An 81,452-nucleotide genomic window follows, 5' to 3' on the forward strand; every position below is an offset into this window, starting at 1 on the left:
CTGGCGGTGGCGGGGCCGGGGCCGGGGCCGGGGTCGCTGGCGGGCGCCGGTGCCGGCCGGTTCGCGGCCGCGGTGAGCGGGCCGGTGCTGCTGGGCCAGGTCTCCGGCAGCGTGCTGGAGGTGGGCCGGGCGTGCCGGCGGGCCTCGCCCGGGCAACTGGTGCCGGTGCAGAACGTGCTCGATCCGCGGGCCGAGGCCTGGGTCGAGGCGCTCCGGGGGTACGCCCGGGCGGACCTCGTGGAGACCGTGCGGTGTTACCTGCGCCACCGCGGCCAGTGGGAGACCACAGCCCGGGACCTGCAGCTGCACCGCAACTCGCTCCGGCACCGGATCGAGATCGCCTCCCGCCTGATCGGCGAGGACCTCGACGATCCCGATGTTGCGGCCAACCTGTGGCTGGCGATGCGGGGCGTCACCGCGCACCCGTCCCCGTCCCCGTCGTGAACCAATTCGACGGAGATGCTGCTGTAAAAACAGGGTTTCGTCGTGTTTGGGGCCGATGCGGGCAAAATCTCCGTCGAATTCGTTCGGGGCCGGTGTGGCTGGGACGCGGTCTGGGGATCGTGGAGACGGCCTAGCGCTGGGCGCCGGCGAAACCCTTGCTGCCGGTGAGCCAGTCGCGGATCGTGTCGCTGTGCTCGCCGAGGGCGGGCGGCGCGCTCGTGCGCGGCGCCAGCGGGGGCGTCCAGCTGACGGGGTGGCGGATCTGGCGGCCCACGGTGGCGCCGGAGGCATCCTGCACCTCGATCGTGGGTTCCAGCCCCAGCGACTCGGCGAGCTCGATGCCCTCGGCGATGGTGGCCACCTGCCCGGCCGGTACGCCGGCGTCGGTGAGCAGGTCCTGCCAGGACAGCGCCGGGGCCTCGGCGAGGCGCGCTTCGAGGAGGCGGACGAGTTCCTCGCGGTTGTGCACGCGGGCCGAGTTGGTCGAGAATCGCGGGTCGGTGGCGAGCCCCTCGTCGCCCAGCACCCGGGCGAGCTTGGCGAACTGGCCGTCGTTGCCGCAGGCCACGGCCAGCGGCCCGTCCGCGCAGGCGAGAAGCTGGTAGGGCACGATCGACGGATGCCGGTTGCCCATCCGGCCGGGCACCACCCCCGCGCCGAGGTACGCCTGCGCCTGATTCGCGAGCGCCCCTTGCAGGCTCGACAGCAGATTCACTTCCAGCCGCGCGCCCAGGCCGGAGGCCGCGCGGGCGTTCAGGGCCGCGAGGACGCCGATGGTCGTGTCCTTCGCGGTGAGCACGTCGACGAGGGCGACGCCCACCTTCATCGGACCAGTCTCATCCCCGGTGACGCTCATCAGCCCGCCCAGAGCCTGCACCATGAAGTCGTAGCCGAGCAGGTCGGCCCCTCCGGCGCTGCCGAACCCGGTGATCGAGGCGTAGACGAGGCCGGGGTTCTCCGCCTTGAGGCTCTCGTAGCCGAGGCCGAGTCGGTCCATCCCCCCGGGCTTGAAGTTCTCGACCAGCACGTCGGCCTTCAGCGCGAGCGCCCGGGCGACGGCGAGGTCAGCCTCGTCGGTGAGGTCGAGGCAGAGGGATTCCTTGTTGCGGTTGACGCTCTCGAAGTAGGTGGCCCCCGTCGCGGAGAAGGGCGGACCCCAGCTGCGCGTGTCGTCGCCCCTGCCGGGCCGCTCGACCTTGATCACCCGGGCACCGAGGTCGGCCAGCGTCACCGTGGCGAGCGGACCCGCCAGCACCCGGGAGAAGTCCGCGACCAGGATCCCGTCGAGCGGCCTCGAGAGTGCACGCTGGCTGTCATCGACCTGACTGGGCACGGATGCTCCGTTCGCTTGCGGGGTGGTTCCGGTTCTGGTGCCGGTGGTTGTTCGGGCGGCGCGGTGCCGGTGGTTTCCCTGAATCTAGTGGCGCGTCAGAGCCGTTTCATTGGACGGATCATCCACAGCTTAGATAGGTATGCCCGGTCGCGGGGACATCCGGTGCACGGATGCCGCGCGGCAGGCTCCGGGGACGCGGGCATCGGGGACGCGCGCATCCGCGGCCCTCGCCACCCCGCCGCTCGCGCCGCGATCGCCACATCCGGTCGAGATCGTCCCGCACGCGTGGCGAACTCGACCGGAACAGGCGAACTCGGCGACCGCCCGCGGCCGAGCCGCCTCTCAGCTGCGGGGCTACTCGACTGCGGTCACCGTGTACACCGCGGCCTGCTCGGGCGCGAGCAGCGGCGCGGGCAGCCCGACCTGCGCCAGCACTCCCCCGGTCAGGGTCACAGCACCACCACCACCACCACCAGCACCTGCACCTGCACCAGCACCAGCACCAGCACCAGCGGCAGCACCAGCACCAGCACCAGCGGCACCGAACGAGCCCCCACCCGCCAGCCAGGCCGGCGGCGCATCCTGGATCACGCGCGGGGGCGCACCGATCGTGAGCGGCTCGACCCGGTAGGTGAGCTCGGGCGCGAGTCCCGGAAACCGTAACCGCTCGGGCAGGGCGGAGCGCGGGGCAGCCAGCGCCACATACGCAAAGACGGCCGCAGCCCGGTCGGGCGAGACGACCCCGTGCAGCTCCAGGGCCGGGTCGCTCGGGTCGGCCCGCACGATCGTTCCGGTGTGCAGCAGCCCGCGGAGTTGCTTGTACCGGGTGATCCAGTCGGCGATCTGCGCACGCTCGGACTCGATCGCGCGGGTCAGGTCCCACTCGATGCCGGCGCTGCCGAAGAGCGCCGTGGCCAGTCGGAAGCTGAGCTCCGAGGTGCGCCCGGTGGTGTGCGCGGTAGCGGCGCCCAGGTGACCGCCGAGGTATTCGGGCGGCACGAGCACACTCGTGTAGCGCTGGATCTGCTGCCGCTCCAACGGGTCGTTGGTGTCGCTGGTCCAGACCCGGTCCACGCGCTCGAGGATACCGAGGTCGATGCGGGCTCCCCCCGACGCGCAGGACTCGATCTCGACACCCGGATGCGCCGCCCTCACCCGGTCCAGCAGCCGGTACAGCGCGGCGGTCTGCCGGTGCGCCGACCCGGCCAGCAGGTCGCGGTTGTGGTCCCATTTCAGATATGCGATCGGGTACTCGGCGAGCAGGGCCGCGAGCCGGTCGAATACCCAGGCTGCGGCATCCGGGTTGCTGAGGTCGAGCACCCGCTGGAAGCGCCAGGTCAGCGCCGATGACGGCAGCGACGACCGAGGCCCGGCCGACCCCCGAGACCCAGCCGGCCCGAGCACCCAGTCCGGGTGCGCCCGGGCGACGTCGGAGTCGAGGCTGATCATCTCGGGTTCGATCCACAGCCCGAAATCCATGCCGGCCGCACGCACGTGATCGACCAGCGGATGCAACCCGTCTGGCCAGGCGACCGGGTCGACGAACCAGTCGCCGAGGGCACGCCGGTCGTCGGTGCGGCCGGTGAACCAGCCGTCATCGAGCACGAACCGTTCCACGCCGACCGCGGCCGCGGCGTCAGCCAGCCGGGTCAGGGTGGGCAGGTCATGGTCGAAGTACACGGCCTCCCAGGTGTTCAGCACGACCGGGCGCGGCCCGGACGCGGCCCCGGAGAGGGTCGACCAGGACCGGATCCACGGATGCAGCCGAGCCGACAGCCCGTCGAGTCCGGCCGCCGAGTACACGGCCACGGTCCACGGGGTCGTGTGGCTCGCACCGGGCGCGACCCGCACGTCGCCGGGCGCGAGAAGTTCGCCGCTGCCGAGCACCGAGTAACCCAGCGGGCTGTTCTCGGCCCAGACGCGTTTGTCCCCGCTCCAAGCCAGGTGGGTGGCCCACGTCTCGCCGGTGCGGAAGCCAAACCCGGGGGTGCCGGCCACGCTCAGGTAGGGGTCGTCGTGGCCGGGCCGCCCGTGCCGGGACTCGCGGCTCCAGACGCCCTGGCCGAGCAGGGCGCGCTGCGGCCGGCGTTCGTGCGTCCACAACCCGGTGAAATCGAGGATCTCCCTCGCCCGGCCCGGAACGGGCAGGATGACGTCGAGGGACCCCAGTTCGAACGGAGCGGTGGCCGCCGTGTTGGTGAGCGTGTGGCGCAGTCGCAGCACGCCCTCGACCGAGAGTTCGAGGTCGGTACGTACGGCCAGCTCGGCCGCGGCATCCGTCAGCGAGATCGCAAGCGCCTGGGTGCCGGGCGAGACGGCGTCACCCGACCGCACCGAAACGGGCCCCACGCCGGCCAGGCGCAGGTCGAGGTCAGCGGCGGCCGCGCCGCCCCCGCCGCGCAAGCCACCCCCGCCACCCTCGCTGAACCGGAATCCGCTGATCCCGGGGCGCCCGCTCCAGCCGTCCGAGACGGTCGGCAGCAGGGTCAGCCGCAGGGGCAGGTCGATCGAGCTCGGCGGAATCGCCGGAACGGATGCGTCGGCGAGCACCGCGAGCATCTCACCGGAGAGGTCGCCCAGATCGGCGCCCCAGTGCACGATCACGGGCACACCCGTGCCGCGGGCGTCCAGCACAAGGCTGGTGCCCGCGGCACGGAGGTAGGGAATCGACGACACTGAGGCCTAACGCTACTTGTTGACCGGGATCGACTGCGCTTCGAGGGCGCTGATCGTGCTCTTCTGGGCGCTCGTGAGAGCATCCGTCAGAGTCCCGCTGCCGGTGACGGCACCCTTGAAACCGTCGGAGGTGTCGTTATAGACCTGCGTCATGGTCGGGCCCCAAATGAAGTCGGGTGAGACCTGGTCGGATGCCTCGGAGAACACGTCGTAGATGGGCTGGTTGCCGTAGAACTCGACGCCTGCCTTGAGGGCGGGCAGCTCGAGGCCGGACTTGGCGGCCGGGTACAGGTTGGCCGACTTGTTCAGCATCGTGAGCGCCTCGTCGGAGGTGTTCAGCCACAGCGCGAACTGGGCCGCCTCATAGGGGTGCTTCGAGCCCTTGAAGACCGCGGTGGACGAGCCACCCCAGTTGCCGGCGGCCTTGTCACCGGCAGCCCACTGCGGGGACAGGGCGACGGACCACTTGCCGGCGGTGTCCGGAGCGCCGCTGGCGATGGAGTTCGCACCCCAGGCCGCGGAGTTCCAGGTCCAGTCCGAACCGGAGTTGTAGGCGTTGTTCCACTCGTCGGTCCACGGCGGGTTGGTGGAGACGAGGTCGCGGTCGATCAGGTCCTGCCAGTAGGCGGCGACCTTGACGGATTCGGGGCTGGTCAGGTCGACCGTCCAGTTCTCACCGTCGTTCTTGAACCAGCTTCCGCCGGCCTGCCAGACGAAACCGGCGAACTGGTTGATGTCGCTCTGCGAGAAGTTGGTGATGTACCCGCCGGTGGCGCGCACCTTCTCGGCTGCGACCGCGAACTCGTCCCAGGTGGTGGGGATCGCAATGTTGTTCGCCTCGAACAGGTCGGCGCGGTAGAACATGGCCATGGGGCCCGCGTCCTGCGGGATCGCGTAGACGGACTTGTCCTCGCCGAAGTTGACCTGGCCCCAGGTCCAGTCGACGAAGTCGCTCTTCGCCTCGAGCACACCCTTGCAGGCGGCGAGGTCGGTCAGGCCGTCCTGCACCCGGAAGTTCGGCAGTGCGTCGTATTCGATCTGGCCGAGGTCGGGCGCGTTGCCGGCCTTGAGCTGGTTGAAGAAGTTCTGGTACGTGCCGCCGTTGCCGTTCGGGCCGGTCTGCACTTTCACCTGAACGTCGGGGTTCTTTTCATTCCGTACCTTGGCCACGTCTTCCATGCCGGGGATCCAGGTGGTGAAGGTGAGGTCGACCTTGCCCGTGGCGGGGGCGCAGTCGGCGCCGGCCGAGGTCGTGGACCCCGCCGCGCAGCCGGTCAGGGCGACCGTTGCGGCGGTGAGCAAGGCGACAGCGGCTGCTCTCTTCTTGATTCGCATTGTTCTTCTTTTCTCTTGGGAGGGGTGGGGAGGGGAGGTAAAGAGAGGGACCGGCTACTTCACCGAACCGGCACTGAGCCCGTTCTGCCAGAAGCGCTGGAGCAGCAGGAAGATGATGATCAGCGGGATGATCGAGAGCAGGGCCCCGATCAGCACGTAGTCGCGCAGCACCGGAATCTGGTTCACCTGGGAGTTCCAGGCGTAGAGGCCGAGCGTGACCGAGAACAGGGTTTCGTCGCGCAGCATGATCAGCGGCAGGAAGAAGTTGTTCCAGATGGCGACGAACTGGAAGAGGAAGACGGTGATCAGGGCGGGCACCATCATGCGCACCGAGACGGTGAAGAAGGTGCGCACCTCGCCGGCCCCGTCGAGGCGCGCCGCCTCGATCAGTTCGTCCGGCACGCTGGCCGACGCGTAGATGCGGGCCAGGTAGACCCCGAACGGGCTGACCAGGCTGGGCAGGAACACCGACCAGAACGTGTTGGTGAGGCTGATCTGGCTGAAGATCAGGAACAGGGGCAGCGCGAGCGCGGTGGCGGGCACCAGCACCCCGCCGAGCACGACGTTGAAAATGAGTTCGCGACCCGGGAAGTTGTACTTGGCGAGGGCGTAGCCGCACATGCCGGCGATGATGGTGCCGATGGCGGCGCCGAGGCCGGCGTACAGGGCGCTGTTGAGCATCCATTTGAGGTAGACGCCGTCGCGGTAGGCGATCAGGTTGCCGATGTTCGTGAACAGGGAGAAGTCGGCGAACCAGAGCGGGTTCGTGGTGTTGAACTGGGACCGGTCCTTGGTGGCCGCCACCAGCAGCCACCAGATCGGCACCAGGAAGTAGAGCGTGAAGACGCCCATCACGATCATGGCGCTGACCCGGGCGAACGGGCTCTCGCGCTGGGCTTTGGGGGCCACGCCCTGGGGCGTGCGGCTGCCGCGTTTTCGTCGCGCGGGGGTGGTGACGGTGCTGATCGAGGTGCTCACTGGACTTCCTTCCGCTGCGTGAACTTCAGGAACGTGAACGAGAGGATGAACGTGGCCAGGGCCAGCACCACAGAGAAGGCGGCGGCGAGGTTGAAGTTCGGGATCGACGAGGTGGAGTAGACCGTGAGGTTCGGGGTGAACGTGCTGGTCACGGCGGAGCTGAAGCTGCGGAAGACCTGCGGTTCGGCGAGCAGCTGCAGGGTGCCGATGATCGAGAAGATCGCGGTCAGGATGATGGCCGGCATGATCAGCGGGATCTTCACCGACCAAGCGATGCGCACCTGGCCGGCCCCGTCGAGCCGGGCGGCCTCGTAGAGCTCGGTCGGGATCGCCAGCAGGGCCGAGTAGATGATCAGCATGTTGTAACCCACGAAGACCCAGGTGACGACGTTAGCGATGGCCCAGAGAACGAGGTCGGCCGAGAGGAAGTTGATGTTCTCGGTGACGGCGCTGAACGGCGACAGGTTGGGCGAGTAGAGGTAGCCCCACATGATCGCCGCGATGACGCCCGGCACCGCGTAGGGCACGAAGAAGGCCAGCCGGAAGAATTTCTTGCCGCGCACGAGCGGTGAGTCCAGCAGCAGGGCGAACAGCAGCGCAAGGCCCAGCATGATCGGCACCTGCACGACGCCGAAGGTGAGCACCCGGCCGATGGATGTCCAGAACGGCCCGTTCTGGAACACCAGGATGTACTGGGTGAGCCCGCCGAAGACCTCGGTGGCCTTGCCGAAGGTGCCCTCGCGCTCGATCACGAGCAGCGACTGGTAGATCGCGTAGCCGATCGGGACCAGGTAGAACAGGGCGAACAGGGTGCCGAACGGGAGCACGAAGGCGAGAATCGCGCCGAGGTGCGGCACGGGCTGCCTGGGTTGTTTGGAGGCCGGGGCTTTGGCGGCCCGTGACCTCTTCTGGCGGGCGACGCTGCCCGGGGCATCCGTGAGTGGAACGACGGGTGCGCTCATGATGCGGGGTCCTCTCTGATCACGCGAACGGCACCGGCCGGAACTCGAACAATACGGTTGACGGGTTCGCCGGTGACGAGTTCACGGCCGGAGGCCGGCAGGTCGATGTCGTCCTCGCCGTGGTTGATGATGAAAAGATAGGTCGCGGCGGCGCCGGCGCGGCGCACGACCTCGATGGTTCCGGGGCTTTCGGGGCCGACCGCGGTGACGCGGGCCTGCTGGCAGATCGTGCGCAGCAGGTCGGTCAGGGCGCCGGCCTCCAGCGCGGTGGCGACGTACCAGGCGTCGCCGGCGCCGTGCCGGTTGCGGGTGATGGCCGGGGTGCCCGGAAGCGGCCCGCCCCGGTAGCGGGCGATCACCTCGGCGCCGGTGCTGCGCAGTCGCTCAGTCCAGAGGCTCGCGGATGCGCCGGAGTCGAGGCCGACCACGTGGCCGGGCAGCAGCGGGGAGAATTCCTCGACCGTGACGCCGAGCAGACCGCGGAAGGCGCCGGGGTAGCCGCCCGGGCGCACCCGGTCGTCTTCGTCGACGATGCCGCTGAAGAAGGTGACCAGGGCGTGGCCGCCGGCCGCGACGTAGGCGGTGAGGTTATCCGCCTCGGCGTCCGAGACCAGGTACAGGGCCGGGGCGACGACGAGGCGGTACCCGGAGAGGTCGGTGCCGGGGGCCACGATGTCGACCGTGACGCCGAGCCGGTGCAGGGCGGCGTAGGCGGCGTGCACCTGCTCGAGGTAGCGCACCGACTGGGACGGGCGGGATTCGCCGTCGCCGGCCCACCAGGCTTCCCAACTGAAGAGGAGTGCGGCATCCGCCACGACCGTGCTCCCGGTGATCTCGCCCAGCCGGTCGAGGGTTTCCCCCAGGGCGACGACCTCGCGCCAGAGCGCGGTATCGGTGCCCGCGTGGGGCACCAGCGCGGAGTGGAATTTCTCCGAACCCTGCAGCGAGGCCCGCCATTGGAAGAAGCAGATGCCGTCGGCCCCGCGGGCGACGTGGGCCAGGGAGTTGCGGGTCATCTCGCCGGGGGCCTTGGCCAGGTTGTGCGGCTGCCAGTTGACGGCGCCGGCCGCCTGCTCCATCAGGAGCCACGGCTGCCCGCCGGCGAGTCCGCGGGTGAGGTCGGCGGCGAACGCCAGCTCTGTGGCCGGGTCGGCGAGGCGGTGGTCGAGGTAGTGGTCGTTGGCGACGATGTCGACCTCGGGGGCCCAGGTCCAGTAATCGAGGTTGCGGATGTGGGAGGTGACCATGAAGTTGGTGGTCACGGCGACGTCGGAGTGGCGGCGCAGCACGGCGGTCTCGCGGCGGTAGTAGTCGAGCAGTTCGGCGGAACTGAACCGGTGGAAATCCAGCACCTGGCCGGGGTTGCGGCTGGAGAGGGTGAGCCGCGGGGTGAGGATCTCGGCCCACCGGCCGTAGCGCTGGCTCCAGAACGAGGTGCCCCAGGCGGAGTTCAAGGCCTCGATCGTGCCGTAGCGCGCCTGCAGCCAGAGCCGGAACGCGGCGGCGGTGTCGTCGCAGTAGCAGAGCGCGTTGTGGCAGCCCAGCTCGTTGGACACGTGCCAGAGGGCGACCGCCGGGTGGCGGCCGTAGCGCTCGGCGACCTTCTCTACCAGTGCCAGCGCGTGCTCGCGGAAGATCGGGGAGCTCGGGCACCAGGCCTGGCGCCCGCCGGGGTAGCGGGTGGTGCCGTCCTCCACGACCGGGAGGATCTCGGGATGCAGGGTGCTCAGCCACGGCGGCGGCGACGAGGTGCCGGTGCCGAGGTTGACCCGGATGCCGTTGGCGTGCAGCAGTTCGATGATCGTGTCGATCCGGTCGAAATCGTACTCCCCCGGCCGCGGCTCGACCTGCGACCAGCCGAAGATGTTGATCGCGACCAGGTCGACGCCGGCCTCGCGCATCAGCACGACGTCTTCGGCCCAGACCTCGGGCCCCCACTGCTCCGGGTTGTAGTCGCAGCCGTAGGCGACGCCCTCGTGAACGAACGGGGTGGCCGAGGCCGATCCGGTCGACGTGGCTGCTCGCGAGTTCATGGTGCTCCCTGCTGTGCTGTGCCAGCTCTGCTGGCTGTGTTGATTGACTGGCTGTGTTGATTGACTCTGTGAACGTGCACAGAGTCGGGAGCAAAAACGCGCCGTTGGGTTTTCTGTGAACGTACACAGAGTACGAACTCCCTGGCCGCCGTGTCAAGCGTCGGGTTCCTCGGCGCGCGTTACAGTTATCGAATGGTGACAATTCCGTCTCGGCGCCGACGCGCGACAATCCACGATGTCGCCGTGGAAGCCGGCGTGTCCCGCGGCACGGTGAGCCGGGTGATCAACGACGAGCCGTACGTCTCGGCCGAGGCCCGCACCGCGATCGAGGCGGCGATCGAGAAGGTCGGCTATGTGCCGAACAACGCCGCCCGCAGCCTGGTCATGCAGCGCTCCCAGGCCGTGGGATTCATCGTGCACGAACCGCACTCGCTCTTCCTGGACGACCCCAACATCGGCGGCATCCTGCTCGGCGCCAATACCGTGCTCTCCCGCGCCGACTATCAGATGGTCAGCCTCGTGATCGATTCCCAGCGCGACACCGACCGCGTCGCCCGCTACCTGAGCGGCGGATTCGTCGACGGCGTGATCATCGTCTCCGCCCGCCACGAAGACCCGATGATCCGGGTGGTGCAACGCCTCGCGCTGCCGGCCGCGTTCGTCGGGCATCCGCCGGACCTCCGCCAGCTCCCCTTCGTGGGTATCGACAACCGCGCTTCGGCGCGCGCCATCACCGAGCGGCTGATGGCCACCGGCCGCAAACGCATCGGCATGATCGCGGCGGCCCTCGATCGAGACTCGGGAGCCGACCGGCTGGCGGGCTTCACGGATGCCCTGGGCCCGCGCTTCGACCCGGCGCTCGTCGCGCGGGTTCCGCTCTACACCTACTCCGACGGAGCCGACGGCATGCGCGCGCTGCTGGAGCGCGACCCCGGCATCGACGGCGTTTTTGCGGCCTCCGACGCCGTCGCGGCCGGGGCGCTCGAGGCGCTCCGCGACGCGGGGCGCAGCGTGCCCGGCGACGTCGGCATCGTCGGCTTCGACGACAGCTCCTGGGCGCTCCGCACCCAACCGCACTTATCCACCGTGCACCAGCCGGCCTTCGGCCTCGGCGCGGCGGCGGCCGAGTGCGTGCTCGGCCAGCTGCGGGGCGAGGCCCAGCCGGTCGGCGGCATCCTGCTGGATACCCCCATCGTCTGGCGCAACTCGGCCTGATCGCCGGTCGGGGGCACACTGGAAGCATGGTTCGCAAACAGGCTCTCGTGCGCGGGATGGTGCAGGCCGTCGGATTCCGGTATTACACCCAGTCGGAGGCGCGCCGGCTGGGCCTGTCCGGGTTCGTGCGCAACCGGATGGACGGCTCGGTGGAGGTCGACGCGGAGGGCGACGCGGCATCCGTTTCGGAGTTACTCGCCTGGCTGGCGCACGGGCCGCCCTCCGCGGTGGTCGAGTCGATGCAGGTGACCGACCTGGCGCCGCGCGGCGAGAACGGATTCCACATCGCCTATTGACCGGCGCCTATTGACCGGCCGCGCTGACCGGCCCGCGCTGCGGATTCAGCGGCCGCTCCCGATGCTGGCGTAGCGTGGAAGCATGTGCGCGCGAGCATCCGACCCCGCTCGGACGGAACGGGCGGCGCGCCAACCCCCCACGGCGCCGAGAACGTCGGCCCAACGCGCCCTGCCGGCGGCCCCCAGCCGTGCCGCGCTGCCTCGCACGGTCGCCCTGCTGCCGTTGCGCCGGGCGTTCGGCATCGGCCGCCTGCTGCTCGCGGCGACCGGCGTCGTCGCGCTGCTGGGGTATTTCGATTACGTGCTCGGCTTCGCGACCTTCGCGGTGTACAACTATTTCAGCTACTTCACCGTGCAGAGCGCCATGGCCGCGGTCGTCGCGTTCGTGGCCGGAGCCCTGGTCGCATTCCGCCATGCGACCGACCCGGCCTGGCTCGACTGGTTCCGGCTGCTGGTGACCACCTACATCATGGTGTCCGGCATCGTATTCCTGACCATCGTCATCCAGTCATCCTCGCGCGACTACACAATCGAGGTGCCCTGGTCGAGCCAGCTGCTGCACTTCTGGATTCCGACGATCGCCCTCGTCGACTGGTTGACGGATGCCGGCAAGGCCCGCCTGCCGTGGAAACTCCTGGCCTGGGTGCTCGTTCTGCCCAGCATCTGGGGCGTGTTCACCCTCGTGCGCGGGTCGATGGTGGGCTGGTACCCCTACTTTTTCCTCGACCCGGTGCAGGTCAGTGGTCCGTTGGAAACCGTGGTCTACTGCCTGATCGCCGTGCTGCTGTTCACCGGGATCGCGGCGATCCTGATCGCCACCTCCCGGCTGCCCTCCCAGCCCTGGCACCGCCCCCGGCCGGAGTCGGGGTCACAGCAGCGCTGAGATGCGAGCGGCGAGCGGTTACAGCGGGATGAAGGTGTATTCGCTGGTCATATGCTCGATGCGGCATGCGCCACAGTAGAGCACTCCGGATGCCTGCATGGCGAGTACCCGGGGCGAGCACTGCACCACCTTGGGCCCGCAGCAGGGCGAAATCACCATGTACGCGCCGGGAGCGGTGGGCGAATGGCCGCTCAGGCCTCGGATGTGGTGGGTGCCTTCGCAAGGCAGGTCGGAGTCAAAGTCGAGAAGAATGACGGATTCGAGATCCAGCAGGGTATCCATGGGAACACAGCAATCATGCGGTAGAACAGATGTGGTGCAGTCGCGGGCGAGCGGGGCATCTCAGTGGCGACCGCACTGGATGGTCGACGGTACGAAACGGGCCGGTTGACGAACCGGGGTTACTCCCCCGAACGGAATCCGTCGGCAACGCCAGTCGGGGTAACGACTGGACCTCTGAGCCGGCACCGGGGCGGAGGTCACCACCACGGACCGTACCTGCATGAAACCGGCCCTCGAAAGGGCCATTCTTCACCGACTGGACGTTGGCAGGAGTGTACACCACGAAACCCGGAATCGCGCGGGGTTGACTGCGGCGATTCTAAAGTTTTTTTGACACGCGTTTCGCGGTTTCACGGTGCGGCCCGGGGTTTCGCGTCCGGCGAATCCGACTGTTTTATTTCGGCGCTGGGGTGGGTGTCGCGGTGTCCATCGGGGAGACGAAGGGCACCAGGCTGGCCAGCGCCGCGGCCAGGAATTCGTCGTCTCCGACCTCCGCCAGGCGCAACGCGGTTTCCGCGGCGACCAGCCCGACCAGGACCGGTTCGCCGGTGAAGGGCACCATGTTGATCCAGACCCGGAAGTCATCGTCGCCGCCGACCGTGGTCCAGAGCGGGGCGTCCGTGTCCCAGAACGGCTCGGCGAACTGCAGCCAGATCTTGTCGAGGGTGCCCATGCCGAGCGCGGCGATGGCGCCGCGGTGCGCGAACGGCAGCGGCGGGTCGAACTCCATCACCTTGGTCTTCAGCACGCCCAGCGGCACCGTGACGATGACGCGGTCGGCGCCCAGCGATTCGCCGTTGCCGAGGCGCAGACTGGCGCCGCTCTCGCCGTAGGCGATCCTGGTGACCACGCTCGAGCCGAGCAGGTCGATACCCTCCAGGAGAGCGTCGAAGAGACCGTTGAAGCCGCCGAGAACGAGGCGGTCCTCGTCGAGGCCGGGCGCTGCCGGGGTGTACCAGCCGGACTGGTCGTCGACGGCGGCCCCGGAGTTCAGGGCGAGCACGGTGGTGATCTCGTAGTCCAGCCAGTCGGCGTCGGAAACGCCGGTGTCGGCATCCGTCGTCGACAGCTTGGACGCGCCCGAATCGGCGAGGGCCCGGGCCACGGACACGTCTGCGGGCTGGTCGGCGGCCCAGGCGAGGGCCGCGTTCACGGCTTGGGCGCCGGTGTCGGGCACGGGCACGACGAGGCCGTCGGAGGTGCGCGTCTCGGAGGTGCGGGAGAAGGGGGCCGTGATGACGCCGAGGCCGATGAGTTCTTCGTCGAGGGTGGTGGTGCCGCTGGCGCGCACGACGGATGCGCCGAGTTCGATCGGGAACGGCCACTTCTTGTCGGTGACGGTGTCGATGCGGCCGCCGATCCGGTCGCGCGCTTCGACCACGACGACGTCGAAGCCGGCGTCCTTGAGTGCTCGCGCCGCGGTCAGCCCGGCGATTCCGGCGCCGATCACGGCGATCCGCTCCCCGGCCGTGGCGACTGCCTGCACGTCTCGGGCGGCCCGCATGCCAGAGGCCCGGGCGCCCTGCACGGTGCCGGGCGCGTCGATCGAGGTGGCCTCGCCGGCGAGGAACAGGCGGCCGTCGACCGGGGTCGCGAGCGCCTCACGCTGCTCGGGGGTGGCGCCGACGGCGGGAAAGCTGAAGGAGCCGCGCGCGAACGGGTCGGCCGACCAGGAGGTGCGGCGCACGTTCTCCGGTTTAGGCACCAGCGAGGGGGTCGGCGTGGGCGACGGGCTCACGGATGCCGTGGGCCGGGGGCTCGGCGGAACGCACGCGGTGAGGGCGACCAGGCTCAGTCCCGAGACCGAGCCGATCAGAAAGGTACGACGTTTCATGGCGTGTCCGCGTCAGGGGAATGGCACGCCGCTGTCGGCGCTGACGCTCTCCTTTCCGAGCTGGTCGGGCAGTACGTCCAAACTACCTCAGGCGCGGGGGCCGGGGCGGTAGGGCGCGGAGGTGGGCGGGCGGCGGGCGGGGTCGGATGGGTGCGGATGGCGGGCGGATGGCGGGCGGATGCGGATGGGTGCGGATGGCGGGCGCATGGCGGGCGGATGCGGATGGGTGCGGATGGCGGGCGGATGGCGGGCGGGGTCGGGTGGCGGGCGGCGGGTGGGTGCGGTTCGGGGGCCGGCCAGCCCGGATCCCGGCGGCCCGCTCGCGCTACCCGGGCGGCACCGGCAGTTGCAGGAAACCGTCCGTCAGCAGCTCACGCACCCTCGGCAGGAGGTCCGCGCTGAGCTCGCGCTGGTCGACCTCGAGCAGCTGGGCGAGCGCCGCGACGATGGAGCCGACGTCGAGGTCGCCATCGCAGGCGCCGACCAGCGCGGCGAGTGCGGTGTCCAGCGGGATCGACCGGCCGAAGCCGCTGCCCTGGTGCAGTGTCATCAGGGTCGGGTCTTCCTGGCCGGGCCAGTAGTGCCGCTCTTCCGTGACGTCGGGCGCGACGACGAGGCGGGCCCGGGCGAGGTGGGCGTCATCCGTGGCCGCCTGCCAGTCGTGGGCGGCCAGGCAGTCGGCGAGGTAGCTGCCGATTCCGGCCGGGTTGTGGCCGAGGGCGCCGGGGAGGCGCTCGAGGCGGCGCAGGCCGGGCCCGGGCGTGGCAGGCGTGGCAGGCGCACCGGGCACCCGAGCGGCGGCCGGCCGCCGAAGCAGAAGGTAGCCGAAGCCGACCTGTGTCACGCCGCGGGCCTCGAAATCGTCCAGCCAGGCGCCGTAGAGGCGGTCGAAGTCGGCGGTGTCGGCGCGGGTGCCGCCGTCGCGGATCCAGGTCTCGGCGTAGAGCGTGGGCGGCTGCACCTCCCGCTCGATGATCCACGCCTCGAGGGCCGCGGCATCCGTCGCCCGCACGGCCTCGTGCGAATTCGACGGAGATTTTGCTCCCGGAGGTGTCGCAGGTGGCGAATTCGAGCTGTTTGGGGCAAAATCTCCGTCGAATTCGTCAGGGCGCGCCGAAACCGCCGGGGTCGCCGTGATCGCCGAAGACGCAGGGTTCGACCGGCGCGACGAGGACGCCGGGGCGTCGAGCCAGCCCGCCAGGCGGTCGAAGGCGTCCTGGCGGGCGTGGTATTCCCAGTTTCCGAGCAACTGGGCCACGCCGTTCGGGGTGAGGTGGTCGGCCGCGCCGCGCACGACCGCCTCGACGAGGGCGTCGCCGACCATGCCGCCATCGCGATATTCGTAGCTCGGCACGCCCGCGACCCGCGGGGTGATCACGAACGGCGGGTTGGAAATGATGTGGTCGAACCGTTCCCCCGCCACCGGTTCGTACAGACTGCCCAGGCGGAACTCTATGTTGCCGATGCCGTTGAGCTCCACGTTCAAGGCCGCGAGCTCGAGTGCGCGTGCGGAGATATCGGTCGCGACGACCCGTTCGGCGTGCCGGGACGCGTGCATCGCCTGGATCCCGCACCCGGTCCCGAGGTCGAGCGCGCTGACCACTTCGGTGGGGATCAGCAGCCCGCTCAGGGTGAGGGATGCCCCGCCCACCCCGAGCACATGGCTCTCGCCGAGCGCGTGGCCGAGTGCGAGCTCGCCCAGGTCGGACGCGATCCACCAGCTTCCGGCGCCGTGCGCGTCCACAAAGGTGTACGGCCGCAGTTCGAGCAGGGGGCGGAGAGCGGCGTGGGACTCGTAGCCGGTGTCACCGGTGTCAGCGGTGTCACCGGTGTCAGCGGCATCGCCGGCATCGCCGGATCCGCCGGTACCGGCGTCGCCGACCGTGACGGATGCCGCGAGGCCGAGCTCCTCCGCCCCGGCGGCGCCCAGCGCAGGGAGGGCGGCGTCGAGGTCCGCACGGTCGACGGGCAGGCCGAGCACGAACAGCCGGGCCAGCGTGGCGCAGGGTTCGGTGTGCCCGAGCTTCTCCCGGAGGCCGGCGAGCGCCCGCAGCGCCGGAACCCGCTGATTGCGGCGCAGCGCGGCATCCGCTTCGATGCCCCACAGTCCGGTCAGGGCCGAGACCGAGTAGTTGGCGGTGGCGAGGTCGGAGCGGAGGCGGTCGATCAGTGCGGAAGTCACCAGTCCATTCAACTGCACCCGGACCGCACCCGAGCCGCTCGCTCGCCGCCCCATGGCCGCCCACTCGCCTGCCAGTCGGTCGCCGAACCGGCTTCCCTACCGGCGTTCCTCGGCCACGCTGTTGCCGCCGTCGACCACGATCGTCTGCCCGGTCACGTACGACGCGCCCGGCGAGGCCAGCCATGCGATGACGGATGCGACCTCCGCCGCTGTGCCGCTGCGCCCGACCGGCACAAGCGCCCCCTCGATCGCCTCGCTGTCCAGCTGTGACCCGGTCTGGATCCAGCCCGGCGCGACCGCGTTCGCGGTGATGCCGAGCAAGGCTTCGTCCACGGCGAGCGCCCGGGTGAGCCCGGCGAGTCCGGCCTTCGCCGCGGCATAGGTGAGGTCTCCGCGTGACGCCATCACCGGCCCGCTCACACTGGACACCGTGACGATGCGCCCCCAGGCGGCCGCGTGCATGAAGCCGATCACCGTGCGTGTCGCGTGGAAGGCGGTCGACAGGTTGATCGCGAGGCCGTGGTCCCACTCCCCCGCCTCGGTCGTGCTGATGTCGCCGTGCAGCATCTCGGCGTCCCCGACCGCGACCATGCCCGCATTGTTGACCAGGACCGTGGGAGCCAGCCCCGCGGTGGCGAGCGCGTCGACGAGCACGAGCGCGCCGGCCTCGGTGTCGAGGGTGCAGACGACGCCGGATGCCGGCACACCCATTGCGGACAGCTCGGCCACGCGCTCGTGCACCCGTTCGGTCGTGGCGGTGAGCACGACCTGTGCGCCCAACTCGCCGAGCATCCGTGCGGCGGCGAAGCCGATGCCCGAGGCGCTGCCGGCCCCGGTGACCAGGGCCGTGCGGCCGGTGAGATCCCAGGCGCCGGGAAGGGCGAAGACAGCGGGCAGACCGACAACTTCGGGGAGAGTCATGGCGTCATGCTAGCCGTTGCCGGTCCAGCCATCGGGATGGCGGCGAATTCTCCGGGAGTGCGTGGGTCGGGCCGCCCAGCGGTTCGACGGTCCGGGCGCGCCGATGCGGTGTGGCTAACTCAGGAGATTCGGGCTGCGGCGGCTGCGGACCCCCGTGTTTCCGGGGGCGGGCAGCCTCATGCGCAGGTTTTTCCTGAGTTGACCCCCGGCTCGCCACGCGACCGGCGCGACCTCGCCGGCGGGGATCATCCGTCGCCTCGGTGCATAACTCCTGCAGATTGGGATCCGAGTCGGGGGGCCGCCCGCGGATTCCCGGGAGATCTGGTCTCCACGTGGCCAAACTGCAGGAGTTATGCACGCATGGGACTGGGCTTCCGGGGCCGGGCACCGGAAGCCGCTCGTGCGCCGTGGCCAACTCAGGAGAAGAGTGGCATCGCGGCCGCGTCCCCCGCGGATTTCCGGGTGCCGACCGCGCCAGCCGCTGGTTTCTCCTGACTTGGCCCCACGGCACCGAACCGATCAGGCGAACGAGCCGGCGGGCTACAGCCAGCGGGCTACAGCCAGCGGGCTACAGCCAGCGGGCTACAGCCAGCGCATGGTGAAGGCGCGGGCGAGGACGGCGCTCGCCGGCGGGACGGCCAGCGCGCGCACGAAGCCGTTCCGCGCGCGGAGGCGCAGCCCCTGCGCTGGGCTTCCCATCGCCATATTGAAGCCGGCCTGGCGCGCGGCCATCCGGGCGCTGCGCCGGCGCCGGCGGTCGTAGTCGGCGAGCACGCCCGGACCGGACACCGGGTCCCGAAGCGCACGTTCCAACGCCGGGGCCAGCTGCAGCGCGTCCAGCCAGCCGAGGTTCATGCCCTGGCCTCCGATCGGACTGATCTGGTGGGCCGCGTCGCCCACGAGCACGACCCGGCCGGCCACCATCCGTCGGGCCAGTCGCTGCTGCACCGAGAAGGAGCTGGCCGCGGCCGAGGTTGCGGGCAGGTGCACACGGGTGCGGGATGCGACCATCGCGGCCAGGTCCGCGCTCGTCGCATCCGTGAGCAGGGTGGGAGTCATGGCCACCCAGCGGCGCCGGCCGCCCGGAAGCGGGAAGGACTCGACCACGCCGCCCTGCTCAAAGAACAGGATGGCCTCACCCGGGTGCTCGCCGGCATCGGGGAAATCGCTCATCAGGTAGGTCTCGCCTCCGGTGCGAGCCGTGCAGCGGATGCCGACCAGGTCGCGCAGCAGACTGCGGGCGCCGTCGGCCGCCACCACATACCGGGCCTCGAGCGTTTCGCCGGGTTCACGAGGCCCACCTGCTCCAGCTGCCTCAGTGGGCTCGCCGGCGCCACCGGCACCGGACCCCGACCCGGCCCCCGCAGTCTCGCCGGACCCACCGGGCGCGGCCGGGGCATCCGTGTAAACCTCGACGCGGTCGCCGCGGTCGCGCACCCCGGCCACGGTCACGCCGCCGCGGAACCGGCCGGGCGCCAGCTCCTCGAAGCGGGCGCGCAGCACCGCCTCGGTCTCGTACTGCGGCAGCGAGATCACGCGGTCGTGCCGGTCGGCCGTATCGGCGAAGACGAGGCGTCCGAGGGTGCGCCCGCCCGAACGCACGAGGCCGCCGCGGATCCGCACCGCCCGGTCGATCACCGCGTCCGCCACCCCCAGTTGTTGCAGGGCACGCAGCGACGGCGGGTGGATGCCGATGGCCCGCGACCGCAGCGACGGCTCCGCCCGCTTCTCCAGCACCTCCACGTCGAGGCCCCGCACGGCCAGCAGCCCGGCGAGCAGGATCCCCACCGGGCCGCCGCCAACCACGATCACGTCCCGCACCGGTCGCCCGCTCCCCGGCCCGCCCTCTTCCGACAGTGCCCGTTCCGGTCGAGAGTGCCCGTCGCGCCGGTCACTCTCGACCGGAATGGGCACTGTGGCGGCCGGAGCCGGCCACCGCAGCACGAGGCGCGACGGATGCTCCCGCGTCACCCGCCAGCCCGGCGGAACCACCGCGCGCAACTCGGCCGCCGTGAAACTGCGCCGAATCGACGTGAGCCCGTCGTCGCGGATGAACGACCGGCGGAACAACGGCCAGGTGCCCAGACCGAATCCGAGGTACGCGAACCGGCTGCGCTCGATGTCGGCGTGCAACACCCGCCCGACACCAGCACCGGCACCGGCACCGACACCGACACGAGCACCAGCACCGGCACCAGCACCGGCACCGGCACCAGCACCGACACGAGCACGAGCACCGCCGCCGCCGCCGCCGACCAGACGCTTCGAATCGGCCAGCAGCCCGCCCAGCTGCTCCCCGGTGAGGTGGTGCAGCACGTGGTTGGAGACCACGAAGTCGAACACCAGGCCCTCGGCGACCAGCGCCGAGCTCAGCGCCCGCCGGAACGTGAGCCCCGGCAACGGCGGCAGGCCGGTCGCGTAGGCGTGCGCGCGGACATCCGGATCGATCGCCGTCACCCGCAGGCGCAGGCCGTCGCGCGCGGCCCACCGCGCCAGCGCCCGCGCCATGTCGCCGCCGCCCGACCCGATGTCGAGCAGCGTACGCTCCTGGGTGGAAGACAGGGTCGGCCGGATCTCGCGCCGGTACATCCCGCGCCAGCCCGACACGACCGCGTTCACGTACTTGAAGTTCGCGTACGTGTTCGTCAGCCGGTCCGGGTCGCAGTCCGGGTCGTCCATGATCTCGACGGCGTCGCTCGCACGCAGCCCCAGAGTTCGCAGCCCCAGAGAACGGATGCCCACGCCGCTATCCGGCGGTGACGGTCATCAAGCCGGATTCAACCGTCAGCCCTGGCCCGAACGCCATGGCGCAGACCCGTTCTCCGTCGGTCGCGTCCGGGGAATCCATGATCGCCTTGAGCACGAACAGGATGGTGGCGCTGCTCATGTTCCCGTAGTTGCGAAGGGTCTCGCGTGAGGGCACGAGCTGCGCCTCGCTGAGGCCCAGCTTGGCCTCGGTCTTGTCCAGGATGCTGCGCCCGCCCGGGTGGATCGCCCAGTGCGCGATCGCCGTGGCGGGGGTGTCGGCGAGCGCGGGCGGCGCCACCAGAGTCGCGACCGACCCGGCCGCGGCGTCCCCGCCCACCGCCGGCGCGAGCACCGCCGGCGCGAGCACCGCCGGCGCGAGCACCGCCGCGAGCTGGGCGTCCCGGGCGAACAGCGGTGCCAGGGCGCCCTCGATGTGCTGGTCGATGATGTGCGGCACGTAGGTGCTGAGGATCATCTCGAACCCCTCGTCGCCGATCTTCCAGGCCATGTCCTCCTCGCCGATGGGGGTGATGACCGTCTCGAACAGGTCGAGGTTGAACGCCTTCTCACCCGGCTCGGGGGGCCGGGCGCTGACGATCCCCGCGGCCGCCCCATCCGAGAACAGCGACGAGGCCACGATGGTGTCGGGGTCGTCGGAGGTGCGCAGGTGAAGCGAGCAGAGTTCGGCGCTGACGACGAGAACCACGGCGGTGGGATCGGCCTCGACGAACTGCTTCGCCGTGCGCAGCGCCGGCATCGAGGCGTAGCAGCCCATGAATCCGAGGTGGTAGCGCTGGGTGGCCGGGCTCAGCCCCAGCTCGCGTACGAGCATGTAATCGGGGCCCGGCGCGAAGAAGCCGGTGCAGGACACCGTGACAACGTGCGTCACATCGGATGCCTCGATGCCGGGACAGGCCGCGAGCGCGCGGCGCCCGGCTTCCACGAAGAGTTTGGTCGCCTCGACGATGTAGAGCTCGTTCCGCACCCGGGTGCTGGGTCGGAGCAGCCGCTGCGTCGCCGGGTCGAAGAACTGCGGGTCGGTCACCTCCGATTCCCGGGCGGGTGTGTCCAGGGTGAGTTCGTCGATGACGCTGTGCCGGGTGTCGATGCCCGACAGATTGAAGGAGACCGTCACCAGCCGTTTTCCGAGTCGGCTGAGATCCGGCTGCGACGCGAACACGTCGCGCACCTGCTCCTGGATCAATACTGTCGGCGGAACCACGGTCTGCAGCGCTCTGAGGGTGACGGACATGCCCTCAGTGTTACACGCAGGCCAGCCGCCCACACCCCCGGGACACGCGATGACGCGGACGGCACACGAGATGCTCAGCCGCCACGAAACCGATCGGCGCCGGCCTACGGCAGGCGCGAGAACAGCCGGGTGCCCGCGAACGCGACGCCCAGGCCCGCGGCGACGATCGCCGTGACACCGCCGATGTAGGCGATCAACGGGCCGGGGGTCTCGCCGAAGGCCCGGAAGTACGTGACCAGGAAGGCGGCCGCCGCCACGACGGCGAAGGGAACCAGAATCCGGAGCTGGACGCGGCCGCCCACGCCGGCCGATCCGCCGCGCGCGGCGGTCGACGCCCACGGCCCGCGGGTCAGCACGAGGCCGGCGACGCAGCCCCACACGGCCACCACCAGCAGCGCCGCGATCACGTCGCTGGGCCGGTGCCAGCCGTTGGCCAGTGTGGCCACCCCGGCGGCGATGGCGAACCCCGAACCGCCGAGTGCGGCCAGCCAGCGCGTGCGGGGGCTCGCTACCAGAAAGATGGCGAGAGCGGATGCCGCGGCCACGGTCGTGTGCCCCGACGGGAACGAGTTCCCGTCGTACCCTTCCACACCCAGGTCGGGCCGAGAGAGCAGCCCGCCCTTGAGCAGCTGGGTGGTCAGCACGGCCGCCAGCGCCGCGCCGAAGGCGACGATCAGAGTCTTGCCGTTGCGGCGCACGGCCGTGACGATGCCGGCGAGCACCAGACCCGCGACCACGGAGACCAGGGGCAGAGCATCAAGCAGCTGCTGCGCGAGCGGGGTCACGCTGCGGCGTCCGAACTCGGCGCCGTCGAAGGCGAGCTGGTCCATGGTCTGGCCGGCGAGGGTGCGCACGAAGAACAGGTAGATCCCGGTGAACACCAGGATGGCGGTGATCATTCCGGCCAGATAGCGAACGGGGCTGATCGTTGACGAGGTGCGCACATTCCACCTTCGCACGGCCCGCCTGGGGAAGCACCATCGAGCGCTCTTGACTCGGCAGGGGTCGGCGTACCGTTGAAATTTGAGAAAAGGTCATGGACTGGGCTGGTTCCAGCGAAAAGAGAAGACGAAGCGCGAGCCGGAACCGGGTGGTTTCACCGGTCTCGAAGGCGACTTCGAGGCGGAGCGGCGCCGCGCGGCCGCCGCCGCCCATGAGCCCACGCAGGCCTACGAGAACGACAGCCTGGACAAGCCCGTCTTCCCCGACTCGACCTCCGGATTGACGTACCCGTAGCCATCCATCGCGCAGGAAGCCCTTCGCTGAGCGCGAACAGAACGGGACCCTGGGCCGATTGCGGCACCGCTCAAGCGCGGTTACATTGGCAATAGTTGAGCGCCCAAGACTCAACTCTGGAAGCAAACCGCCCAAGAACCAGCCGGACCTCCGGTTCGATCCGACGATCTGACCAGACCCGGCCGATGAAAGGAATCGCTATGGCAACGTCCTATGACCCGTTCCGCGAGCTGGACCGAATGGCCTCCGCTCTGATCGACAACCGGGGCCCGCGCGTGATGCCGATGGACCTCTTCCGGGAAGGTGACCACTACGTGCTCAGCGCCGACATGCCCGGGATCGATCCGGGTTCGGTTGACATCGACGTCGACGGCCAGCTGCTCACGATCCGTGGGGAGCGCACCATGGCGAACCACGAAAACGTGAAGTGGATCACCCGGGAGCGCCTGGCCGGTTCGTTCCTGCGTCAGTTGAACCTGGGCCAGGGCATCGATGTCGAGAACATCAGCGCCACGTACAACAACGGCGTGCTGACCGTCACGATCCCCGTTCACGAGGCGGCCAAGCCCCGCAAGATCGAGGTGCAGAGTTCGGGCGAGCCGACGATGCAGGTGACGGAGTCCGCGAAAGCGGGCACGAAGAAGGCGAAGGCCTGACGAACGAAACGGGTGGGCCCGGAGCATTGCGCTCCGGGCCCTTCGTTGTGTTTTCGCGGTGTACACCGCATGTTCACCCGATGCTGATGCACTATTCGGAGTAGAGTCAGCGGACTCACCGAAGAGTTAACAGCACCAACGAATGGATATTCAGTGAACATTCGAACGGCCGAATACCCCAGGCCGGATCATTTCCTGCTTCACCTCAGCGACACCCACCTGCTCGCCGACGGCGGGCGCCTCTACGGCCGGGTCGACAGCACCGCCCACCTGGCCCGGCTGTTCGCCGACGTCGAAGCATCCTCGGGCCGCCCGGATGCCATCATCATCACCGGTGATCTGGCCGACAAGGGCGAACCGGATGCGTACGCAACCCTGCGCGGCATCGTCGAGCCGGCCGCCGCCCGGCTCGGAGCGCGGGTGTTCTGGGTGATGGGCAATCACGACGACCGGGCGGCCTTCCGCACCACGCTGCTGGACGAGGCGCCGAACACGGACCCGATCGACCACGTCGACTACATCGGCGGCCTGCGCATCATCACGCTCGACACCTCCGTACCCGGCCACCACTACGGCGCCGTGACCGACGCCCAGCTCGACTGGCTGGCCCGGGAGCTTCGCACCCCCGCCCCGGACGGCACAATCCTGGCCATGCATCACCCGCCCGTGCCGAGCGTGCTCGACCTGGCCGTCTCGGTCGAACTCCAGGACCAGTCCGCGCTGGCGCGGGTGCTGCGCGGAACGGATGTGCGCAGCATCCTGGCCGGCCACCTGCACTACTCCTCAACGGCCATGTTCGCGGGCATTCCGGTCTCCGTGGCCTCGGCCACCTGTTACACCCAGGACCTGAACGTTCCGGTCGGCGGCACCCGCGGCCGCGACGGCGCCCGCACCTTCAACCTCGTGCACGTCTACGCAGACACGGTGCTGCACTCGGTGGTGCCGCTCGGCGACTACCCGGCGCTCGACTACATCGAAGCGGCGGAGAGCGCCCGGCGCCTGGCGGGCGACGGCATCCGGATCATGCCCGCGGGTACTCTGCCAGCGTTCCGTGAACCCCCAATGACCACACCGATCCGGGTTCTGCGCTAACTGACAGCGGGCTAACTGACAGCGGGCTAACCGACAGCGCGCCGACCGACAGCGCGCCGACCGACAACTCGCCGCCCGCCGGCACGGTCGGCGCCTGCCCGGCGTCGGCCTGGAACTCGCGTTCCCAGGGGGCGACGATCGGGAAGTACCGTTCGAGGAATTCGGTCACGGCCGCACGGCGCACATCGTCGGAGATCTCGGGGAAGCTGCCGTCGTTGAGGCAGAACATGTCCTGGTCGCGGCGTTTGCGCAGCTTGTTCATCTGGCGCAGGGCCAGTTTGAGGGTGGTCTCCACGTAGAGCGAGCGCACCTGGGTCTGCTCGACCGCGCGCCCCGTCATCAGTGCATAGAAGTGGTAAAGCGAGTTCGTGACCGAGATATCCGTCGCGGAGCGGAACCGGCTGGCCGCGGTGCGGGCGAAGTCCTCGGGGAACTCGGCCTCGAGCTCGGCCATCACGCTCTTCCGCAGCGGTGCCGGCGTGTGCTCGAGGTGCCGGGTGGTGACCTTGCCGAACCGTTCGCGCAGCAGCGCCCGGTTGACCCGGGCCGCGTTCTCGAACCCGCTTCGGCTGGGGTCGTTCTCGCCCAGGCCGATCCGGGTGGAGGCCTCCACGAATTTGGTGATGCCGCCCGGGGAGAAGAACAGCTCCGGTCCGACCGGGCGGCCGAAGAACATGTCGTCGTTGGAATAGATGAAGTGCTCCGCCAGCCCGGGGATGTGGTGCAGCTGGCTCTCCACGGCGTGCGAATTGTGGGTCGGCAGTGCGCTGGTGTCGGGGAAGAAGTCCTCGCTGCGCATGATCGTGACGCGCGGGTGCTCGGCGAGCCACTCGGGGGCCGGCGAATCCGTCGCGATGAAGATGCGCCGCACCCAGGGCGCGAACATGTACACGCTGCGGAGCGCGTACTTCAGCTCGTCGATTTGGCGGAAGCGGGCCTCAGACTCGTCGCCCGAGCCCACGACGTAGGCCTGCATGCGCTTGGCCCGTTCCCGCTGGAAGTCGCTGGATGAGCCGTCGACCCAGGAGAAGACCATGTCGATGTCGAAGCTGACGTCGCTGGCCAGGTCGTCGAACATGTGCTGCAGGGTGCGCCAGGTGCGCCCGAAGAGTTCGATCGTGGTCTCGCGTACCTCGGCGCGCGGCATCCGGGTGCGCATCAGCGAGTTCTCGACCGGGGCGACGATCTCGTCCTCACCGAAGTACCAGAGTTCGAGCTGAAAGGCCGTCTCGGCGCCGTACCGCAGGCGGCCGATCGGTTCGATCCGCGGGCGGTAGACCCGGAACACGGATGATGCGCGCAGCGTGGACAGGGCGCCGTCGGCCAGCAGCAACGGCTGGGTCAGGCTGCCGTCCAGCGGCAGGGCGTAGAAGGGCTCCTTCGCGAACGCTGCGATCAGGATGCGGGTGAGCTGCTTGCGGCGCTTGCGGTCGACCGCGATCACGGGCCGGTCATGGTCGCCGCGCACGAGCAGGAAGTCGATGCCGGCGGCGTCGAGCACGTCGGCGACGGCGAGCAGGTCCTTGACCCGGGACTCGCGCGGCGTGAAGTGTCCGTTGATCAGATTGATCTCACCCTTGCGCACGACGACGTCTTCCCGGTCGAAGCGGCGGGTGCGGGGGTCAGGGGTCAGCAGAACGAGCTCAGGCGCGTGGCTGATCGACAGTTCGGGGCTGGCCGACGTGGTGGCCGGGTCGAGCGGGGCATGCCGGTCGTCTTCTGGGCGATCGAAACTAGACATGGTCCTCCTCGAGAATTGGGAACACTGATTCTCAAGGCAACCGCGTGCAATGCCAGGGAGAGTGCGTCCGTTGGTACCGGACAGCCACGAACCCCTTCGAGTCAGGGAGCGAAGCAGCCGGTGGAACGCGGTGGCGCCTCCCCTAGTGTACGTCGCCGCCCTGACGCCGGGTGCGTGGTCGCTCTGGTGTCGCTACGGGGCGCCGATCCCGAACAACCCGATAATCAGAGCCATCAGCAGCAGGGTGACCAGTTCGTGCGCGATGTTGAGCACGGTGAGGCCCGCCGGGCGGCGATCGAATGCGTCGTGCGTGATCATGCGGGCCGCCGTGAAGCCGGCCCAGAGGATGAGCGCCGTCAGCAGTGCGTTGGCGAGGAAAGAGCCGCCGTAGAACGCCTGCACGATCGCCGCGGCGCCGGCCAGCACCCAGGCCGTGAGGAAGCTGACGACCACGGTGACGACGAGCGGGGCCGCCGAACCCGGGCGCACGCTCTCCTCGTCGTGGCCGACGGCCTTCATCCAGTAGGTGCCGAACACCCGGCGCGAATACCAGATCGCCCCGACTGCCATGCTCGACGCGGTGGCGAGGAGGACGGCCCAGATGTTTGTTTCGGGAACCATGTCGGAATCCTTTGGGAGTGGGCTTCGCCGGTTCAGGCGGAGCGGTTGGGTAATTGGGGATCGCGCGGTTCGGGGTTGTCGGCCAGATAGGCCGCGAGCACCCGGGCGTGGTTGACGACCGGGTCGCGGGCGCCGTAGACGAGGGTCGTCTCGGTGTGCGCGGCCGTGTTCCGGGCGAGGAGTGCCCTGAGCTCGGCCACGGCTTGCCGGGTCTGCGGCGCTGCCCCCAGTTCGGCGGTGTAGCGCTCCGCGAACTCGGCCAGCCGAGCGGGGTCGTGGTTCCACCAGGTGCGCAGATCGGGACTGGGGGCGACGTCCTTGAGCCAGAGATCGAGCCGGGCGTGCTCCTTCGAGACCCCGCGCGGCCACAGCCGGTCCACGAGCACGCGCACGCCGTCGGACTCCGCCGGCTCGTCGTAGACCCGCTTGATCAGGATGCCCATGCGGCCAGTCTCGTCTCGGTCGGGTACTTTCTCTAGTCCGCGTCTGCGGTCTGCGTTGCGGTCTGCGTTGCGGTCTGCGTTGCGACGGTCGGCAGGTCGGCCGGGTCGGTAACCGGCAGGCTGCAGACGAAATCGCGGCAGAGGTACGCCGTGGGCCGCTGGTCGCGCACGGTGCGGTCCCGGAACAGCTCGAAACCCGCGGCCGCGAATGCCTCGGCCTGGCCGTGGGTGACGGATGCGACGAGTCCGGCGACGCGACGGCGCACCGCGTCGAGCAGCTCACCGGACGTGCCCGGCCGGGCGTCCTCGTCCGGCACCACGACCACCAGTTGCTCGGCCGGACCGGCCAGCTCGGCCAGGAGACGGAGGGCCGCGCCGAACGCGAGCGGCCGCTCCCGGACGCGGTCGGCCAGCAGCGCCATCGCCGCCACGGCGGCCGTGCGATACCGGTCCTCGGCGGTCAGCAGGAACAGCAGGTGCGCCGCCTCGGCGGTCGCCGTGATCCCCGACGGGTAGGCGCCCTCCGACGGGTCGACCTCCAGGGCGAGGCCCTGGCCGGCCAGGATCGGGTCCGGGCCGTCCGGCGCTCGAAACGGCGTCCGGGCCGGGGCATTCCCGGCCGTGTGTGCGGTGTCGGCGGTGTTGGCGGTGTTGGCGGTGTTGGCGGTGTTGGCGGTGTCGTCGGTGGTGTCAGTGGTGTCAGTGGTGTCAGTGGTGTCAGTGGTGTCAGTAGTGTCGGCGGTTTCGGGTGTTTCGGCTGTGTCGGTGGTGGTCGATAGCGTGGCGTCGATCAGTCGGCGCGCTGCCGTGGCGTATCGCACCTCACCCGTCGCGAGAGCCAGCTCGAGGAGGCCCGATGCCAGCATCCCGAAGTCCTCCAGTGTGGGCTGGGCGGTCGACGTGCGCCCGGCGATCGACGCCCGCACGAGACTCCCGTCCCGGCGGAGGTGGTGCTCGAGCAGGTAGTCCGCCGCCCGGGCCGCGGCCGCCGTGAAGGTGGGCTGGTCGAAGGCGAAGCCGGCCCGGGCCAGCGCGGCGATGCCGAGGCCGTTCCAGCCGGTGAGCACCTTCTCGTCGAGTGCGGGCGGGGTTTCCTGCCGGCGGTCGTCTTCGTCGAGAGCGTAGTAACCGCCCTCGACGCGGCGCCCTCCGACGGTGCTTTCGGAGTCCTGCGCGCTGGCGAATCCGCCTCCGGGCAGGCCGAGCACGGTGATCAGGAAGCGTGCAACGCCCCCGGCGACGGAGCGCGCCCACTGCTCGCCGGTGAGCTGCCAGGCCCGGGTGTAGAGGTCCAGCAGTTGCGCGTTGTCGTAGAGCATGCGCTCATAGTGCGGATCACTCCAGTCGCGGTTGACGGCATACCGAAAGAAGCCGCCCTCGACTGAATCACGCAGCGGCGACGCCCCCATCCGCTTGAGGGTGCGCAGCGCGAGCGCCCGCCCGGACTCCTGCCCGGGTTCTTGCCGGGGTTCTTGCCGGGGCTCCGTGGCGCGACCGAGCAGGAAACCGAGAACCGGCGCGACCGGGAACTTCGGCGCGCCGCCGAAACCGCCGAAACGCGGGTCTTCCTGCGCCGCGACCTCGCCCGCCACCCGGTCGAGGTCGTCGTCGCCCGGCAGCTGCCCCGTGGGGATCTGCTGCGCGGCGGCGGCGAGCGCGTCGGCCACCAGCGACGCGCTCTCGGTGACCTCCGCGCGGCGGGTGGTCCAGGCATCCGTCACCGCCTCGAGCATCTGCCGGAACGACGGATGCCCCGGCAGCGGCAACGGGGGAAAATACGTGCCGGCGTAGAACGCCTGCCCCTCCGGGGTGACGAAGACGTTGAGCGGCCAGCCCAGCCCGCCCACGAACGCGCTGGCCGCGGCGAGGTAACTGGCGTCGACCTCCGGGTGTTCCTCCCGGTCGACCTTGATGCTCACGAAGTGCGCGTTGAGGTAGTCGGCGAGGTCCGGGTCGCTGAAACTCTCCCGGGCCATCACGTGGCACCAGTGGCAGGTCGAATAGCCGATCGAGACGAGCACGGGCACGTCGCGCAGGCGCGCCTCCACGAATGCCTCCGCCCCCCAGCCGTGCCAGTCGACGGGATTGTCGGCGTGCGAACGCAGGTAGGGGCTGATCGCGGCGGCGAGGAGGTTGGGCATGCCTCCATTGTGCCCGCCGCCCCCCGTGTGCGCCCGTAGCCGCCGGCCCGGCGGCGCAGCGCGCAGCGGGTACGCCCGGCTTGGTGCGCGTTCGCGCGGCCTAGTGCGGGTTCGCTCGGGTTCGCGCGGCCTAGCCTTGCCCGGTGAGTTCGCGGGCGACGAACTCCTGGCGGCGGCGCTGCACGCGCATCCAGATGAAGAAACCGGTGATGGTGAACGCCCCGTAGAAGAGGTAGAGCACGGCGGAGGCGTAGTACCCCGCGCTGAGCAGAAGCGGCACCCCGACGATGTCAACGGCCACCCAGATCAGCCAAAACTCGGTCCAGCCCTTCGCCATGCCGTAGGTCGCGAGCAGGGATCCGGTGAAGATCCAGGCGTCGGCCCAGACCGGTTCGAACGAGCCGAGCGCGCGGAAGATCGGCGTCAGGATCAGGGTGCCGGCGACCAGGCCCAGGCCGAGCAGGATGCGCGTGCGGTTGCCGGCCCAGTGCGGCGCGACCGCGACGTGCGTCGCGGAGTGGCGGCTGCGCGACCACTGCACCCAGCCGAAGATGGACACGACGATGAACATGATCTGCCGTCCGGCCTGGCCGAGCAGGTTGACCGGGTTCGGCGTGCCGAAGACGGCGCCGAGGAAGACCGTGAACAGGAGGGCATTGCCGAGGATGCCGACCGGCCACGCCCACACCTTGCGGCGCATGCCCCCGACCGCGCTCAGGATTCCGAACGCGTTGCCGATGACCTCACGCCAGAGAATGGTCTGGGTTCCGATCTGCAGCTGGGCGTCGAAGAGCCACTCAATCGGATTCATCCGTCATCTTCTTTCCGTTAACCACCCAAACCTATGCCCCCACCGCCCGCAGCCGAGCCCGCTCGTCCACTCCCGAGCCCCGACTGCTGCTGCCGAGCCCGCTCCCACCCCGCAGGTCTCGAACCAATTCGACGGAGATATTGCTCTAAAACCGCGGATCCGGGCCGTTTCGGGCCGTTTCGGGCAAAATCTCCGTCGAATTCGTTAGGGGCGCGTGGGCGCGTGGGCACGGCGGGGGGGGGGGGGGGGGGGGGGGGGGGGGGGNTGACGTCGTTGGGGTGCGCGCTCACGCGGCCGGCGCGCTCGAGGGACGAGATCGTGGCCAGCTCCGTGCGGCTGAGCTCGAAGTCGAAGACGTCAAAGTTTTCGGCCATGCGCCCGCGGTTGCTGGACTTGGGGAAGACGATGTTGCCGGTCTGCAGGTGCCAGCGGATGACGACCTGAGCAGGCGTCTTGCCGTGCGCTTCGGCCGCGACGGCCACCACGGGCTCCTCGAAGAGCGGGTATTTGCCCTGGCCGAGCGGCCCCCAGGCCTCGATCCGGATGCCGTGCGCCCGGGCGAACGCGGTCACCTCCCGCTGCTGGTGGGCCGGGTGCAGCTCGATCTGGTTGACCGCGGGTACGACCCCCGTTTCCGAGATGACACGATCGAGCTGGGGCTCGAGGAAGTTCGACACCCCGATCGAGCGGGCCCGGCCGGACTCGCGGATCTGCTCGAGCGCCTTCCAGCTCTCGACGTAGCGGTCGTTGGCGGGCGCCGGCCAGTGGATCAGATAGAGGTCGACGTAGTCGAGCCCGAGCTTCTCGAGGCTCTCGTCGAACGCCTCGAACGCCGACTCGGTGCCCTGGCGGTCGTTCCACAGCTTGGTGGTCACGAACAGTTCGGAGCGGTCGATGGCGGATGTCGCGAGCGCGGCTCCGACCCCCACCTCATTGCCGTAGATGGCGGCGGTGTCGATGTGCCGGTAGCCCACCTGCAGAGCGTCACCGACGATGCGGGCGGTCTCATCGGGGTCGACCTTGAACACGCCGAAGCCGAGCTGCGGGATGGTCTGGCCGTCGTTGAGGGTCAGTGTGGGCACGGAAATGGTCATCGGCCCACCCTAGGTCGCGGCCACGGCGGCAAGCTGAACGGCAGGCAACGGCCGGGTTACGAGACCGGGTCAAGCGCGCGCGTCGGCCCAGTCCCGGCCCAGCCGCAGGTGGCACAACTCGGGACCCACGAACGGGCGCAGCTCGATCTGGTCCGGGTCGCGGCCCAGATCGCGGGCAACGCCGCGCACCAGGCCCAGGTGAACGGAACAGATGACCTCGGTGTTCCGCCGCGCGTCGTCCCGGAACGGGCAGGCGTGCAGCGCGATGACCGGGGCGGCGGGAGCAGTGGCGGCGGGAGTGGGAGCGGCAGCGTCGGGAGCGGCAGCGTCGGGAGCGGCAGCGTCGGGACCCGACGCCGCGGCATCCGTCGCCTCGTCGGGGTCGAAGCCGAGCCGGTCGAGGATGCGCAGCAGCGGCCGGACGCCCTCGTCGGCGGTCCCCCGCAGCTCGTCGGCGTAGGCCGAGGACCAGCGTTCACCGGCGCGGGTCGCCCGGGCGCGCCCGCGGTCGTCATCCTCGGCGAGTGCACCGGCGAGCACCCGGCTCATGTCGTGCTGGGCGCCGTCTTCGCGCGTGGCCGGTCCGGCCGTGAAGAGGATGCGAGGCCGCCCCCTGGTGCCCGCGCGGTCGACGGCACGGCGGATCAGGCCGGCGTTCTCGAGCTGGTCGAGGTGGAACCGGGCCGTCGTCACGTGCAGCCCGACGCGCCCCGCGACCGCGGCCGCGTCGAGGGGAGAGGCTGAGTCCATCAGGAGGTCGAGCACCTGACGGCGGGCGTCGGACGCGAGGGCGGCGTGTCGGTCCCCGTTCCCTTCCTCAGTGTTCATTCTTTGATGCTAACATCGTGCGGTTTAAGCGCCACCCCGAGTCAAGACAGAGGCAAGACAGAGACGCGACGGAGGCGAGACGAAGGCGCGACAGACCTCAGGCGGAGGTCATACGATGGAAGGCTCATGATCCCCGTCACTATCACCTTCCCGCCCGAGCTTCCGGTCAGCCAACGACGGGACGACATCGCGCGCGCCATCCGCGACAACCAGGTGGTCATCGTCGCCGGCGCGACGGGCTCCGGCAAGACCACCCAGCTGCCGAAGATCTGCCTGGAGCTGGGCCGGGAGAACATCGGGCACACCCAGCCGCGCCGCCTCGCCGCGCGCACGATCGCCGAGCGCATCGCCGAGGAGCTCGGTCAGGAGGTCGGCCAGACAATCGGTTACCAGGTGCGATTCACCGACCAGGTCGGCCCCGACACCCGGATCAAGCTGATGACCGACGGCATCCTGTTGAACGAGATGCACCGCGACCGGATGCTGCGCAAGTACGACACGATCATCATCGACGAGGCGCACGAGCGCAGCCTCAACATCGACTTCCTGCTCGGCTACCTGCGGCAGCTGCTGCCGCAGCGCCCCGACCTCAAGCTGATCATCACCTCGGCCACGATCGACCCGCAGAGCTTCGCGGAGCATTTCGCGGCGCCCGACGGCACGCCGGCCCCGATCATCGAGGTCTCCGGTCGCACCTTCCCGGTCGAACTCCGGTACCGCCCGCTCGTCGCCGAGGTCATGGACACGGACGACGACGAGACGACGGATGCCGCGCCCGGCGTCGACCGCGACTACATCGAGGGCATCTCGGCCGCGCTCGACGAGCTCGAGCGGGAGTCCAACGGGGACGTGCTCGTCTTCCTCAGCGGTGAGACCGAGATCCGTGACGCGGCGGACGCCCTGCAGGGCAAGTACGCCTCCTCGGGGCGCACCAGCCCCACCGAAATCCTGCCGCTCTACGGCCGGCTCTCCTCCGCCGACCAGCACCGGGTCTTCCAGCCGTCGACCGTGGCCGGAGTGCGGCGCCGGATCGTTCTCGCCACCAACGTGGCCGAGACCAGCCTGACCGTGCCCGGCATCCGTTACGTCATCGACGCCGGCACCGCCCGGATCAGCCGGTACAGCGTGCGCTCCAAGGTGCAGCGGCTGCCGATCGAGGCGATCTCGCAGGCGTCCGCGAACCAGCGGTCCGGCCGAAGCGGGCGCACCAGCGACGGCATCGCCATCCGGCTCTACTCCGAAGAGGACTTCGGCCGCCGGCCCGAATACACCGAGCCGGAGATCCTGCGCACGAACCTGGCCGCGGTCATCCTGCAGATGATCTCCCTCGGCCTCGGCGACATCGCCGCCTTCCCCTTCCTCACCCCGCCCGATTCCCGCGGCATCAAGGACGGCCTCGACCTGCTCGCCGAGCTCGGCGCCGTCGCGCCCGGCGCCGCGGGTCACGGCGCCGGCGGCAAGACCGAGAGCAAGCCCGGCATCTCCAAACTGACCCGGATCGGCCAGCAGCTCGCGAAACTCCCCATCGACCCGCGGTTCGGCCGGATGGTGATCGAGTCCAAGACTCAGGCCGTAAGCCGTGAGGTGATGGCGATCGTTTCCGGGCTCACCATTCAGGACCCGCGCGAGCGCCCGCTCGAGCGCCGCGCGCAGGCAGACCAGCAGCATGCCCGGTTCGCGGACCCCACCAGCGATTTCCTGAGCCTGCTGAACCTCTGGAACTACCTCGAGGCACAGCAGAAGGAGCTCGGCTCCAGCGCGTTCCGCCGCTTGTGCAAAAACGAGTTCCTCAACTATCTGCGCGTGCGCGAGTGGCAGGACGTCTACAAGCAGCTCCGCCAGATGGCCAAGCCCCTCGGCCTCCACATCGGCGACCCGACCGTGAACCCGGACGGCATCCACCGCGCCCTGCTGGCCGGCCTGCTCTCCCACATCGGGCTCAAGGACACCGCGAAGAAGGACTACATCGGCGCACGCCAGCAACGGTTCGTGATCTTCCCCGGCTCGGCGCTGGCGAAGAAGCAGCCGAACGCCGTGATGAGCGCCGAACTGGTCGAGACCAGCCGTCTGTTCGCCCGGATGAACGCCGTCGTCGACCCCGCCTGGGCCGAACCCCTGGCCGGGGAACTGTGCAAGCGCAGCTACTCCGAACCGCACTGGGAGAAGAAGCAGGGCGCCGTCGTCGCCTACGAGCGGGTCACCCTCTACGGGGTGCCGATCGTGCCCCGCCGCCGGATCCAGTTCTCCCGCGTCGACCCGGCCTACGCGCGGGACCTGTTCATCCGGCACGCCCTCGTCGAGGGCGAGTGGGACCTCGACCGGATCGACCAGAGGGTCACGGCCTTCGACCGCGCCAACACGAGCCTGCGCAAGGAGCTCGCCGAGCTCGAGGAACGCACCCGTCGCCGCGACATCCTCTTCGATGACGAGGCCGTCTTCGAGTTCTACCAGAAACGTATTCCGGCCGACGTATGCTCCACGCGCACCTTCGAGACCTGGTGGCGGCAGGCACGGATGCAGACGCCCGACCTGCTCACGATGACCGCAGACGCCCTCGTCCCCGAGGACGCCCCCGAGATCGATGAGGCCGTGTTCCCGCCGATCTGGCGGCAGGGCGACCAGAAGTTCAAGCTGAGTTACCGGTTCGAACCGGGCGAGGAAGACGACGGCGTGGCCGTGCAGATCCCCCTGTCCCTGCTCGCGCGGCTCTCCCCCGCCGGGTTCGACTGGCAGGTGCCCGGCCTCCGCGCCGACCTGGTCACGGCCCTGATCAAGTCACTGCCGAAGAGCATCCGGCGCAACGTGGTACCCGCCGCCGACTGGGCCAGGCGGCTGCTGAACGAGCTGCCCCCCGCGCCGGGCGAGGTCGGCACCGGCGCGGTCGGCGGCTCGATGTTCGACCCGGTCGACACCCCCTTCGCCGAGACCCTGGCCGCGCTGATCCAGAAGCTCACCTACGTGCCGGTGAGCGTGCACGACTTCGAACTGACCCGGGTGCCGGCCCACCTCCGCATGACGTTCCGGGTGGTCGACGAACGCGGGCGCGCGATCGCCTCCGGCAAGGACCTGGCCGACCTGCAGCGCCGGCTCGGCAATCAGGCCCGCGAGAGCGTCGCCGCGGCATCTGCTGCCACCCCCACCAACGCGATCGAGCGCTCCGGGCTCACCACCTGGGAATTCCCCGAGCTGCCCCGATTCCTCGACACCCGGCAGGGCGACAACACCATCCGCGGCTACCCGACCCTGGTCGACGAGGGCACGTCGGTGGCCATCCGGATGATGAGCACCGAAGCCGAGCAGGCCCGCACTCTGCCGGGCGGGGTGCGCCGCCTGCTCCTGCTGGCCACGCCCTCCCCCGTCGCATACGTGCAGCAGCACCTGACCGGGGCCGAGAAACTCTCCCTCGCCACCAGCCCGTACCGCACCACCCAGGCCCTGTTCGACGACTGCCTCGCGGCGAGCGTCGACGACGTGCTGTTCCGGGTGAAACCGGACGGCCAGGTGTTCATGCGCGCCGAGTTCGACACCATCCGCGACCGCGTATCCGGCGTGGTGATGGACTCCATGTTCGATACCGTCGGCCTCGTCGCCCGCATCCTCGCCGCCGCCCGCGCCGCCGACAAGGCCCTGAAGGCGTCCACCAGCATGGCCCTGCTACCGGCCCTGACGGATGCCCGCGCGCAGCTCGCCGGGCTCGTCTACCCCGGTTTCGTCAGTGCCACCGGGCTCGTGCAGCTGCGGCACCTGCCGCGCTATCTGGCCGGCATCACCGCCCGGATCGTGAAGCTGGGCGACAACCCCAGCCGCGACCGGGTCTGGATGAACGAGAGCCAGGCCGCCACGGCCCGGTTCGAAGACGCCGGCGGAAAGATCCCCCTGCAGGCGAGTGCCGCCGCCAACCTGGTGCGCGCGCGCTGGCTGATCGAGGAGCTGCGGATCAGCCTCTTCGCCCAGGAGCTCAAGGCCGCCGAACCCGTCTCGCTGCAGCGCATCCACAAGGCCCTGACCGGTTAGAACCGCGCGCAGCCACCTAGGCTGAAAGCATGGAATTCCGCTACCTCGGCTCTTCGGGCCTGAAAATCTCCGAAATCACCTACGGCAACTGGCTCACCCACGGTTCCCAGGTCGAAAACGACGTCGCCACGCAGTGCGTGCACACCGCGCTCGACGAGGGCATCACCAGCTTCGACACGGCCGACGCCTACGCCAACACCCAGGCGGAGTCCGTGCTCGGCGACGCCCTCAAGGGCCAGCGCCGCGAGAGCATCGAGATCTTCACCAAGGTCTACTGGCCCACCGGGCCGCGCGGCCACAACGACGTCGGGCTCTCCCGCAAGCACATCATGGAGTCCGTCAACGGGTCGCTCCGCCGCCTGCAGACCGACTACGTCGACCTGTACCAGGCTCACCGCTACGACACCGAGACCCCGCTGGAAGAGACGATGCAGGCCTTCGCCGACATCGTGAGGCAGGGCAAGGCGCTCTACATCGGTGTGAGCGAGTGGACGGCCGCGCAGCTGCGCGCCGGCCACACCCTCTCCAAGGAGCTTGGCTTCAGCCTCATCTCCAGCCAGCCGCAGTACTCCATGCTCTGGCGCGTGATCGAGGACGAGGTTGTGCCGACCTCCCGCAAACTCGGGATCGGCCAGATCGTCTGGTCCCCCGTCGCCCAGGGCGTGCTCACCGGCAAGTACAAGCCCGGTCAGGCCCCGCCAGCCGGCTCGCGCGCGACCGACCTCAAGGGCGGCGCGGACATGATCAGCCGATTCATGAACGACGACGTGCTCACCCGGGTGCAGAAGCTCAAGCCGATCGCGGACGACCTGAATCTGTCGATGGCGCAGCTGGCCGTCGCCTGGGTGCTGCAGAACGACAATGTCTCGGCCGCCCTGGTCGGCGCCTCGCGGCCCGAGCAGGTGCGTGAGAACGTCAAGGCAGCGGGCGTGACGATCCCGGCCGAGAGCATGCGTCAGATCGACAAGGTGCTCGGCAAAGTCGTGGAGCACGACGCCGCGATGACCTCGGCCACCGCGCCGCAGAGCCGCCCGGCGTAATCCCCGGGCCGCTCAGCCCCACGGCGCGGCCCGCCGGCCCCACGAAAATCGCCGTTCGCGCCGAGAGTTCCCGCACCAGCGGGCATTCTCGGCGCGAACGGCGATCGTGAGTCGCGAGGGGCTAAAGCACCTTCGACAGGAACGCCTGCGTGCGGCGGTGCTGCGGGTTCGTCAGGATCTCGTCCGGGTCGCCCGCTTCGACGACGACGCCGCCGTCCATGAAGACGAGCGAGTCGGCGACCTCCTTGGCGAAGCCCATCTCGTGGGTGACCACGATCATGGTCATCCCCGACTTGGCCAGACCCTTCATTACGTCGAGCACCTCGCCGACGAGTTCGGGGTCGAGTGCGCTGGTCGGCTCGTCGAAGAGCATCAACTTGGGCTCCATCGCGAGCGCACGGGCGATCGCCACGCGCTGCTGCTGGCCGCCGGACAGGTGCGCAGGGTAGTACTCGGCCCGTTCCGCCAGGCCGACCCGCGCCAGGAGGGCACGCGCCGTCTGCTCGACCTGCGCCTTCGGCAGGCCCTTCACCCGGATCGGGGCTTCCATCACGTTCTGCAACGCCGTCATGTGCGGGAACAGGTTGAACCGCTGGAACACCATTCCGATGTCCCTGCGCTGCCTCGCCGCTTCCTTGGGCGCCATCTCATACAGCTTGCCGTTCGCCTCCCGGTAGCCGATCAGCTCGCCGTCGACGCTGAGCCGGCCGGCGGAGAGCACCTCCAGATGGTTGATGCAGCGCAGGAACGTGGACTTGCCGGAACCGCTGGGCCCGACCAGGCACATCACCTCGCCGCGCTTGACCTCGAGGGAGATGCTCTTGAGCACCTCATTCGAGCCGAAGCTCTTCGAGACCTGCTCGGCGAGCACCATGGGTGGCGCCGTGGCAACGGATGCCGCGGCCGGCGTGTTCCGGGCGCTCGGGTTCATGTCGCTCACGACTGACCTCCGGGGTTGGTGGGCGGCGTGGTCTTCGGTTTGATCGTCGGCGGCACGATCACGGTCGGCTGGCCGGAGCCGACGACCGGGACGACGCCGGTGACGACGCCCGTTCCGGTTCCGAGGTCCTTCTTGTCGTCCTGGCGGTCGCCGACCCCGCGGGCGAACCGCTTCTCGAGGAAGTACTGGCCGACCATCAGGATGGAGGTGAAGAACAGGTACCAGATCGACGCCACGATCAACAGCGGGATCGGGTTGAACGTCTCCGCGGAGATGTCCCGCGACCGGGTGAACAGTTCGAAGCTGAACGGCACGGCCGTCACGAGCGACGTCGTCTTGAGCATCGAGATCACCTCGTTGCCGGTGGGCGGGATGATCACCCGCATCGACTGCGGCAGGATCACCCGGGTCATGGTCTGCGACCAGCTCATTCCGAGCGCGGTCGCAGCCTCTTCCTGGCCCGGGTCGACCGCGAGCAGGCCTGCCCGCACGATCTCAGCCATGTAGGCCGCCTCGTTCAGGGCCAGGCCGATGATCGCAATCGTGAATGTGCTCAGCGCCGCGTTGGTCGAGAACGAGACCCAGGGGTCCATGAACGGGATGCCGATGTCGATGGTGGAGTAGATCAGGGAGATCAGGCCCCAGATGGTCAGCTGCACGTAGACCGGGGTGCCGCGGAAGACCCAGAGGTAGAACCAGGCCAGGCTCTTGACCACCGGGTTGGGCGAGAGGCGCATCACGGCCAGGATCACACCGAGGATGATCGCGATCACCATCGAGTAGACCGTGAGTTGCAGGGTAACGACGGCCGCCTGCGAAATGCGCCGGTCGAACAGGTACGTTCCGACCGCCGGCCAGTCGTAGGCGGGGCGGAACGCGGCGTCGACGAGCACGGAGACGAAGACCAGCACCAGCAGGATGGCGAAGACCATCCGCCACGGGTGGCGCAGCTTGATCGCCTTGATCGGAACCGAATGAGCCGGCTCGGTCGGCGGGAGGGTTGCCCCGCCGGTCGGCTTCGGGTTTGTGGTGCTCATGAATTATCCGTTCGCTGCCGCATTGATCGTGATGGTGTCGATCGCCCCGTCGGCCACGCCCCACTTGTCCAGAATCCCACTGTACGTGCCGTCATCCACCATGGACTGCAGCGCGGCCTGCACGGCCTGAGCCAACTTGGAGTCTTTGGCGACCACGATGCCGTAGGGCGCCACGTCGAAGGTCTCTCCGGCCTTCTGCAGCTTGCCCTTGGTCTGCTCGATGGCATACAGAGTGACGGGCGAGTCGGCGCTGAGGGCGTCGGCCTGGCCGAGAATGACCGCGTTGGTGGCGGCATCCTGGGTGTCGTACTTGAGCTTCTCGATCGGCGCCTTGCCGGCGGCGACGCAGGCGTCGCTCTTGGCGGGCACCTCGTCGGTGTCCTCGTATGTGGTGGCCTGCACGGCCACCTTCAGCCCGCAGGCGTTGTCGGGGTCGACATCCTTGCCCGTGGCCGAGGCCCACTGGATGCCGGCGGTGTAGTAGTTGACGAAGTCGACCTTCTTCTCGCGCTCGACGTTGTCGGTGAAGGAGGACACGCCGATGTCGGCCTTGCCGCCGGTGACGCTCGGGATGATGTTGTCGAACTTCGCGACCTGGAACTCCGTCTCCAGGCCGAGCTTCGCGGCGACGGCACTGGCGATCTCGATGCCCCAGCCGATCGGCTCGCCGGCCTCGTTCTTGAACTCGTTCGGCGCGTAGGTGGGGTCGGCGCCCACGACGAGCTTGCCCGTATCGGCGACGTTTGCCGGGACCAGCGCCGCCGCAGCGTCGTCGACCTTGACCTTGCCGGCTGTGGACCCGCCCGAGGATCCACCCGTGCTGGGTGTCGAATTATCGACGCAGCCGGTGAGCATGAGGGCCGTTACGGCGGCGAGGGCCGGGAGCAGGTATTTTGCGCGCATTGCGAAACCTTCTTCGTGGTTTGTCGGATGTTGCTGGTTCGTCTTTGAGCTCCGTGAACAGGATGCGACAGATGTGAGCATATAACAGGTCGCTCACGCGGATTCCGTGCGTAGATAACGTTTTGAGCCAGCCTTACCGAGCGTGGAAGACTCCCTGCGTCCCAGTATGGCAATCCGCGTGTTTCCGGCGGAATTCACGCCGCGGCGTGCGGATCCCCGGTCTCCACCGGGCGCCCGGGCAGGTTCGACCACTGCGACCAGGAGCCCGGGTACAGCGCGGGCACGAATCCGGCGATGGTCAGGGCGGCCGCCTCGTGGGCGGCCGTCACCCCCGAACCGCAGTAGACGCCCACGGTGCTTGCCAGCACAGTGCCGGCACGCACAGTGCCGGCATCACTCACGCCGAGGGCCTCGAACCGGGCGCGCAGTTCGGCCGCCGGCCGGAAAAATCCGTCGGCCGTGAGGTTGGCGGCCGTGGGCGCGCTGACCGCCCCGGGGATGTGACCGGCCCGAGGGTCGATCGGCTCCGTGTCACCGCGGTAGCGCTCCGCGGCGCGGGCGTCGAGGAGCACACCCGTGCGGGCCAGTCGGGCGGCGGCATCCGCGTCGAGCACGGGGAGTGAGCCGTACGACAGGGTGACCGTGCCGGCCGGTGCCGGCTCGTCGCCGGTGGCGAGCGGGAGGCCGGCGCGCCGCCAGGCGGCGAGCGCCCCGTCGAGCAGCAGCACCTCGCGCACGCCCGCGTGCCGCAGCAGCCACCAGGCGCGGGCGGCCGACATCCCGCCCAGGTCGTCGTAGACCACGACCGTGTCGGCGTCGGTCAGTCCCCAACGGCGGGCGGCGGCCTGCAGCGCGGCGATGCCCGGCAACGGATGTCGCCCGTCGGGCGGTTCGCCGTGGCCGGCCAGCTCGGTGTCGAGGTCGACGTAGACGGCGCCCGGGATGTGGCCGGCCCGGTACTCCCCGAGCCCGGGCGGGTCGCCCAGCTTCCAGCGCACATCCAGCACGCGGATGTCGCTTCGCTCCGACAGCTCCGTGGCCAGTTCCATGGCCGTGATCAGTGTTCGCACGCGTCCACGCTAACTCACCGGCCGCGGCCTAGACTTGAGTAAGTGAGCAGCTACTGGACCCTTCTGAAGACACCGGGCGTTGCTCGCGTCATCGCCGCCCAACTGACGGCCCGTTTCCCGTTCGGGATGCTGTCGCTGGCGTTCCTGATCCACATCGAGCAGGTCTACGACTCCTACGGCTCGGCCGGCCTCGTGCTCGGCGCCATGAGCATCGGCCAGGCCATCGCCGGACCGCTGACCAGCCGCCTGATGGGCCGCTGGGGCATGCGCCCGGTCATCCTGGCCACCCTGATCGTGTGCGCGAGCTCCATCGTGACGATGGCCCTGGTGACCCTGCCCATCTACGCATTGATGGCCATCGGCCTGGTCGCAGGGCTGTCCACGCCGCCGATCCAGCCGGCGGTGCGCACCATCTACCCGAAGATCGTCAACTCACGCCAGCTGACGCCGCTGTTCTCGCTCGACGCGTCGGCCCAGGAGATCATCTGGGTGCTGGGCCCGGTGATCGCCACCTTCGTGGCGATCCAGGTCAGCTCGGTGGCCGGCATCCTGCTCGCCGCCGTGTTCCTGGTCGGCGGCGGCGTCTGGTTCCTGGCGCTGCCCGAGGTGGGCCGCGTGCGCATCCCCCGCAGCCGCCGCAAGCTCGGCGTCGTGCTCAAGCGCCCGCCGGTGCTGCTGAGCACCATCGTCGGCTTCATGCTGGTCGCCGCCTGCGCCGCGGTCGAAGCCGGCGTCGTCGCCGCGTTCGGGCACGGCAGTTCGGACTCCGGCTGGGTGCTCGGCATCTTCGCGGCCGGATCGCTGATCGGCGGCCTCGCCCTCGGCCACGCCCCGATCGGGCCGTGGGCCCTCGCCGTACGGATGCTGATCGTCACCGTCGGCCTGAGCCTCGCCACCCTGGGACTGAGCTTCTGGTGGCTCGCCGCCACGCTGCTGCTCGCGGGCATCGGCATCGCCCCGGCGTTCGCCGTCTTGTTCGGGATCGTCTCCGCCAGCGTGAAGTTCAGCGACACCGCGGAAGCCTACGGCTGGGTCGGCACGGGCCAGCTGATGGGCGCCGCGATGGGCTCCGCGATCGCCGGGTTCATGATCGACCACAGCGGCGCCGGCGCGGCGATCCTGGTCGCGGCCGGTTTCGCGGCGCTCGGCACGCTCATCCCCGCGCTCGGCCGCCGCTGGCATCCCGACCTCCGCGGCCGCGACGCGAGCCCGATCCCCGACACCGCCCCCATCCAGGTGCAGGTCTCCTAGCCGCTCCCGGTCCCCGCCTCTTCGCCGAGCGGTGAGTTCGGCTCCTGTTTTTCGTGTTTTGAGGAGACTTCCTCACGGCTCGGCGGCGGGAGTGACCGGGTTTTGCGGGGCCTGTGGAGAGATCGAGCGGGCGGATGCCGCGTGGGACATCCTCGAGGCATGTCGCCGCACAGCCCGCTGCCGCCCGAATTCGGGGATGAACCGTTCCTGGTCGGCCGGGCGCTCGACCTGGGCGTGGGAAAGAACCGCCTCGGGGGCCGCGATCTCGCCAGGCCGTTCCGCGGCGTGCGCGTGGCCGGTGCCCCTCCGGCGTCGATCAGCGAGTTGTGCCGCGCCTACACGGCCCGGATGCCGCCCACCCACGTGTTCAGCCACGTCACCGCGGCAACGCTGCACGGCCTGCCTCTGCCGCATTGGGCGCTCGCCGATTGCCGCCTGCACGTCACCGTGCCGGCCGCGCACCGGTCGCCGCAGATGGCCGGGGTCGTCGGGCACGAGCTGTGCGAGCGCCTGATGGATGTCGAGCTGATCGACGGGCTTCCGCTCACGACCCCGCGGCAGACCTGGATCGACCTCGGCCCGGTGCTGGATCGCGGGTCTCTGATCGCCGTCGCCGATTTTCTGTGCGCGGGGCAGCATCCGCGATACACGCCCGGGGAACTGCGCGCCGCCGTCGCGGGCCTGGCCGGGCGCCGGGGCATCCGTGGTCTGCGCGAAGCGGCCCTGTGCAGCCGCGCGCGGGTCGATTCGGCCAAGGAAACCGAGACCCGCCTCCTGCTCCTGGACTCCGGGGTGCCCGAACCGGTCGTGAATTTCGAGGTGACGGATACCGCCGGATGCTTCGTGGCCCGGGTCGACCTCGCCTGGCCGGCCTGGCGGGTCTGCGTGGAGTACGAAGGCGAGCAGCACCGCACCGACCGCAGCCGGTTTCGCTCCGACATCACCCGCCGGGAGCGGCTGGAGGATCTGGGCTGGCGGGTCATCCGCATCACCGACGACGACCTGATGCACGGCGGCCGGGAGTTCCTCCGCCGGGTACGCGTCGCCCTCGCCGCGCGCGGCTGCCTCTTCTGAGCACCGATTTCTTCGCCGAGCCGTGAGCATCGCCCCCGTTTTCGCTGAAAAGTGGGGCGATGCTCACGGCTCGGCGGAATATGCAGGCCCGTCGGGTGGCGCATCTGACGCGCGGCCGGAGGGGCAGGATAGGGGGATGACGTTCTCACCTCTGCTGCGACTCAACGACGGACACCTCATCCCCCAGCTGGGCCTGGGCGTGTACAAGATCGCGGATGCCGCGGCCGCCGACGCCGTGCAGGTCGCCCTCGAGGCGGGCTACCGCCACATCGACACGGCAGCGCTCTACGAGAACGAGACCGGGGTCGGCCAGGGCATCGCGCGCTCCGGCCTGCCTCGGGAGGACGTCTTCGTCACGACCAAGGTCTGGAACGACCGTCACGGCACGGAGGAGACCCTGCGTGCCTTCGACGAGAGCCTGGCCAGGCTCGGCCTGGACTACGTCGACCTGTACCTGATCCACTGGCCCGCGCCCAGCCAGAACCGGTACGTCGAGGCCTACCGCGCGCTCGAGACGCTGCGCGCCGACGGCCGGGCCCGCTCGATCGGGGTGTCCAACTTCCACACCCACCACCTGGACCGCCTGCTGGCCGAGACGGATGTCGTTCCGGCCATCAATCAGGTGGAGCTGCACCCGTGGCTTCAGCAGTCCGCCGTGCGCGCGTACGACACGGCCCGCGGCATCCTGACCGAGGCGTGGTCGCCGCTGGCCCGCGGCCGCGCGATCGGGGACGAGACCCTCGACGGCATCGGCGCCAAATACGGCAAGTCGGCCGCGCAGGTCGTCATCCGCTGGCACCTCGAGCTGGGCACGGTCGTGATCCCGAAGTCGGTGACGCCGTCACGCATCCGGGAGAACCTGGACGTGTTCGACTTCGCCCTCGACCCGCAGGATCTGGCCGCCATCGCCGCCCTCGACTGCGGCGAGCGCACCGGCAAAGACCCCGACGACCTCGACTGAACCGTCAGCACCGGGCCGTCAGCACCGGGCCAACGACCTCGACTGACCGCGGAGACTGAGCTGGGGTCTCAGCCCGCGAGCCGCACCGCCCGGAGGGCCGCGTAGAGTTCCGCCGCCTCGATCGGCCGCGCCGTCGAACGGCCGGTCAGCTCCTCGACCCGGCCGAGCCGGTAGAGCACGGTATTGCGGTGGCAGTGCAGCCCACGGCCGGTCTCGGCCGTTGAGCCGTCGGCCGCGAACCACGCCTCGAGCGTGGCCAGCAGCAGGTCGGCATCGTGGGCGGCGAGCAGATCGCCGAACACGCACTGCTGCAGCTCGGCCGCGTAGTCCGGCTGCGTGACCAGCAGCAGGTCGAGCGGGGCGGCACCGTAGGCGTGCGCGCCGACGCCCGCCGGCGGCAGGCAGCCGACCGCCAGCCGGGCCTGGCGCAGGGCGTCCGGCGCCCCGCCGATCCCGGTGAACGGGCGACTGACGCCCACCCGGGTGGTCGCCGCGGCATCAAGGATGGCCAGCCCCGTCGCCGCGCCCGCCTCCGGCGAAGCACTGAGGATGCCCACCTGGTCACCCTGCAGCGCCGTCCACGCCGATGCCAGTCCGGCCGCCCGGAGGGTCTGCACGATGCCCGGCAGGGACGCCTCGCCCGTGCCGCTCAGCTCGGCGGCCACCAGAACGAATGTGCCGTGCTCCGGCAGCCCGAGCGTGCGCAGGGCCCGGCCCGCGTCGGCGGGCGGCGCGCTGCCATCGAGCAGGCTCAGCAACATCAGGCTCCTGGCCTGGCGGTTGCGGCGCTCCTGCGCGTCGACCACCTGCCGATAGGCCTCGGCGGCCGCACTCGAGAAGGTGTCGATCATGCCCCACACCTCCGACGAGACCAGCAGCAGGGCCTCAAAGCGCTGCGAGGCCACGGACCGTCTGACCAGCTCCTCCCAGATCTGCAGGCCGGCCAGCCGGTAGGCGTGCAGCAGGCTCGCCATCGGGATGCCATGCTCCGCCTTCACCTGTCCAGCCCGCCGCGGCGCGTCCAGGATCGACAAACCGGTTGTCACGCCGGTCTCGAGATCGATTGCCCCGTCGGTTGCCGCGCCGGTTGCCAGGCCGGGTGCCAGGCCGGGTGCTTCGCCCGCCTGCAGGGCCCGGATCAGAGCCGTGATGTTCTCGCTGACCACGGACCGGAGCAACTCGAACGGCAGCAGGCTGCTGTCCGAGTAGGCCTGTTCGGCGCCGACGATCTGGGCGCACACGGCATCCGTGAGCGTGTCGGCCGCGTCGAGCAGACCGGTGAAGAGTTCTGCCGTATCGGTGCCGGGGAGGGTTGCCTGCTGGTCAGTCATCCCTGAATCCTAGAGCGGGCAACCGGCACTTTTGTGCCGCCGCACAAGGATGCGCCCCGAACTGGCGGCGACCGCCTATGGCGCGCAGCATCGCCGCCCTACAGAGTTGACCCCAGCCAACCAGCGACGACCGTGTCCTGCGTGCTCGGGCAGACCCTGCCGGAGAACCGGACGCCCCGCCGACGGATTGTGCCGGAGACCAGTCCACCGTTCGTCACAGACCAGGGGAACCGATGACCACGACCGAGCCCATGCCCGTACCAGCACCCGCACCCGCACCCGCACCCGCTACAACCGCACCCGCACACGCCACCACCACGGCCGCCGCCGCCGAGATGTTCGCCCGGGCCGACCGGATGATCGCCGAGCTGGCCGCCGGGGAGCAGCGCTGGGCGCAGACGACCCTGCCCCAGCGGGTGGCGCTGCTCGCCGAGGTGCACGCCGCGGTCGCCGCGCAGGCCGAAGCCTGGGCCACCACCGCCAGTCGCATCAAGGGCCTCGACGCCGACTCCCCGCTCGGGGGCGAGGAATGGATCTCCGGCCCGTACCCGCTGCTCACGGCCGCCGCGACCCTGCAGCAGAGCCTGACCCGCATCAGCCGGGGCACGAGTCCGCTCGCCGGAGCCCGGTTCGGCCGCGCTCCCGGCGGCCGGGTCACCGTGCGGGTCCTCCCGCACACGGCGCACGAGGCGCTGCTGCTGCACGGGTTCACGGCCGAGGTTTGGATGCCGCCGGGCGTCACCGCCGACACCGTGCGTTCCCGGGCCGGTCTGGCCGAACTGCATCCCGAACGCACCGGTGGCATCGGGCTCGTGCTCGGGGCCGGCAACATCACCTCGATCCCGCCGTTGGACGTGCTCTACGAGCTGGTCGCCCACAACCGGGTGGTACTGCTGAAACTGAACCCCGTGCTCGAGGCCATGCTCCCCGTCTACCAGGCGGCCCTCGCGCCCCTGATCGAGCACGGCGTGCTGCGGATCCTGACCGGCGACGGCATCCTGGGCGGCTACCTGGCCCACCACCCGGGGATCGTGCACGTGCACATCACGGGCAGCGCCGCCACCCACGACGTCGTCGTCTACGGCGCCGGGCCGGCCGGCGCCGAGCGGCGGGCCGGGGGGTCTCCGCTCCTCGCCAAGCCCATCACCAGCGAACTCGGCGGAGTCGCCCCCATCATCGTTCTGCCCGGCAACTGGAGCCGCAGGGACCTGCGCTACCAGGCGGAGCATGTCGCCACCCAGCGGCTGCACAACGGGGGCTACAACTGCATCGCCGGGCAGGTCGTCGTCCTCAGCCGAGACTGGGCGCAGAAGGACGCGTTCCTGGTCGAGCTGCGGGCCGCGATCGGCCGCACCCCGGCCCGCCCGGCCTGGTACCCCGGCAGCGACGGCCGCGTCGCCAAGGCCGCCGCCGCCTACCCGGGCGCCGAGCGCCTCGGCGACGGCGGGCGTCTCCTCGTCGTCGTCGGCGCCGGAGACCCGTCGGCCATCACCGCGACCGAGACCTTCTCCCCCGTGCTCGGCGTGATCGAGCTCCCCGGAACCGGGGCCGAGTTCCTGCACGCAGCCGTCGAGACCGTCAACCGGGACTTCCTCGGCACCCTCGGCGCCAATATCATCGCGGAACCGCGCACGATCAAGAGCCTCGGCGCCGGATTCCGGGAGGCCGTGGCCCGGCTCCGCTACGGCACCATCGCCATCAACACCTGGACCGGCCTCGGGTTCCTCACCGCCGCCGCACCCTGGGGAGCCTACCCGGGGCACACCATCGACGACGTGCAGAGCGGGATCGGAATCGTGCACAACGCCCTGCTGATCGATTCCCCCGAGCGCACGGTCGTGAGCGGCCCGTTCCGCCCGTTCCCGCACTCGGTGCTGCACGGCGAGTTCGCCCTGTTCCCGAAGCCGCCGTGGTTCGTCACCTCCCGCAGCGGTGCCGCGACCGGACGCCTCCTGTCCCGGTTCGCCGCGCATCCGTCCTGGCTGCGGATGCCCCGGGTCTTCGCCTCCGCCTTCCGCGCCTGAGCCCGCGCCGCACCCGCTGCCCCCGTCCCACCTGCCCCGCCCACCTGCACATTCGTTTCACCTGCCGCCCATCAAAGGAGATAGCCGTGGTGTTCACCAGTCCGATTCCTGAGGTCGAGATTCCCGACCTCAGCGTGTTCGAGTACCTGTTCGGCGGGATCCTCGAGGCGGACCTCGACCGGGTCGCCCTGATCGACGGCCCGTCCGGCGCCGAGACCAGCTACCGCGGGCTGCTGGCCCAGATCACCGGCGTCGCCGGGGCCCTCTCCGCCCGCGGCATCGTCGCCGGCGACGTCGTGGCACTTCACTCCCCCAATGTGCCCGCGTTCGCCGCCGTCTTCCACGGCATCCTGCGCGCCGGCGCCACGGCCACCACCGTCAACGCGCTGTACACCGCCGAGGAGATCGCCGCCCAGCTGCGCGGTTCCGGGGCGCGGCTGCTGTTCACCGTCTCCCCGCTCCTACCGCAGGCGCTTCAGGCCGCCGCGAGTGCCGGACTCGGCGCCGACCAGGTGATCGTGCTCGACGGCGCGCCCGGCCACGCCTCGCTCAACGACCTGCTGCGGGAGGCACACCCGGCGCCGAGCGTCAGCATCGACCCGGGCACCCACCTGGCCGTGCTGCCGTTCTCCTCCGGCACCACCGGGCACCCCAAGGGGGTCATGCTCACCCACCGCAACCTGGTCGCGAACGTCGCCCAGTCCCTGCCCCTGATCGGCGCGACCCCCGACGACCGGGTGCTGGCCGTGCTGCCCTTCTTCCACATCTACGGCATGACGGTGCTGCTGAACATCGCGCTGGCCGGCCGGGCCGGCCTGGTCACGATGCCGCGGTTCGACCTGCCCGACTTCCTGCGCTTCATCCAGGACTACCAGGCCACCTACGTGTTCATCGCGCCGCCGATCGCGGTGGCCCTGGCGAAGCATCCGCTGGTCGCCGAGTACGACTTCTCAAGCGTGCACACCATCTTCTCCGGGGCCGCCTCACTGAACCACACCCTCGGCGCGGCCGTGGCCGAGCGGCTGGGCTGCCGGGTGCGGCAGGGCTACGGGATGAGCGAAATGAGCCCGGTCTCGCACGCCATCCCGCTGGACCGCGGCGACATCCCGCTGGACTCGGTGGGGCTGACCCTGCCGAACATCGAGTGCAAGCTGATCGACCCGGAGACCGGCGCCGAAATCCACCAGCCGGCCGAGGGCACGAGCGCGCCCGGCGAACTGCTCTGCCGGGGCCCGAACATCATGCTCGGCTACCTCGGCAACGACGCCGCCACCGCCGAGACCCTCGACGCCGACGGTTTCCTGCACACCGGCGACATCGCCACGGTCAGTTCCGACGGCTACGTCACGATCGTCGACCGGCTCAAGGAGCTGATCAAGTACAAGGGCTACCAGGTGGCCCCGGCCGAGCTCGAGGCGCTGCTGCTCGGGCATCCGTTGATCTACGACGCGGCGGTGATCGGCGTGCCGGACGACGCGGGCGAAGAGGTGCCGAAGGCGTTCGTCGTGCTCCAGCCGGATGCCGCGCTCACCGGCGACGAGGTGATGGCGTTCATCGCCGGGCAGGTGGCGCCGCACAAGAAGGTGCGCCGGGTGCAGTTCACCGGTCAGATCCCGAAGTCTTTGTCGGGCAAGATCCTGCGGAAGGACCTGCGCGCCGCGGAAGCCCTGCTCGCCGAGGAAGCACTGTCCACGTCCGACGCCCAGGCCCCCGGGAAGGTGCTCCGGTGAGCCGCGTGAATTCGAACCGGGAGAACCCCGTCGCCGAGACGTTCGACTATGTGATCGTGGGGGCCGGCTCCTCCGGATCCGCCCTCGCCGAGCGCCTCAGCGCCGACGGCACCTCGTCGGTGCTGCTCCTGGAGGCCGGCCCGGTCGACCGGAAAGCGGAGATCCACATCCCCGCGGCCTTCTCCCAGCTGTTCCGCTCCGGCCTCGACTGGAACTACGACACCGTGCCGCAGCCCGCCCTCGGCGGCCGCAGCGTCTACTGGCCGCGCGGCAAGGTGCTCGGCGGTTCCTCGTCGATGAACGCCATGATGTGGGTGCGGGGTTTCGCCGCGGACTACGACCACTGGGGCGACGTCGCCGGGCCGGACTGGTCCTGGGCCTCGCTGCTGCCCTATTTCCGCCGGGTCGAGCGGGTCGCCGGGCCGACGGATGCCGCGCACGGCCGCCGCGGTCCCGTGCGGGTGCAGCGGCAGCGCAGCTCGCGGTCCCACACCGGGGCCTTCCTCGCCGCCGCGGCCGAACTGGGCCTCACCGTCGAGGCCGCGAACGCCGCCCAGCCGGACGGGTTCAGCCAGACCATGGTCACCCAGCGCCGCGGCTCCCGGGTCAGCACCGCCGACGCCTACCTCAAACCCGCCCGGAAGCGGCGCAATCTCACGGTCCGCACCGGCGCGCACGCCACCCGGGTGCTGTTCGAGGGCACGCGCGCGATCGGGGTGGAGTACCTGCGCGGCGGCAGCCTGCGCCGGGTGCTGGCCCGCGAGGAGACCGTGCTCTCCGGCGGGGCCGTGAACACGCCCCAGCTGCTGATGCTCTCCGGCATCGGCGACGCCGACCAGCTGCGCCGGCACGGCATCGCGGTTCTCGCCCACGCACCGGAGGTCGGCGCGAACCTGCGCGACCACCTGCTCTCCGGCCTCGTCGCGGAGACCACCCGGGACACGCTCCTCACCGCGCAGAAGCCGGGTGAGATCGCGGCCTACCTGCTGCGCCGCCGGGGCATGCTCACCTCGAACGTGGCCGAGGCCTACGGCTTCATCCGCACCCGCCCCGATCTCACGCTGGCCGACATCGAGATCATCTTCGCCCCGGTCGCCTACGTCGGCGAGGGCCTCGTGCCCACGCCGGCCCACGGGCTGACCGTGGGCGCCATCCTGCTGCAGCCGAAGAGCCACGGGCGTGTCACGCTCGCCTCGGCCGACCCGCTCGAGAAGGCCCTGATCGACCCGCGCTACCTCAGCGACCCCGAGGGAGCCGACCGGGCCACGCTGCTGGCCGGGCTCTCCTGGTGCGAGCGGCTGCTGCAGGCGCCGGCACTGCACGCCGCCACGACCGGGCGGCTGATCATGCCCGTCGACAGCGCCGCGCTGAGCAGCGCCGACCGGCTGGCCCGGGCCCTCGACGACCACGCCCACACGCTGTACCACCCGGTCGGCACGGCCCGGATGGGCGCCGACCCGGCCTCGGTGGTGGACCCGGAGCTGCGCGTGCGCGGCGTCGACGGCCTCCGCGTCGCCGACGCGTCGATCATGCCGATGATCATCCGCGGTCACACCAATGCGCCCGCCATCGTGATCGGCGAGAAGGCGGCCGATCTCCTCCTCGCCGCCCGAGGCCGGTCTCGCCAGGCCTACCCCGCCCGCCGCGACGGCGCCCGCTCCGGTTCCAGTTCCGGTTCCAGTTCCAGTTCCAGTTCCGGTTCCAGTTCCAGTTCCAGTTTCGGTCAGGAGTAGCCGCAGCGACAGTGCCCGTTCCGGTCGAGAGTGACCGGCGGAACGGGCACTCTCGACCGGAAAGGTAACAGCGGCGAGGCTGCTTAGCCGGGGGCTGCTTAGCCGGGGCTGCTTACCAGCGCGGGTGGATCTGGTCGCGCAGCATCCGGTCGTAGATGTCCTGCACGCCCTCGTGGAACGCGAGGCTCAGCTCGGGGACCGAGCCGGCGGCGGCGTTGCCCTGCGCCTGTTGCACCGACCGGGCGCCGGGGATGACGGCGCTGACGCCGTCGATCTGGGCCACCCAGGCCAGCGCGGCCTGGGCCGGAGACAGGCCTTCGGGCACCAGGGCCGCGAACTCGGCCGCGGCCTTCAGGCCGGTCTCGTAGTCGACGCCCGAGAACGTCTCGCCCACGTCGAAGGCGCTGCCGTCCCGGTTGTAGTTGCGGTGGTCGTTGGCCGCGAACGTGGTCTCGCGGGTGTACTTGCCGGTGAGCAGGCCGCTCGCCAGCGGGACCCGGGCGATGATGCCGACGCCGGCGGCGCGCGCGGCGGGCACGACGGCATCCAGCGGCTTGAGCCGGAACGCGTTCAGAATGATCTGCACGGTGGCCAGTCCCGGCCGCTCGATCGCGGCGAGCGCCTGGTCGCAGGTCTCGACGCTGACCCCGTAGGCGGCGATCGCGCCCTCGGCGACGAGGGTGTCGAGGGCGTCGTAGACCAGATCGGACTCGACGACGTCGGTGGGCGGGCAGTGCAGCTGCACCAGGTGCAGGGTGTCCATCCCGAGGTTCGTGCGGGACCGGTCCGTCCAGGCCCGGAAGTTGGCCAGCGAGTAGTTCTCGGCCAGCTGGTCGACCCGGCGCCCCATCTTGGTGGCCACCGTGAGGGTGTCCTCGGCGCTGCTGCCGGCGAGGAAGCGCCCGATGATCTGCTCGCTGCGGCCGTCGCCGTAGACGTCGGCGGTGTCGAAGATCGTGACGCCCGCGTCGACGGATGCCGCGAGCACCGCGGTAGCGTCGGCCTCCGACACGTCACCCCAGTCCGCTCCCAGTTGCCAGGTGCCCAACCCGATCACGGAGACGGTTCGGCCGGTTCTTCCCAATGTGCGTGTGTCCATTCCCTCAGCCTAATCACCGGGGCCGGGACTGCGGACGGACGCGGCGGGCGCGGCCGGTTCCGACTGGTCGATCACCCCGACCAGCGCCCGGGCCAGGCGCGGCCGGATGAGGTGGTCGTTGGCGTCGACGCGGTGCATGGTGACGTGGCGCATCCGCTCGATCACCGTCATGCTGCCCGCGGCGAGGAACGCGTCGAGGGTGCCGTAGACCACGTCTACGGGCAACTGAAGACTCGCGATGTCGCTGACCAGGGTCTGGTTCTCGATGCAGTTCTCCAGCGATTTCACGAACGGCGTCCAGTTGCGCTCGGTGAGTTCGAAGATGCCTCGGGGCAGGAGCCGGGTGATGATCGCCGCGTTGGCGAGGGTGAACTCCTTGTTCAGCCGGAGGAAATCATAGGCGCGCAGGTAGGCGCTCACCCTGGCCCGCACCCAGCGGTCACCGATCTCGGCCGGAGACAGGTACACCGGCGGCCCCACCAGCACCACCCGGGACACCCGGGTGCGGCGGGACGACCGGGTGCGGGGCAGCGCCGCGAAGCGGGCCACGATCAGGCTGCCAAGGGAATGTCCCACCAGCATGAAAGGCTCCCGCAGCTTCAGCGAGCGGATCGTGGCGGCGAGCGCGTCGACGTGGTCTTCGAGCCGGTACTCGCAGCCGTCGGGGGCCGGCGACTTCCCGAAGCCGAGGATGTCCAGAGCGATCACGCGGTGGCTCCGCACGAGCAGCGGCACCACTTCGCGGAACGTCTCCGACGACGACGCGATGCCGTGCACCAGGATCACGACCGGGCCGCTCCCCTCATCCGTCGCGACGTGCAGGAGCGGCGGGCGGCGGGATCGGAGCCGTTCGGTCAGGTCCGCCCACCAGGTCATGGTTCAAGTATGGTCGGGTCGGGCGGCAACCATCGAGACTGGATCGTGATTTACGTCCGGACACCAGCACCGAGCGCAGCCTTACAGTGAGGCCATGAAGCGTTTCTCCCTGACGTGCGCGGTCGTCCTCACCGCCCTCCTCCTGGCCGGATGTACCGCGCCGGGCGCTTCAACCGGCTCCGCCCCGTCGAGCGAGGGATCCGGCTCGTCCGACCAGTCCGACCAGTCCGACCAGTCCGACCAGTCCGACCAGTCCGGCCAGACGGATCAGTCCGGCAAATCGATTCAACCCGGTGACGCCGTGGCCCCGGAGGGCAGCACGGGCAATGTCACCTCGGAGAACCGGGACGTGATCACCACCGGGTCCGTGTCCATCACCGTGGACGACCCGATCAAGTCCGCCCAGGCTGCCGTCACCATCACGGAGCAGGCCGGCGGCCGGATCGACAGCCGCACCGAGAACCCGGCCACCGACAACCAGCCGGCCAGCGCCAACCTCGCCCTGCGCATCCCGTCCGACGAGCTAGACCGCACCCTCGCCGAGCTGAAAAAACTCGGCACGGTGAATTTCGTGTCGCTCAATGCCTCGGATATCACCCAGCAGACCAAGGACCTCGATGCGCGCATCACGTCGCTGCAGACATCCGTCGATCGCCTTCTCACCCTGATGCAACAGGCCACCAGCACCACCGACCTGATCGCGATCGAGAGCGCCCTGGCCAGCCGGCAGAGCGAGCTCGAGGGCCTGCAGTCCCAGCGCGACTACCTCGCCGATCAGGTGGATTTCTCGACCATCAGCCTCGACCTGTACTCGACCGGCACGGTCGCCCCCGGCTCCCCTGACGACTTCTGGACCGGGATCCTGGCCGGCTGGAACGCCCTCGTTGCTGCCCTGGCCGCCGCGATGGTGGGCGTCGGCTTCGCCCTGCCGTGGCTGCTGGCCCTGTCCCTCGTCGCCGCGATCGTCGGCCTCGTCGTCTGGTTGTCCACGCGGAGGCGCAAGGCCGATTAGGCCGGAGGTTAGGCTGGAGTACGTGATTACGCCCGCCAGCCCTTCCCCCCTCGGCGACGAGCTCCTCCTGCGCATCCGGTCCCGCGCCGCCGGCCACGACCGGGACAACACCTTCCCCACCGACGATCTGGCCGACCTGACCGCGGCCGGTTACCTCCGAGCCCTGGTTCCGGTCGAATTCGGCGGCCTCGGCCGCAGCCTGAACGAGGTGGCTCGCGACCAGATCCGGCTCGCCGCCCATGCCCCGGCCACGGCCCTCGCCGTCAACATGCACCTGGTCTGGACCGGCGTGGCCCGCACCCTGCACGCCCGCGGCGACGACTCGCTCGCGTTCGTGCTGCACGGCGCCGCCGCCTGCGAGGTCTTCGGGTTCGGTGTGAGCGAACCAGGCAACGACCTGGTGCTGTCCGGGTCGATCACCGCGGCCTCGCCGCAGGCCGACGGTGGCTACCGGTTCACCGGCACCAAGATCTTCACGACCCTCTCCCCCGCCTGGACCCGGCTGGGCACCATGGGCCTGGACACCGAGTCCCCCGACGCGCCGAAAATCGTGTGGGCCTTCATCGACCGCACCGACCCGGGAGTCAGCCAGAAGGACGACTGGGACACCCTGGGGATGCGGGCCAGCCAGAGCCGCAGCACCGTGCTCAGCGAGGCCTCCGCCCGCCCCGACCGGGTCTTCCGCCGCCTCGACCCGGGGCCCAACCCGGACCCCCTGCTCTTCGCGATCTTCGCCAACTTCGAGATCCTGCTGGCCGCGGTCTACACCGGCATCGGCCGGCGCGCGGTCGAACTGGCCGTGGATGCCGCCGGGCGGCGCACCTCGCTGAAGAACGACGGCCGCACTCTGGCGCAGGACCCCGACATCCGCTGGCGGGTTGCGGATGCCGCGATGCTGATGGATGGCCTGTACCCGCAGGTCGACGCCCTCGCCCACGACGTGGACGCCGGCGTCGATCGCGGCCGGCAGTGGTTCCCCCTCCTGTCCGGGCTCAAGCACCGCGCCACCGAGACGGCCCGGCAGGTCGTCGACCAGGCCCTGCGGGTCAGCGGAGGTTCGTCCTACTTCGCCGGCAACGAGCTGGGCCGGTTGTACCGCGATGTGCTCGCCGGGATCTTCCACCCCTCCGACGCGGAATCCGCACACGCCACCGTGGCCGCGGCCTGGCTGGGCCCGCTCGATGTCTGACGTCACGCGCGCGATCAATGTCTTCGACAGCGCCGCCTACACCCGCTCGGTCCTCGACCTCACCATGCGGCTCGCGGAGGTCATCTTCGCGGCCGGCGCCGGCGCGGAGGACGCCACCGCCGCGATGGAGGCGATCACCCGCGCCTACGGGCTGCGGGGAACCGAGGCCAATGTCACCCACACGATCATCGCCCTCACCTACGAGGACCCGGCCACTCACGAGTCGGTCACCCGCAGCCGAAACGTCAAGTACCGTTCGCTGAACTACAGCAAGCTGACGGCGACGAGTGAGCTGATCGCCGAAATCCTCGATTCGCCACCGGATGTCGCCGAAGCCCGCAAACGGCTGGCCACCATCGTCAGCGCCAAACCCCAGGTGCCCGCGCTGTTCCGCCGCCTGGGCTGGAGCCTCGTCGGTGCCGGCGCCGGCGCGCTGATCGGCGGCGGGCCGGTGGTCTACATCGCCGCCTTCGTCGCCACCTTCTTCATCGACCTGATCACGGCGTCCCTGGAGCGGCGGCAGGTTCCCGTGTTCTACCAAAACGTGGTCGGCGGGGCGATCGGGCCGATCGTCGCGGCGATCGTGGCGCAGATCGACCCCTCGGCGAACCCGTCTCTGGTGGTCATCGCGACCATCATCATGCTTCTCGCCGGCGTCACCACCTTCGGCGCCGTGCACGACACCCTGTCCGGCTTCTACCTGACCGGGACCGCCCGCATGCTGGAGGCGCTGCTGATCACCGGCGGACTCGTCACGGGTGTGGCGGGCGGGTCGCTGCTGCTGGCCCGGTTCGGGCTGCAGTTGCAGGTCGACGCGAACCTGGCGCCGACCCTGGCCGATCTGCCGGTGCTGCTGACGGCATCCGTGGTGATCGTGATGGGGTTCGCCCTCGGCGTGCAGGTGCCCTGGCGGGCATTCTGGGTGGTCTGCCTGCTCGGCGCCGTCGCCGAGTTCTTCTATCTGGCCGGGGCGAGCGCCGGTTTCGGCCTGGTCTGGTCCTCGGCGATGAGCGCCGTGGGCGTCGGGCTGCTGGCCGCGATCGCGGCGCGGATCGTGCGCACTCCCCCGCTGGTGATCGTGGTGTCGGCCCTGGTGCCCCTGGTGCCGGGCCTGATCCTGTTCCGCGGCCTGCTGGAACTGTCCGACGGCAACATCGACGGCTTGCTCAGCATGCTCACCGCCGGCGCCGTGGCCGCGGCGCTGGCCGCCGGCGCCATCCTCGCGCAGTACGTGGTGCAGTTCGTCTGGGGTCCCGCCCGCAGGCTGCAGCGCCGGTTCGTCGGCCCGCTGATGGCGTTGCCGGTGCGGCTCGGCCGCGGTCCGGGCAAACGGATCTAGCCGGTCGGGGATGCCCGCCTAGTTGGGGACATCCGCTTCGCCCTTCTCGTCGTGCACGTCTTCGTCGAAACGGTAGGCAATCGGCTCATCGGTCACCCGGCCGATCTTGAAGCGACGTCGGGTGGTCACCCCGTCCTCCTCGATCTGGAGGACGACCTCCTGCTGGTACTTCCCATCGACGTATTCGAGTTCCCGCGGCGTGCCGGCCGCGATCACGTTGGGGCCGAAGAAGATTGCCTGGTAGGTGGCCTTGTCGCTCATCTTGAGTTCCTCTCTGCGGGGTGGAGCCGACACCGGCGGAGCGGCCCGCTCGGGTGCAGCCTACGACGGGGCCGCGAAGTTGCACAGGGGCCGGGTTCCGGCGGAACTGGAAGGTGCCCTTTCGCGGTAACCCGCGTAGGGTCGAAGTCACGGTGCCGCTGGGGCTCGGTTCGAAGGAGTACACATGGCTGACAAATCACCCAAGAAGGACGCATCCAAAAAGGTTGCCGGCAAGTCCTTGAAGGAGAAGCGTGCCGACAAGCACGCCAAGGCGAACGAAACGACCGAGAAGGCACGCAAGGCCTAGGGTCGCCTCCACGATTAAACTCAGGGTGTTGCCGCGGATGCCGCGGCAACACCCTTTTTCGTCCCGTCGTCCCGAAAGGACCTGCCGATGACCCTTCCCTCCCTGGACACCCGGGTGGACTACCCGGCCGGGTTGACCCGTCTCACCGCGACCGTGCTGCACGTCGAACCGCGTGCCGAGGGGCTGGTCACTGGACTGGTCGCCGTGTTGCTCGACGCCACCCCCGTGCACCCGGTGGATGCCGGCTGGCCTGATCAGGGGCCAGACCGGGCCGTGCTGCGCGCCGCGGCAGCCGAGTTGCCGGTGGTGGACTGTGTGGTCGGAGCGACGGACGGGACGGCGCTGTATCTGGGCCGGGACATCCCGGTGCAGAAGGGAACGGCCGGGTGGGCGTTCGTCGTGGTGCATCTGCTGTCGGGCGATGCCGCACCGGCCGAGGGGCAGATCGTCGAGGTCGAGGTCGACGCCGACTACCGCACCCGGATGTCCGCGGGCCACACCGCGTGCCACCTCGCCGCGCTCGGCCTGAACCTGGCTCTGGCCGACCGCTGGAAGAAGGAGGTGCGCGCCGACGCGCTCGGCAACCCCGACTTCGACGGCACCGCGATCGATGTGTCCCTGATCGGGGAGAACCAATCGGTCGACACCTACCGGCTCGGCAAGTCCCTGCGCAAGAAGGGGTTCATCACCGAGGGCCTGGCCGAGGCGCTGCCCGAGATCCAGGGCGCCCTGAACGCGACGCTGGCCGAGTGGGTGGCCACAGGCGCGAGCGTGCACATCGACGCTGACGGCCCGCTGCTCACCGACCGCCGGTACTGGGTCTGCGACCTGCCGGGACAGAGCGCGCGGATCCCCTGCGGCGGCACCCACGTCTCCTCCCTGGCCGAGCTCGGGGCCGTGCGCGTGGCGCTGTCCACCGCCGACGTGGAGGGCACGACCGTGCTCACGATGGCGACGTTCGTCGGCTGACCAGGAGCCGGCCGCGTCAAACCAATTCGACGGAGATACTGCTCTAAAAACACGCTTTTGCCCCGTTTGGGACGGACTTGGGCAGAATCTCCGTCGAATTCGTTACGACTGCGATCCGGCACGACCTGGAAAACAAAAATGCCCGGCTGGCCAGGGAACCTGGCTTGCCGGGCATTTCAATCGGTGGAGCTAAGGAGATTCGAACTCCTGACCTTCTCATTGCGAACGAGACGCGCTACCAACTGCGCCATAGCCCCTAACCGCTTATGCAGAATATCACGCGCGGCCGATGACTTTTGCCGCCGGGCCGTCAACGGCAGGAAAAGCCCGGAATGATTCGGCTGATCAGCCGACGGCGCGACGCCGACGCAGCACGGCGTCGAGATCGCTCATGCCGGGCGCGGTCTCCCCGACGACACCCATCGACGCGAACCTGCTGGTCGCGGCCGCGGGGGCCGCAACGGGGGCCGCAGCCGCCGACGGCCGTCTGAGCGGGGTGGCGGCCACGACCAGCTGGGCGGCCCTCCGGGCCACCTCGGCTTCGGCAGCGGCCTTGCGCAGTTCCGCTGCGGCCTCCACGGAGGCCATCGCGGTCTGGGCGACGGAGCCGCGCGAGAGATGCATCGGCAGCGGCAGCGGATGCGGCGTCCAGCTGTGGGCCGCGACCGGTGTTTCCTCGAGCTGCACGGGCTCGAACGTCTGCCCGACCCGCGACGCGGTGGCGGATTCGCCGGTTCCGACCCCGGCGGCGTGCCCCTCGTGGGCGCGCCGAGCGGTGCGGGCCAGGCGCGACAGGGCGCCGAAGGCGAGGGCAGCCAGGACGAGGCCGCTGACCAGGACCGCCCCGGTTCCGCCGGCGGCGAGGGCGAAGGCGCCGGAGACGAACAGGACCACTCCGGTCAGAAGGAACAGGGAGGTCACTGCGCGCACGCGGCGCAGGCGGCTCGCTTTGCCGGCCGCACCGGAAGCGGCGGGCCTGGCGAGCGCGGAACGGCCTGCAGCGGCCTGGGCCACGGCCGCACGCTCCGTCGCGGAACGGGCCGCGGCGGCCCGCCGGGCGGCGGCCGCGGCATCCGTCACGGCCTTGGCCTCGGCCCGGGCGTCGTCCTCGGCCTGGGCCAGGAGTTTGCGCTGGGTGACCACCGTGCGCGCGTTCGCTTCGAGGCGAACCTCCCGCGGCACTTCGGAGGTCTCGGCCAGGATACGCAGGGTCTGCTGAAGGCGCACGGCGTTCCGTTCGGTGGTCAGGTATTGTCGGCGTCGCGCCCAGGTCGGCATCAGATAGGTCACCCACAGGGCAGCGGCGACCGCGATCATGACTCCCCCGCCCAGGACCTCGCTACTCATGGTCCCTACGGTAGGAGCGCCGGGGGCTTCCGGGGATGATTACCGAGGGTGTGTCACCGAACATTCGGCGCGTCATCGGTCGGTCACGGCCAACGGATGCGCGGCCGCGGCGAGGTCGGACGGCGTCACCCGGGCTGCGTCGGGCGACACTGCGCCCGCGTGCCAGCGGTTGAGCACGCCCTGGCGCACTTCTTCCGCCACCAGCGCGAAGCAGAAGTGGTCGCGCCAGTCGCCGTTGATGTGGATGAAGCGCCGCCGCAGACCCTCGTACCGGAACCCGAGTTTCTCTACCACGCGCAGCGAGGGGCCGTTCTCCGGCCGGATGCAGATCTCCATCCGGTGCAGTCCGAGCTGGCCGAAGCAATAGTCGGTCGCCAGCGCGACGGTGGTCGGAGTGATCGACTTGCCGGCGAATTCCTGGGCCACCCAGTAGCCGATCGTGGCCGAGGACAACGATCCCCAGGTGATCGACGACACGTTCAGCTGGCCCGCCAGCCGGCCGTCGTACTCGACCAGGAACGGCAGACCGCTTCCGGCGCGGGAGTGAGCGAGGAGACTGCGGATGCTCGACCGCGTGTCGAACGACATCGGCGCGTACGGGCTCGTGGCTTCCCAGGTGCGCAGCCAGCTCCGGTTCTCCATCAGGGACCGCTCGAGCACCTTGTCGTCCCGCAACCGAATCGGTCGCAGGGTGACGGGCCCGTCATGAAGCGTCGGTATCGCGATGGCCACAGCCTGCCCGTCTCTTCATTCCAGAATGTTGTTCCCTCAATCTACCCGCTCGGCCTGCCGCCGGGGCTGCCGGTAGGCCCTAGTCGAGGGTCGCGACGAAGTCCTGGAGCCACGGCCGGAGGTCGGGGCCCAGGTCGTCGCGGTCGACGGCGAGCTGAATGATGGCCTTGATGTAGTCCAGGCGGTCACCGGTGTCGTAGCGACGTCCGCGGAAGATGACGCCGTACACGCCGCCGGTGGCATCCGGGGTCGCCGCCATCTCCTGCAGCGCGTCGGTGAGCTGGATCTCGTTGCCCTTGCCGGGCTGGGTGTGTTCGAGCACCCCGAACACCTCGGGGCGCAGCACGTACCGGCCGATGATGGCCAGGTTCGACGGGGCATCCGCCGCGTCCGGCTTCTCGACCAGTCCGGTCACCCGCACCACGTCGGGGTCATCGGTGGCCTCGACCGCGGCGGCCCCGTAGAGGTGGATCTGCGAGGGGTCGACCTCCATCAGGGCGATGATGCTCGCGTTGCGCTTGCCCTGCTCGGTCAGCATCTTCGTGAGCAGCGGGTCCCGGGAGTCGATGATGTCGTCACCGAGCAGCACGGCGAACGGCTCATTGCCCACGTGCATCTTCGCGCGCAGAACGGCGTGGCCGAGACCCAGCGGGTCGCCCTGGCGCACGTAGTGGATGTCCGCCAGCTCGGTGGCCCAGTTCACCTTCGCGAGCCGGCTCTGATCGCCCTTCTTCTCCAGGATCGCCTCGAGCTCGGTCATCCGGTCGAAGTGGTTTTCCAGGGCATTCTTGTTGCGCCCGGTGACCATCAGCACGTCGGGCAGACCAGCGGCGACCGCTTCCTCGACGACGTACTGGATCGCGGGCTTGTCAACCACCGGAAGCATCTCCTTCGGCATGGCCTTGGTGGCCGGAAGGAAGCGAGTGCCCAGACCAGCGGCGGGAATGACGGCTTTGGTAATTGATGTCCCCATGGCCCCTACGTTAGCGGCATCTAGGATGACTTGTATGGACTCCGACATCGGTCATCGAAAGCGGGCGCTCCGCGCCGAGTTGCGGGAGCGCCGCCAGAACATGACCTCGGTGGAGCGCGACGCCGCGACGGCCGGCCTCACCGCCAATCTCCAGAGCATCACGCTCGATTTGTCGGCGCGTTCGATCTCCTGCTACCTGTCCAGCCGAAACGAGCCCAACACCCGCCCGTTCGTGAACTGGGCCGAGTCCCAGGGGATCCGGGTTCTCTTCCCCGTCTCCCGTGACGACGGACTGCTCGACTGGACCGTCGGCGAAGACCAGACCGAGACCCCGGGTCTCGCGGGCGTTCCGGAACCGGCCGGCGAGTTGCTCGGCCCGATCGCGATCAACGACGTCGACCTGATCGTGGTGCCCGCCGCGGCCGTCGACGCTACCGGCCTGCGCATGGGCTGGGGCCGCGGCTACTACGACAAGACCCTCGGTTCGATGGAGAAGTGCCCGCCGGTCTACGCCGTGATCTACGACAACGAGTTCGTCGACGAGGTCCCGCGCGAGGTGCACGACCAGCCGGTGGACGGCCTGGTCACCCCGTCGCGGATCATCGCGTTCTGACCGCATGCGCCGTTGACGTGGCTTCCAGCCAACACCGGTAAAATCTAGCGAAGCCATCTATACAATCGGGGATTCGGCCAGCGGCCGGTCCCACAGCCGGAGTTCCAGTGCCTACCTATTCTTACCGTTGCACCGAGTGCGACACCGCGTTCGACATCCAGCAAGCCTTCACCGACAACACGCTCACCGAGTGCCCCACCTGTGGCGGCAAGCTGCGCAAGGTGTTCTCGTCGATCGGCGTGACCTTCAGCGGGTCCGGTTTCTACAGCAATGACTCCCGTTCGGATTCGAAGCGTTCCCTCGAGCGCTCGAGCCAGACGTCCGACAAGAAGTCAGACAAGAAATTCGAGAAGGCGTCGGGCGGCTCGTCCGACTCGAAGGCCGGCGAGAAGTCCGCGCCGGCGAAGGAGAGTTCGTCCTCCCCCGCGAAGTCGACCTCGGGCAGCACGAGCTCCGCCGCCCCGGCCGCCAAGTCTTCCTAACCACTACCACCACCTCCCCCGTCATCGCCTCACGGCGCCGGAACCTCAGCGGAGTATGACCATGATCCAGGGCTTCAAAGAATTCATCATGCGCGGCAATGTCATCGAGCTCGCCGTCGCCGTCGTCATCGGGGCCGCGTTCACCGCGGTGGTCAACGCGATCGTCAAGGGCATCTTCAACCCCCTGGTCGCAGCGATCTTCAACTCGGAGAGCCTCGCGAAAGCGATGGTGATCGGGCTTCCCGGCGGCGCTGAACTGTCATTCGGGCTGGTGCTCGCGGCGGCAATCAACTTCCTCCTGGTCGCGGCCGTGGTCTACTTCGTCTTCGTCATGCCGCTCAACCACCTGAAGCATGCCCAGGAGCGCCGCCGTCTCGCCGGCGCCCCCACCGCCGCCGAGGTGGCCGCCCCGGCGACGGAGCTCGAACTCCTGAGCGAGATCCGCGACCTGCTGGCCGCCGGCGCGACGCTCGACCGGGGCCCGAAGCACACGCTCTAGCCCCGACCGGAGCGCGCCCGCGTCACCAGTGCGGCGGGCGGTCCTGGCGCAGCCGGTCGTCGTTGACGCCGCGGGTGCCCGGTCCGGCGGGATCGACGGGCACGACCCCGCCCTCCTCGCGCAGTACCGGCGGGTGCGGATCGGGATCCGTGCCGGGAGCCGGTGTCAGTTTGGCGCGCCGGGATGTGCCGGGCTGTCTGACGACCGACTGGCGGGGCTCCGCGGATGCCGCGGCCGGCTGGTCGGCGCCGCCGTCAGCTACTCCGTGAGGACCGCCGTCAGGGCTGGCGTCAGCGGTCACGGCCGTGTCGACGGCGGGGCGGTGACGCCCGCGAGCGCGGCGACCCGCGCGGCGACAGCGTCCGGGTTGCTGAAGAGCTCGAAGCTGTGCACGCGCAGGTAGTGCCAGCCGAGGCGGCGCAGCACCTCGGGCCGGAGCCGGAGCGACTCGCGCAGGCTCGACCGGCCGACCACGGCATCCGTTTCGACGACGACGGCACGGCCGGCGTTTGATCCGGCCAGGGCCAGTTTGCCGCGGTGCCCGAGCGACACGGTCAGGCCGAACTTCTCGAGGCGACGGGCCAGGTCGACCAGCATGGCCTCGCTGGCATCGGGCACCTGGGCTTCGTGGCGGCGTGCCTCGGTCTCGCTGAGCACCTGGGACAGAGCCAGGATGCCGTGGCGCTGGCGGTCCTCGTCGATGTCCGACGGGCGGAAGCAGGAGACGATGTCCATGGCCCGCCGGGCTCGGGTCATGCCGATGGCCAGCAGCCGTTCGCCGCCGGGCTCGCCGAGCGAACCGAAGTTGGTGAGCAGGCGGCCGTGCGGGGTTCGGCCGTAGCCGATCGAGAAGATGACCCGGTCGCGGCTCTGGGCCACGGCCTGCTCGAGGGTGAGCACGGTGAACGGCTCCGCCCGGTCTTTCAGGATGAAGTCGGAGAGGTCGGTGCGCTTGGAGAACGCGGACAGCACGGCCTGGTGCACGCGCACGGAGTGCCGCGCGCTGGCCGTGATCACCATCAGGGATTCCTTGGGCCGCTTCACCGCGTGGTCCATCACCAGTTCGACGACCTTGGCGACCTCCGCGTCGACGCTCTCGACGGCGCCGCTGTCGGCGTCGGGCATGCCGTGCCCACCGGCGACGTAATTGATGGTGAGGCTGCCGTGGCCGAGGTAGCTGCCGGCCCACGGGAGGGAATCGATGCGGCCGCCGTAGAAGCGGTGGTTGACGAGCTCGGCGAGGTCCTCGCCGCCGGCCCGGTAGCTTCGGGTCAGGGTCAGCGTCGGGAGCAGCTCTCCGAGGCGGGCCAGGGCGGAGTCGGCGTGGAGGGCATCCACGTTGGTCTCCTGCACGGTGCGGTCGTCCGCGGCATCCGTGATGCCGGTTTCGAACGCGGACGGGGTCTGCGTGACCGGATCGCCGAACGCGACGATCTGCCTGCCACGACGGATGGCGCCGACGTTCTCGGCCAGGGTAGTGGCCCCGGCGTCGACGAGCAGCACGGTGTCGAAACTCATCTGGTCGTCGAAGCCCGCGACCTCGTAGGGTGAGGCGAGCCAGACCGGGGCGAGCACCCGGCCCAGGTGCGGTGCGGCCTTGTGCAGGCGGCCGGGGGTGGCCCGGTCGGCGCGGAGCAGGCGCCGCAGGTGATCGGCTTCTTCCGGCCAGTCGACGACGCCGATCTTCCAGGTCTCGGCGAGCAGCCAGGCCAGCAGCTGGCCGGTGGTCGAGGCGTGAGCCTCGTCGACCAGTTTGAAGTCGGCTTCGAGGCGGTCGAGCACCTGCGTGTTGGCGTTGAGGAGGGCCTTGTCGCCGCTGAGCATCGTCTCCAGCACCGACTGCCACCAGGCCAGTTCGAGCTCGACGGCGACGTCTTTCTCGGACACGTGCCGCTGCGACAGGTCCGTCATCAGGGGGTCGAGGTTGTGCTCGCGCAGGGTGGCGAGCAGGGCGGTGCGCTCGTGCAGGTTGGCGAGCACCTCGCTCTCGGCGGCGAGGCCGGCGACCGCGTGGATGAGTTCCTTGATCGGTCGGTTCGACAGCTGGCGGGTGGTGCCGGCCGTGCCGAGCGGAACGTCGAGGCTGGCAAGGTCTTCGGCGACGCGCTGGAAGGCGACGTGCACGTCGGAGATCCCCACCGGGACCTCCGGGGTGACGCCGGCCACGACGAAGCGCTGCCACAGGGTGCGCTGCTGCTGAATGCGGCGCAGGCTCTCGTTCATGTCGCTGACGCGCACGCCGGGACGGAGGTACTCATCGGCGAGTTTGCGCAGTCGCCGGCGGCTGGCGCCGGTCATCTCGGGCGAATCGCGGCGGGCGGCGGTCGCGGCGATCAGTTCGGCCAGCGAACGGTCGTACACGGCCGGCTGAAACTTGTCGAGCGTCTCCCGGATGTCCAGCAGCAGCCGCAGGTAGACGCCGAGCTCGGTGATCGTCTCGAACGGGCGCAGCCGCGTCTGGCCGACCAGCCCGGCGGCGCGCTCGAGCAGGCGGGGCAGTTCGACCTGGTTGACCCGTTTGGCCAGCTGGTGGGCGGCGGACGCATCCGCGGTGGAGGTGAAGGAGGCTCCGTACCAGGGCGAGTCGCCCGGGCCGTAGCGGAATTCGCCGAGCGCGGCGGCCTTGATCAGCGTCGCCGCCGCGGCGGCCCGGCCATGGGCGAGGCGCTCGAGGGCGCGCCGGTCGAGGCGGGCGGTGGTCGACGGCGGGCTCGGCAGCTGGGCCAGCCTGGCCAGCTCGCCGAGGGCATCAAGCACCGACACCCCGAGGGCCGAATCGCGGCGGGTGAGCGAAGAGCGGTAGTCGAGCAGCACCTTGCGCAGCCGCACGAGCGCGTCGTCGACGTCGCCTACCAGGGGCTGGGCGGCCTTCTCGTTGCGGGTGATTGACTGGATCAGGTCGCGCCGCAGGGTGCGCGGGGTGACGGCGACGCCGGGCAGCCCCACCTGCACCAGGCGGTGCGCGATGCCGTCGAGGCTGGACCGGCGCGCACTGACCACGAGCACGCGCTTGTGCTGCGAGATGAGCGAGCCGATCGCGTTCACGATCGTCTGGGTGCCGCCCGTGCCGGGAAGCGTCTTGACCACGAGGGAGTTGCCGGCCGCGATCTGCGCCACGACGTTCTCCTGCTCGGAGTCGGCGTCGAGCAGCAGGATGTCGGTGGCCGGAGGCCGGGAGTCCTGGCCGATCGGCACGACCGGGTTGTACGCGGTCTCGATGGCCCGGCGGGCGTTCTGGTTGCCGGCGACCGCGTCGAGCAGCGGGTGGTCCAGCCGGGCCGCGTCGGCGGAGAGCGCGCGGCCCACGTCGGCGAAGGAGGATGCGACCAGGCGCGGCACCACGTTGAACCACGGCAGGTGCGAGGTCAGGCCGCGCAACCGGTCGATCACGGGCTGCGGTTTGAAGGCGCCGTTGGTGACGGCCAGGGCCACGAACGCGTCGGCGTCCAGGGTGATCTGGAACTGGTCGTGCAGTGCGCGGGCCAGTTCGGGGTTGAGGAAGGGCTGGCCCTTGAGCTTGAGCTCGAAGTCGCGGCCGTAGCGGCGGATGGCGAGGGGGCGCAGCAGCACCGGCGCCGTGTAGTCCACGTCACCGTGGCGCCACTCGGCCAGGCCGATCGCGAGGTGCACGGACTCGATGCCGCGCATCGATCGCAGCTCGATGCCCTTCTGGGTGATCTCGCCGGCCGCGAGCCGGGCGTTGCGCAGGGCCAGCTCGTCCCGGATCAGGTTCGAGAGCAGCGTGGTCTTGCCGGTGATGAACTGCGGCAGTCCGCCCGGGTGGGTTGCGCTCAGTTCGATCCGGGTGCGGGGCCCGTCACTGAAGTGCAGGAGCGGTGAGCGTCCGCCGACTTCCGCCAGTTCGGCGCGCCAGCGCTGCCAGACCGGGTCGGCCACGTTGCCGACGACGAGGGACGGATCACCGAGGCTGACCGCGTGCGGGGCCGCCGCGTCGTGCGGGTCGGGGCTGCGTGGGTCGGAGTTGCGAGGGCCTGAGTTGCGAGGGTCGGAGGCGGCAGCATCCTGAATTTCCGACAGGATGCCGTTGTCATCTAGTTTCTTATCAAGGCGCCGCACACCGACACCCTATTTCAGTCAACTGGGATTCACCGGCAGGCTGCCCGTTTTTACCGGGATTAGGGGCCAGAACGGCCCGTTTCGGCGGGATTCGGTCCGAGCGGCCGTCCGAGCGGCCGTCCGAGCGACCACCCGCACGACAGCCGGGGCGGCGGCGAGGGCCGGCGCCGATCCTTCTCGGCGAGAATGGTTCAATGACACTCCCCCTGGTCGAACTCCACCTGCACATCGAGGGAACACTCGAACCCGAGCTTATCCTCGAGCTCGCCGCGCGCAACAATGTGCGCCTGCCGTGGGGCTCCCTCGACGAGCTGCGCGCGCAGTACGAGTTCACCGATCTGCAGTCTTTCCTGAACCTCTACTACCGCAACCTCGACGTGCTGCGGGAACGCATCGACTTCACCGATCTGACCCGCGCCTACCTCGAGCGGGCCCGCACCGCCGGCGTGCGGCACGCGGAGATCTTCTTCGACCCGCAGGCGCACACGAGCCGGGGCGTGCCGCTGCTCACCGCCCTGGGCGGGGTGCGCGATGCCCTCGACGCCGCCGTCGACTCGGTCGGCATCAGCACGAAACTGATCGTGACCTTCCTGCGCGACCGTCCGGCCGCCGAGGCGCTGCAGTTGCTGCGGGAGATCCTCGCGAGCCCGCACCGGATCGACGGCATCGGGCTGGACTCCGCCGAGGTCGGCTATCCCCCGGAGCTGTTCACCGAGGTCTTCGACCTGGCCCGCGCCAACGGGCTGCGCCTGGTCGCCCACGCGGGCGAGGAGGGACCGCCGGAGTACGTCTGGCAGGCCCTGGACCTGCTGGGGGTGGAGCGCATCGACCACGGCATCCGCAGCCTGGAAGACGAGGCCCTGCTCGACCGCCTGGTGCGGGACCGCGTTCCGCTGACCGTGTGCCCGTTCTCGAACGTGCGGCTGCGGGTCATCGACACCCTCGCCGGGCATCCGATCATGCGGATGCTGGACCGCGGCCTGCTCGTGTGTGTCAACTCCGACGACCCGGCGTACTTCGGCGGCTACATCGACGACAATTTGACGGCCCTGGACCGCGAGTTCGGCCTGGGCCCGCACCGGCTGGCGCTTCTGGCCCGGAACGGGATCGAGGCCTCGTTCCTCACTCCCGCCGAGAAGAGCACCCTGGACGACGAGGTCGGAGCCTGGCTCGACGCGCAGCCCCAGGCATCCGTCTGACCCCGGTCAGGCCGGCGGGTCCTACAGCCAGTTGTTCTTCCTGAAGACCAGGTAGAGTCCGATCCCCATGGCCAGCATCAGGGACAGGGCGAACGGGTAGCCGAACACCCACCCGAGTTCGGGCATGGCCTTGAAGTTCATGCCGTAGATCGTGCCCACCAGGGTGGGCGCGAACAGGATGGCCGCCCAGCTGGAGATCTTCTTGACCTCTTCGCTCTGGGCGACGCTGGTCTCGGACAGGCGGCGCGTCTCCTCGTTCTGACGCTGGGTGACGAGGGTGCTGTGCACGGTGAGCGCGTTGTCCAGCAGCTGCCGGAACGCGGCGCCGCGCTCGACGACCCGCAGGGTGTGGTCGAGCACGTCACGCAGGTAGTGCTGCAGTTCGGTCGGGGCCGCGTACTTGCCGAAGCCCTTCTGCAGCGCCTCGAGCATGCCGACCAGCGGCTGCGTCGCGCGCTGGAACTCGATCACTTCGCGGGACAGGTCGTAGATGCGCCGGGCCACGGCCTGGTCGCCGTCGAAGAGCTGGTTCTCGATCTCGTCGATGTCGTTCTCGAGCCCCGCCACGACCGGCCCGTACTCGTCCACGATCTGGTCCAGGATCGCGTAGAGCACGGCCTCGGGCCCGAGGGCCAGCAGTTCCGGCGCCTGCTCCATCCGCAGGCGCACCTTCGCGAGATCGGGCGACTCGGCGTGACGGATGGTCGCCACGAAGTCCGGGCCCACGAACACGTGCAGCTCGCCGAACTCGACCCGTTCCTCGGCGTCGATGTAGCGAGCCGGCCGCAGCACCACGAACAGGATGTCCCCGAAGCGTTCCAGTTTCGCGCGCTGGTGGCCCTTCAACGCGTCCTCCACCGACAGGTGGTGGAGGCTGAACTCGGTGGCGACGGAGCGCACCTCGGCCTCGGACGGGCGGTACATCCCGATCCAGGCGAAGCCGTTCCGGGACTTCATGGCCGCGTAGGTCTCGTCGAGCGTGTCCGGGTTGGCGGCTCGATGCCCGTTCACGTAGATTGCGTTGTCGATCAGTGCCACGGGCGCTCCTTATATAGCAGCTACAAGTGTCGCATCCGTCGGGAGCGCCGCCCGCCGCCTCCGACGGTCCCGGCGGTAGGTTGGGGGCGTGAATGCTGAGCGAACGCGGGACGTGTTCGTCGTGGTCGCCCCGCGCGGGGCAACGGATGCCGCCGATCGCGGCTTCCTGGCGGCCGCCGCCGCCTGGGTCCTCGGCGTGGATCCCCGACACGTGTCGATCGACCGCACCTGTGACCGTTGCGGCGGCAGCCATGGCAGACCGGTGCTGAACGTTCCTCCGAGCGCGAAAGGCCGCACCCTGCACCCCTGGCCCCTGCACGCCAGCCTCAGCCGGGCCGCCGACGCGGTCGCCGTCGCGCTGACCTTCGCTGGACCGGTCGGGGTCGACATCGAGAGCCTGGCGGCCGTCTCCCGGGCCGACTTCGACCGGGTCGCGTTCGGGGCGGCGGAGCAGGGCGCCCTCCACTTCGTCCCGCCCGCCGACGCCGCGGCCGCGCGGGCCGCCCTGTGGACGGCCAAGGAGGCGATCCTCAAGTGCACCGGCGACGGACTCCGGGTGGACCCGCGGGACCTGACCGTCACGCTGACCGCCGCCGCTCCGACGGGTGCAGCCACGGATGCCGCCGCCCCGCACCTCGCGGCCTGGCCGGGGGCCGGCTTCCCGCTGGACACGATGCGCCTGGCCCGGTTCGATCCGGGGCCGGGACTGGCCGGCACGGTCGCCGTGCACACCGACACAGTGCACACCGACACCGTGCACACCGGTGCCCAGCTCACGGTGCTGCAGCTGACCGCCACGGACATCCGTCGGCGGCCAGGCCACCGGCCGGCTCAGAGTTTGGGCAGCACGGTCCGGTAGATCCAGCGGTCGACGATCCGGCGCACCTCGCCGCTCCCGGTGTGCACCGAGAAGAACTCGACGAAGTCGTCCGTGGAGATCGACCCGTGTCGCCGGTCGCGGGTGTACGCCCGCACGGCGCCGAAAAAGCCGTCGTCGCCGAGCTCGCGGCGCAGGGCGTGGAGGGCGAGCGCGCCGCGCTTGTAGACCCGGTCGTCGAACATGTCGTGCGGTCCCGGATCGCCGACGACGATGTCGCGGGGCAGCGCGTCGAGCAGCGCGCGGTGCTCGGCCGCGCTCCGGTCTGCGGACGGTCCCCCGCTGGCCTCCCCCCACAGCCACTCGGCGTAGCACGCGAATCCCTCGTGCAGCCAGATGTCCTGCCACCGGGCCACAGTCAGGCTGTTTCCGAACCACTGGTGGGCCAGTTCGTGCGCGATCAGCCGATCGCTGCCGTGCGCCCCGTCGACGTGGTTGCGGCCGAAGACGGCGAGGCCGTGCGCTTCGAGCGGGATCTCCAGCTCGTCGTCGGTGACCACGACCGAGTAGGCGCCGAACGGGTACGGCCCGAATCGGGCGGTGAAGAGGGACAGCATCTCCCCCAGCCGGCCGAAGTCAACGGCCACTTCGCGGGCGAGGTTGGCGGGGAAGAAGATCCGCTGGGCGACCGGGGCGGCCGCCAGGTCGGTGCGCCGGTAGCGGCCGATCAGCACCGACGCCAGGTAGGTGGCCATCGGCTCGGGCACATCGAACGTCCAGGCGGTGCGACCCGATCGGGTCGACCGGGCGATCAGCTTTCCGTTGGACACGACCGTGTACGGGTCTTCGCAGGTGAGCCGGATCCGGAAGGAGGCCTTGTTGCTCGGATGGTCGTTGCACGGGTACCACGACGCCGCGCCGGTGGGCTGGCCGGCGACGAGCACCCCGTCGTCAAGCTCCTCCCAGCCGACGTCGCCCCAAATGCTGCGGAGCGGGCGCGGCGCCCCGCGATACCGCACGCTCACCTCGAACCGATCGCCGGCGTCGATCGGGGTCGCCACCAGGATCAGCAGCTTCCGCGCGGCGTGGATCACCTTGTGCGCCCGCACCCCGTTGACCGTGACCCGGTCGACGCTGAGCCCGTCCAGGTCGAGGCTGAACCGGTCCAACCTCATCGAGGCCAGCGCGGTGATGGTCGCCGTCGCCCGCAGCTGGTTGGTGGCCACCCGGTAGTCGAGGTCGAGGTCGTAGTGCTGGGCCAGATAGCCGCCGTTCCCGTTCTGCGGTGTGTAGGCGTCATCCACTGTCGGCGCACCGTGGGTCGGCGCGCCGTTATTCGGCGGCACCGGCCGAGACGGGAGTGAAGACTTGTTCTGAGGCATGGGCCGTCAAGTCTGCCACGGCAGCGACCGCCACGGCGAAATCGGGTTGCCCGACCAGACCGACCCGGCGGGAACCCGTTCGCCCCGCATCACGAGGGAGGCCGGCCCCACGGTGGCGCCCTCGTCGACCGAGGCGGCCGGCAGGATCACGCTGTGCGGCCCGAGCGTCGAGCCCGCGGCCAGGCTGACGCGGTCGAGTTGCATGATCCGGTCGTGGAACAGGTGCGTCTGCACCACACAGCCGCGGTTCACGGTGGCGCCGTCGGCGATGGCGACGAGGTCCGCTTCGGGTAGCCAGTACGACTCGCACCACACCCCGCGGCCGATTCTCGCCCCGAGGGTGCGCAGCCAGAAGGCCAGCGCCGGGGTGCCTGCCGCCTTCGCCGCGAACCAGGGCCGGGCCACCATCTCCACGAAACTGTCCGATACCTCGTTGCGCCAGATGAACGAGGACCAGAGCGGATGCTCGGTCGCCCGGATCCGGCCCACCAGCATCCACTTGGCCGCGGTCGTGACCAGGGCCGCGACCATGCCGGCGGCGAGCATGACCACTCCGGACAGGGCGATCGCCCAACCGAGGCCGAGCCGGAGCCAGAGCCAGGCGAGCGCGGCGAGCACGCCGAGCGCGATCAGGGCTGTGACGATGACCGGAACAATGCGCAGCAGTTCCCAGAGCGCGCGCCGGGTCACCAGTCGCACCGGCGGGTGGAAGGTGAGCGTCTCGTCGACGTCGGTCGCGATGCGCCGCAGCCGCTCGGGCGGGTTGCCCAGCCAGGACGAGCCGCGTTTGGCCTTCCGCGGAGTGGAGGAGAGCACGGCGACGAGACCGTTGCGCGGAACGGTGCGCCCGGCGCCGGCGATTCCGCTGTTGCCCAGGAACGCGCGCCGGCCGATCTTGGCCGGGCCGATGCGCAGCCAGCCCCCGCCCAGCTCGTAGCAGGCGACCATGGTGTCGTCGGCGAGGAACGCGGCCGGGGCGATGGTCGTCAGGGCCGGGATCAGCAGGACGGTCGAGGCCTCGACGCCCGCGCCGACCTTCGCCCCGAGCAGCCGCAACCAGATCGGGGTGAGCAGGCCGGCGTACACCGGGAACAGGAGTGTGCGGGCGCCGTCGAGGATGCGTTCGGTCATCCAGACCTGCCAGCCGATCCGGCTGCGCACCGGGTAGTAGCCCTCGCGCAGCCCCACGCCGAGGGCGCGCACGGACGCGACCACCAGCAGCGCGTAGACGAGGCCGGCCGCGATGACCGCGACCGGCATCATCAGGGCCGCCCGCCCCAGCGCCGCGGACAGGGTCGACGCGTCACCGATGGCCGCGCCGACGATGAGGGCGCCCACGATCACGGCGATGACCGGCAGCGCGGTCATGCCGACGGCCCCGGCCGCGAACGCGGTCAGCCAGCGGCGACCGCGCGGCGGGCGCTCGGCCGGCCACGACCCGTGCGCGGCGCCCATCCGGATGGCGGGTGATCCCGCCCAGCGTTCGCCGGCGGGCACGACGCCGGAGACGGCCGCCCCCGGCTCGATCACCGCTCCGGCGCCGATGCGGGCTCCGCCGAGCAGGGTGCTGCGGGACCCGACGGTCGCCTCTTCGCCGATCCGAACCCGGCCGATCCGGAGCACGTCGCCGTCGATCCAGTAGCCGGCCAGGTCGGTCTCGGGTTCGATCGCCGCCCGGGCGCCGATCTCCAGCATCCCGGTCACCGGCGGGAGGGCGTGCAGATCGACGTCGTGCCCGACGCGGGCGCCCAGCGCCCTGGCGTAGTAGCTGATCCACGGCGCCCCGGCGAGGCTGGCGGCGTCCACGAGCAGCGCGACCTGTTCGGCCAGCCACAGGCGCAGGTGCACCGAACCGCCGCGGGGGTAGTTGCCCGGTTCCAGGCCGCGCAGCAGCAGCCGGGCTGCGATGACGGAGATGGTCATCTTGCCGGGCGGGGTGACGAACAGGAGGAAGCCGAGCGCGACCCACCACCAGGAGAGCGTCGGCGCGAAGGTGGCGCCGGCGGCGGCGAGCAGGTTGTTCGCCGCCGAGAGGTAGACCAGCCAGCGCGCCCCCACGAGCACGTGCAGAGGAATGCCGAGCAGGCTCTGCGCGATCCGGCTGCGCAGGGGCACGGGCAGCACCTCGCGCCCCCGCTGCGGGACAGGCGGAACCCGGCCGTCGAGTTCGTCGGCGAGCGAGCCGAGCCGCGGGTAGTCGTAGATGTCGGAGACGCGGGTGTCCGCGAAGCGCTGGCGGATCATCGACACGAACTGCGCCGCGGCGAGCGAGCCGCCGCCGTTGGCGAAGAAGTCCGCGTCTGGCCCGTCGGCTGCGACGCCCAGGATGGCGGCCCAGCTTTCGGCGAGCCAGGCCGCCGTCGGCGACAGCCGGGGCGCTGCGCCGGCGTCGCTGCCGGCCGGAAGCGGCCAGGGCAGGGCGGCTCGGTCGACCTTCCCCGAGGTGCGAGTGGGCAGGTCGTCGACCACCGCGAGCAGTGGCACGAGCGCGGCGGGCAGTTCCTCCCGCAGACGGATGTTCGCGGCGGCGCGGTCGAACTCGGCGGCGCCCTCCGTGCGTGCGAGGTAGCCGACCAGCACCTTGTTTCCGGCCGGCGTGATCTGCACCACTGCCGCGGCACCGGCCACCCCTGGCAGGGCCCGCAGGGCCGCCTCGACCTCGCCGAGTTCGATTCTCCGGCCGCCGAGCTTGACCTGGTCGTCGGCCCGGCCCACGAACACGAGGCCCTCACGCTCGTAGCGCACCAGGTCGCCGCTGCGGTAGGCGCGGTGCCAGCCGAGTCCGTCGTGGGCGGCGTATTTCTCGGCGTCCTTGCCGGCGTCGAGGTAGCGGGCGAGCCCGACCCCGCCGATGATGAGTTCCCCGGTCTCGCCGTGGGCGACCCGGTCCCCGGCCGCGTTCAGGACGGCCAGGTTCCAGCCGGCGAGGGGCAGTCCGATCCGAACCGGCCCGTCGCCGTCCAACCGGGCGGCGCAGGCGACGACGGTGGCCTCCGTCGGGCCGTAGGTGTTCCAGACCTCGCGCCCCCGCACCGAGAGCCGGGCCGCGAGTTCGGGCGGGCAGGCTTCGCCGCCGAAGACGAGGAGCCGCACCTGTTCGAGCGAGTCCTCCGGCCACAGCGCGGCGAGGGTGGGAACGGTCGACACGACCGTCACGCCGTGGGCGATCAGCCACGGACCGAGGTCCGCGCCGGACCGAACCAGCGACCGCGGGGCCGAGACGAGGCAAGCGCCGTTCCGCCAGGCCAGCCACATCTCCTCGCAGGAGGCGTCGAACGCCACCGACAGTCCCGCCAGCACGCGGTCGGCCGGTCCGATCGGGTCGGCGGGGAGGAACAGGTCTGCCTCGGCGTCGACGAACGCGGCCGCGGAGCGGTGGCTGACCGCGACTCCCTTGGGCACCCCGGTCGACCCGGAGGTGAAGATCACCCACGCGTCGTCGTCCGGGGTCGGCATGGTGCGGTCTGTTCCGGCGAGGGCCAGGTCGTCGCCCGCCGGCAGCATCCGTTCGGCGAACAGTTCGGCGTCGAGCGACTCGCGCACCGCGAACACGCCCCGGGGGCCGATCACGCCCACGACGCGGGCTTCGCTGAAGACGAGCCGCGCCCGCTCCTCCGGGTCGTCGGCGTCGACCGGAACGTAGGCGGCGCCGACGGTGAGGGTGGCCAGGATGGAGACGTACAGTTCGCGGGTGCCCGACGGAATGCGGATGCCGACGGTGTCGCCCCGGCGCACCCCGCTGCGGCTGAGCCGTTCCGCCTGCTCGCTGACCAAGCGCATCAGGCTGGAATAGTTGATCGCGCCGTCCTGGTCTTCCAGGGCGAGCGCGGTCGGATGCCGGTCGGCGGTGCCATGCAGGATGTCGATGAGGGTACGCGCCGCCGGCGCCCTGGATCCGGCCTCGAGCACATCCTGGCCGGACTGGCTCTGGATCTGCATCGCGCGCTCCTTGTCCGGGTCGCGGTGCCGTCCACCGCGCGAGCCACCAGTTTAGGACGCGCAGGTAACCGGCGGGTGTCGGGTTACGAAGACACCGCATCCGGATGCCACGCGAGGGATCAGATCAAACCCTGGCGGCGGAAGGCATTCCAGACACCGTTATCGAGCACGGTGGTGGTGACCTCGTCGGCGTGGGCTTTGACGGCATCCGTGGCGTTGCCCATGGCGATGCCGACCCCGCAGACCTGCAGCATCTCGATGTCGTTGCTGCTGTCGCCGATGCCGATGGCGGATGCCGCGTCCAGGCCGAGCCGGTCGAGGAGCCGTAGGACCGTGGAGCCCTTGTTCACGCCGTTCAGCGTCACCTCGCCGCTGCCGCGACCCATGTGCGGGATGGTGCCGGTGATGACGTGGAATTCTCCGCTGAGCGCCTCCGAGACGCGGTCGTACGCGCGAAGGTCGCCGGCGAGGAACACCGATTTCGCGATGCCCGTGTAGCTGTACGGTCGAACGTCGGCGAATGCCATCAGGGCCGGGTGATCGTCGGCATCGGTGACGGATGCCGGGTCAGCCCCGGTTCCCGCCTTCCGCTCTGTGTCGGCCGCGTGGTCCTCCGCGAAGCGGTCGCGCACGCCGGGGCTCGGGTACAGCTCGTCGAAGGACTGCAGGTAGAAGTCGTACCCCGACTCCTCGTAGAAACCGATCATCCGCGCCACCGCATCTTCGGGCATGGTGCGTTCGATCACGAGTTCGTCGCCGATTTCCGCGAACCCGCCGCCGGAGCTGATGGTCCCGTCGAAGCCGATGTCGCGGATCGCGGGGTAGATCTCCACGGATGCCCGACCGGTGCTCAGGTACACCAGATGCCCGTTGCTCCTGGCGGTGCGCACCGCGTCGATAGTCGAGTCTGCGATCTCCGATCCGGTCTCGATCAGGGTGCCGTCGACGTCAACGAACGCGATGCGGGGGGAAATCATGGGGCACTCCAGACGAGGTGGTCTCGGGGACGCTGCATCTTCGGAGACCACCGGAGCGGTGTGATCGTATACTCCGACGCTATCCGAGATTTGTTGCTTGCTTCACGTCGGCATCCGCTGTCACTCCGACCACCGGTTCGCAGCCTGACAATAGGGGGCACGCACTTCCGATGACCCTCGTGAGGTGATTACTGTTGGTTCGGGGGTGCGAAACCCCCGCTTCGGGGGCGATCCCTCGCTGCGACTGGACGTGAAAGGCATGGCCACGGTGAGCAAGAACCCCAAATTCGAGGAAGCCGACGAGAGCGAACTCGAGGTCAGCAAGCCCAAGGACTGGGCCGCAGGAATCCCCGGCGTGATGCACGCGATGGTGCCGGCCATCGAGCAGATGGGCGTCAACCGGGCCCGCAAAACGGTGCTTGCGATGAACCAGAAGAAGGGCTTCGACTGCCCCAGTTGCGCCTGGCCCGACCCACACCACCGCAAGGCGTTTGAATTCTGCGAGGAAGGCGCCAAGGCCGTCACCTGGGAGGCGACTCCCGTCGTCATCGGTGCTGATTTCTGGGCCGAGCACTCCGTGAGCGACCTGCGGGGACGCAGCGAGTACTGGCTCGGCATGCAGGGTCGACTGACCGAGCCTGTCTACAAGCCCGCCGGCGAGGACCACTACCGCCCCATCACCTGGGACGAGGCCTTCGAGCTGGTCGCCACGAAGCTCAACGCCCTGGGATCTCCGGACGACGCGGCCTTCTATACCAGCGGCCGCACATCCAACGAGGCTGCGTTCCTGTACCAGCTGTTCGTGCGCGGTTACGGCACCAATAATCTGCCGGACTGTTCAAACATGTGCCACGAGTCCTCCGGCTGGGGCATGGGGCAGACCATCGGCATCGGCAAGGCAACGGTCACCTTCGACGATTTCGCCGAGGCGGACCTGATTATCCTGATGGGCCAGAACCCCGGCACCAACCATCCCCGCATGCTCAACGAGCTGGAGGCCTGCAAGCGCAATGGCGGCAGCCTGGTCGCTGTGAACCCTCTGCCCGAGGCGGGGCTGAAGCGGTACAAGAATCCGCAAACTGTTCGCGGCGTCGCGGGTAAGGGAACCGAGCTGGCCGACCAGTTTCTGCAGATCAGGCTTGGCGGCGACATGGCCCTCCTGCAGGCCGTTTCCAAACGGGTCCTCGACGCGGAGGCCAGGAACCCCGGCACGGTTTTGGACCACAAGTTCCTGGCGGAGCACTGCGAAGGCCTTGAGGAGCTGAAAGAGCACCTGGCGCAGCTCGACGAGCAGGAGGTGCTCGACGCGACCGGTTTGCGGATCGAGGAGATCGACGAGCTCGCCGAGCGGTACCTGAAGGCGGACAAGGTCATCATCACCTGGGCCATGGGCATCACGCAGCAGAAGAAGGGGGTCGCCACCATCAAGGAGATCATCAACCTGCTGCTGCTGCGCGGTAACATCGGCAAGCCTGGAGCCGGCGCTTCTCCGATCCGCGGCCACAGCAACGTCCAGGGCGACCGGACCATGGGCATTTGGGAACAGATGCCCCCGGCATTCATGGACGCCCTGGGGAAGGAGTTCGGCTTCGAGCCTCCGCGGGAGCACGGCGTCGACGCCGTCGACACGATCCGCCGCATGCAGGACGGAAGAATCAAGTTCTTCCTGGCCCTCGGTGGAAACCTGGTGGCGGCAATCTCGGACACACACGCGGCGGAAGCGGCGATGGAAAATTGCGACTTCACCGCCCAGATTTCCATCAAGCTCAACCGATCCCACACTGTCACCGGCACAGAGGCACTCATCCTGCCCACGATGGGCCGCACTGAAATCGACATTCAGGAGTCCGGCACGCAGTTCATCTCCGTCGAGGACACCGTTTGCGCGGTGCACGCGTCGTGGGGCAGCGTGGAACCCGTTGCCCACACTCTGCGCTCCGAGGTGTCGATCATCTCTCGGCTGGCCAAGGCGACCCTCGGCGACAGGATCAACGCCGACTGGGACGGCTTTGAGAAAAATTATGACCTGATCCGCGACCATATCTCCCGGGTCGTGAAGGGGTGCGAGAACTACAACGAGCGGGTCAGGCAGGATGGCGGCTTCATCATGGCGAATGGCCCGCGCGATTCCCGCACCTTCAACACGCCCACCGGCAAGGCCGTGTTGACCGCGAATGACCTGGAGCCGGTGGAACGGCCCGCCGGGACCCTGATCCTGCAGACCCTGCGGTCCCATGATCAGTGGAACACGACCATCTACGGCTTCAACGATCGATACCGGGGAATCCGGAAAGGCCGCCACGTCATCATGGTCAACGCCGAAGACATCACCGAACTCGGTTTGGCCGACGGACAGTTGGTGGACATTTTCGGCGAGTACAAGGACGGCAAGGAGCGCGTGCTGCGAAAGTTCCGCGTGGTCTCCTACCCGACGCCGCGCGGGTGCGCCGCCGCTTACTATCCGGAGGCAAACGTCCTGGTGCCGCTCGATCACGTGGCGGATGGCAGCAACACGCCGGTCTCGAAGGCGGTCATCGTTCGCCTGAAGCCGTCCGGGTCAGAGCCCTTACTGGGCTGAGTCCACCCAGCCCTTGCTGTCCGGGCCGTCCTGAGTGCCGTCGGATACCAGTCCGCGGGCCTTCTGCACTGCGGTCTCGACGGCGGACTGAACCTCCTTCTTGCCGCTGTTGGTCGCCTGTCCGGCAGCGAAGCCCACGATAAAAGCGCTGAGGGGCCCGGCGGAGGGGCTGACGGACCTGGATTCCTCGGCCAACTGCAGGATCATCTGGGTGTCGACCTCGAGGTCCAGGATCTGCAGGGCCTGCGTCAGCCGTCGACTCCACTGGGCCAGTGCGAGCTCTTCATCGGACGAAACGGTCATCGGTGCTCCTAGTCTGGTGGCTCGTCCCGGAATGCCCGGAAGCGGCATCCGTCAAGACTTGCACCCTTGCCGGCGAAGCACAACGCACGGGCAGTCCGGGACTCTGAGGGCGGGATCCCGTCCTCGATGTGGACTCTTCAGGAGACCGGCCCGGTGTTTACTTCTATTTCGTTCTCGTCGGTTCGCCGTCGTCACTCGGTGTGCTGTGCTCCCGCAGACGTCGGCCGAGCTTGATGTCCTCGCGTGCCTTGTCGGCCGCCTTGTCGCTCTTGCGGGTGTCCCGCGGCGGCAGCTGAATCTCTTCCTCGGCGGCGATGCCCGCCTGCAGCTGCCGGCCCCGTTCCAGCTCCGCATCGAACTCGGCGCCGACGAGCAGGGCGAGGTTGGCGATCCACAGCCAGAGCAGGAACACCACGATGCCGGCCAGAGAACCGTAGGTGCGGTCATAGTTGGAGAAGTTGGTGACGTACAGGCCGAACAGGAACGAGGAGACCGCCAGGGTGATGAGCGCGAGTAATGCCCCCAGGCTGATCCAGCGGAACTTGGGCTGCTGGGCGTTGGGAGTGGCGTAGTACAGGATGGCGATGATCAACACGGCGGCCAGCGCCAGGATGGGCCACTTGATGACGGACCAGACGAGCTGCACGGTCTGCCCCAACCCCAGCGCGCTGCCGAGCGCATTCGTGACCGGACCCGACACAATCAACACCACAAGCACCACCACGATGAGCAGGATGCAGACCACGGTCACGCCCAGTTGCATCGGGCGCAGCTTCCAGAACGGCCGCCCCTCTTCCATCTCGTAGATGCGGTTCATGGCCCGGCTGAACGCGCCGACGTAGCCGGATGCCGACCACAGCGCCAGCAGGATGCCGCCGACGAGGGCGACGCCGGCCGCGGGCGACGAGCTGAACTGCTCCAGCGGGGCCCGCAGAGTGTCGGCGGTGCCACCGGGGGCGACCTGGTCGACGAGAGAAAGGATCGAGTTCGTCGCGGTATTACCCTGACCGAACACTCCCAGGAGCGAGATGAGCGCGATCAATGCGGGGAAGATCGACAGCACGGCGTAGTAGGTGAGGGCGGCGGCGAGGTCGGTGCACTGGTCGGCCGAGAACTCCCGCAGGGTCTTGCGCAGCACGTACTTCCAGGACGGCTTGGCGATCTCGGTCAGCGAGTCGGGCATGCGGGCATCGTCGGGCGCCGGTGCCCGGTCGTGCTTGTCGCGCGTGCTGTTTCTAACCACTGGGTGCTCCCCTCGGCTTCGTCAGCGGGAGATTCGTGCGCGCATCATTTGCGGCACCGCTTAACGATTTCGTCCAGCTTCATTCACTCGGGGACGGAATTCAAGCCAATTCGACTGATGTCCTCAGGAGGGGGACAGACGACAGGGGCCTACGGCATGTCCCATTCGTAGTCCGGACAGGAGAGCGCCTCGGTGTAGGCCACCTCGCTGGGGGCCGTGATTGTGCCCACGCGGCCGCGAAGGTAGGCGACCGCTTCGACGGTGTCGGGTTCCCCCGCGCTGGATTCTTCCGGCACGCTGATGAGCTCGCTGCGTGGACCGACGACCATTTGCACGACCATCTCGTCACCGTCGCTGTTGACCGCGGGTAGTTTGATCAGCTCGGACACGTGGCCGTCCGGAAGGGCGACGACTAACTCCAGGAGTGCATCCGCGGCCCCGTCAGTTGTCAGGAACGACTCTCCGCCATACGAAATCTTCTTCATGTACTGACTCCCTGCCTAGTTGACGCGATGCGCCCAAAGCGACGTCAACCTGACGCGGACTCTGAGACGGGTTGGTTCGGCACGGAGTGAGCCATCAGCCACAACCGAAATGAACGGTGATAAATTACCACGCCAGCTCATTCGCCGCTGTCGGAGAAAAGGTGGACGTCCCTGGGGCGAGTCTGCAGCGACTGGGCTCAACCCGTCCCCGTTCGGGTACACCCGCAGAGATCCGTGTTGCCTGAAGATCTGTGTTGCCTGAAGAAATGTGCCCCTGGAGGGATTCGAACCCCCAACCGTTTCCTTAGGACGGAACTGCTCTTCCGTTGAGCTACAGAGGCTGGCTGTTGAAGTTTAGCTGTTGTCTCCCCCCTCCGCAGTGCGCGGGCTCACGCCTGCCGAGACCCGGTGACCGCTAGTTGGTGGAATCGGTGGCCCGAGGGTGCGCGCGCGGCCGGGCTCCACGGTCGCGGCCGGCCTGACTGGCCCGGTGGGCGCGGTGGTCCTGGCCCGGTACCCAGGTGCGGGCCGGGTCGTGGCAGACCGGGGCCATGACCTCGGGTTTGCCCCG

The 81,452-nt window shown here is 69.8% G+C and carries 65 protein-coding genes, 2 tRNA genes and 1 pseudogene; 26 read left to right on the forward strand and 42 right to left on the reverse strand.

All coding sequences use genetic code 11. From position 1 onward, the window contains the following. The coding region (locus E3O49_RS16835) for a helix-turn-helix domain-containing protein (RefSeq protein ID WP_198417477.1) at positions 1–444 on the forward strand (444 nt) is incomplete at its 5' end. Between the two features lie 130 nt (positions 445–574). Here E3O49_RS16835 and E3O49_RS09620 read toward each other — a convergent pair. The 6 genes from E3O49_RS09620 to E3O49_RS09645 all read right to left on the reverse strand — a co-directional run bounded on the left by E3O49_RS09620 (position 575) and on the right by E3O49_RS09645 (position 9,761). Further along, positions 575–1,777 (reverse strand): CaiB/BaiF CoA transferase family protein, encoded by a 1,203-nt coding sequence (locus tag E3O49_RS09620; protein WP_241978575.1) that lies wholly within the window; start codon positions 1,775–1,777, stop codon positions 575–577. A gap of 354 nt (positions 1,778–2,131) precedes the next feature. After that, positions 2,132–4,453, reverse strand: a complete 2,322-nt coding sequence (locus E3O49_RS09625; RefSeq protein WP_134410152.1) for an alpha-galactosidase — start codon at positions 4,451–4,453, stop codon at positions 2,132–2,134. Between the two features lie 12 nt (positions 4,454–4,465). Next, positions 4,466–5,788: an ABC transporter substrate-binding protein gene (locus E3O49_RS09630; RefSeq protein ID WP_134451427.1), complete on the reverse strand. Its 1,323-nt coding sequence runs from the start codon at positions 5,786–5,788 to the stop codon at positions 4,466–4,468. Between the two features lie 54 nt (positions 5,789–5,842). Further along, a complete protein-coding gene (locus tag E3O49_RS09635; RefSeq protein WP_134365389.1) occupies positions 5,843–6,649 on the reverse strand; it encodes a carbohydrate ABC transporter permease in 807 nt (268 codons plus the stop codon). Positions 6,650–6,762: 113 nt separating this feature from the next. Then, positions 6,763–7,728, reverse strand: a complete 966-nt coding sequence (locus E3O49_RS09640) for a carbohydrate ABC transporter permease (protein WP_134434141.1) — start codon at positions 7,726–7,728, stop codon at positions 6,763–6,765. Further along, positions 7,725–9,761 carry a beta-galactosidase gene (locus tag E3O49_RS09645; protein WP_134451428.1) on the reverse strand — a complete coding sequence of 679 codons (2,037 nt, stop codon included), beginning with the start codon at positions 9,759–9,761 and terminating at the stop codon, positions 7,725–7,727. The genes E3O49_RS09640 and E3O49_RS09645 overlap by 4 nt, the downstream gene beginning before the upstream one ends. Positions 9,762–9,953: 192 nt before the next feature. Here E3O49_RS09645 and E3O49_RS09650 point away from each other — a divergent pair, with 192 nt between their 5' ends. The 3 genes from E3O49_RS09650 to E3O49_RS09660 all read left to right on the forward strand — a co-directional run bounded on the left by E3O49_RS09650 (position 9,954) and on the right by E3O49_RS09660 (position 12,155). Further along, positions 9,954–10,976 (forward strand): LacI family DNA-binding transcriptional regulator, encoded by a 1,023-nt coding sequence (locus E3O49_RS09650; protein WP_134402351.1) that lies wholly within the window; start codon positions 9,954–9,956, stop codon positions 10,974–10,976. Between the two features lie 26 nt (positions 10,977–11,002). After that, a complete protein-coding gene (locus tag E3O49_RS09655) occupies positions 11,003–11,272 on the forward strand; it encodes an acylphosphatase (protein WP_134365383.1) in 270 nt (89 codons plus the stop codon). 82 nt (positions 11,273–11,354) lie between these two features. Then, complete coding sequence (locus E3O49_RS09660) at positions 11,355–12,155, forward strand: Pr6Pr family membrane protein (protein WP_134365382.1); 801 nt, start codon at positions 11,355–11,357, stop codon at positions 12,153–12,155. Positions 12,156–12,173: 18 nt separating this feature from the next. Here E3O49_RS09660 and E3O49_RS09665 read toward each other — a convergent pair whose 3' ends face one another. From E3O49_RS09665 to E3O49_RS09700, 7 genes are all read right to left on the reverse strand, one after another. Next, on the reverse strand, positions 12,174–12,437 hold the full coding sequence (locus tag E3O49_RS09665) for a hypothetical protein (RefSeq protein ID WP_134365381.1): 264 nt from the start codon (positions 12,435–12,437) through the stop codon (positions 12,174–12,176). 394 nt (positions 12,438–12,831) lie between these two features. Further along, positions 12,832–14,271, reverse strand: a complete 1,440-nt coding sequence (locus E3O49_RS09670; RefSeq protein WP_134365380.1) for a flavin monoamine oxidase family protein — start codon at positions 14,269–14,271, stop codon at positions 12,832–12,834. A 325-nt stretch (positions 14,272–14,596) separates the two neighbouring features. Further along, positions 14,597–16,453, reverse strand: coding sequence for a DUF7059 domain-containing protein (locus tag E3O49_RS17105; protein ID WP_244285281.1), 1,857 nt, complete (start codon positions 16,451–16,453; stop codon positions 14,597–14,599). A gap of 96 nt (positions 16,454–16,549) precedes the next feature. Beyond that, positions 16,550–17,374 (reverse strand): SDR family oxidoreductase, encoded by an 825-nt coding sequence (locus E3O49_RS09680; protein ID WP_134364863.1) that lies wholly within the window; start codon positions 17,372–17,374, stop codon positions 16,550–16,552. Positions 17,375–17,956: 582 nt separating this feature from the next. Beyond that, the gene (locus tag E3O49_RS17110; protein WP_338144988.1) at positions 17,957–20,116 is read right to left on the reverse strand and encodes an FAD-dependent monooxygenase; all 2,160 of its coding nucleotides are present in this window, start codon (positions 20,114–20,116) and stop codon (positions 17,957–17,959) included. 4 nt (positions 20,117–20,120) lie between these two features. After that, entirely contained in the window at positions 20,121–21,374 is a 1,254-nt protein-coding gene (locus E3O49_RS09695; RefSeq protein ID WP_134409912.1) for a type III polyketide synthase, read from the reverse strand. A gap of 104 nt (positions 21,375–21,478) precedes the next feature. Next, a complete protein-coding gene (locus E3O49_RS09700; RefSeq protein ID WP_198415994.1) occupies positions 21,479–22,318 on the reverse strand; it encodes a phosphatase PAP2 family protein in 840 nt (279 codons plus the stop codon). Positions 22,319–22,397: 79 nt separating this feature from the next. Here E3O49_RS09700 and E3O49_RS09705 point away from each other — a divergent pair, with 79 nt between their 5' ends. The 3 genes from E3O49_RS09705 to E3O49_RS09715 all read left to right on the forward strand — a co-directional run bounded on the left by E3O49_RS09705 (position 22,398) and on the right by E3O49_RS09715 (position 24,358). Further along, positions 22,398–22,610 carry a hypothetical protein gene (locus E3O49_RS09705; RefSeq protein WP_134366078.1) on the forward strand — a complete coding sequence of 71 codons (213 nt, stop codon included), beginning with the start codon at positions 22,398–22,400 and terminating at the stop codon, positions 22,608–22,610. A gap of 200 nt (positions 22,611–22,810) precedes the next feature. Further along, on the forward strand, positions 22,811–23,266 hold the full coding sequence (locus E3O49_RS09710) for an Hsp20/alpha crystallin family protein (RefSeq protein ID WP_134366079.1): 456 nt from the start codon (positions 22,811–22,813) through the stop codon (positions 23,264–23,266). Between the two features lie 153 nt (positions 23,267–23,419). Then, the gene (locus E3O49_RS09715) at positions 23,420–24,358 is read left to right on the forward strand and encodes a phosphodiesterase (RefSeq protein WP_134366080.1); all 939 of its coding nucleotides are present in this window, start codon (positions 23,420–23,422) and stop codon (positions 24,356–24,358) included. Here E3O49_RS09715 and E3O49_RS09720 read toward each other — a convergent pair. The 7 genes and pseudogenes from E3O49_RS09720 to E3O49_RS09750 all read right to left on the reverse strand — a co-directional run bounded on the left by E3O49_RS09720 (position 24,288) and on the right by E3O49_RS09750 (position 32,037). Then, positions 24,288–26,099, reverse strand: a complete 1,812-nt coding sequence (locus E3O49_RS09720) for a stealth family protein (RefSeq protein ID WP_198417478.1) — start codon at positions 26,097–26,099, stop codon at positions 24,288–24,290. The genes E3O49_RS09715 and E3O49_RS09720 overlap by 71 nt on opposite strands. Positions 26,100–26,291: 192 nt before the next feature. Beyond that, entirely contained in the window at positions 26,292–26,720 is a 429-nt protein-coding gene (locus E3O49_RS09725; protein WP_134366081.1) for a DUF1761 domain-containing protein, read from the reverse strand. A 32-nt stretch (positions 26,721–26,752) separates the two neighbouring features. After that, positions 26,753–27,163: a DUF488 domain-containing protein gene (locus E3O49_RS09730; RefSeq protein WP_134366082.1), complete on the reverse strand. Its 411-nt coding sequence runs from the start codon at positions 27,161–27,163 to the stop codon at positions 26,753–26,755. Between the two features lie 32 nt (positions 27,164–27,195). Next, a complete protein-coding gene (locus tag E3O49_RS17115) occupies positions 27,196–29,304 on the reverse strand; it encodes a thioredoxin domain-containing protein (protein ID WP_134451430.1) in 2,109 nt (702 codons plus the stop codon). Positions 29,305–29,434: 130 nt separating this feature from the next. Continuing rightward, positions 29,435–30,115 carry a nicotinamide riboside transporter PnuC gene (gene pnuC, locus E3O49_RS09740; protein ID WP_134409917.1) on the reverse strand — a complete coding sequence of 227 codons (681 nt, stop codon included), beginning with the start codon at positions 30,113–30,115 and terminating at the stop codon, positions 29,435–29,437. 266 nt (positions 30,116–30,381) lie between these two features. Further along, positions 30,382–31,203, reverse strand: a pseudogene (locus E3O49_RS09745) (aldo/keto reductase); the annotation flags it as partial. A gap of 75 nt (positions 31,204–31,278) precedes the next feature. Beyond that, positions 31,279–32,037, reverse strand: a complete 759-nt coding sequence (locus tag E3O49_RS09750; protein ID WP_134366085.1) for a helix-turn-helix transcriptional regulator — start codon at positions 32,035–32,037, stop codon at positions 31,279–31,281. A gap of 126 nt (positions 32,038–32,163) precedes the next feature. Between E3O49_RS09750 and hrpA the strand changes: the two genes are divergently transcribed. Together hrpA and E3O49_RS09760 are read left to right on the forward strand one after the other, a co-directional pair. Further along, positions 32,164–36,051, forward strand: a complete 3,888-nt coding sequence (gene hrpA / locus E3O49_RS09755; protein WP_174235697.1) for an ATP-dependent RNA helicase HrpA — start codon at positions 32,164–32,166, stop codon at positions 36,049–36,051. 29 nt (positions 36,052–36,080) lie between these two features. Beyond that, entirely contained in the window at positions 36,081–37,091 is a 1,011-nt protein-coding gene (locus tag E3O49_RS09760; RefSeq protein WP_134366086.1) for an aldo/keto reductase family protein, read from the forward strand. 121 nt (positions 37,092–37,212) lie between these two features. On the opposite strand, the gene E3O49_RS09765 is transcribed toward E3O49_RS09760, so the two are convergent. From E3O49_RS09765 to E3O49_RS09780, 4 genes are all read right to left on the reverse strand, one after another. Further along, on the reverse strand, positions 37,213–37,965 hold the full coding sequence (locus E3O49_RS09765; RefSeq protein WP_134366102.1) for an amino acid ABC transporter ATP-binding protein: 753 nt from the start codon (positions 37,963–37,965) through the stop codon (positions 37,213–37,215). Between the two features lie 62 nt (positions 37,966–38,027). Next, entirely contained in the window at positions 38,028–39,068 is a 1,041-nt protein-coding gene (locus E3O49_RS09770; RefSeq protein WP_134366087.1) for an amino acid ABC transporter permease, read from the reverse strand. A gap of 3 nt (positions 39,069–39,071) precedes the next feature. Then, positions 39,072–39,971, reverse strand: a complete 900-nt coding sequence (locus E3O49_RS09775) for an ABC transporter substrate-binding protein (RefSeq protein WP_134366088.1) — start codon at positions 39,969–39,971, stop codon at positions 39,072–39,074. Between the two features lie 194 nt (positions 39,972–40,165). Beyond that, the gene (locus tag E3O49_RS09780; protein ID WP_370263813.1) at positions 40,166–41,041 is read right to left on the reverse strand and encodes a sulfurtransferase; all 876 of its coding nucleotides are present in this window, start codon (positions 41,039–41,041) and stop codon (positions 40,166–40,168) included. Between the two features lie 42 nt (positions 41,042–41,083). Here E3O49_RS09780 and E3O49_RS09785 point away from each other — a divergent pair, with 42 nt between their 5' ends. The 3 genes from E3O49_RS09785 (at position 41,084) to E3O49_RS09795 (ending at position 44,327) form a co-directional block, all read left to right on the forward strand. Beyond that, positions 41,084–42,292: an MFS transporter gene (locus tag E3O49_RS09785; RefSeq protein ID WP_134366089.1), complete on the forward strand. Its 1,209-nt coding sequence runs from the start codon at positions 41,084–41,086 to the stop codon at positions 42,290–42,292. Positions 42,293–42,451: 159 nt separating this feature from the next. Further along, a complete protein-coding gene (locus E3O49_RS09790; protein ID WP_134366090.1) occupies positions 42,452–43,366 on the forward strand; it encodes an endonuclease domain-containing protein in 915 nt (304 codons plus the stop codon). Between the two features lie 136 nt (positions 43,367–43,502). Continuing rightward, a complete protein-coding gene (locus tag E3O49_RS09795; protein ID WP_134366091.1) occupies positions 43,503–44,327 on the forward strand; it encodes an aldo/keto reductase in 825 nt (274 codons plus the stop codon). 68 nt (positions 44,328–44,395) lie between these two features. On the opposite strand, the gene E3O49_RS09800 is transcribed toward E3O49_RS09795, so the two are convergent. Continuing rightward, positions 44,396–45,658, reverse strand: coding sequence for a PucR family transcriptional regulator (locus E3O49_RS09800; RefSeq protein ID WP_134366092.1), 1,263 nt, complete (start codon positions 45,656–45,658; stop codon positions 44,396–44,398). A 233-nt stretch (positions 45,659–45,891) separates the two neighbouring features. Here E3O49_RS09800 and E3O49_RS09805 point away from each other — a divergent pair, with 233 nt between their 5' ends. From E3O49_RS09805 to E3O49_RS09815, 3 genes are all read left to right on the forward strand, one after another. Further along, on the forward strand, positions 45,892–47,682 hold the full coding sequence (locus E3O49_RS09805) for an aldehyde dehydrogenase family protein (RefSeq protein WP_241975729.1): 1,791 nt from the start codon (positions 45,892–45,894) through the stop codon (positions 47,680–47,682). Positions 47,683–47,771: 89 nt separating this feature from the next. Further along, the gene (locus E3O49_RS09810) at positions 47,772–49,412 is read left to right on the forward strand and encodes an AMP-binding protein (RefSeq protein ID WP_198415996.1); all 1,641 of its coding nucleotides are present in this window, start codon (positions 47,772–47,774) and stop codon (positions 49,410–49,412) included. After that, complete coding sequence (locus tag E3O49_RS09815; RefSeq protein ID WP_244285282.1) at positions 49,409–51,145, forward strand: GMC family oxidoreductase; 1,737 nt, start codon at positions 49,409–49,411, stop codon at positions 51,143–51,145. The genes E3O49_RS09810 and E3O49_RS09815 overlap by 4 nt, the downstream gene beginning before the upstream one ends. 112 nt (positions 51,146–51,257) lie before the next feature. On the opposite strand, the gene E3O49_RS09820 is transcribed toward E3O49_RS09815, so the two are convergent. Then, complete coding sequence (locus E3O49_RS09820; protein WP_134366094.1) at positions 51,258–52,244, reverse strand: aldo/keto reductase; 987 nt, start codon at positions 52,242–52,244, stop codon at positions 51,258–51,260. A gap of 9 nt (positions 52,245–52,253) precedes the next feature. Further along, on the reverse strand, positions 52,254–53,120 hold the full coding sequence (locus tag E3O49_RS09825; RefSeq protein WP_134366095.1) for an alpha/beta hydrolase: 867 nt from the start codon (positions 53,118–53,120) through the stop codon (positions 52,254–52,256). 94 nt (positions 53,121–53,214) lie between these two features. Between E3O49_RS09825 and E3O49_RS09830 the strand changes: the two genes are divergently transcribed. From E3O49_RS09830 to E3O49_RS09840, 3 genes are read left to right on the forward strand one after another with little or no spacing between them, the layout of a single operon-like run. Next, complete coding sequence (locus E3O49_RS09830; protein ID WP_134451434.1) at positions 53,215–54,132, forward strand: DUF4349 domain-containing protein; 918 nt, start codon at positions 53,215–53,217, stop codon at positions 54,130–54,132. Between the two features lie 22 nt (positions 54,133–54,154). Then, positions 54,155–55,321: an acyl-CoA dehydrogenase family protein gene (locus E3O49_RS09835; protein ID WP_370261312.1), complete on the forward strand. Its 1,167-nt coding sequence runs from the start codon at positions 54,155–54,157 to the stop codon at positions 55,319–55,321. Then, on the forward strand, positions 55,314–56,660 hold the full coding sequence (locus E3O49_RS09840) for a threonine/serine exporter family protein (RefSeq protein ID WP_160141078.1): 1,347 nt from the start codon (positions 55,314–55,316) through the stop codon (positions 56,658–56,660). Before E3O49_RS09835 ends, E3O49_RS09840 begins: the two co-directional genes overlap by 8 nt. Before the next feature lie 18 nt (positions 56,661–56,678). Here the strand turns inward: E3O49_RS09840 and E3O49_RS09845 are convergent, their stop codons facing one another. After that, positions 56,679–56,921, reverse strand: a complete 243-nt coding sequence (locus tag E3O49_RS09845) for a hypothetical protein (protein WP_134366098.1) — start codon at positions 56,919–56,921, stop codon at positions 56,679–56,681. 184 nt (positions 56,922–57,105) lie between these two features. Between E3O49_RS09845 and E3O49_RS18820 the strand changes: the two genes are divergently transcribed. Further along, positions 57,106–57,228, forward strand: a complete 123-nt coding sequence (locus tag E3O49_RS18820; protein WP_255408599.1) for a hypothetical protein — start codon at positions 57,106–57,108, stop codon at positions 57,226–57,228. A gap of 87 nt (positions 57,229–57,315) precedes the next feature. After that, positions 57,316–58,197 (forward strand): alanyl-tRNA editing protein, encoded by an 882-nt coding sequence (locus E3O49_RS09850; protein WP_134366099.1) that lies wholly within the window; start codon positions 57,316–57,318, stop codon positions 58,195–58,197. A 184-nt stretch (positions 58,198–58,381) separates the two neighbouring features. Here E3O49_RS09850 and E3O49_RS09855 read toward each other — a convergent pair. From E3O49_RS09855 to galU, 4 genes are all read right to left on the reverse strand, one after another. Beyond that, positions 58,382–58,454: transfer RNA gene (locus E3O49_RS09855), tRNA-Ala, on the reverse strand. An 88-nt stretch (positions 58,455–58,542) separates the two neighbouring features. Then, positions 58,543–59,544 (reverse strand): hypothetical protein, encoded by a 1,002-nt coding sequence (locus E3O49_RS09860; RefSeq protein WP_134409919.1) that lies wholly within the window; start codon positions 59,542–59,544, stop codon positions 58,543–58,545. A gap of 72 nt (positions 59,545–59,616) precedes the next feature. Then, positions 59,617–60,276 carry a GNAT family N-acetyltransferase gene (locus E3O49_RS09865; protein WP_134366591.1) on the reverse strand — a complete coding sequence of 220 codons (660 nt, stop codon included), beginning with the start codon at positions 60,274–60,276 and terminating at the stop codon, positions 59,617–59,619. Between the two features lie 79 nt (positions 60,277–60,355). Continuing rightward, positions 60,356–61,249: a UTP--glucose-1-phosphate uridylyltransferase GalU gene (gene galU, locus E3O49_RS09870; protein ID WP_134403311.1), complete on the reverse strand. Its 894-nt coding sequence runs from the start codon at positions 61,247–61,249 to the stop codon at positions 60,356–60,358. Positions 61,250–61,283: 34 nt separating this feature from the next. Between galU and E3O49_RS09875 the strand changes: the two genes are divergently transcribed. The 3 genes from E3O49_RS09875 (at position 61,284) to mscL (ending at position 62,843) form a co-directional block, all read left to right on the forward strand. Continuing rightward, positions 61,284–61,862 (forward strand): 5-formyltetrahydrofolate cyclo-ligase, encoded by a 579-nt coding sequence (locus tag E3O49_RS09875; RefSeq protein WP_134366593.1) that lies wholly within the window; start codon positions 61,284–61,286, stop codon positions 61,860–61,862. A 107-nt stretch (positions 61,863–61,969) separates the two neighbouring features. Next, complete coding sequence (locus tag E3O49_RS09880) at positions 61,970–62,344, forward strand: FmdB family zinc ribbon protein (RefSeq protein ID WP_134366594.1); 375 nt, start codon at positions 61,970–61,972, stop codon at positions 62,342–62,344. 55 nt (positions 62,345–62,399) lie between these two features. Beyond that, on the forward strand, positions 62,400–62,843 hold the full coding sequence (gene mscL / locus E3O49_RS09885; protein WP_338144989.1) for a large conductance mechanosensitive channel protein MscL: 444 nt from the start codon (positions 62,400–62,402) through the stop codon (positions 62,841–62,843). A gap of 22 nt (positions 62,844–62,865) precedes the next feature. On the opposite strand, the gene E3O49_RS09890 is transcribed toward mscL, so the two are convergent. Both E3O49_RS09890 and E3O49_RS09895 read right to left on the reverse strand, forming a co-directional pair. Next, entirely contained in the window at positions 62,866–63,144 is a 279-nt protein-coding gene (locus tag E3O49_RS09890) for a hypothetical protein (RefSeq protein WP_134366596.1), read from the reverse strand. After that, a complete protein-coding gene (locus E3O49_RS09895; RefSeq protein WP_244285283.1) occupies positions 63,141–66,920 on the reverse strand; it encodes an AAA family ATPase in 3,780 nt (1,259 codons plus the stop codon). The genes E3O49_RS09890 and E3O49_RS09895 overlap by 4 nt, the downstream gene beginning before the upstream one ends. A 194-nt stretch (positions 66,921–67,114) precedes the next feature. On the opposite strand from E3O49_RS09895, the gene E3O49_RS09900 reads away from it, so the two are divergent. Continuing rightward, positions 67,115–68,119 (forward strand): adenosine deaminase, encoded by a 1,005-nt coding sequence (locus tag E3O49_RS09900; RefSeq protein ID WP_134366597.1) that lies wholly within the window; start codon positions 67,115–67,117, stop codon positions 68,117–68,119. A 21-nt stretch (positions 68,120–68,140) separates the two neighbouring features. On the opposite strand, the gene E3O49_RS09905 is transcribed toward E3O49_RS09900, so the two are convergent. Further along, positions 68,141–69,157: a magnesium and cobalt transport protein CorA gene (locus E3O49_RS09905; protein WP_134366598.1), complete on the reverse strand. Its 1,017-nt coding sequence runs from the start codon at positions 69,155–69,157 to the stop codon at positions 68,141–68,143. 88 nt (positions 69,158–69,245) lie between these two features. Here E3O49_RS09905 and E3O49_RS09910 point away from each other — a divergent pair, with 88 nt between their 5' ends. Then, positions 69,246–70,016, forward strand: a complete 771-nt coding sequence (locus E3O49_RS09910) for a 4'-phosphopantetheinyl transferase family protein (RefSeq protein WP_134366599.1) — start codon at positions 69,246–69,248, stop codon at positions 70,014–70,016. Here E3O49_RS09910 and E3O49_RS09915 read toward each other — a convergent pair. From E3O49_RS09915 to E3O49_RS09925, 3 genes are all read right to left on the reverse strand, one after another. Continuing rightward, a complete protein-coding gene (locus E3O49_RS09915) occupies positions 69,989–71,278 on the reverse strand; it encodes a M1 family metallopeptidase (RefSeq protein WP_241976228.1) in 1,290 nt (429 codons plus the stop codon). The genes E3O49_RS09910 and E3O49_RS09915 overlap by 28 nt on opposite strands. A gap of 84 nt (positions 71,279–71,362) precedes the next feature. After that, positions 71,363–75,295, reverse strand: a complete 3,933-nt coding sequence (locus E3O49_RS09920; protein WP_134451436.1) for a Pls/PosA family non-ribosomal peptide synthetase — start codon at positions 75,293–75,295, stop codon at positions 71,363–71,365. Between the two features lie 119 nt (positions 75,296–75,414). Then, entirely contained in the window at positions 75,415–76,272 is an 858-nt protein-coding gene (locus tag E3O49_RS09925; RefSeq protein ID WP_134365101.1) for a Cof-type HAD-IIB family hydrolase, read from the reverse strand. Positions 76,273–76,531: 259 nt separating this feature from the next. Here E3O49_RS09925 and E3O49_RS09930 point away from each other — a divergent pair, with 259 nt between their 5' ends. Further along, positions 76,532–78,850 carry an FdhF/YdeP family oxidoreductase gene (locus E3O49_RS09930; protein ID WP_134365100.1) on the forward strand — a complete coding sequence of 773 codons (2,319 nt, stop codon included), beginning with the start codon at positions 76,532–76,534 and terminating at the stop codon, positions 78,848–78,850. Here E3O49_RS09930 and E3O49_RS09935 read toward each other — a convergent pair. The 4 genes from E3O49_RS09935 to E3O49_RS09950 all read right to left on the reverse strand — a co-directional run bounded on the left by E3O49_RS09935 (position 78,839) and on the right by E3O49_RS09950 (position 81,222). Continuing rightward, on the reverse strand, positions 78,839–79,153 hold the full coding sequence (locus tag E3O49_RS09935; protein WP_134365099.1) for a DUF6457 domain-containing protein: 315 nt from the start codon (positions 79,151–79,153) through the stop codon (positions 78,839–78,841). The genes E3O49_RS09930 and E3O49_RS09935 overlap by 12 nt on opposite strands. A 163-nt stretch (positions 79,154–79,316) precedes the next feature. Further along, entirely contained in the window at positions 79,317–80,336 is a 1,020-nt protein-coding gene (locus tag E3O49_RS09940; RefSeq protein WP_134365103.1) for a YihY/virulence factor BrkB family protein, read from the reverse strand. Between the two features lie 209 nt (positions 80,337–80,545). Then, a complete protein-coding gene (locus E3O49_RS09945) occupies positions 80,546–80,881 on the reverse strand; it encodes a hypothetical protein (protein ID WP_134365098.1) in 336 nt (111 codons plus the stop codon). A 269-nt stretch (positions 80,882–81,150) separates the two neighbouring features. Then, positions 81,151–81,222: transfer RNA gene (locus tag E3O49_RS09950), tRNA-Arg, on the reverse strand. Between the last annotated feature and the right edge of the window lie 230 nt (positions 81,223–81,452).

The sequence above is a fragment of the Cryobacterium shii genome (genome assembly GCF_004402595.1).
GTDB lineage: Bacteria > Actinomycetota > Actinomycetes > Actinomycetales > Microbacteriaceae > Cryobacterium > Cryobacterium shii.

Excerpts from the sequence above, each read along its gene's own strand:
- E3O49_RS09720 (WP_198417478.1), bottom strand. The coding sequence starts at position 26,099 with ATGTCTAGTTTCGATCGCCCAGAAGACGACCGGCATGCCCCGCTCGAC.
- E3O49_RS09900 (WP_134366597.1), top strand. The coding sequence starts at position 67,115 with ATGACACTCCCCCTGGTCGAACTCCACCTGCACATCGAGGGAACACTC.
- E3O49_RS09710 (WP_134366079.1), top strand. The coding sequence starts at position 22,811 with ATGGCAACGTCCTATGACCCGTTCCGCGAGCTGGACCGAATGGCCTCC.
- E3O49_RS09630 (WP_134451427.1), bottom strand. The coding sequence starts at position 5,788 with ATGCGAATCAAGAAGAGAGCAGCCGCTGTCGCCTTGCTCACCGCCGCA.
- E3O49_RS09875 (WP_134366593.1), top strand. The coding sequence starts at position 61,284 with ATGGACTCCGACATCGGTCATCGAAAGCGGGCGCTCCGCGCCGAGTTG.
- E3O49_RS09790 (WP_134366090.1), top strand. The coding sequence starts at position 42,452 with ATGTCGCCGCACAGCCCGCTGCCGCCCGAATTCGGGGATGAACCGTTC.
- E3O49_RS09930 (WP_134365100.1), top strand. The coding sequence starts at position 76,532 with ATGGCCACGGTGAGCAAGAACCCCAAATTCGAGGAAGCCGACGAGAGC.
- E3O49_RS09750 (WP_134366085.1), bottom strand. The coding sequence starts at position 32,037 with ATGAACACTGAGGAAGGGAACGGGGACCGACACGCCGCCCTCGCGTCC.
- E3O49_RS09760 (WP_134366086.1), top strand. The coding sequence starts at position 36,081 with ATGGAATTCCGCTACCTCGGCTCTTCGGGCCTGAAAATCTCCGAAATC.
- E3O49_RS09775 (WP_134366088.1), bottom strand. The coding sequence starts at position 39,971 with ATGCGCGCAAAATACCTGCTCCCGGCCCTCGCCGCCGTAACGGCCCTC.
- E3O49_RS09765 (WP_134366102.1), bottom strand. The coding sequence starts at position 37,965 with ATGGTGCTCGCCGAGCAGGTCTCGAAGAGCTTCGGCTCGAATGAGGTG.
- E3O49_RS09655 (WP_134365383.1), top strand. The coding sequence starts at position 11,003 with ATGGTTCGCAAACAGGCTCTCGTGCGCGGGATGGTGCAGGCCGTCGGA.
- E3O49_RS09925 (WP_134365101.1), bottom strand. The coding sequence starts at position 76,272 with ATGATTTCCCCCCGCATCGCGTTCGTTGACGTCGACGGCACCCTGATC.
- E3O49_RS09795 (WP_134366091.1), top strand. The coding sequence starts at position 43,503 with ATGACGTTCTCACCTCTGCTGCGACTCAACGACGGACACCTCATCCCC.
- mscL (WP_338144989.1), top strand. The coding sequence starts at position 62,400 with ATGACCATGATCCAGGGCTTCAAAGAATTCATCATGCGCGGCAATGTC.
- E3O49_RS09860 (WP_134409919.1), bottom strand. The coding sequence starts at position 59,544 with ATGAGTAGCGAGGTCCTGGGCGGGGGAGTCATGATCGCGGTCGCCGCT.
- E3O49_RS09920 (WP_134451436.1), bottom strand. The coding sequence starts at position 75,295 with ATGCAGATCCAGAGCCAGTCCGGCCAGGATGTGCTCGAGGCCGGATCC.
- E3O49_RS09830 (WP_134451434.1), top strand. The coding sequence starts at position 53,215 with ATGAAGCGTTTCTCCCTGACGTGCGCGGTCGTCCTCACCGCCCTCCTC.
- E3O49_RS09770 (WP_134366087.1), bottom strand. The coding sequence starts at position 39,068 with ATGAGCACCACAAACCCGAAGCCGACCGGCGGGGCAACCCTCCCGCCG.
- E3O49_RS09650 (WP_134402351.1), top strand. The coding sequence starts at position 9,954 with ATGGTGACAATTCCGTCTCGGCGCCGACGCGCGACAATCCACGATGTC.
- E3O49_RS09645 (WP_134451428.1), bottom strand. The coding sequence starts at position 9,761 with ATGAACTCGCGAGCAGCCACGTCGACCGGATCGGCCTCGGCCACCCCG.
- E3O49_RS09935 (WP_134365099.1), bottom strand. The coding sequence starts at position 79,153 with ATGACCGTTTCGTCCGATGAAGAGCTCGCACTGGCCCAGTGGAGTCGA.
- E3O49_RS09725 (WP_134366081.1), bottom strand. The coding sequence starts at position 26,720 with ATGGTTCCCGAAACAAACATCTGGGCCGTCCTCCTCGCCACCGCGTCG.
- E3O49_RS09660 (WP_134365382.1), top strand. The coding sequence starts at position 11,355 with ATGTGCGCGCGAGCATCCGACCCCGCTCGGACGGAACGGGCGGCGCGC.
- E3O49_RS09845 (WP_134366098.1), bottom strand. The coding sequence starts at position 56,921 with ATGAGCGACAAGGCCACCTACCAGGCAATCTTCTTCGGCCCCAACGTG.
- E3O49_RS09800 (WP_134366092.1), bottom strand. The coding sequence starts at position 45,658 with ATGACTGACCAGCAGGCAACCCTCCCCGGCACCGATACGGCAGAACTC.
- E3O49_RS09665 (WP_134365381.1), bottom strand. The coding sequence starts at position 12,437 with ATGGATACCCTGCTGGATCTCGAATCCGTCATTCTTCTCGACTTTGAC.
- E3O49_RS09805 (WP_241975729.1), top strand. The coding sequence starts at position 45,892 with ATGACCACGACCGAGCCCATGCCCGTACCAGCACCCGCACCCGCACCC.
- E3O49_RS09670 (WP_134365380.1), bottom strand. The coding sequence starts at position 14,271 with ATGAAACGTCGTACCTTTCTGATCGGCTCGGTCTCGGGACTGAGCCTG.
- E3O49_RS09680 (WP_134364863.1), bottom strand. The coding sequence starts at position 17,374 with ATGACTCTCCCCGAAGTTGTCGGTCTGCCCGCTGTCTTCGCCCTTCCC.
- E3O49_RS09820 (WP_134366094.1), bottom strand. The coding sequence starts at position 52,244 with ATGGACACACGCACATTGGGAAGAACCGGCCGAACCGTCTCCGTGATC.
- E3O49_RS09840 (WP_160141078.1), top strand. The coding sequence starts at position 55,314 with ATGTCTGACGTCACGCGCGCGATCAATGTCTTCGACAGCGCCGCCTAC.
- E3O49_RS09730 (WP_134366082.1), bottom strand. The coding sequence starts at position 27,163 with ATGGGCATCCTGATCAAGCGGGTCTACGACGAGCCGGCGGAGTCCGAC.
- E3O49_RS09825 (WP_134366095.1), bottom strand. The coding sequence starts at position 53,120 with ATGACCTGGTGGGCGGACCTGACCGAACGGCTCCGATCCCGCCGCCCG.
- E3O49_RS09945 (WP_134365098.1), bottom strand. The coding sequence starts at position 80,881 with ATGAAGAAGATTTCGTATGGCGGAGAGTCGTTCCTGACAACTGACGGG.
- E3O49_RS09940 (WP_134365103.1), bottom strand. The coding sequence starts at position 80,336 with ATGCCCGACTCGCTGACCGAGATCGCCAAGCCGTCCTGGAAGTACGTG.
- E3O49_RS09850 (WP_134366099.1), top strand. The coding sequence starts at position 57,316 with ATGACCCTTCCCTCCCTGGACACCCGGGTGGACTACCCGGCCGGGTTG.
- E3O49_RS09695 (WP_134409912.1), bottom strand. The coding sequence starts at position 21,374 with ATGTCCGTCACCCTCAGAGCGCTGCAGACCGTGGTTCCGCCGACAGTA.
- galU (WP_134403311.1), bottom strand. The coding sequence starts at position 61,249 with ATGGGGACATCAATTACCAAAGCCGTCATTCCCGCCGCTGGTCTGGGC.
- E3O49_RS09635 (WP_134365389.1), bottom strand. The coding sequence starts at position 6,649 with ATGATCGTGATGGGCGTCTTCACGCTCTACTTCCTGGTGCCGATCTGG.
- E3O49_RS17115 (WP_134451430.1), bottom strand. The coding sequence starts at position 29,304 with ATGCCCAACCTCCTCGCCGCCGCGATCAGCCCCTACCTGCGTTCGCAC.
- E3O49_RS09640 (WP_134434141.1), bottom strand. The coding sequence starts at position 7,728 with ATGAGCGCACCCGTCGTTCCACTCACGGATGCCCCGGGCAGCGTCGCC.
- E3O49_RS18820 (WP_255408599.1), top strand. The coding sequence starts at position 57,106 with ATGGCTGACAAATCACCCAAGAAGGACGCATCCAAAAAGGTTGCCGGC.
- pnuC (WP_134409917.1), bottom strand. The coding sequence starts at position 30,115 with ATGAATCCGATTGAGTGGCTCTTCGACGCCCAGCTGCAGATCGGAACC.
- hrpA (WP_174235697.1), top strand. The coding sequence starts at position 32,164 with ATGATCCCCGTCACTATCACCTTCCCGCCCGAGCTTCCGGTCAGCCAA.